The organism is Kocuria himachalensis, assembly GCF_054784195.1.
This window is the reverse complement of sequence record NZ_BAAGPL010000017.1, coordinates 443-103065: the sequence shown is the minus strand read 5'-3', so window position 1 is coordinate 103065 and position 102623 is coordinate 443. Positions and strand designations below refer to the sequence as shown.

Genomic DNA, 102623 nt, shown 5'->3' with positions numbered 1-102623 from the left:
TTGGACTCCAGCCGGGTGCGCTCGAGCATGTTCATGAAGTCCATGTTCCCGCCCACGTTGAGCTGGTAGGTGCGGTCCAGCACGTACCCGCGGTCCTCGAACAGCTTCGCCAGGACGCGGTGGGTGATGGTCGCCCCGATCTGGGACTTGATGTCGTCGCCGACGATCGGCACCCCGGCCTCGGTGAACTTCTGCGCCCACCCCGGGTCGGAGGCGATGAACACGGGCAGCGCGTTGACGAAGGCCACCCCCGCCTCGATCGCGGCCTGGGCGTAGAAGCGGTCGGCCTCCTCGGAGCCCACGGGCAGGTAGGACACCAGGACGTCGGCGCGTGCGTCCTTGAGCGCCTGCACCACGTCCACGGGCTCGGCGGCCGACTCCTCGACCATCGCCCGGTAGTACTCGCCCAGCCCGTCCAGGGTGGGTCCGCGCTGGACGGTGACCCCAGAGTGCGGGACGTCGGCGAAGACGAGGGTGTTGTTCTCCCCGGCCGAGATCGCCTCGGAGAGATCCAGGCCGACCTTGGCGGCGTCGACGTCGAAGGCGGCCACGAACTGCACGTCGCCCACGTGGTAGTCGCCGAACTGCACGTGCATCAGCCCGGGGACGGTCTCGGCCGGGTCGGCGTCGGCGTAGAAGTGCACGCCCTGGATCAGGGAGGAGGCGCAGTTGCCGACACCGGCGACGGCCACGCGAATGGGATGGTGGGACACGGGACTCCTTTGTCTGGTCGTCTGGGTCCCGTCCCCGGCGCACGCCGGGCGGACCCCCGCACGGGCGCCCGGCGCCCGGCCGGGCAGGACCCAGCGCTCCAGTGTAGTGCCCGCCGGGGGCGGGCCCGGCCCGGCGGGCGGCCGGCCGGCGGGCTCAGAGCGCGCTGAGCAGCAGGCCCAGGGCGAGCACGAGGAACAGCACGCCGGCGGCGAGCTCCACGGCGGCCCCGTGCCGCCGGAAGCCCGCGGCCAGCCGCTCGACCGAGCCGACCCACGCGACCGCGGCGAACCAGGCGAGGCCCACGGCCACGAGCAGCACGAAGACCAGGGCCGTCTCCCACCACAGCGCGCCCGCCGGGACCACGTTGGCGAACAGCGCCACGAAGAAGATGATGGCCTTCGCGTTGGAGAGGTTCGTCACGAGCCCGAGCGCGAAGGCCCGTCCGGGGGTGACGGTGCGCCCCGGCGGGGCCGGCGGCTCCCCCGGGACGCTCCCGGGCCCGCGGCCCGCCGCGCTCGGCACCCGGTCCGGCACGGCCCGGGCGGCGAGACCCGCCCGGATCCCGCTCACCCCCAGCCAGCCGAGGAACAGCGCCCCGGCCACCTGGACGACCCGCTGGAGCGGTTCGGCCTGGCCGATCAGGACGGTCACCCCCGTGAGGGAGAGCGTGATCCACACCAGGTTGCCGGTCATCACGCCCACCGCGGTGAGCACGCCGGCCGTCCGGGAGCCCAGCGACGCGTTGCGCAGGATCACCAGGACGTCCGGGCCGGGGGCGACGATCCCGGCGATCCACAGCCCGAGCAGGGCGAGGTACTGCGAGGCCTCCACGGCTACCGGGCCCCGCCGCTCACGCGGTCTTGGAGTCGCGGGCGCCCGCCCAGATGTTGATGTCGGAGTCCGTGGCCAGCCGGTCGATCGCGTCCAGCTCCTCCGTGGTGAAGGAGAGCCGGTGCACGGCGCCCACGCTGTCCTCGAGCTGCTGCGGCGAGGAGGCCCCCACGAGCGCGGTACTGACCTGACCGTCCGGCTGCTCGCGCAGCACCCAGGCGATCGCCATCTGGGCCAGGCTCTGCCCGCGCGCGGCGGCGATGTCGTGCAGCCCGCGGACCTTCTCCAGGGTCGTGTCGGTCAGCCACTCGGGGTTGAGCGACTTCTCCGCCGCGGCCCGGGAGTCCTCCGGGACCCCCTCCAGGTACCGGTCCGTGAGCATGCCCTGCGCCAGGGGGGAGAACACGATCGAGCCCATCCCCGCCTCCGTCAGGGCGCCCAGCAGGGAGGTCCCCGAGGGGCCGGGGGACTCGATCCACCGGTTGAGCAGCGAGTAGGACGGCTGGTGGATCAGCAGCGGCGTGCCCAGTTCCCGCATGATCTGCTGGGCGCGCAGGGTCAGCTCGGCGTTGTAGGAGGAGATCCCCACGTACAGGGCCCGCCCGGAGCGCACGATGTGGTCGAGGGCCCGCATGGTCTCCTCCAGCGGGGTGTCCGGGTCCGGGCGGTGGTGGTAGAAGATGTCCACGTGGTCCAGGCCCATCCGCTGCAGGGACTGGTCCAGGGAGGACACCAGGTACTTCCGCGAGCCGCCGAAGTGGTACGGGCCCGGCCCCATGGTCCATCCGGCCTTCGAGGAGATCACGAGCTCGTCCCGGTACGGCGCGAGATCCTGCGCCAGGATCCGCCCGAAGTTCAGCTCCGCGGCGCCGGCCGGGGGACCGTAGTTGTTGGCGAGGTCGAAGTGGGTCACGCCGAGGTCGAAGGCCCGGCGCAGCGTGGCGCGCTGGGTGTCCAGCGGCTTGTCGTCGCCGAAGTTGTGCCACAGCCCGAGCGAGATCACGGGCAGCTTGAGCCCGGACTCGCCCACGCGGCGGTACGGCATGGTGTCGTACCGGTCGTCGGCCGGGAGGTAGGGGACGTCGGGTCCGTAGGTGCGCACGGCGGCCTTTCGGGGGTCGGGGAGGTCGTTCGAGGGACGGTCGTGGGGGCTCAGTAGCGCACCACGACGGCGCCGTGGGCGGGCAGCTCGGCGACGCCGCCGCCGGTCCCCGCGGTCAGCGACACGTCGCCGGAGCGGAAGAGCACCTCGGCGTCCTGGCGGCCGGGGAACGGGACCCGCGCGGGCTCGGCGCCGAAGTTCAGCAGCACCGCGACCCCGTGGGCGGAGCCCGGGGCCGTGGACCGGCGCAGCACGAACCAGCGGGCGCCCTCGTCGAGGTCGGTGCCGATCGTGTCGAAGCGCGGGTCGGTGAGCTCGGGCACGGCGCGCCGCAGCGCGATGAGCTCGCGGTAGGCGGTCAGCACCCGGGCGTGGTCGTCCTGGGCGAGCTCATCCCAGTCGAGCTTCGAGTCCGTGAACGTGCTGGGGTCCTGCGGGTCCGGGACCGTGTCCTCGTCCCAGCCCATGGACGCGAACTCCGCCTTGCGGCCCTTCGCCACGGCCTCCCCGAGCTCGGGCTCGGGGTGGGCGGTGAAGAACTGCCACGGGGTGGACGCGCCCCACTCCTCCCCCATGAACAGCATGGGGGTGAACGGCTGGGTGAGCAGCACGGCGGCGCCCAGCACGAGCTGGTCGGGCGTGAGGCTCGCGCTGATCCGGTCCCCCGCGGCGCGGTTGCCGATCTGGTCGTGGTTCTGGATGCACGTGACGAACTGCCACGGGCGCACGCGCTGCTTGTCGACCGGCCGGCCGTGGTGGCGGCCGCGGAAGACCGACATGGTGCCGTCGTGGTAGAACGCGTCCCGCATCACCTTGTCGAGGGTCCCGAGGGCGGCGAAGTCGGCGTAGTAGCCCTGGGTCTCCCCGGTGAGCGCCACGTGGGCGGCGTGGTGGAAGTCGTCGAGCCACTGCCCGGTCATGCCGAGGCCCTGGGCCGTGGTCGGCGTGATCATCCGGTGGTCGTTGAGGTCGGACTCCGCGACGGTGAACAGGGGCTTGCCGGTCTCCACGCCCACGCGCTCCACGAGCTCGGCGATCTCCTCGAGGATGTGCACGGCCCGGTGGTCCTGCAGGGCGTGCACGGCGTCGAGGCGGAACCCGTCCACGTGGTAGTCGCGCAGCCACATCTCCACGTTGTCCAGGATGTAGTCCCGGACCCCGTCCGAGCCCCAGCCGTCGAGGTTGATGAGGTCGCCCCAGGTGCTGGAGCCCGGCTTGAAGTAGTCGGCGAACAGGGGCAGGTAGTTCCCGGACGGGCCGAGGTGGTTGTAGACCACGTCCTGGATCACGCCGATCCCGCGCTGGTGGCACGCGTCCACGAAGCGCTGGTAGGCGGCGGGCCCGCCGTAGGACTCGTCCACGGTGTACCAGAGGACACCGTCGTAGCCCCAGTTGTGCTCGCCGTTGAACCCGTTGACGGGCAGCAGCTCCACGAAGTCCACGCCGAGCTCGACGAGGTGGTCGAGGCGCTCGACCGCCGAGTCGAGGGTGCCCTCGGCGGTGAACGTGCCGGGGTGCAGCTCGTAGATCACCGACCCGGCGAGGGTGCGCCCGGTCCACGCGGCGTCCCCCCACCGGTGCGCGGAGGGCTCGAACGTGCAGGAGAGGTCGTGCACGCCCTGGGGCTGGCGGCGGGAGCGCGGGTCCGGCAGGACCTCGGAGATCTGTGAGCGCTCCTGCCCCGTGCCCTCGTCGAAGGTCTTGCCCAGGAGGTAGCCGTAGCGCACGGTGCCCTCGGGCACCTCGGCGCCGTCGGGCAGGGTCCACCAGCCGTCGCGCCGCGCCGCGGTGCCCGCCGGGGAGCCCTCGGGCAGGTCCGCGGCGGGGATCATATCGTGGTCGTCGCCCTCGATCCGCACGGTCACCGTCCTGGCGTGCGGGGCCCAGACGTCGAAGCGGTTCAGGTGCTCACGGGTGTTCATGGAGGTCAGGAGTCCTTCCGGCGCAGCAGCGCCACGGGGTAGTCGGCCAGCAGCCGGGACAGCGCCACGGTGCCCGTGTGCAGACGGCGGGTCAGCACGTCCTCGTAGTCGCCCGCGGGCAGCTCGAGGGTCTCGCCGTCGAAGCCGCCCGCGGCCGCGAGGCCGAGGGGCAGGCGGGTGGACACGGTCACGGCGCCGCCGCGGTCGAACGCGAACACGTGCCCGGCCAGGGGGCCGGACGCGGTCAGCGGGGTGTAGCCGGTGAACAGCTCGGGACGGTCCCGGCGCAGCCGCAGGGCGCGGCTGGTGACGAGCAGCTTGGCGGCGCCGTCCGGTCCCACGGCGGGGATCCCGTCCGCGGTGCCGCCCACGGGGGTGTCCAGGCGCGCCAGCCGGGCGGCCCGGTCCTGGAAGTCGACGGGACGGCGGTTGTCGGGGTCCACGAGGGACTCGGCCCACAGCTCGGAGCCCTGGTAGACGTCCGGGACGCCGGGCATCGTGAGCTGGACGAGCTTGGCGGCGAGCCCGTTCGCCCAGCCGGCCGGGGTCACGTGCGCGGCGAAGCCCTCGACGACGGCCCGCATCTGCGGGTCGTGGTGGACGAGCTCGACGAACCGGGTGAGCCGCTGCTCGAACCCGGCGTCCCCGTCGACCCACGCGGTGGAGTTGCCGGCCTCGCGGGCTGCCTTGAGGGCGTAGTCCAGCACGCGGTCCTGGGAGATGGGCCAGGCGCCCACCACGGCCTGGAGCACGAGGTTCACGAGCGGGCCGTCGCCCACCAGGGCCCCGGCCTGCTCGGCGAGCTTCTTGACGGTGCCGACCACGCCGGCCCACTGCTCCCCGGCCTCGGCGAGCACGGTGATCCGTGCCCGCACCGCCTCGGAGCGCTTGGTGTCGTGCGTGGACAGCGTCGTCATCGCCAGGGGCTCCTCGGCGGCCCGCCGGGCGAGCTCGGCGTGCGCCTCCTCGGGCGTCACGGCGAAGTGCGACGGGTCGCCGCCGACCTCGGTCAGCGACGTCAGGCGCGGGAAGCGGTAGAACGCGGTGTCCTCCACGCCCTTGGCCATGACCATCCCGGAGGTCTGCTGGAAGCGGCGGGCGAGCTCCCCCATCTCGGCCTCGTCCGTCGCGTCGACCCCGAGCAGCCCGCCGAGCGTCCCGAGCGCGCCGGAGAGGTCCGGGCGCTGCTCCCGGGCCGCCTCGAGGGCCGCCCGCAGATGCTCGGCGCCCTCGGGCAGGTAGCTGCGGTAGACGGGGAAGTTCGCGAGGATCTCCGCCAGCCCGTCCTCCGCGACGGCCCGCTCCAGGCCGGCGTCCTCGGGCACGAGGCGGGCGAGGCGCCGGACCTCGGCCAGCAGCGCGCCGTCGGCCATGGCGCGCTTGGTGCCGTGGATCATCTCGTCCCAGTGCACGGGCTCGCCGTCCCGCAGCCGGGCGTCCAGGCTCGTGAGCGCGTACTCCCCGGCCGGGTCGGTGAGCAGCCGGTCGATCACGCCGAGGGCGTCGTAGCCGGTGGTGCCAGCGGTGGCCCAGTCGCGCGGCAGCCGCTCGCCGGGCTCGAGGATCTTCTCGACGACGACGTAGGCGCCGCCCGTGAGCTCCTTCAGCTGCTCGAGGTACTGCCGCGGGTCGCGCAGCCCGTCGGGGTGGTCGATGCGCAGACCGTCGACGAGGCCCTCGTCGATCCAGCGCCTGATCTCCGCGTGGGACTCGTCGAAGACCTCCGGGTCCTCGACGCGCACGCCCGCGAGCGTGGCGACGGTGAAGAACCGGCGGTAGTTGAGCTCGGCGTCGCCGCGGCGCCAGTTCACGAGCTCGTAGTGCTGCCGGTCGTGGACGTCCTGCGGGTCGTCGCCCTCCGCCCACGTGCCCTCGGCCAGCGGGTAGACGTTGTCGTAGTAGCGCAGCGTGCCGTCCTGGACCCGGAGCTGCGCGAGCTCGTCGTCGCCGTCGCCCAGCACGGGGATCAGCACCCTGCCGCCGCCGGCCGCCCACTCGACGTCGAAGGCCTTCGCGTACGGCGACTCCTGGCCCTGCGCCAGCAGCGACCACCACCAGGGGTTCTGCTCCGGGGCGGCGACGCCCTGGTGGTTGGGGACGATGTCCACCAGCACGCCCATGCCGCGGGCGTGGGCGGCGTCGGCGAGGGCCTTGAGCCCGGCGGCACCGCCGCGGACGGGGTCCACCTCGGCGGGGGACGCGACGTCGTAGCCGTGGTCGGAGCCGTCGACGGCCCGGAGGATCGGCGACAGGTAGACCCAGTCGGCGCCGAGGTCGTGGAGGTAGTCCACGAGCCCTGCGGCGCGGTCGAGCGTCAGGTCGGAGGTGATCTGGAGTCGGTAGGTCGAGATAGGTGTGCGCACCGCACCAGTCTGTCGGCCCGGCCCCGGAAACGCCAGCAGGCTGTCGACCCGTGTCCGGGTCGACAGCCTGCCGGGGCCGTCAGGTCACTGGTCCTGCGGCGCCTTCGCGTACGCGGCCACGGAGGCGGCGACCGACGCGTCGGGCTCCTCCTCGGGGGCCTCGTAGGCGCGCAGCACGACCATCGACTTGCCCTCGAGGACGATCGCGGTGCGGGCCTTGCGGATCTGTCCGTCGGCGTACTTGCCCGCGGTGTCGATGACCTCCTCCCACTGCCGGCCGTATCGCACCGGGGGGAGCTTGCACTTCACGGGCTCCGGGTTGGAGTTGAAGTACACGATGAAGTTTACGTCCGTGATGGGCCGCCCGCGCATGTCCACACCGGCGATGCCGTTGCCGTTGAGCCACATCCCGAAGGAGCGGGACAGCGGCTCGCCCCAGTCGGCGGGCTTGAGCGGGGCCCCGTCCGTGTTCAGCCACGCGATGTCGGGCATCGGGCGGCCGGTGTCGTCCGCGTCCATCTCGACGGGACGGCCGTCGAAGAAGTCCGAGCGCCGGAACGTCGGGTGGTCGTGGCGCAGGTGGGTCACGGCGGCGACGAACTCGGTGAGCGGGCCGTCCATGGTGTCCCAGTTGATCCACGACAGCTCGTTGTCCTGGCAGTAGGTGTTGTTGTTGCCGTCCTGCGTGCGGCCGAGCTCGTCGCCGTGCAGCACCATGGGCGTGCCCTGGGACAGCAGCAGCGTCGCGAGGTAGTTGCGCTGCTGGCGGGAGCGCAGGGCGAGCACCTCGGGGTCGTCGGTGGGGCCCTCCACGCCGCAGTTCCAGGAGCGGTTGTGGGACTCGCCGTCGTTGTTGCCCTCGCCGTTGGCCTCGTTGTGCTTCTCGTTGTAGGAGACCAGGTCCCGCAGCGTGAAGCCGTCGTGGGCGGTGACGAAGTTGATCGACGCGAACGGACGGCGGCCGCTGTGCTCGTAGAGGTCCGCCGAGCCCGTGATGCGGGAGGCGAACTCGCCGAGGGTCGAGGGCTCCCCGCGCCAGAAGTCGCGCACGGTGTCCCGGTACTTCCCGTTCCACTCCGTCCACTGGGGCGGGAAGTTGCCCACCTGGTAGCCGCCGGGGCCGACGTCCCACGGCTCCGCGATGAGCTTCACCTGGGAGACGACCGGGTCCTGCTGGACGAGCTCGAAGAACGTGGCCAGCTTGTCCACGTCGTAGAACTCGCGGGCCAGCGCGGAGGCGAGGTCGAAGCGGAAGCCGTCCACGTGCATCTCGGTCACCCAGTAGCGCAGGGAGTCCATGATGAGCTGCAGGGAGTGCGGGTGGCGGACGTTGAGGGTGTTGCCGGTGCCCGTGTAGTCCATGTAGAACTTCTGGTCGCCCTCCACCGTCCGGTAGTAGGCCTGGTTGTCGATGCCCTTCATGGACAGGGTGGGGCCCATGTGGTTGCCCTCGGCCGTGTGGTTGTACACCACGTCGAGGATGACCTCGATGTCGGCCTGGTGCAGGGCGCGCACCATGGCCTTGAACTCCTGGACCTGGCCGCCGAGGTCGTTGGTGGAGTGGTACTCGTTGTGCGGGGCGAAGAACCCGATGGTGTTGTAGCCCCAGTAGTTGCGCAGCCCCTGGTCGAGCAGGGTGCTGTCCTGCACGAACTGGTGCACGGGCATGAGCTCGATGGCCGTGATGCCGAGCTTCTTCAGGTGCGCGATCACCGCGGGGTGGGCCACGCCGGCGTAGGTGCCGCGCTGCTCCTCGGGCACCTCCGGGTGCTGCTGGGTGAGACCCTTGACGTGGGCCTCGTAGATCACCGACTTGTGGTACGGCGTGCGGGGGGTGCGGTCGCCCTCCCAGTTGAAGAACGGGTTGATCACCACGCCCATCATCATGTGGGAGGCCGAGTCCTCGTCGTTGAACGAGTCCTCGTCGCCGAAGTCGTAGGAGAACAGCGCCTGGTCCCAGTCGATCTGGCCGGAGACGGCCTTGGCGTAGGGGTCGAGCAGCAGCTTGGCGGAGTTGAAGCGCTGGCCCTCGGCAGGGTTCCACGGTCCGTGCACGCGGTAGCCGTAGCGCTGCCCGGGCTGGATCGTCGGGAGGTAGCAGTGCCAGACATAGCTGTCCTGTGCGGCGACGTCGATGCGGGTCTCGGTGCCGTCCTCGTCGAACAAGCACAGCTCGACCTTCTCGGCGGCCTCGCTGAAGAGGGCGAAGTTCGTGCCGGTTCCGTCGAAGGTGGCTCCGAGGGGATAGGGCTGACCGGGCCAGACTTCCATGGGGGATCTCCTGTCGTACCGCCGGGCAGGGGTCACCGTCAGCGGGCTGGGTATTGGGGCAAGTGGGATCGATCTTAGCCCGGACCGGAGCCGGCCGTGTCCCGGGGGGCGGTCCGCCGGGGCCGGACCACGGTCTCAGCGGTCGTGACGCAGGACCGCGCGCACGTTCGCGGACAGCGCCGTGGGCGGCACGGGGCCGAGGCCCTCGAGCCGGGACGCGTAGCCGTGCACGGCCACGGCGAGAGCGGCGGCCACCGCGCGGCGGGCGTCCCCGCGGGCCCACTCCCCCGCGGCGGCGAACGCGTCTGGGTCCTCGGTGCACCCGGCGAGCGCCGTGCCCATGATCCCCGCGAGGGTGTCGCCGCTGCCGGCGGTCGCCAGCCACGGGCTGCCGTCGGCCTGGGAGAGCAGCGTCCCGTCGGGGGACGCGACCAGTGTGGTGGCCCCCTTGAGGACGACGACGGCGCCGGTCGCCTCCGCGGCCGCGCGCGCCCACCGGGCGGGCTCGGCCTCGATCGCCGCCCGGTCCGGGGCCTCTCCGCCGCCGCCGAGGGCGGCGAGCCAGGCGAGCACCTGCTCGAGCTCCCCGGCGTGCGGGGTGAGGACCTTCCCCGGGCCGAGGGCGCCGTCGGCGGCCGCCCGGGCCGCCGCGCCGAGCGCGCCGGCGTCGACGACCGCAGGGGTGCCGCCCGCGAGCACGGCGCCGATCCGGGACTCCTGGGCGGCGTCGCCCACGGCTCCGGGGCCCACGACCCAGGCCTGGACGTGGACGTCGTCGGGGTGGTCCTCGGAGGCGACCACCTCCGGGCTGGTCAGGCACACGAGGGAGCGGGTGGCGGCGTCGCCGAGGTGGCGGACCATGCCGGCGCCGGCGTCCACGGCGGCGCGGGTGCACATCAGCGCGGCCCCGGGGTAGGTCGGGGAGCCGGCCACGACGCCCACCACACCCCGGGAGTACTTGTGGGAGGCCGCCCCCGGCCGCGGCCACAGCGCCGCGACGTCGCCGGGCTCCAGCCGCCGCAGCGCGGGCTCGGGCAGGGCGTGCTCGATCCCCAGGGCCACGGTCCGCACCTCGCCGCACCGGCGGTCCCCCGGCGGCAGGAGGAGCCCGGCCTTGGCCGCGGCGAACGTCACGGTGACGTCCGCGGGCAGGACCGGTCCGGCCACCGCGCCCGTGTCCGCGGAGACGCCCGAGGGGACGTCGCACGCCACGACCGCGGGCCCTCCGCTGCCGGGCCACCGGTCCAGGACCGAGCGGACGAGCTCGGCCGCCGGCCCGCGCAGCCCGCCCCGGGCGCCGGTGCCCAGCACGGCGTCGAGCACGAGGTCGGCGCGGAGCACGTGCTCGGCCGCCGCCCCGACGGCGGGGCCGCCGTCCCCGGCGTGCAGCACCCGTCCCCCCGCGGCCCCGAGCGCCGCGGCACCGTCGGGGTGCAGCCGGTCGCCGACGGCCACCGCGAGCACGGAGGCCCCGCGGCGCGCCAGCTCCGCCCCCGCCCACAGCCCGTCCCCGCCGTTGTTGCCGGTCCCGGCGAGCACCACCACGCGCGCCCCGGAGACCCGGTCCCGGCGCTCGCGCAGGCGCTCCGCGCAGACCAAGGCCAGGCCGTGGGCGGCGCGCCGCATCAGCGCGGGGCCCTCCCCCCGGTCGAGGAAGGGCGTCTCGGCGGCGCGCACCTGCGCGCCGGTCCAGGCGGTGATCACGCCGGCCCTCCGTCCCCGGTGCGCTCGGCGATGACCATGGCCATGGCGATCCCCCCGTCGTGCGTCATGGTGAGGTGCCACCGGTCGATGCCCTGCCGGCGTGCCTCCTCCGCCACCGTCCCCTCGGTGCACAGCTGCGGCGCGCCGGAGGGGTCCTTCTCGATCCAGCAGTGCTGCCAGATCATCCCGGGCGGGGCCTTGAGCGCCTTCGCCGCCGCCTCCTTGGCGGCGAAGCGCGCCGCGAGCGAGCGCACGTGCAGGTCCCGCTCGAGCGGTGTGAACAGCCGGGCCACGAGGCCGGGGGTGCGGGCGATCTGCTCCTCGAAGCGGGCGATGTCCACCACGTCGATGCCGGTGCCGATGATCATGGTCCCCAGCCTAACGACCGCCGGCCCGCCGCCCGGGGAGGATCCGGGGCGGCGGGCCGGTGGCGGAGCGGACGCGGACTACTCGACGGTGACGGACTTCGCGAGGTTGCGGGGCTGGTCGACGTCGTAGCCCTTCGCCGTGGCCAGCTCGCACGCGAAGATCTGCAGCGGGACGGTGGTCAGCAGCGGCTGGAGCAGCACCGGGGACTGCGGGACGCGGAAGATGTGGTTGGCGTAGTCGGCGACGGCCTCGTCCCCCTCCTCCGCGATGACGATGGTCACGGCCCCGCGGGCGCGGATCTCCTGGATGTTGGAGACCACCTTCGCGTGCAGCGAGTCCCGCCCGCGCGGGGAGGGGACGATGACGAACACCGGCTGGCCCTCCTCGATGAGGGCGATCGGCCCGTGCTTGAGCTCGCCGGCGGCGAAGCCCTCGGCGTGGATGTAGGCGATCTCCTTGAGCTTGAGCGCTCCCTCGAGGGCCACCGGGAAGCCGACGTGGCGGCCCAGGAAGAGCACGGACGCGGCGTCCTTCATCGACTGCGCGAGCTCCTTGACCCCGGCCTGCGCGTCGATGACCTGCTGGATCTTCGCGGGCATGGCCTCGAGCTCGGCGAGGATCTGCCCGATCTCGTCCTTGTACTTGTTGCCGCGCAGCTGGGCCAGGTAGAGCCCCAGGAGGTAGGCGGCGGTTATCTGGGCCAGGAACGCCTTGGTCGAGGCGACGGCGATCTCCGGGCCGGCGTGCGTGTACAGCGCGGCGTCGGCCTCGCGCGGGATCGTGGAGCCGTTGGTATTGCAGATCGCCACGACCTTGGCCCCCTGCTCCTGGGCGTGCCGGACCGCCATCAGGGTGTCCATGGTCTCTCCGGACTGGGACAGGGCGACGACCAGGGTCCGCTCGTTGACGATCGGGTCCCGGTAGCGGAACTCGTGGGCCAGCTCCACCTCGGTGGGGATCCGGCACCAGTGCTCGATCGCGTAGCGGGCGACCTGCCCCGCGTAGGCGGCCGTTCCGCAGGCGACGACGACGATCTTGTCCACGGCGCGGAGCACCGCCTCGTCGATCTTCAGCTCGTCGAGGACCAGGTTCCCCTCCGGGTCGGTGCGGCCCATGAGGGTCTGCTCCACGGCGGCGGGCTGCTCGTTGATCTCCTTCTCCATGAAGGACGGGAAGCCGCCCTTCTCGGCGGCGGCGGCGTCCCACAGCACCCGGAAGGGCTTGCCGTCGGCGCGGTTGCCGTGGAAGTCGGTGATCTCGTAGTCGTCGGCCGTGATGGACACGACCTGGTCCTGGCCCAGCTCCACGGCGTCGCGGGTGTAGTCGATGAAGCCGGAGACGTCGGAGCCGAGGAAGTTCTCGCCCTCGCCCAGGCCGAGCACCAGCGGGGAGTTGCGCCGGGCCGCGACCACGCGCCCGGGGTGGTCGACGTGCACGGCGAGGAGCGTGAACGCGCCCTCCAGCCGGCGGCACGCGACCTGCATGGCCGCGGTGAGGTCCTGGTCGCCGAGGTCGTTGTAGGTGTCGGCCAGGAGCACGGCGGCGACCTCGGTGTCGGTCTCCGAGCGGAACTCGTGGCCCTTCTCGACGAGCTCGCGCTTGATCTCGGCGAAGTTCTCGATGATGCCGTTGTGGATCACGGCGAGCCGCCCGCCGTCGACGACGTGCGGGTGGGCGTTGACGTCCGAGGGTCCGCCGTGGGTGGCCCAGCGGGTGTGCCCGATGCCGGTGGTGGAGCGGGGCAGTGGGCTGTCGCGCAGCTCCTGCTCGAGGTTCAGCAGCTTGCCGGCCTTCTTGCGGAAGCCGACGGTGCCGTCCGAGACCACGGCCACTCCCGCGGAGTCGTAGCCCCGGTACTCGAGGCGCCGCAGGCCCTCGACGAGGACGTCCAGGGCGTCGTGCCCGGAGCCGGTGCCGCGCTCGTCCGTCCGCTGGGAGGAGGGGCCCACATATCCAACAATTCCACACATGCGCTTCACAGTACCGCATGGATCTCGCCCGGCCGGGCGTCCCGGACCCGGCGGGGCGGGCCGTGTTCCTGCCTCTTCTGGGGACACGAGCCCGGCCCGCCTGTGGGCCCTTCCGTGGGTCCTCCGGTCAGCCCCGGCGGTCCCGGACGGCGTCCGCCACCAGCACCTCGAGCGGTGGGAAGAGGGGGTGCTCGGCGCTCAGTCCGGTGATCTCCCGCACGGCGTCGGCCGGGGACCGGGTGTCGAGGAGCTCGCCCAGCCGGACGGCCTCCGGGTCGTCGGCCGGGTCGAAGCGCAGGGCGGCCGCCATGGCGGCCTGCAGCCCGTCGGTGCCGAGGCCCCGCTCCGCCAGCTCGGCGGCCGGGCCCACGAACCGCTCGTGCCGGCCGAGCTTGCGCAACGGGGCACGGCCGACGCGCTCGACGGTGTCCGGGAGGTGCTCGTTGGCGAAGCGGTCGAGGATCTTCGCGACGTATCGGCCGTGCTCCTGCTCGTCGAAGCCGTGCTTGGCGACGAGCAGCGCCTGCGTCTCCGCGAGCGCCGCGGCGACCCGTTCCCGGATCCCGGGGTCGGCGATCGCCTCCGCGATGCGGTGCCGGCCGGCGCGGTAGCCGAAGTACGCGCACGCGGCGTGGCCGGTGTTGACCGTGAACAGCTTCCGCTCGATGTAGGGCACGAGGTCGTCGACGTAGGTTGCCCCCTCGATGGCGGGCTCGCTCCCCGCGAACGGGGTGCGGTCGATGACCCACTCGTGGAACTGCTCCACCACCACGTCGAGCCCGCCGCCGTCCTGCTGGGGCACGATCCGGTCGACGGCGGTGTTGGCGAACACGGCCCGCCGGTCGAGGTCCTCTCCCGGGTACTCGGCGCGGACCGCCTCGGCGAGCAGGTCCGTGGCCGACAGGGCGTTCTCGCACGCCATGACCGCCACGGGCGGTGCGCCGTCCGTGCGCGCGGCGATGCCCCGGGCCACGAGCGGCGCCACGAACTTGAGGATGTGCGCGCCCACGGCCGTGGTGACCACCTCCGCCGAGGCGATCTCCGCGACGACGGCCTCCGGGTCGGACGCCGAGTTGACCGCCCGGTACCCCTCGACGACCGTGTCGCGGGACCCGGCGCCGACCTCGTGCACGGTGTAGCTGGGGGTCGAGGCCAGCGCGTCGATCAGCGGGGCCGCCACGTCGGCGAACACGACCTCGTAGCCCGAGCGGTGCATGAGCAGGCCGACGAAGCCCCGGCCGATGTTGCCCGCCCCGAAGTGCACGCACTTCATCAGTCGTTCACCTTCCCCAGCAGGTCGAGCACTTCGTCCGCGGTCCTCGCCTCGTCCAGCTGCTGCACCTTCGCCTTGTTGCCGAAGATCTTCGCGACCCGGGAGAGGATCGCGAGGTGCTCGTTGTCCTTGCCGGCGATCCCGATCACCCAGGTGACGGGCTTGCCGTTCCAGTCCAGGCCCTCCGGGTACTTCACGACCGACAGGGCCGAGGAGCGGATGCTGTCCTTGGCCTGGTTGGTGCCGTGCGGGATGGCGAGGCCGTTGCCCATGAAGGTGGACACCGACTCCTCGCGCTCGTGCATGGAGGCCACGTACTCGTCGGTCACGGCACCGGCCGCGACCAGCAGGCCGCCGGCCTCGTCGATGGCCTGCGCGGCGTTCTGCGCGCCGCCGTCCATCACGATCCGGTCCCTGGTGAGGATGGTGGCCCCGGAGGACCCCGCGCCCTCGTCCGCCGCGGTCACGGTGCCGCCGCCGGAGGGCTCGCCCACGGTGCCGGCCGCGGATCCCGCCGCCCCACCGCTCGCCGCGCCCGCCGGGACGGCGGCCCCGTTGCGCTGCTGCACGGCCTCGACGATCTCGTCGTAGCGGGGGCTGCCCATGAAGTTGTCCACGGTCACCACCGAGGCGCTGGGCACCTTGGGCCGGGCCCGGGTGGCGAGGTCCTGGTGGGTGACCACGATGTCGAAGTCGTCGGTGAGGTTGGCGATCGCCGCGTTGGTGACCTTCACGTCGCCGAAGCCAGCGGCCTTGACCTTGTTCCGCAGCACCGAGGCGCCCATCGCGGAGGAGCCCATGCCCGCGTCGCAGGCGAACACGATGCGCTGCACCGGCCCGCCCTCGGCCAGCTCGCGGGTGCTGTGCCCGCCGGTGTCGGCACCGCCGCTGGTGCCGACCATCGCGGAGGCCACGGAGGACTTCTTGCCCTTCATGGTCTCCATCCGGGTGGTGGCCTCCGTGAGGTCCCCCTCGCCCTTGTCCTTGGAGGCCTTGAGGATGATCGAGGCCACGAAGAAGGACACCAGGGTCGCGGCCGTCACCGCGATCGCGACGCCCACGTAGCTGTCGGTGGTGGCCTGGGCGAACACGGCGATGATCGAGCCCGGGGCGGCCGGGGCGCGCAGACCGGCGTCGAACAGGGTCAGGGTGAAGATCCCTGTCATGCCGCCGGCGATCGCGGCCAGGATCAGCGCCGGCTTCATCAGCACGTACGGGAAGTAGATCTCGTGTATCCCGCCCACGAAGTGGATGAGCGCCGCGCCGGGGGCCGAGGCCCGGGCCGCGCCGCGGCCGAACACCGTGTAGGCCAGCAGGATGCCCAGGCCGGGGCCGGGGTTGGCCTCGAGCAGGAACAGGATGGACTTGCCCTGCTCCAGGGCCTGGGCGGTGCCCAGCGGGGTGAGGATGCCGTGGTTGATCGCGTTGTTGAGGAACAGCACCTTCGCCGGCTCGATCAGGATCGAGGTCAGCGGCAGCAGCCCCCGGGTGACCAGGAAGTCCACCGCCGAGGCGGCCGCGTTGGAGAAGGCCAGCACCGCCGGGCCGACCAGGAAGAACCCGAAGATCGCCATCGCCGCGGCCAGGATGCCGGCCGAGAAGTTGTTCACGAGCATCTCGAAGCCCGGTTTGATCTTCCCGTCCCAGAGGCCGTCGACCTTCTTCATCACCCACGCGGTCAGCGGGCCCATCAGCATCGCCCCGATGAACATCGGGATGTCGGTGCCCACGATCACACCCATCGTGGCGATCGCCCCGACCACCCCGCCGCGCACGTCGTAGACCATCCGCCCGCCCGTGTAGGCGATCAGCAGCGGCAGCAGATAGGTGATCATCGGGCCCACGAGGCCCGTGTACGGCTCGCCCTCGGCGTTCTCACCGAACCCGCCCAGCGGGCCGAACGGGGTGAAACCCGCCTCGATGAAGAACGCGGTGATCAGCCCCCAGGCGATGAACGCCCCGATGTTGGGCATGATCATCCCGGACAGGAACGTGCCGAAGCGCTGGACGTGCGCGCGGGCGGCGTTCGACCGGCCGCCCGCCGGTGCTGTGGTCTCTGAGGTCGTGGCCGTCGCCATGGTGCTGTCCTGACTCTCGAACGCGTTGGGGCTCCTCCGGCAGGGCGCCCGCGCGGGGTGACCGCGTGGGACAGTTCACAGCCGAAGCCGGATCGAGACTCAATCTACACCCGGGTACGGCACCTGTCTCCGGTACGCCGTGGGCGTCGGGGCGCGGTCTAGACTGTGGTCGATGACCGCATCTACGCTGAGCGAACGCGCCTCGCCCTTCGTGGAGCTCGACCGGCAGACCTGGTCGAGGCTCTCCCACGAGATCGATGTTCCCCTCACCTCTCGGGAAATCGAGAACCTGCGCGGCCTCGGCGACCGGCTCGACGTCGCGGAGGTCCGCGAGGTGTACCTCCCCATCTCGCGGCTGCTGACCCTCTACGACGAGTCCTCGAACCGGCTCAACGCCTCGACCAACGCGTTCCTCGGCGAGGAGCACGCCCGGACCCCCTTCGTGATCGGCATCGCCGGGTCCGTGGCCGCCGGCAAGTCCACCACGGCCCGGCTCCTGCGCGAGCTGCTGTCCCGGTGGCCGTCCACCCCCCACGTGCAGCTCATCACCACGGACGGGTTCCTGTACCCCAACGCGGAGCTGCAGCGCCGCGGGCTCATGGACCGCAAGGGCTTCCCGGAGTCCTACGACCGCCGTGCCCTGCTGCGCTTCGTCGCGAAGATCAAGTCGGGGGCCCCCGAGGTGCGGGCGCCCAAGTACTCGCACCACAGCTACGACATCGTGCCCGGCGAGGAGGTCGTGGTGACCCGCCCGGACGTGGTCATCATCGAGGGGCTCAACGTGCTGGCCCCCGCCAAGGTGGGGCCCGGGGACCGGGCCGCCCTCGCGCTGAGCGACTTCTTCGACTTCTCGATCTACGTGGACGCCCGGCCCGCGGACATCGAGCGGTGGTACGTGGAGCGCTTCCAGGCCCTGCGCTCCTCCGCCTTCGCCGACCCCGGGTCCTACTTCCACCGCTACGCCGACCTCTCCGACGAGGGGGCGGTGGCCACCGCCACCGGCATCTGGCGGCGGATCAACGAGCCGAACCTGATCGAGAACGTGCAGCCGACGCGCGGCCGCGCCCGGCTGATCCTCTCCAAGGACTCCGACCACTCGATCCGGCGCGTGCTGCTGCGCAAGAACTGATGGGCGCCCTGCGCGCTGGCGCCCTCGTGCTCGCCGCCGCCGTGCTCGTGGCCGGGTGCGCGCCGGGTCCCGGGTCCGCTCCCCCGGTGCCGGCGGAGCCCTCCGTCACCGCGCCCGCCGCCGCGCCGGGCCCCGCGCCGCCGTCACCGGGTCCCGTCCGGGACCGGGGCCCGGACCTGGACGATCCCGCCTCGCTCGCCGTGGTGGTCAACAAGCAGCGGCCCCTGGACCCGGAGGACTGGGCTCCTGCGGCCCTCGAGGACGTCGAGGGCCACCTGCTGCGGCCCGAGGCGGCCGCCGCGGCGCGCGCGCTGCTGGCCGCGGCCCGGGCGGACGGCGTGCCGATCCGGATCGTGTCGGGCTACCGCTCCTTCGCCGAGCAGTCCGGCACGTACGCCGGGTGGGTCGCGCAGAAGGGCCGTGAGGGCGCCGACACGGTGTCCGCCCGGCCGGGCCACTCGGAGCACCAGACGGGCCTGGCGGTGGACGTCGGGGACGGCTCCGGGTGCGACCTGCGCGTGTGCTTCGGCGGGACGGCCACCGCCGCCTGGGTGGCCGAGCACGGGCCGGAGCACGGCTTCGTGGTGCGCTACCCCTGGGACGAGCACGCCACCACCGGCTACTGGTACGAGCCGTGGCACCTGCGCTACCTCGGCCCGGAGCGGGCCCGGGGGTACGTCCGCTCGGGCGCCGCGACGCTCGAGGAGTTCTCCGGCCTGCCGCCGGCCCCGGACTACGGACCGCCCGCGCCCGGCTGACCCCGGCCCGGGACCGGCGCCGGGCCGCAGGCTGGTTCCCGGTCGTTCACCTCTCGGTGTCCCGGATCCCCTGGTCGCCAGCTAGCCTGTGGCCATGCTCAGCGGTTTCAAGGAATTCATCATGAAGGGCAACGTCCTCGATCTGGCCGTGGCCGTGATCATCGGCGCCGCCTTCGCCCAGGTCGTCAACGCCATGGTCGAGGCGGTGCTCATGCCGCTTATCTCCGCGCTGGTCGGCTCGCCCGACTTCGACTCGTTCGCGGTGCTCACCGTCAACGGCAACGACATCAGGTTCGGCGTGCTGCTGACGGCGCTCGTGAACTTCCTGCTCGTGGCCGCCGCCGTCTACGTCGCCATCGTCCTGCCCATGAACAAGCTGATCGAGGCCCGCAACCGCCGCCTCGGCATCGACCCGGCCGAGGAGGAGACCGACGCCCAGGTGCAGCTGCTCACCGAGATCCGTGACTCCCTGCGCCGGCGCACCTGAATCCCCGTCCCGCCGAACGCCGGAGGCCCGCACCGTGTGCACGGTGCGGGCCTCCGGCGCTGCCGGTCCGGCTCAGACGGTCAGGGACAGCTCGCGCTCCACCACGGAGGCGAGGAACTCCGTCTCGGCCCGGGCGATCTCCTCGGAGGCCGCCTCGACCATCACGCGGACCACGGGCTCGGTCCCCGAGGGGCGCAGCAGCACGCGGCCCGTCTCGCCCAGGCGCTGCTCGACCTCCGCGACGGCCGCCTGCACGCCGGGGTTGGAGCCCACCGCGGCGCGGTCCACGCCGCGCACGTTGAGCAGCACCTGCGGCAGCCGGGTCATGACCCGGGCCAGCTCCGCGAGCGGCGCGCGGGTCTGGGCCACGCGGGAGGCCAGCATCAGCCCGGTCAGCAGCCCGTCGCCGGTCGTGGCGTAGTCGGACATGATCACGTGGCCCGACTGCTCGCCGCCCAGGTTGTACCCGTGCTCGGTCATGGTCTCGAGGACGTAGCGGTCCCCCACGGCGGTCTCGCGCACGTCGATCCCCGCGTCGCGCAGGGCGAGCTTGAGGCCGAGGTTGCTCATCACGGTGGCCACGAGCGTGTCGTCGACGAGCCGGCCCGCGTCCTTGAGCGCCAGGGCGAGGATCGCCATGATCTGGTCCCCGTCCACCTCCCGGCCGGTGGCGTCCACGGCGAGGCAGCGGTCGGCGTCGCCGTCGTGGGCGATCCCGAGGTCGGCCCCGAGCTCGACGACGGCCCGCTGGAGGGGCTCCAGGTGGGTCGAGCCGCAGCCGTCGTTGATGTTCAGGCCGTCGGGTTCCGCGCCGATGACGTGCACGTCGGCGCCCGCGCCACGGAACGCGTCCGGCGAGACCCCGCTGGCGGCGCCGTTGGCGCAGTCCAGGACCACGCGCATCCCCTCGAGCCGGTGTGGGATGGCCCCCACCAGGTGCAGCACGTAGCGGTCCTCCGCGTCCGTGAGCAGGTGGATGCGCCCGACCCCGGCGCCGGTGGGGCGCCGGAAGTCGCCGGCCTCGAAGACCTGCTGGATCTCGTCCTCCACCCGGTCCGGCAGCTTCCGGCCGCCGTGGGCGAGGAACTTGATCCCGTTGTCGGGGGCCGGGTTGTGCGAGGCGGAGATCATCACGCCGAAGTCGGCGTCGAGGTCCGCCACCAGGTAGGCCAGCGCGGGGGTCGGCAGGACCCCGGCGTCGTGGACGTCCACGCCCGACCCGGCGAGGCCCGCGCTCACGGCGGCGCTGAGGAACTCCCCGCTGGCGCGCCCGTCGCGGGCGACGACCGCCGTGGGACGCCGCCCCTCGCGTGCGCGGTCGTGGCCGAGCACGATCGCGGCGGCCTGGGCCAGGTCCAGGGTCATGTTGGCTGTGAGGAGGTCGTTCGCGAGCCCGCGCACGCCGTCCGTTCCGAATAATCTAGACATCGCCCCCATCCTACGTTCCCCGCGGCCCGGACGGCGGCAGGCGGGCCGCAACGGACGGACCCCGCCCGACACCGGTGTGCACCGGGTCGGACGGGGTCCGTGACGCTGGGGGCGGGCCAGGAGGCCCTCCGATCAGCGCTTCGAGTACTGCGGGGCCTTGCGGGCCTTCTTGAGACCGGCCTTCTTGCGCTCGATGACGCGCGGGTCACGGGTCAGGAAGCCGGCCTTCTTGAGGGTCGCGCGGTTGTTCTCGAGGTCGATCTCGTTCAGGGCGCGCGCCACGCCGTGGCGCAGGGCACCGGCCTGGCCGGAGGGGCCACCGCCGTGGATGCGGGCGATGACGTCGTAGGCGCCCTCGAGCTCCAGCACCTTGAAGGGGTCGTTGACCTCCTGCTGGTGCAGCTTGTTCGGGAAGTAGTTCTCCAGGGTGCGGCCGTTGACGGTCCACTGGCCGGAGCCGGGGACGACGCGCACTCGGGCCACGGCCTCCTTGCGGCGGCCGACGGCCTGGCCGGAGACGGTGAGGGCCGGGCGCTCGGCGGCGACCTCGGTCTCCTCGGCGGGGGAGGACTCGGAGGTGTAGCTGCTCAGCTGCTCCTCGCCGTCCACGATGTTCTGCTCTTCAGTATTCTGAGCCACGATTTTCCTCGCTAGTTTCTGTCGTAGGCCCGGTTACTGGGCGACCTGGGTGAACTCGAAGGTCTGCGGCTGCTGGGCACCGTGGGGGTGCTCCGGGCCGGCGTAGACCTTGAGCTTGGACATCTGCTGGGCGGCCAGCTTGTTCTTCGGGAGCATGCCACGGATGGCCTTCTCCACGGCGCGGACCGGGTGCTTCTCGAGCAGCTCGGCGTAGGAGCTGGACTTGAGCCCGCCCGGGTAGCCGGAGTGGCGGTAGGCCCGCTTCTTCTCGAGCTTGGAGCCGGTCAGGGCCACCTTCTCGGCGTTGATGATGATGACGAAATCACCGGCGTCCACGTGGGGAGCAAAGGTCGGCTTGTGCTTTCCGCGCAGCAGCGTTGCGGTCTGGCTGGCAAGGCGACCCAGGACGACGTCGGTGGCATCGATGACGTGCCACTGGCGCTGGATGTCACCGGGCTTCGGGGTGTACGTACGCACGTTAGTTTGCCTTCGTTCGGGTTATCTCGGTGGCGCTAGTTGGGATCACGCCGTTTCTCGGTGTGCCGTCCGGGGCTCGGGTGAGGGCCGAGCTGCATCCGGTGCCCGAGACCCCGGTGCACCGGACCGCCAGGCGTCCTGCAACGGGACAGCGGATCCGGGTACACGTGAACCGAGGCGGGACACGCACAACAGCAACCAACGGTACCGGATGGAGCGGCCAAAGACCACTCGGGCCATACACCCGGAGGGTGCGGCGGTCAATCTCCCCGCGGCCGGCCGGGGCCGTCGACGTCTCGGGGCGCGTCGTGCCGGGGCTCCTGCAGAGCGTCGCGGGGATCGCCGCGGAGCGCCTCGCGGCGGGGGTCGCCGAGCGGGGCGCGCCGCGCCCGGGTGCGCTCGGCCCGCTCCCCCAGGGCGGCGTCCCCGGGGTAGCGGACCTCCTCGAGCACGAGGGCGTGCGGCGGGGCCAGCAGCGCCTTGGCGTCCCGGACCCGCTCCGCGAGCCGGCGGCCGAGCCAGTCGGGGTCCTCGCGGCCCGCGCCCACGCGGGCGGCCGCGCCCACGACCGAGCGGACCATGTGGTGGCAGAAGGCGTCCGCCTCGATGCCCAGCAGCACGAGCCCGTCCCGGTCCCGTTCGACCGACACGTCCAGGACCTCCCGCACCGTGGTGGCGCCCTCCCGCGGGCGGCAGAAGGACAGGAAGTCGTGCAGGCCCACGAGCTCCTGCGCCGCCCGGGCCATCGCGGGGACGTCGAGCACGTCCTTCGACCACCACGTCAGGTGCCGGGTCAGCGGGTCCCGGCCCGCCGCGCCGTCGTCGATCCGGTAGCTGTAGCGGCGGGAGACGGCGGAGAAGCGGGCGTCGAAGCCGGCGGGGGCCGCGCCCGCGCGGCGGACGACCACCGCGCCCGGGCACTCCGGCAGGCCCTGCTCGCGGCGGCCGCGGCCCAGGACGTGCGCCAGCGCCCCCGTGAGGCGGCGTTCGAGCGCGCGCGCCGGGTCCTCCGCCCGGCCGCGGGCGAGACCGGTCCACTCCTCCGGCGCCAGGTCCAGGTGCACCACCTGGCCGCGGGCGTGCACGCCGGTGTCCGTCCGGCCGGCCACCGCGACCCGCACGTCCCGGCGGACCAGCACGGCGAGGGCGTCCTCCAGGGCCCCCTGCACGGTGGGCAGGCCCGGCTGGCGGGCCCACCCGGCGAACGGCGCGCCGTCGTAGGCCAGGTCGATCCGCACGCGCACGGGGGACTCGGACGGGCTCATGGTCAGCTCCTGGGAGGGGTGGTCGGGAGGTCGGCGGGCACGACGACGCCGCCGGGGACCAGGTCCCCGGCGGCGTCGCGGTGTCTGTCCGTGAGGTGTCCGGTCAGCGCAGCTTCTGCGCGGCGGCGCCACCGGCCGGCTGGAAGCCGGCGGCCTCGGCGTTGGCCGGCGAGTCGAACCAGATCTCGGCGGTGGTCCCCGCGTACCAGCGCGAGCCGGGCACGTGGTACTTCATCGAGTTCTTGTTGCCCTTGACCTCGAAGCCCTCGGGGGCCTCGCCGGACTCGAGCGGGGCGCGCGAGCCGGGGAACTCCGCGTCGGAGTGCTCGGCGGCGACCTCGGCGGCCTGCTCGGAGCCGACCTCGGGGGCCTGCTCCTCGGCGGGGATCTCCTCGGTGGCGACCTCGCCGGCGGTGGAGTCCGCCGGGGTGTCGACCGGGGCCGCGGGGGCCGGGGCGGCCTTCTCGGTGGCGCGCTCGGCCTCGGCCACGGTGGCCTTGGTCGCGACGGGCTCCATCACGAGCTCGATGACGGCCATGGGGGCGTTGTCGCCCTTGCGGTTGCCGATCTTCGTGATGCGGGTGTAGCCGCCGTTGCGGTCCTCCATCGCCGAGGCGATGGTCGTGAACAGCTCGTGCACCACGGACTTGTCGGTCAGCTGCGCCAGCACGCGACGGCGGGCGGCCAGGTCACCGCGCTTGGCGAAGGTGATCAGGCGCTCGGCGTAGGGACGCATCCGCTTCGCCTTCGTCACGGTGGTGGTGATGCGCTTGTGCTCGAACAGCTGCTGCGACAGGTTCGCCAGCATCAGGCGCTCGTGCGCGGGTCCGCCTCCGAGGCGGGGTCCCTTGGTGGGAGTAGGCATGGTTGTTGATCTCCTGGAAGTGTGTCCCGGCCCGGGCGGGCACCCGTCGGGACGTCAGCGGGAAGGACTAGTGGTCGTCGTCGTCGAACGGGTTCTCGTCGTCGATCGCGGCGGCGCGAGCGGCGAGGTCGAAGCCGGGGGGCGAGTCCTTGAGGGACAGCCCGAGGTCGACGAGCTTGGCCTTGACCTCGTCGATCGACTTGGCGCCGAAGTTGCGGATGTCCATCAGGTCCGCCTCGGAACGGCCCACGAGCTCACCCACGGTGTGGATGCCCTCGCGCTTGAGGCAGTTGTAGGACCGCACGGTGAGCTCGAGGTCCTCGATGGGCAGCGCCATGTCGGCGGCCATCGCGGCGTCCGTCGGGGAGGGCCCGATCTCGATGCCCTCGGCGGCCGTGTTGAGCTCACGGGCGAGACCGAACAGCTCGACCAGGGTGGTGCCGGCGGAGGCCACGGCGTCACGCGGGGTGATGGCTTCCTTGGTCTCCACGTCCAGGACGAGCTTGTCGAAGTCGGTGCGCTGCTCCACGCGGGTGGCCTCCACGCGGAAGGTCACCTTCAGGACGGGCGAGTAGATCGAGTCGACCGGGATGCGGCCGATCTCCGCGTCCCCGGCCTTGTTCTGGGCGGCGGAGACGTACCCGCGCCCGCGCTCGATGGTCAGCTCGAGCTCGAGCTGGCCCTTCGCGTTGAGGGTCGCGATGTGCAGGTCCGGGTTGTGGATCTCCACACCGGCCGGGGCCGTGATGTCCGCGGCGGTGACGACGCCGGGGCCCTGCTTGCGCAGGTAGGCGACGACGGGCTCGTCCTGCTCCGAGGAGACGGCGAGCTTCTTGATGTTGAGAATGACCTCGGAGACGTCCTCCTTCACGCCCTCCACGGTGGAGAACTCGTGGAGCACCCCGTCGAGCCGGATGCTGGTCACGGCGGCACCGGGGATCGAGGACAGGAGGGTGCGGCGGAGGGAGTTGCCGAGGGTGTAGCCGAAGCCGGGCTCGAGCGGTTCGATCACGAAGCGGGACCGGTTGTCGGCCACGACCTCTTCAGAGAGGGTGGGGCGCTGTGCGATGAGCACTGATGTTTCCTTTCAGCGGGCATCCGCTATATGACGCGCGCAAATGGTGGAAAACAGTTGAGGGGTGCGGACCGGTGCCCGGCCCGCTGTCGGCACGCGCACCGGGACCCCGCAGGGTCCCGGTGCGCGTGCTCGCATCAGACGCGGCGGCGCTTCGGCGGGCGGCAGCCGTTGTGCGCGCTCGGGGTGACGTCCGAGATGGAGCCGACCTCGAGGCCGGTGGCCTGCAGGGAGCGGATGGCGGTCTCGCGCCCGGAGCCGGGGCCCTTGACGAACACGTCGACCTTGCGCATGCCGTGCTCCTGCGCGCGCTTGGCGGCGGCCTCGGCGGCCATCTGGGCCGCGAAGGGGGTGGACTTGCGAGAGCCCTTGAAACCCATCTCGCCGGCGGACGACCAGGAGAGGACGGCGCCGGAGGGGTCGGTGATAGTGACGATGGTGTTGTTGAACGTCGACTTGATGTGGGCCTGGCCCTGGGTGACGTTCTTCTTGTCCTTGCGGCGGGGCTTGCGGGCAGCCGCTGCGCGAGTCTTCGGGGGCATGGAGATCTCCTACAAAGTTCGGGAAGAGTGGTGGTGGGCCGCTCGGGGGACCGCGGGGTCCTGGCGCGCGAGCGGCAGCGGGCTACTTCTTCTTGCCGGCGACCGTGCGCTTCGGACCCTTGCGGGTGCGGGCGTTGGTCTTGGTGCGCTGACCGTGCACGGGCAGGCCGCGGCGGTGCCGGATGCCCTGGTAGCTGCCGATCTCGACCTTGCGGCGGATGTCGGCGGCCACCTCGCGGCGGAGGTCACCCTCAACCTTGTAGTTGCCTTCGATGTAGTCGCGCAGCTCCACGAGCTGGGCATCGGTGAGTTCGCGCACGCGCAGGTCGCCCGAGATGCCGGTGGCGTCCAGGGTGGCCAGCGCGCGGGTGCGACCCACGCCGTAGATGTAGGTGAGCGCAATTTCCAGCCGCTTTTCGCGGGGGAGGTCGACGCCTGCGAGACGAGCCATATCGGCGGTTCTCCTTGTGTTCCAGAGGTCTGGAGCATCGCTGCCCGGTCGGTGACGTCATGTCGTTCCGCCGGTCCCCGGCCTCTGTGCCGGGGGCACCCGCCTGGATCTCTCCGGTCGGGAGCGGTGCCTTTGTGGATCCACTTGCGTGGGGTGGTCGGGGCTGGTCAGCCCTGACGCTGTTTGTGGCGCGGGTTCTCGCAGATCACCATGACCCGCCCGTTGCGGCGGATCACCTTGCACTTGTCGCAGATCGGCTTCACGCTCGGTTGGACCTTCATCGCATTCCTTCGCGTCGTTCTCTCGAGTGGTGTGCGGCCCGGACGGCCGCCGGTCCTACTTGTAGCGGTAGACGATACGACCGCGGGTGAGGTCGTACGGGCTCAGCTCCACCACCACGCGGTCCTCGGGGAGGATCCGGATGTAGTGCTGGCGCATCTTCCCGGAGATGTGGGCGAGGACCAGGTGACCGTTGTTCAGCTCAACGCGGAACATCGCGTTGGGCAGAGCCTCGACCACAGTGCCTTCGATCTCGATGACTCCGTCTTTCTTGGCCATATCCTCCGCTAACTTCAGGTGCCCCCCGCCGGGGCGGCGAGCAGGGTTTCGGGTGTACATCGTCGTTAAACGCCGCAGCGGACCTGTACGCGTGCACCATCACCGTTCGTGGTGCACGGTGAGGGTCGGCGTGGTCCGATGTGTGCGGAATCGCTGGAGCACAGACAACCAACAGGACACTCTACGGGATCGGGGGCGTCTCCCGCAACGCGGGAGGCGCCCCCGGGGGCGCGGGGACAGGTCCGTCGGACCGGGGACGACGGCGCTCAGACGGTCGCGGCGAGCTGCCCGCAGGCCCCGTCGATGTCGGAGCCGCGGGTGTCCCGCACGGTGGTGGGGATGCCATGGGCCCGCAGCCGCTCCACGAAGTTCTGCTCCACGCCGGGCCGCGACGCGGTCCACTTGGAGCCCGGGGTCGGGTTGAGCGGGATGGGGTTCACGTGCACCCATCCCCCGCCGCGGGCGTTGAGCTTCTCCCCGAGGAGATCGGCCCGCCACCCGTGGTCGTTGATGTCGCGGATCAGGGCGTACTCGATCGAGACCCGCCGGCCGGTGGCCTGGTAGTAGTCGTAGGCGGCGTCGAGGGCCTCGTCGACCTTCCAGCGGGTGTTGATCGGGATGAGCTCGTCCCGCAGCTCGTCGTCCGGGGCGTGCAGGGACAGCGCCAGCGTGACCGGGAGTCCCTCCTGCGTGAACTTCCGGATGCCGGGCACGAGGCCCACCGTGGACATGGTGATCCCGCGCGCCGAGATGCCGAGGCCCTCCGGCGAGGGGTCGATGAGGCGGTGGATCGCGCCGATCGACGCCTTGTAGTTGGCGAGGGCCTCCCCCATGCCCATGAACACGATGTTGGAGATGCGCAGCGGCTCCTGCTCGGCCCTGCCGACCCGGCCGCCGCGGAGCATCCGCGCGCCCTGCACGACCTGCTCGACCATCTCCGCGGTGGAGAGGTTGCGGGTCAGGCCCGCCTGGCCGGTCGCGCAGAAGGGGCAGTTCATCCCGCAGCCGGCCTGGGAGGAGATGCACATGGTCACCCGGTGGGTGTAGCGCATGAGCACGGACTCCACAGTGGCACCGTCGAAGCACCGGTGGACGTTCTTGACGGTGTCCCCCTGGTCGGCCTCGAGGCTGCGCACGGTCGTCAGCAGCGGCGGCAGGGCCTGGGACACGAGCTCCTCCCGGCCGGCCGCGGGCAGGTCGGTCATGTCCTCCGGCGCGGTGGCGAACCGGTCGAAGTAGTGCCGGGAGAGCTGCCCGGCCCGGAACGGCTGGTGTCCCAGCTCGGCGAGGAACTCCCGGCGGCCGGCCATGTCGAAGTCGGCGAGGTGGCGCGGGGGCTTGCCGCGCCGCGGGGCGGCAAAGGTCAGCTGACCGGGCCGCGGCTTCACGGTGAGCTCGACGGGCGTCCTGGTGGTGGTGCTCTGCTGCGGCTGCTGGGCCACGGTGTTCTCCTCGCGGTCGCGCGGGTCCGGGGTGGTGGAGGGCCGCCCGGTCACGGCAGGTCCTCCGGGATGGGGACGGGGCGCACGCCGAGCGGCTCGAGCTCGGAGGCCCCGCCGTCCTCGGCCGTGAGCACCCAGACGCCGTCGGCGTGCAGGGCCACGGAGTGCTCCCACTGGCTGGAGCGGGCCCCGTCGGTGGTGACCACGGTCCACTCGTCGTCGAGCACGCGGGTGCCGATCCCGCCGCGCACGAGCATCGGTTCGATGGCCAGCGCCATCCCGGGACGCAGGCGGGGCCCGCGGTCGGTGCTGCGGAAGTTCAGGACGTCGGGGGCCATGTGCATCTTGGAGCCGATGCCGTGGCCCACGTACTCCTCGAGGATGCCGAAGCGGTGCCCGGAGACCTTCCGCACGTAGTCCTCCACGGCCGCGCCGATGTCGCCGACGTGCGTGCCGGTGGCCGCCGCCGCGATGCCGTGCCACATGGCGTTGCGCGTGACGTCGGAGAGCTCGGCGTCCGAGGGGTCGGGGCGGCCCAGCAGCACGGTGCGCGCCGAGTCCCCGTGCCAGCCCTCGACGATCGCCCCGCCGTCCACGGAGAGGATGTCACCCTCCTGCAGCACCTGCTCCCCCGGGATGCCGTGGACCACCACGTCGTTGACGGACACGCACACCGCGGCGGGATAGCCGAAGTAGCCGAGGAAGTTGGAGCTCGCCCCGTGCTCGTTGAGGACGGAGCGGAAGACGTCGTCGAGGGACGCGGTGGTCGCGCCGGGGACGGCGGCCGCCACGGCGGCGTCGAGGGCGCGCGAGGTCACCACCCCGGCGCGCTGCATGGAGCGCAGCTGGGCGTTGGTCTTGTACTCGATCCGGCGGCGGCCGAACATGCGGTCTTCCTTCCGAGCCGCTCCCCCGGTCGGGGAGCTCGCGGCTGTCGTGGGTTAAACGTGAGACCCCCGGGGATGTCCGGGGGTGTCACGGCGTTCGTGGAGCGGGGCGGTGCGTCAGGACAGCGCCGTCATGATCCGCTGGGAGACCTCGTCGACGGTCCCGAGGCCGTCGACCGCGCGGACGATGCCGCGCCGGTCGTAGACGTCGACGACCACGGCGGTCTCCGCGTCGTACACGTCGAGGCGGTGCCGGATGACCGCCTCCGTGTCGTCGGTGCGCCCCTCCTTCTGGGCGCGCCCGAGGAGCCGCTGGACGAGCTCGTCGCGGTCGGCGGTCAGCTTCAGCACGACGTCGAGCTCCTGCCCCAGCTCGGTGAGGATGGTGTCCAGCTCGTCCACCTGCGCGGCGTTGCGCGGGTAGCCGTCGAGCAGGAAGCCGTCGGCGGTGTCCGTCTCGGCGAGGCGGTCGCGGACCATCCGGTTGGTCACCGAGTCCGGGACGAGGTCGCCGGCGTCGATGTAGCTCTTGGCCTCCTGCCCCAGGGGGGTCTGGCCCTTGATGTTGGCCCGGAAGATGTCCCCGGTGGAGATCGCGGGGACGCCGAGCCGCTCCGAGATGCGCACGGCCTGCGTGCCCTTGCCTGCGCCGGGGGGGCCGATGATGAGCATGCGGGTCATGAAGTCTCCTTGCGGTCGGTGGTGGCTGCGGTCCCAGTCTACCGGGACGCCCCCGGCGCCCCCGCGAGGGGGCGCCGGGGACGGGGGTCAGCGCAGCAGGCCCTCGTAGTTGCGCTGCTGCAGCTGGGCCTCGATCTGCTTCACCGTGTCCAGGCCCACGCCCACCATGATCAGCAGCGACGGCCCGCCGAAGGGGAAGTTCTGGTTCGCGTCGATGAGCACGAGCGCCACGAGCGGGATCATCGACACGATGCCCAGGTAGAGGGCGCCCGGGAACGTGATCCGGCTGAGCACGTACGCGAGGTACTTCTCGGTGGGCCGGCCCGCGCGGATCCCCGGGATGAAGCCGCCGTAGCGCTTCATGTTGTTGGAGACCTCCTCCGGGTTGAAGGTGATCGACACGTAGAAGTACGTGAAGAACACGATCATCAGGAAGTACATCGCCATGTACACGGGGTGGTCGCCGGTGATGAGGTAGGTGTTGATCCAGTTGACCCAGCCGGGGATGTCCGTCCCGTCGTCCGGCATGCCGAACTGGGCGAGCATCCCGGGGAGCATCAGCATCGAGGACGCGAAGATGATGGGGATGACCCCGGCCATGTTGACCTTGAGCGGGATGTAGGTGGTGGTCCCGCCGATCGTGCGCCGGCCCACCATCCGCTTGGCGTACTGCACGGGCACGCGGCGCTGGGACTGCTCCACGAAGACCACGCAGGTGATCACCACGAGGCCCACGGCGAGCACCGAGAGGAACACGCCCCAGCCCCGGGTGCGGAGGATCTCGCCCAGCGCGGAGGGGAAGGTCGCGGCGATGGAGGTGAAGATGAGCAGCGACATGCCGTTGCCCACGCCCTTCTCCGTGATCCGCTCCCCCAGCCACATGATGATCGCCGTGCCGGCGGTCATCGTGATGATGATGATGAGCACCGTCAGCCAGGTGTCGTCCGGGATGATCGGCAGGGGGCAGTCCCCCAGCAGTGCGCCGGACCGGGCGAGCGAGACCACCGTGGTGGCGTTGAGCAGCGCGAGGCCGATGGTGAGGTAGCGGGTGTACTGGGTCAGCTGCGTCTGCCCCTGCGCACCCTCCTCGTGCAGCTCCTGGAAGCGCGGGATGACCACGCGCAGCAGCTGCACGATGATGCTCGCGGTGATGTAGGGCATGACGCCCAGGGCGAAGACCGACAGCTGCAGCAGGGCGCCGCCGCTGAAGAGGTTCACCATGTCGTACACGCCGCCCGTGGTGGTCCCCAGGGCCAGGCACTGCTGCACGTTGCCGTAGTCGACGCCCGGCGCCGGGATGAACGTGCCCAGGCGGTAGAGCACGATGAGGGCGAGGGTGAACCCCAGCTTGCGTCGCAGGTCGGGGGTTCGCAACGCCCGTCCGAAAGCGCTGAGCACATGTCCTCCTAGAGACTGGGTCCGACCGGCATCCGGTGGCGGGGAGTGTGGTGGTGCGGGAGCTCGGTCCGGGGTCCGCGCACCCGGGGGGCGCGGACGACTCCGGCAAGTCTAACGAACGCGTCGGCCCCGGGACTCACCCGGGGCGCGCGCCGAGGGGGCGGGTTCGTGCCCGCCGACGGGTCAGGCCCCGCCCACGCTGGCGTGGACGGGGCCTGATCCAGGGGTGCCGCGGGGCCGGGCGTGCGCCCGGCCCCGCGGCCCGCGCTCACAGCGCGGTGGTGCTGCCGCCGGCGGCGGCGATCTTCTCCGCGGCGGAGCCCGAGAAGGCGTGCGCCTTCACGTCGACCGCGACCGCGATCTCGCCGGAGCCCAGCACCTTGACGGGCTGGTTCTTGCGCACCGCGCCGCGGGCCACGAGCGACTCCACGGTCACCTCGCCGCCCTCCGGGAAGAGCTCGGTGAGCTTGTCCAGGTTGACGACCTGGTACTCCACGCGGAACGGGTTCTTGAACCCGCGCAGCTTGGGCAGGCGCATGTGCAGCGGAAGCTGCCCGCCCGCGAAGCCCGCCTTGACCTGGTACCGGGCACTGGTGCCCTTGGTGCCGCGGCCGGCGGTCTTGCCCTTGGAGCCCTGGCCGCGACCCACGCGGGTCCTGGCGGTCTTCGCGCCCTTGGCCGGACGCAGGTGGTGCACCTTGAGGGCGTGCACCTTCTCGGTGCTCTGAACGGGGTTCTCAGCAGTGTTCTCTGCCATGGTTACTTGGCCTCCTCGACCTTGACCAGGTGGGCGACGGTGTTGACCATGCCCGCGGTCACGCCGTCGGCCTTGCGGACCACGACGTTGCCCGGCCGCTTGAGGCCGAGGGACCGCAGGGTGTTCCGCATGTTCTGCTTCTGGCCGACCACCGACCGGACCTGCGTGATGCGCAGCTCCGTGCCGTCGGGCTGGATACGCTTGCCGGACATCAGGCACCTGCCTTCTGGATCGAGCGCAGCAACGGACCGGGGACGACCTCGTCGATCGGAAGCCCACGGCGGGCCGCGACGGCCGCCGGCTCCTCGAGCTGGCGGAGCGCCTCGATGGTTGCGTGCACGATGTTGATCTGGTTCGACGAGCCGAGGGACTTCGACAGCACGTCGTGGATGCCGGCGCACTCGAGCACGGCGCGGACCGGACCACCGGCGATCACACCGGTACCGGGGGTCGCCGGGCGCAGCATGACGACGCCTGCGGCGGCCTCGCCCTGCACGCGGTGCGGGATCGTGCGGTCCTCGATGCGCGGGACGCGGAAGAAGTTCTTCTTCGCCTCCTCGACGCCCTTGGAGATCGCGGCCGGCACCTCCTTCGCCTTGCCGTAGCCCACGCCGACCATGCCGTTGCCGTCGCCGACGACGACGAGGGCGGTGAAGCTGAAGCGACGACCGCCCTTGACGACCTTGGAGACACGGTTGATGGTCACGACGCGCTCGAGGAACTTGTCCTTCTCCTCGTCGCGGCCGCCGCGGCCACCGCGGCCGCCGCGCTCACCGCGGCCGCCGCGCTCGCCACGGCCCCCGCGCTCGCCACGGCCCCCGCGGTCGCCGCGGGAGTCCTGGGAGCGGTTGGCATCGGTGGTCTGCTGGGCCCCGGTCGCCTCCGTGGAGGCAGTGCTGGCTTCGGTCACCTGGGTTTCCTTCTCGTTGTTCTGCTCGCTCACAGTGCCAGACCTCCTTCGCGGGCGCCGTCGGCGACAGCCGCCACGCGACCGTGGTACTTGTTGCCGCCGCGGTCGAACACGACGGACTCGACACCGGCGGCCTTGGCGCGCTCGGCCACGAGCTCACCCACACGCTTGGCCTTCGCGGTCTTGTCCGCGTCGGCGCCGCGCAGGTCGGCCTCCATGGTGGACGCCGAGGCGACGGTGACACCCTGGGTGTCGTCGACGACCTGGACGAACACGTGGCGGGCCGAGCGGTTGACGACCAGGCGCGGGCGCGCTGCCGTGCCGGCCAGGTGCTTGCGCACCCGGACGTGGCGGCGGCTGCGGGCGGCGGCCTTGGACTTGCCCTTGATCTTCAGAGCCATGGTTACTTACCAGCCTTTCCGGCCTTGCGGCGGATCTGCTCGCCGGCGTACCGCACGCCCTTGCCCTTGTAGGGCTCGGGGGCGCGGAGCTTGCGGATCTTGGCGGCGACCTCGCCGACCTGCTGCTTGTCGATGCCGTTGACCGAGAGCTTGTTGACGCCCTCGACGGCGAACGAGATGCCCTCCGGGGCCTTGAAGGTGATCGGGTGGCTGTAGCCGAGGGCGAACTCGAGGTCCTGGCCCTTGGCCTGCACGCGGTACCCGGTGCCCACGATCTCGATGCCCTTGGAGTAGCCCTGGGTGACGCCCTGGATCATGTTGGCGATCAGGGTGCGGGTGAGGCCGTGCAGCGAGCGGGACTCGCGCTCGTCGTCGGGTCGGGTGACGGTGAGGGTGCTGTCCTCGAGCGCGACCGAGATCGGGCTGGCAACGGTGTGCTGCAGCTCGCCCTTGGCGCCCTTGACGGAGACGACGTTGCCGTCGACGTTGATCTCCACACCGGCCGGCACAGAGATGGGGAGACGTCCGATACGTGACATGTTCTCTTCCTTTCTGTTCCGGGGTTACCAGACGTAGGCGAGGACTTCGCCGCCCACGCCCTTCTTCGCGGCCTGCTTGTCGGTCAGCAGCCCGGAAGAGGTGGACAGGATGGCGATGCCCAGGCCGCCCAGGACCTTGGGGAGGTTGGTGGACTTGGCGTAGACGCGCAGGCCCGGCTTGGAGATGCGCCGGACGCCCGCGATGGAGCGCTCCCGGTTGGGGCCGAACTTCAGGGACAGCGTGAGGGTCTTGCCGACCTCGGCCGCCTCCTCCTTGTAGTCCGCGATGTAGCCCTCGGCCTTGAGGATGTCCGCCACGCGAGCCTTGAGCTTCGAGTACGGCATGCTCACGGAGTCGTGGTAGGCGGAGTTGGCGTTGCGCAGACGCGTCAGCATGTCCGCGACAGGATCTGTCATTGTCATTTTGGGGGCACGTGCCCTTCCTCGTCCCGGTTTCCGCCGGCGCCGTGCGGCGCGCGAGCAGACCTGGAACGTAGCGAGATTAGTTGGTGTTGAAGGGGAAACCGAGCGCCTTCAGCAGCGCGCGGCCCTCGTCGTCGGTCTTCGCGGTGGTGACCACCGTGATGTCCATGCCGCGGACCCGGTCGATGCGGTCCTGGTCGATCTCGTGGAACATGGACTGCTCGGTGAGGCCGAAGGTGTAGTTGCCGTTGCCGTCGAACTGGCGGGCGGACAGCCCGCGGAAGTCACGGATGCGCGGCAGGGCCAGGGTCACCAGGCGGTCGAGGAACTCCCACATGCGGTCGCCGCGCAGCGTGGTGTGCGCGCCAATCGGCATGCCCTCGCGGAGCTTGAACTGCGCGATGGACTTCTTCGCCCGGGTCACGAGCGGCTTCTGGCCCGTGATGGCGGTGAGGTCGCGGACGGCGCCGTCGATGAGCTTCGAGTCCTTCGCGGCGTCGCCGACACCCATGTTCACGACGACCTTGACGACGCGCGGGATCTCCATGACGTTGCCGTAGCCGAACTGCTCCTGCAGCACGGGCACGACGGTCTCCTGGTACTTGTCCTTGAAGCGCGGGGACACGCTGATCTCGGTGGTTTCGGTCATCACAGGTCCTTGCCGGTGCTCTTGGAGACGCGGATGCGGACGGTCTTCTGGCGCCCGTCGCGCTCCACGGTCTCGGTGCGGTGGCCGACGCGGGTCGGCTTGTTGGTCTCCGGGTCCACGAGCGCCACGTTGGACACGTGGATCGGGGCCTCGACCTTGTCGATGCCGCCGGCTTCGCCCTGCATGGAGGCCTTGCGGTGGCGGGTGATCACGTTGATGCCCTCCACGACCACGCGGGACGTCTCGGGGATGACGCGCAGGACCTTGCCCTGCTTGCCCTTGTTGTCCTTGCTGCCGGAGATGACCTGCACCAGGTCGCCGGTCTTGATCTTGAACTTCGCCATGGTCAGAGCACCTCCGGGGCCAGCGAGATGATCTTCATGAACTTCTTGTCGCGCAGCTCACGGCCCACGGGGCCGAAGATGCGGGTGCCCCGGGGGTCACCGTCGTTCTTCAGGATCACTGCGGCGTTCTCGTCGAACTTGATGTAGGAGCCGTCCGGACGACGGCGCTCCTTCTTGGTGCGGACGATGACGGCCTTGACCACGTCGCCCTTCTTCACGTTCCCGCCGGGGATCGCGTCCTTCACGGTGGCGACGATGATGTCGCCGATGCCTGCGTAGCGACGTCCGGATCCACCGAGAACACGGATGGTGAGGATTTCCTTCGCACCCGTGTTGTCGGCGACCTTCAGTCGCGACTCCTGCTGAATCACTGATTACTCCTGTCGTCACGCCGGTTCCAACACCGATCGAGAGCACGGTGCGGGCCTTGCGGAACAGCTTGTCGGATGATGTGCCCTCCCCCGGCGTCGCACGCCGGACCGGGCCCAGCCCTCCATGCCAGGAGCATCTGAACCCGCCACCAGGTGGCACGGGGGCGCCCTGCACGCGGTCATTATGCGCTGGCACGAAGAGCTGTGGGATGCACGGGCAGACGTGTCGGCCCATACAAGCTCACCAGCCTAGCACAGGCGGGACGCCCGTCCGTGCGGGGCGGTGGACTGACGACGGCCCGCCCCTTCGTGGAAGGGACGGGCCGTCGCGGCCGTGGCCGGCTCTAGCGAGCTCGGGTCACTTGGCCTTCTCGAGGATCTCCACGATCCGCCACCGCTTGGTGGCGGACAGCGGACGGGTCTCGGAGATCAGGACGAGGTCGCCGACACCGGCGGCGTTCTGCTCGTCGTGGGCCTTGACCTTCGAGGAACGGCGCATGACCTTGCCGTACAGCGCGTGCTTGACGTTGTCCTGCAGCTGGACGACGACGGTCTTGTCCATCTTGTCGGAGACCACGTAGCCACGACGGCTCTTGCGGTCACCGCGCTCGTCGGCCTGCTCGGCCTCGTTGTTGATCTGCTCGGTCACTTGGCGTCCTCCTCGGAGGTGGTCTCGGCGGTGGTCTCGGCGGAGCCCGCCTGGGGCCGGATGCCGAGCTCGCGCTCGCGCAGCACCGTGTAGATGCGCGCGATGTCGCGCTTGACGGCCTTGAGGCGGCCGTTGTTCTCGAGCTGACCGGTTGCGGACTGGAAGCGGAGGTTGAACAGCTCCTCCTTGGCCTTGCGCAGCGCCTCACCCAGAGAGTCCTTGTCGAGGGCCGCGAGGTTCTCGATGCTCAGATCCTTGGATCCAACAGCCATTCTCATTCACCACCTTCGCGACGCACGATGCGTGCCTTCATCGGGAGCTTGTGGATCGCCAGGCGCAGGGCCTCGCGGGCGACCTCTTCGGAGACACCGGAGAGCTCGAACATCACGCGCCCGGGCTTGACGTTGGCCACCCACCACTCGGGGGAGCCCTTGCCGGAGCCCATGCGGGTCTCGGCGGGCTTCTTGGTCAGGGGGCGGTCCGGGTAGATGTTGATCCAGACCTTGCCGCCACGCTTGATGTGGCGGGTCATGGCGATACGCGCGGCCTCGATCTGACGGTTCGTCACGTAGGCCGGCGTGAGCGCCTGGATGCCCCACTCGCCGAAGGCGACGGTGGTGCCGCCCTTGGCAGCGCCCGACCGCTTGGGGTGGTGCTGCTTGCGGAACTTCACACGACGTGGGATGAGCATTTACTTACCACCCTCTGCGTTGGTCGCTCCCGCGGCCGGAGCCGGGGAGGCGGCGGAGTCGGTGCGCTCACGGCGTCCGCCACGGTCGTTACGGTCGGGACGACGACGGTCGCCGCCGCCGCCTCCGCGACGCTCGCCCGGACCGCCACGACGATCACGGTCGCCGCCGCCACGGCCGCGGGAGGGAGCGGCGGCCTGCTGGGCCGCCAGTTCCTTCGCGGTGAGGTCGCCCTTGTAGATCCAGACCTTCACGCCGATGCGGCCGAAGGTGGTCTTGGCCTCGAAGAACCCGTAGTCGATGTTCGCGCGCAGGGTGTGCAGGGGCACACGGCCTTCGCGGTAGAACTCCGAGCGGCTCATCTCGGCGCCGCCGAGGCGGCCGGCGCACTGGATGCGGATGCCCTTCGCGCCGGCGCGCTGCGCCGACTGGATGGCCTTCTTCATGGCGCGGCGGAAGGCCACGCGGGAGGCGAGCTGCTCGGCGACGCCCTGGGCGACCAGCTGGGCGTCCACCTCGGGGTTCTTGACCTCGAGGATGTTCAGCTGGATCTGCTTGCCCGTGAGCTTCTCGAGCTCGCCGCGGATGCGGTCGGCCTCGGCGCCGCGGCGGCCGATGACGATGCCGGGGCGGGCGGTGTGGATGTCCACGCGCACGCGGTCCCGGGTCCGCTCGATCTCGACCTTGGAGATGCCGGCCCGCTCCATGCCCGTGGACATGAGCTTGCGGATCTTGATGTCCTCACGGACGTAGTCCTTGTAGCGCTGGCCCTCCTTGGTGGAGTCCGCGTACCAGTGCGACACGTGGTCGGTGGTGATGCCCAGCCGGAACCCGTGCGGGTTGATCTTCTGTCCCACTTAGCGGACCTCCTCGCTGTCAGGGCTCGCCACGATCACGGTGATGTGGCTCGTGCGCTTGTTGATGCGGTAGGCGCGGCCCTGGGCGCGCGGCCGGAACCGCTTCATGGTCGGACCCTCGTCGACGAAGGCCTCGCTCACGACGAGCTCCTCCTCCTTGTACGGCAGGCCGTCACGGTCCGCCAGCTGGCGCGCGTTCGCGACCGCCGACTGGAGGACCTTGAACACCGGCTCCGAAGCAGCCTGTGGGGCGAACTTCAGAATCGCCAGAGCCTCATTCGCCTGTTGGCCACGAATCAGGTTGACGACGCGCCGGGCCTTCATAGGCGTCACGCGGATGTAGCGCGCAGATGCCTTGGCTTCCATTGCTTTCCTTCTCTCGTCTTCTCGAAGTGCTCACGCTGCGGGATCCCGGAGGATCAGCGGCGCTTGCCCTTCTTGTCGTCCTTCACATGGCCGCGGAAGGTCCGCGTGGAGGCGAACTCGCCGAGCTTGTGCCCGACCATCGACTCGGTGATGAACACGGGAATGTGCTTGCGTCCGTCGTGCACGGCGATCGTGTGCCCCAGCATGTCGGGGATGATCATCGAGCGGCGGGACCACGTCTTGATGACGTTCTTGGTGCCCTTGTCGTTCTCCTTGGCGACCTTCAGGAAAAGGTGCTGATCGACGAAAGGGCCCTTCTTCAGGCTGCGTGGCATGTGTCAGGCTCCTTAGCGCTTGTTCTTGCCGGTGCGACGACGGCGGACGATGAGCTTGTCGCTCTCCTTGTTGGGGCGGCGGGTGCGGCCCTCGGGCTTGCCGTTCGGGTTGACCGGGTGACGGCCACCGGAGGTCTTGCCCTCGCCACCACCGTGCGGGTGGTCGACGGGGTTCATGACCACACCGCGGACGGTCGGGCGGACGCCCTTCCAGCGGTTGCGGCCGGCCTTGCCCCAGTTGATGTTCGACTGCTCGGCGTTGCCGACCTCGCCGACGGTCGCGCGGCAGCGCACGTCGACGTTGCGGATCTCGCCGGAGGGCAGCCGGAGCTGGCCGTACTTGCCCTCCTTGGCGACGAGCTGCACGGACGCACCGGCGGAGCGGGCGAGCTTGGCGCCGCCGCCCGGACGGAGCTCGACGGCGTGGATCACGGTGCCGACGGGGATGTTGCGCAGCGGCAGGTTGTTGCCGGGCTTGATGTCGGCGCCGGGGCCCGACTCGACGACGTCGCCCTGCGACAGCTTGTTCGGAGCGATGATGTAGCGCTTGGAGCCGTCCACGAAGTGCAGCAGCGCGATGCGCGCCGTGCGGTTCGGGTCGTACTCGATGTGCGCGACCTTGGCGTCGACGCCGTCCTTGTCGTGGCGACGGAAGTCGATGACGCGGTACTGGCGCTTGTGCCCGCCACCCTTGTGCCGGGTGGTGATGCGACCGGTGTTGTTCCGGCCGCCCTTCTTGGGCAGCGGCCGGACCAGCGACTTCTCGGGGGTCGTGCGCGTGATTTCTGCGAAGTCGGCAACGGAGGAGCCGCGACGGCCCGGGGTTGTCGGCTTGTGCTTACGGATAGCCATGTGTCAGTTCCTCGTTAAAGTGGTCTCCGCTCAGGCGAGCGGACCGCCGAAGATGTCGATGGTGCCTTCCTTCAGGGTCACAACGGCACGCTTGGTGCCCTTGCGCTGACCCCAGCCGAAGCGCGTGCGCTTCCGCTTCCCGGCACGGTTGATGGTGTTGACGGACTCGACCTTGACGCCGAAGATCTGCTCCACGGCGTACTTGATCTGCGTCTTGTTCGAGTCGGGCGCCACGAAGAACGTGTAGCGGCCCTCGTCGATGAGCCCGTAGGACTTCTCCGAGACGACCGGCGCGATGATGACGTCCCGGGGGTCCTTGATGGTGGTCGCGCTCACTTGGCGTCCTCCTGCTTCTTCTTGCTGGCGGCCGCCACGAAGGACTCGAACGCGTCCTTGGTGAAGACCACGTCGTCGGAGACCAGCACGTCGTACGTGTTGAGCTGGTCCGCGTAGAGGGTGTGCACGTCGTCGAGGTTGCGCACCGACAGCGCGGCCACGTCGTCCGAGCGGTGCAGGACGACCAGCAGGTTCTTGCGGTCGGAGAGCCCGCGCAGCGTCGCCTGGGCGGCCTTCGTGTTGGGGACGGTGCCCTCGACGACGGCCTCCACGACGTGGATGCGGTTGTTGCGCGCCCGGTCCGAGAGGGCTCCGCGCAGGGCGGCGGCCTTCATCTTCTTGGGGGTGCGCTGGCTGTAGTCGCGCGGGGTCGGGCCGTGCACCACGCCGCCACCGGTCATGTGCGGGGCGCGGATCGAGCCCTGGCGGGCGCGGCCGGTGCCCTTCTGCTTGAAGGGCTTGCGGCCGGCGCCGGAGACCTCGGCGCGGTTCTTGGTCTTGTGCGTGCCCTGGCGGGCCGCGGCCAGCTGAGCGACGACGACCTGGTGCAGCAGGGGCACGTTGGTCTGGACGTCGAAGATCTCGGCGGGCAGTTCGACGTTGACGGTCTGAGTTGCCATGGTGTCAGGCTCCCTTCACTGCGGTGCGGACGAGGACGACCGAACCCTTGGGGCCCGGCAGGGCGCCCTTGATGAGCAGCAGGGAGTTTTCGGCGTCCACGGCGTGAACGGTGAGGTTCTGCGTCGTGTGACGGACGGCGCCCATGCGGCCCGCCATGCGCATGCCCTTGAACACGCGAGCGGGGTAGGACGCGCCGCCGATGGATCCCGGCTTGCGGTGGTTCTTGTGGGCACCGTGGGAGGCGCCGACGCCGGAGAAGCCGTGACGCTTCATCACACCGGCCGTGCCCTTGCCCTTGGTCTTGCCGATCACGTCGACCTTCTGGCCGGCCTCGAAGAGCTCGACGGAGAGCTCCTGGCCCAGCTCGTAGGTGTCGGCGTCGGCCGTGCGCAGCTCCACGACGTGGCGGCGCGGCGTCACGCCGGCCTTCTCGAAGTGGCCGGCCAGCGGCTGGGTGACCTTGCGGGGGTCGATCGCACCGAACCCGATCTGGACGGCCGAGTAGCCGTCACGGTCCTGGTTGCGCAGCTGGGTCACGACGTTGGAGTCCGCCTTGACGACGGTCACCGGCACGAACTTCCCGTTCTCGTCCCAGACCTGGGTCATGCCGAGCTTCGTGCCCAGCAGGCCCTTCACCTGGCGTTCGAAAGTGGTAGTCATTGGGATGCGATCCTCTTTACAGCTTGATTTCGATGTTCACGTCAGCCGGCAGGTCGAGGCGCATGAGCGAGTCGACGGCCTTCGGCGTGGGGTCGATGATGTCGATCAGCCGCTTGTGCGTGCGCATCTCGAAGTGCTCACGGCTGTCCTTGTACTTGTGCGGCGAACGGATGACGCAGTACACGTTCTTCTCGGTGGGCAACGGCACGGGGCCGACCACCGTGGCGCCTGCGCGCGTCACCGTCTCAACGATCTTCCGGGCCGAGACGTCGATGACCTCGTGGTCATAAGACTTCAGCCGGATGCGGATTTTCTGTCCCGCCATGGCGTCGTGACTCTCTTTCTTGAACGTACTTCCCTGTGACGGAGCCGAGGGCTCCTTGTGCATGGCGCCACCTGGTGGGCGCCCCTCCACGCAGACTGAATCCGGAAGGATCCGGGTTCCTCACCCTGCTGGAGCTCCGACCCCCGAACTCGGGCGTGTCGCCTCGTGCGGGCACGAGGGCGCACCGGGTCCGTTCCTCGGGGCGGGCTGTATGTGGTCCGTCCGTGGCAGCTTCCAGGAGCTGCTGGCCCCCGGTTCTGCTTCGGAACCCGATGGTGTCCTGGGGTCTGCCGGTTCGAACCGTTGGGAGCACACGTCGGCGCTTGAACAACGTCCTCCATCCTGCCAGAGATGCCAGACCGGTGCAAACGCACGGCCCCGTCCGCCGGGACCAGGGGCGTGGGCGACGGAGCGGAAGCCGTGGGGCTCGCCCGCCAGGTGCCCGCGCCGGCGGCCGGGCACGGGTCCCGACCGCACGCCGGCGCCCGGACGGACGGTCCCCCCGCCGTCGACCGCGAGCCCGGACGCGGAGGCTCCCGTGCGGGAGCTCGACCGCGCCCGGAACGCGCGAAACCCCCCGCCGCTGCGCGAGCGACGGGGGGTTCTGCGCAGATCGAGCAGTCCGGGGACTACTTGATGATCTTGGTGACGCGGCCGGAGCCCACGGTGCGGCCACCCTCGCGGATGGCGAAGCCGAGGCCCTCCTCCATGGCGATCGGCTGGATCAGCGCGACCGTCATCTCGGTGTTGTCGCCGGGCATGACCATCTCGGTGCCCTCAGGCAGCGTGATGACGCCGGTGACGTCGGTGGTCCGGAAGTAGAACTGCGGACGGTAGTTGGAGTAGAACGGGTTGTGACGCCCGCCCTCCTCCTTGGAGAGGATGTAGACGTTGGCCTCGAAGTCGGTGTGCGGGGTGATGGAACCCGGCTTGCACACGACCTGGCCGCGCTCGACGTCGTCACGCTTGAGACCGCGCAGCAGCAGGCCGCAGTTCTCGCCCGCCATGGCCTCGTCCATCTGCTTGTGGAACATCTCGATGCCGGTGACCGTGGTCTTCTGGACCGGGCGGATGCCGACGATCTCGACCTCGGAGTTGATCGGCAGCGTGCCACGCTCGGCACGGCCGGTCACCACGGTGCCGCGACCGGTGATGGTGAAGACGTCCTCGATCGGCATGAGGAACGGCTTGTCCATCTCACGGATGGGGTCGGGCACGTTCTCGTCGACGGCCTCCATGAGCTCCTCGACCTTGGCGACCCACTCGGGGTCGCCCTCGAGGGCCTTCAGCGCCGAGACGCGGACGACCGGCGCGTTGTCGCCGTCGAAGCCCTGGTCGGCGAGGAGCTCGCGGACCTCCATCTCGACGAGGTCCAGCAGCTCCTCGTCGTCGACCATGTCGGACTTGTTCAGGGCCACCAGCAGGTAGGGCACGCCGACCTGGCGGGCGAGCAGCACGTGCTCGCGGGTCTGGGCCATGGGGCCGTCCGTGGCGGCGACCACGAGGATGGCGCCGTCCATCTGCGCCGCACCGGTGATCATGTTCTTGACGTAGTCCGCGTGACCCGGGGCGTCGACGTGCGCGTAGTGGCGCTTCTCCGTCTGGTACTCGATGTGCGCGATGTTGATGGTGATGCCGCGCTGCTTCTCCTCCGGAGCGGAGTCGATGGCACCGAAGTCGCGCTTCTCGTTCAGGTCCGGGTACTTGTCGGCCAGGACCTTGGAGATGGCAGCCGTGAGCGTCGTCTTGCCGTGGTCGACGTGGCCGATGGTGCCGATGTTGACGTGCGGCTTGGTGCGCTCGAACTTGGCCTTCGCCATGGTTGTTCCTCCTAGAACATATGTCGTAGTTTGCTCAGCACTTCCCCACCGGGTGTTGTCGGGGGGAGCTTGAGGCGCTCAGCAGTACTGAAACCTCTGCAAGTCTACTTTGGCTGTACTTGTTTGATGAAATTCCCGGCCGGGGCCGAGGGGTGGTGCCTACTCGCCGCGGTTCTTCTGGACGATCTCCTCGGCGACGGCCTTGGGGACCTCCGAGTAGCTGTCGAACTGCATGGAGTACACGGCGCGGCCCTGGGTCTTGGACCGGAGGTCGCCGATGTAGCCGAACATCTCGGACAGCGGGACGAGGGCGCTGACCAGCTTGATGCCGCTCACGTCCTCCATCGACTGGATCTGGCCGCGGCGGGAGTTCAGGTCGCCGATGACCTCGCCCATGTACTCCTCGGGGGTGCGCACCTCGACCGCCATGAGCGGCTCGAGGAGGACGGGCTGCGCCTTGCGGGCACCCTCCTTGAACACCATCGAGCCGGCGATCTTGAACGCCATCTCGGAGGAGTCGACGTCGTGGTAGGCGCCGTCGAGCAGCGTGGCCTTGACGCCCACGACCGGGTACCCGGCGAGGATGCCGAGACGCATGGCGTCCTGGATGCCGGCGTCCACGGAGGGGATGTACTCGCGCGGGACGCGGCCGCCGGTGACCTTGTTGTCGAACTCGTAGAGCTCCTCGGCGTCCAGCGGGATCGGCTCGAAGGCCATCTGCACCTTGGCGAACTGGCCGGAGCCGCCGGTCTGCTTCTTGTGCGTGTAGTCGATCTTCTCGACGGCCTTCTTGATCGTCTCGCGGTAGGCCACCTGCGGCTTGCCGACGTTCGCCTCGACCTTGAACTCGCGCTTCATGCGGTCGACCAGGATGTCCAGGTGGAGCTCGCCCATGCCGCCGATCTCGGTCTGGCCGGTCTCCTCGTTGAGGGACACGGTGAACGTGGGGTCCTCGGCGGAGAGCTTCTGGATCGCGATGGAGAGCTTCTCCTGGTCGCCCTTGGTCTTCGGCTCGATGGCGACCGAGATGACCGGGGCGGGGAAGGACATGGACTCGAGCACGATCGGGTTCTGCAGATCGCACAGGGTGTCCCCCGTGGTGGTGTCCTTGAGCCCGATGGCGGCGTAGATGTGCCCGGCCTGGACGGTGTCGACCGGGTTCTCCTTGTTGGAGTGCATCTGGAACAGCTTGCCGATGCGCTCCTTCTTGCCCTTGGTGGAGTTGAGCACCTGGTCGCCGTTGCCGGCCTTGCCGGAGTACACGCGGATGTAGGTCAGCTGCCCGTAGAACGGGTGGTTGGCCACCTTGAAGGCGAGCGCGGAGAACGGCGCGGTCGAGTCGACCGGGCGGGAGAGGATCTCCTCCTCGTTGTTCAGCGCGTGGCCCTCGACGTTCGGCACGTCCAGCGGGGACGGCAGGAAGTCGATGACGGCGTCGAGCATCGGCTGCACGCCGCGGTTCTTGAACGCGGAGCCGCACAGCACGGGGTACGCCTGCGAGGTGATCGTGAGCTTCCGGATGCCGGCCTTGATCTCCTCGAGGGTGAGCTCCTCGCCGCCCAGGTACTTCTCCATGAGCACGTCGTCGGCCTCGGCGACGGACTCCACCAGCTGGTTGCGGTACTCCTCGGCCCGCTCCTGCAGGTCGGCGGGGATCTCCTCGATCTCGTACTTCGCCCCGAGGGAGACGTCGCCCTTGGAGTCGCCCGGCCAGACGAAGGCCTTCATGGTGAGCAGGTCGACCACGCCGGTGAACTCGGCCTCCGAGCCGATCGGGAGCTGCATGACCAGCGGCTTCGCGCCGAGGCGGTTGATGATGGTGTCGACGGTGAAGTAGAAGTCGGCGCCCAGCTTGTCCATCTTGTTGACGAAGCAGATGCGGGGGACGTCGTACTTGTCGGCCTGGCGCCAGACCGTCTCCGACTGGGGCTCGACGCCCTCCTTGCCGTCGAAGACCGCCACGGCGCCGTCGAGCACGCGCAGGGAGCGCTCGACCTCCACCGTAAAGTCCACGTGGCCCGGGGTGTCGATGATGTTGATCTGGTTGTCGTGCCAGTAGCAGGTCGTCGCGGCGGACGTGATCGTGATGCCGCGCTCCTGCTCCTGCGCCATCCAGTCCATGGTGGAGGCACCATCGTGGGTCTCGCCGATCTTGTGGGAGATACCGGTGTAGAACAGGATGCGTTCGGTGGTGGTGGTCTTCCCGGCATCGATGTGCGCCATGATGCCGATGTTGCGGACCTTCTTGAGGTCGGTAAGCACGTCAAGTGCCACGGTGATTCCCTTTCGGAGATGGTGCCGGCGGCCTGTCGGCCCGGGTGGGGCCGACAGGCCTGGAAGATTCTACCAGCGGTAGTGGGCGAAGGCCTTGTTGGACTCCGCCATCTTGTGGGTGTCCTCGCGGCGCTTCACGGCGGCACCGAGACCGTTGGACGCGTCCAGGATCTCGTTCTGCAGACGCTCGGTCATGGTGTTCTCACGACGGATCTTCGAGTAGCCGACGAGCCAGCGCAGGGACAGCGCCTGGGCGCGGCCCGGCTTGACCTCGACGGGCACCTGGTAGGTGGCGCCGCCGACGCGGCGGGACTTCACCTCGAGGGCCGGCTTGACGTTCTCGAGGGCTTTCTTGAGGGTGACGACGGGGTCGGCACCGGACTTGGCGCGGACGCCCTCGAGGGCACCGTAGACGATGCGCTCGGCGGTGGACTTCTTGCCGTCCTGGAGGACCTTGTTGATCAGCTGCGTGACGACCGGGGAGCTGTAGACCGGGTCGACGACGAGCGGGCGCTTGGGAGCGGGACCCTTACGAGGCATTACTTCTTCTCCTTCTTGGCGCCGTAACGGGAACGGGCCTGCTGGCGGCCCTTGACACCCTGGGTGTCGAGCGCGCCGCGGACGATCTTGTAGCGGACACCGGGGAGGTCCTTCACGCGACCGCCGCGGACGAGCACGATGGAGTGCTCCTGCAGGTTGTGGCCCTCACCGGGGATGTAGGCCGTGACCTCCACGCCGCCGTTGAGCTTCACGCGGGCGACCTTGCGCAGCGCCGAGTTCGGCTTCTTGGGGGTGGTGGTGTAGACGCGGGTGCACACGCCGCGCTTCATGGGGCTGCCCTTGAGTGCGGGCGCCTTGGTCTTGACGACCTTCGGGGTCCGGCCCTTGCGGACCAGCTGCTGGATTGTAGGCACAGTGTCTCCTGATCGGACGGGACGCGTCAGCGGCCCGCTGGGTGTTCGGCTCACCCGCGCCCGGCCGGGGCCGGGCGCGGGTGCGGCGCCTGACGTGGTCCCGCCGGGCGGGCACCACGGTCGCCGCGCCGAAGGTAGCTGGGCAGACGAAAAGGATGGCATTTCGGTACACACCGCGTACCGGAGGACCGAGTCCGTTCTGCCATGATTTCTTCGGCCTCCAGGGGCGCGGGCGCCGAGGGATGACCGTTCAATTCCTCGACAGCCTATCAGACCCCGGACGGGGCGGGGAAACGGGGCCGGACCTCGCCGCGTCAGCGTCCGGTCGCGGCGAGGTCCGCGGAGATCCGCCGCGCGCACTCGAGCAGGGGCGGCACGACGTCGTCCACGGGGTCCCCGGCGGTCGCGCCGGGCATCCCCACGCGCATGGAGACGTTCACGGCCGCGACCACGCGCCCGGTGCCGTCGGTCACGGGGGCGGCAACGGAGCGCAGCCCGATCTCGAGCTCCTGGTCCACGAGGGCCCAGCCCTGGGCGCGGACCCGCCGCAGGTCGGCCTCGAGGGCGGCGCGGTCGGTGAGGGTGTGCTCGGTCAGACGCTCGATCCGCGCCGTGCGGAAGTACTCGGCGAGCTGCTCCGGGCCCAGCCCGGCGAGCAGCACCCGGCCCATGGACGTGGCGTGGGCGGGGAACCGGGTGCCCACGGCGATCGCCACGGTCATGATCCGGTGCGTGGAGACGCGGGCGACGTAGACGATGTCGGAGCCGTCCAGCACGGAGGCGGACGTGGACTCCTCGACCCGCGCCGAGAGCGTCTCGAGGTGGGGGGCGGCCAGGGCCGGCAACGGTTGCGAGGAGAGGTAGGAGTAGCCGAGCTGGAGGACCGTGGGGGTGAGCTCGAAGAGCCGCCCGTCGGTCCGGACGTAGCCCAGCTCCTCGAGCGTGAGCAGGAACCGGCGCGCGGTGGCGCGGGTCAGCCCGGTGCGCCGGGCCACGTCGCTGAGGGTCATCCGGGGGTGCCGGGCGTCGAAGGCCGTGATCACGCCGAGCCCGCGTGCCAGCGACTGCACGAACTGTCCGGGGGCGCCTCGCTCCCCCGCTGGGGCGGTCGGGTCCTGCTCGGTCATCGGTGGCCTCCTGCGGGCCTCGTCCGGGGTGCGGCGGCCGGTGCCGGCCCGCCGCACCCGCGGGATCGGTGCTGGGCTCAGCGGGCGGGGCGCAGCGGGACGTCGACGATCTGCTGGAGCTCCTCGAAGCTCGTGCCGAAGGTCTCGCGCACCGACACGCCGTCCTCCTCGATGAGGAAGACGGCCTGGTCGGTGTAGATCCGGGAGACGCAGCCGACGCCGGTGAGCGGCATGGTGCACCGCTCCACGAGCTTGGACTGCCCCTTCTTGGTCTGCAGTGACATCATCACGAATGTCATCTTCGCACCCGTGGCCAGGTCCATGGCCCCGCCCACCGCGGGGATCGCGTCCGGCCGACCCGTGTGCCAGTTGGCGAGGTTGCCCTGGGCGTCCACCTGGAAGGCGCCGAGCACGCAGTAGTCCAGGTGCCCGCCGCGCATCATGGCGAAGGAGTCGGCGTGGTGGAAGTACGAGCAGCCCGGGGTCTCGACCACGGGGATCTTGCCGGCGTTGATGAGATCGGCGTCCACCTCCTCGCCGTGGGCCTCGGGGCCCATGCCGAGCATGCCGTTCTCGGTGTGCAGGGTGACGTCGTCCTCGGCGCTCAGGTAGTTGGCGACCAGGGTGGGCTGGCCGATGCCGAGGTTGGCGTAGGAGCCGGCCGGGATGTCGCGGGCGACGAGGCGGGCCAGGTCGTCCGTGCTCAGCGGGGCGTCGGCGGTCATCGGGACGGTGCCCGCCTCGTTCAGGGTGTTCTCGCTCATCTCAGATGTCCTCTCGGGGGTCGAGCTGGACCGGGGACTCGATCCGCACGACGGTGTCCACGTAGATGCCCGGGGTCACGACGACCTCCGGGTCCAGCGCGCCGCGCTCCACGATCTCCGCGACCTCCACGATGGAGGTGGTGGCGGCCGCGGCCATGATCGGGCCGAAGTTGCGCGCCGTCTTGCGGTAGACGAGGTTGCCGGCCCGGTCCGCGACATGCGCCTTGGTCAGGGAGAAGTCGGCCCTGATGGGGTGCTCGAGCACGTAGTGGCGGCCGTCGATCTCGCGGACCTCCTTGCCCTCCGCGAGCGGGGTGCCGTAGCCGGTGGGGGTGAAGAACCCCCCGATGCCGGCGCCGGCGGCGCGGATGCGCTCGGCGAGGTTGCCCTGGGGGACGACCTCGAGCTCGATCTGCCCGGCCCGGTACTTCTCGTCGAAGTGCCACGAGTCGGACTGGCGCGGGAAGGAGCAGATGATCCTGGCCACGCGGCCCAGCTGGATCAGCCGGGCCAGGCCGACGTCGCCGTTGCCGGCGTTGTTGTTCACGACCGTCAGGCCGGTGGCGCCGTGGTCGATGAGCGCGTCGATGAGCTCGACGGGCTGGCCGGCCACGCCGAAGCCGCCGATCATGACGGTGGCGCCGTCGTGGATCGGGGCCACGGCCTGCGCGCAGCTCTCTGCGATGTTCAGCATGCGATGTGCCTTCCTTCGGTGGTCTGTTCCGCCCGGTGCCCCGGGGGCTCAGGCGTTCTGGTTTTCGAGCACGACGGCGAGGCCCTGGCCCACGCCGATGCAGATGGCCGCCACCCCCCAGCGCTGCCCCGAGGCCCGGAGGGACTTCGCGAGCGTGCCGAGGATGCGGGTGCCGGAGGCGCCGAGGGGGTGGCCGATGGCGATCGCGCCGCCGTGCCGGTTGACGATGCCCGGGTCGATCCCCCACGCATCGACACAGGCCAGGGACTGGGCGGCGAAGGCCTCGTTGAGCTCCACGGCGGCGACGTCGTCCCAGGTGATGCCGGCGCGCCGCAGGGCGAGGTTCGCGGCCTCGACCGGGGCGAAGCCGAAGAACTGCGGCTCGTTGGCGGCGGCGCCGCGGCCGGCGACGCGGGCGAGGGGCTGCAGTCCGGTCAGCTCGGCGGCCTTCTCGGAGCCCAGCAGCGCCGCCGACGCCCCGTCGTTGAGGGGTGAGGCGTTGCCGGCGGTGACGGTGCCGCCCTGGTCCGCCGGCCGGAAGACGGTCCTGAGCCCACCCAGCTTCTCGACCGTGGAGGACGCGCGGACGGACTCGTCCCGAGTGAGCTCGGTGCCGGGGACCGGGACGGTGAGGTCCTCGTAGAAGCCCTCGTCCCACGCCTGCTGGGTGAGCTGGTGGGAGCGGAACGCGAACTCGTCCATCCGGTCGCGGGTGATGCCGTGCCGCTCGGCGAGCTGCTCGGTGGCCTCGCCCAGGGACACGGTCCACTCGGGCTTCATCCGCTGGTTGACGAGCCGCCAGCCGAGCGTGGTGGAGGCCAGGGTCAGGTCGCCGGCCGGATAGGGCTTCTCCGTCTTCGGGAGGACCCAGGGGGCCCGGCTCATGGACTCGACGCCGCCGACGAGCATCAGGTCGGCCTCTCCCGCGTTGATCTGTCGGGACGCGATGATCGCGGCGTCGAGGGAGGACCCGCACAGGCGGTTGACGGTGGTGCCGGGGAGCTCGACGGGCAGGCCGGCCAGCAGCGTGCCCATGCGGGCGACGTTGCGGTTCTCCTCGCCGGCGCCGTTGGCGTTGCCGAGCACGACCTCGTCGATCGCGGCGGGGTCGAGCGCGGCCGCGCGCCGGACCTGCTCGCCGATCACCAGGGCGGCCAGGTCGTCGGGGCGCACGCCCGCCAGGGCGCCGCCGAAGCGGCCGAAGGGGGTCCGCACGGCGTCGTAGATGTAGGCCTCGGTCATGGTGTTCCTCACTTGCGTCGTTGCACGTCGGTCACGGGGTGTCGGGAGGGAAGGTCAGGAGGTCAGGCGGCCGGGGGCACGGGGTTGCCGTGGCCCTCGGCGTCGAGGGCGTCGAGCACCTGCTTGGCGTGCTTGAAGGCGTTGTTGGCGGAGGGCACGGAGAGGTAGATCGCCGACTGCAGCAGGATCTCCTTGATCTCGTCCCGCTCGAGGCCGTTGCGCAGGGCGGCGCGCACGTGCATCTCGAACTCCTCCCAGTGCCCGGCCGCGATCAGCGCGGTCAGGGTCACGGCGCTGCGCATCCGCCGGTCCAGTCCCGGCCGGGTCCAGATCTCGCCCCACGCGTAGCGGGAGATGAAGTCCTGGAACTCGGCGGTGAACGCGTCCTTGCCGGCCTCGGCGCGGTCGACGTGGGCGTCGGAGAGGACCTCGCGGCGCACGACCATGCCGTCGGCGTGCGCCTGCTGCTCGGTGCGCTGGGGGTCGGTGCTCATGCTCGTGCTCCTTCGGCGTCGGCGGGGTGGGCGGTGAAGTGCCCGGCCAGCAGGCGGGCCACGTCCTGCGGGGCCTCGGCCGGGAGCAGGTGGGCGGCCTCGTCCAGGACGACGGCCCGCCCGCCGACGGCCTCGGCGAGGGCGACCACGGCCCCCGGCGGGGTCGCGGCGTCGTGGGCTCCGGCGACCGTGAGCACGGGGGCGCGCACGCCGCCGAGCCGTTCGCGCAGGTCGAAGTCGCCGAGCGCCTCGCAGGCCCGGGCGTAGGAGAAGCGGTCGGCGTCCTGGAGGTCGTGCAGCAGGCCGGTGGTGGTGACCGCGTCCCGCTCGATGAACCCGGGGGCGAACCAGCGCTGCGCGGATCCCACCACCTGGGTGGGTGTGCCGGCGGCGGCGACGAGCCGTGCGCGCTCGGCCCATCCGGCGGGCTCCCCCACCCGGGCGGCGGTGCCGAGCAGGACGGCGGCGCCCACCCGGTCGGGGGCGTCGAGGAGCAGCTGCTGGCCCACGCAGCCGCCGATCGAGTTGCCGGCGTAGTAGAACGGACGTTCGCTCACCGCATCGGGGCGGTCGCGGTCGAGCGCGGCCAGCACCCCCTGTGCCAGCTCCGACATGGTGAACGGCTCGCCGGTGGGGGCGGAGGCCCCGTGGCCGGGCAGGTCCCAGCCCAGGACATCGAAGTCCCCCTCGAGCCGGCGCACGACACCCGACCAGAGGGAGGTGACGGACGTGCCCAGAGAGGGGCCGAGCACGACGAGGCGGGCCTGCGGGGACGGGGTCGGGCGGCCGGGGAACCGGACGAGGGCGAGCTCGGGAACGGTCATGCGGTGCTCCTGGAACGGGTCGGGGCTGAGGTCGGGGTCGAGGTCTCGTCGGACGCCCGGGCGGTGGTCTCCGCGGCCGAACGGTCGTTCGCGGAGCGGCGTGCCCGCTCGAGCGCCCGGTCGATCAGCAGGCCGTTGGCGCCGAGGTAGCCGGCGGGGTCCAGCAGCCCGGCGACGAAGGCCTCGTCCACCGGGGTGCCGTCGGGCCGGACGGCGCCCGCGGCCAGCGCGAGGAGGGCGCTGACCATGCCGTCGCGGTCGGTGGCGTGCTCGCGCACGGCGTCCTGCACCTGCTGCTTGCCCGTGGCGCCGCCGGCCCGGGGCACGAGCGGCGCCAGGGCGGCGCTGATCCGCTCGGCGAGCACGGCGGGGCCGGAGGCGTCGAGGTTCGCGCGCATCCGTGCTGGGTCCACGACGAGGCCCTGCGCGAGCTCGGCGGCGTGCGACGACGCCGCGACCGCGAGCCGGGCGAGCTCCCGCAGCGCGGCCCACTCGGCGTGCCAGGCCCCGTCGGGGCGCTCGTCCACGTACTGGCCCGCGGCCAGGTGGACCTGCGCGAGCAGCTGGGGGGCGCTCAGCGCGGTCCGCTTGAGCAGCACCGACAGGACCGGGTTCTGCTTCTGCGGCATCGCCGAGGACACTCCCCGGCCCTCGGCGGCCGGTTCCCGCAACTCCCCGAGCTCGGGGCGGGCGAGCAGGAGGACGTCGTTGGCGATCCGCCCGAGGGCCGCGCACACGGCCGCGAGGGTGCCGGCCGTGCGCAGGACGGGGCGCCGGGTCGTGTGCCAGACGTGCGGGGGCAGGGCGAGGCCGAGCTCGTCGGCCCAGTGCCCGGCCAGGCCGATGGCGCGCTCGGCGGCGTCGGGGGCGTCCGGGAAGAGGGCGAGGCTCGCGGCGAGGGAGCCGGCGGCGCCGCCGTAGGACACGGGCAGACGGCGCAGCTCGGCCAGGTCCCCGTCCAGGTCCTGGAGGCCGGCGAGCCAGCTGGAGGCCTTGAGCCCGAAGGTGGTGGGCAGGGCGTGCTGGGTCAGCGTGCGGGCGGTCTGCACGGTGGCGCGGTGGGCGTCGGCCAGGGCGGCCAGTGCGCCCTGGGCGGCCGCCAGGTCGCGGGCCAGGGGCTCGGCGGACCGGTGCAGGACGAGCATCATGGCGGTGTCCATGACGTCCTGACTGGTGAGGCCGCGGTGCACCCAGCGCACCGCGGCGGGGTCGAGCTCCCCGAGCCGCCGGCGGTAGTCGGCGAGCAGCGGGATGACGGGGTTGCCGCCGTCCTCGGCCCGGCGGGCGAGGTCTGCGGCGTCGTAGTCCCCGGCGCGGGCGGCGCGGCGGGCGGCGTCCGCGGCCTCCGCCGGCGCGAGGCCGGCGGCCGACTGGGCGCCGACCCACGCGGCCTCCACGTCGAGCAGCGCCTGGAGCACCGCCGTGTCGTCCGTGCGCGCGGCGCCGCGGTGGGCGCCGGGGCTGAGCAGGCCGACGTCGGTCATGCGGGTCCTCCTGGGGTCGTTCGGTCACGGGGACGCTCGCCGTGGCGCAGAGCGGGCCGGGCGCGGCGCAGGGGCTCCGGCCGCACCGGCCGGAGCCCCTGCGCGCGGGTCACTTCTCGAGGTTCGGGTAGGTGAGGAAGACGGTCTCCCCCTCGCCCTGCAGCCGGAGGTCGAAGCGCAGGGAGCCGTCGGCCTCGCGCTCGGCGACCAGGGTGCGGCGCCGGTCCTCGGGCAGGGAGCGCAGCAGCGGGTCGGCCGCGAGGGCCTCGGTGTCCTCCGGCAGATAGATGCGGGTGAACAGCCGGTTCGTCACGCCCCGGGCGAAGACGGTCAGCGTGATGAACGGCGCCTTGCCGGGCTCCGTCGGCCCCGGGTCCACCGTCGTGAAGGTGTAGTGGCCCTCGTTGTCGACGGACGCGCGGCCGAAGCCGGTGAAGGTGTAGCCGTCGCGCACGAGCGAGCCGGTCGCGGTGGGGACCGCACCGTTGCCGTCCGCCTGCCAGATCTCGAGCATGGCGTCCGGCACGTGGTCGCCGTGGCCGTCGGTGACGGTGCCGTGCAGGCGCACCGCCTGCGGGTGCCCGAGCGGGACCAGCAGCTCGCCCCTGTCGTAGGGCAGCGCGTAGCCGAAGAACGGCCCGATCGTCTGGCCGGGGGTGGCCGGGAGCTTGGGGTGAGCGGGGGTCTCAGACATCGGAGTCGCCTTCCGTCCAGGTGCGGTTCGAGCCGCTGAGCACGATGTCCCAGGTGTAGCCGAGCAGCCACTCGTGCTCGGACGCGTCGTGGTCGTACTCGGCCACGAGCCGCCGGCGGGCCTCGGGGTCCACGATGGACTGGAAGATCGGGTCCAGCGCGAACAGCGGGTCCGAGGGGAAGTACATCTGGGTGATCATCCGCTGGGTGAAGTCCGTGCCGAACAGGGAGAAGTGCACGTGCGCGGGCCGCCAGGCGTTGTGGTGGTTCTTCCAGGGGTACGGGCCGGGCTTGATGGTGACGAACTCGTAGGAGCCGTCGTCGCCGGTGAGGCACCGTCCCACGCCCGTGAAGTTGGGGTCGATGGGGGCGGGGTGCTGGTCCCGCTTGTGGATGTAGCGCCCGGCGGCGTTGGCCTGCCAGATCTCCACGAGCTGGCGGCGCACGGGCCGGCCGTCGCCGTCGAGGACCCGGCCGCGGATCTTGATCCGCTCGCCGATCGGCTCCCCGCCCGACTGGATGGTCAGGTCCGACTCGAGCCGGTGCACGTCCCGCTCGCCGAAGGCGGGGGCGTGCAGCTCGATGGTCTCCGGGTCCGCGTGGTGCAGGTCCTTGGTGGGGTGCCGCAGGATCGAGCTGCGGTAGGGCGCGTAGTCCAGCCGCGGCTGCGTCTCGGTGCGTCCCGAGGCGGCGTGGTCCTCGCTGATCCGCGCCATCTCGCGGTCGAGGTCGGCCTGCGTGTCCGCCGCGTCGTCGGGGCCCTTCGGCGTGAGGTGCACGAAGGACTCTCCCGCCCCCTGGTCCTGGTCGGTCATGGTTCAGCTCCTTTGTTGCGAGGTGGCTGCCGCACCGGCGGGCGTGGTGCCTGCGGTGGCCGGCGCGTCCGCGACGAACTCTCCGAGGCTAGCGCATCCGGTGCAGCATTCGCACATGTGTTCGTTGTGCGAACTTCTTGGGGGGTCACAGTGCGGGCCCGGAGACCAAGCGTCAGCGGTCGTCGGGCCAGCCCGTGTAGGACTCCGCGAAGTAGGCGGCGCCGCGCTCGGAGCCGGTGATCGCCCTGAACTCGCCGCGCCGGCGCTTCTGGTTGAAGGGGTTCTCCCCCGGCTGGGTGTGCATCAGGTGGGTGGCCCAGTAGGAGAAGTTCTGCGCCTTCCACACGCGCTCCAGCGCCGTGGCCGAGTACCCGGCCAGCCCGGTTCCGTCGCCCGAGCGGAAGAACTCCACGAGCGCCGGGGCGAGCACGCGGACGTCGCAGAACGCGAGGTTCAGGCCCTTGGCGCCGGTCGGGGGGACGGTGTGGCCGGCGTCGCCGACGAGGAACAGGTTGCCGTGGCGCAGGGGCTCGCAGACGTAGGAGCGGAACTTCAGCACGGTCTTGTCGAAGATGCGGCCCTCCTGGAGCCGGAGCCCGTCGGGGCCCTCGACGCGGCGCTGGAGCTCGGCCCAGATCCGCTCGTCGTCCCAGTCGTCGACGTTCTCCTCCGGGTCGCACTGGAAGTACATCCGCTGGACGGTCTCACTGCGCTGGGAGACCAGGGCGAAGCCGTGCTCGGAGTTCGAGTAGATGAGCTCCGGGGCGCTCGGCGGGGCCTCGGCGAGGATGCCGAACCACGCGAAGGGGTACTCGATGAAGTTGTCGGTGCGCTCCTGCTCCGGGATCGCGCGGCGGCAGACGCTCTGCGAGCCGTCGGCGCCCACGAGCATCTCGCAGCGGATCTCGAGGTCCTCGCCCGCGGCGTCGGTGAAGCGGATCCCCGGGCGGTCGGTGGTCAGGTCGACCACCTCGGTGTCCGTGACGGACCAGCGGACGTCGCCGCCGTCGCGCTCCCGGGCGTTGGCCAGGTCCAGGAACACCTCGTTCTGCGGGTAGAGCCACACGGACTCGCCGACGAGCTTCTTGAAGTCGATCCGGTGGCTCTCCCCCGCGAAGCGCAGCACGGTGCCCTCGTGCTCGTGGCCCTCCGTCAGCACCCGCCCGTCGACCCCCTCGTCGACGAGCATGCGCACGGTGGGCGCCTCGAGGATGCCGGCCCGGTGGGTGGCGTGGATGGTGTCCTTGTCGCGCCTCTCGACGACGATGCTGTCGATGCCGGCACGGCCGAGCAGGTGGGCGAGCATCAGCCCGGCCGGTCCGCCGCCGACGATGCCGACCTGCGTGCTGAGAACGGTGCGCTGTGCGCTCATGAGTGCTCCTGGTGATACGACGGGAATCGTGTCCAGTGTCTCAGCGGCCTGTGGGCGGCACCACAACCGTCCCGTTGAACGGGACGAGCGGAGCGGTGCGCGCGGGGTGCGGCCGGTGCGGGAGCGGGCTCGTCGGCCGGTTCAGCGGGGCGCGTCCCGCAGCGTCCGGCGGATGCCGTGCGCCGCGGTGTGCAGCGCCTGCACGATGGCCCCCGCCCGCGCGGCCGGGTCGCCCGCGGGGGTGATGACTCCCAGGCCCGCCACCACCTGGTCGCCGCGCCCCCGCACCGGGACGGCGATGCCCGCCGTGCCGGCCTCCAGGTAGCCGGTCTGCAGGGCGTGGCCCGCGCCGCGGATCCGCTCGAGCTCCGCGGCGAGCACCCCGGGGTCCGTCGGCGAGAGCTCGGTGAACGCGGCGAGGGGACCCCGCAGGTACTCCTCCTGGTAGTCCTGGGGGGCGTGCGCCAGCAGGACGAGGCCCGTGGCCGAGAGGTGCAGGGGCAGCCGGCCCGCCACCTCCGACCGGACGGGCACCGCCCGGGGGTGGGAGAGCCGTTCCACGAGCAGCACCTCGCGGCCCTCCACGATGCCGAGCTGCACGTGCTGGCGCAGCACCGCGTGGATGTCCCCCATGAACGGGCGGGCGGCGCGCGCCAGCCCGAGCTCGCGGGAGGAGCGGCTGGCCAGCTCCCACAGCCGGGTGCCGACCACGTAGTGCCCGCCCTCCACCCGCTCGAGCCAGCCCTGGCGGGCCATGTCGCGGGCGAGCCGGTGCGCGGTGGCGGTGGGCAGCCCGGCGAGGGCCGCGATCCGGCCCCCCGTCAGCCGGGACTCCTCGGCGGTGAACGCCGCGAGGATCCGGTCCGCCCGCTCGAGCACGGACTCCCCGGTGGGTGAGTTCGCCATGGTCCTCCTCGCGCTCCTTAACGGGTGGGCCGCCGGGCGTCGCGGCCCACCGTGGGACGGGGGCAGCCCCGCCCCGGAAGACGCTGCTTCCGGAACGGGGCTGCCGTGGTGACCACGGGAGTGGTCAGGTCCTGCAGGGGCGCCGACCTCAGTTGGAACCGAAGTCGTAGTCCTCCAGCGGGATCGCCTGGAACTCGGCGGGCGTGGAGTTCTCCTCCGCGTAGCTGAAGTCCGAGAACGAGCCCGGCTCCGTGAACAGCGAGGCCTTCGCCTCGTCCGTCGGCTCCACGTCGATGTTGTTGTACCGCGCGAGCCCGGTGCCGGCCGGGATCAGCTTGCCGATGATCACGTTCTCCTTGAGGCCCACCAGCGGGTCGGACTTGCCCTCCATGGCCGCCTGCGTGAGCACGCGGGTGGTCTCCTGGAAGGACGCGGCCGACAGCCACGAGTCGGTGGCCAGCGAGGCCTTGGTGATGCCCATCAGCTCCGGACGGCCGGCGGCCGGACGGTTGCTCTCGGCCACGGCCCTGCGGTTGGCCTCCAGGAAGCGCACGTTCTCGACGAGCTCGCCCGGCAGCAGGTCCGTCTCGCCGGACTCGATGATCGTCACGCGGCGCAGCATCTGCCGCACGATGACCTCGACGTGCTTGTCGTGGATGCCCACGCCCTGGGAGCGGTACACGCGCTGCACCTCGTCCACGAGGTGCTTCTGCGCCTGCCGCGGACCGCGGATGCGCAGCACCTCCTTGGGGTCGACGGCGCCCGAGACCAGCTGCTGGCCGACCTCGACGTGGTCGCCCTCGGTCACGAGCAGCTTGGCGCGGCGCAGCACCGGGTACCCGATCGCCTCGTCCCCGTTGTCCGGGGTCACGACGAGCTTCAGGGCCTTCTCGGTGTCCTCGATGCTGACCCGCCCGGCGACCTCCGAGATCGGCGCGACGCCCTTGGGCGTACGGGCCTCGAAGAGCTCCTGGATGCGGGGCAGACCCTGGGTGATGTCGCCGTCCGAGGACGCCACGCCACCGGTGTGGAACGTGCGCATGGTGAGCTGCGTGCCCGGCTCGCCGATGGACTGCGCGGCGATGATGCCCACGGCCTCGCCGATGTCCACCAGCTGGTTGGACGCCAGCGAGCGGCCGTAGCACGCCGCGCACACGCCCACCGCGGACTCGCAGGTCAGCACGGAGCGCACGCGCACCGTGTCCGCCCCGCCCGCGAAGAGAGCGCTGATGAGCCCGTCGGAGAGGTCCGTGCCGGCCTCGGCCAGGATCTCGCCGTTGGCGTCCACCACGTCCACCGCGAGCACACGGCCGTGCACGGTGTTCTCGATGTCCTCGTGCACCACGCGGGAGCCGCTCTCCTGCAGGTCGGCGAGCGGCAGGTTCAGGCCGCGCTCCGTCATGCAGTCCGCCTCCCGCACGATGACGTCCTGGGAGACGTCGACGAGACGACGGGTCAGGTACCCCGAGTTCGCCGTGCGCAGCGCGGTGTCGGCCAGGCCCTTGCGGGCGCCGTGGGTCGCGATGAAGTACTCCAGCACCGACAGGCCCTCGCGGTAGGAGGACTTGATCGGGCGGGGCATGATCTCGCCCTTGGGGTTGGACACGAGCCCGCGGATGCCGGCGATCTGGCGGACCTGCATCCAGTTGCCTCGGGCGCCGGAGGACACCATGCGGTTGATGGTGTTCAGCGGGGACAGGTTCGCCTGCATGGCGCGGGCGACCTCGTCCGTGGCCTTGGTCCAGATGTCGATGAGCTCCGAGCGTCGCTCGTCGTCGTCGATCAGACCGCGGTCGTACTGGCCCTGGATCTTCGCGGCCTGCGCCTCGTAGCCCTCCATGATGGCGGGCTTCTCCGGCGGGGTCGCGATGTCCGAGATCGCCACGGTCACGCCCGAGCGGGCCGCCCAGTGGAACCCGGCGTCCTTGAGCTCGTCCAGCGTGTGCGCCACGGTGACCATCGGGTACCGCTCCGCGAGATCGTTGACCAGCGCGGACAGGTGCTTCTTGTCCGCGACGGCCTCGTCCCAGGGGTAGTCCTCGGGCAGCGTCTCGTTGAACAGCACCCGGCCCAGCGTGGTCTGCACCAGCACCGGCTGACCCGGCTCCCAGCCCTCGGGGGCCTCCCAGCCCTCGAACGGCACGAAGTCGTCCAGCTCGATCCGGCACAGGGCGTTGAGGTGCAGCTTCCCGGCGTCGTGGGCCATGATCGCCTCGGCCACCGAGGAGAACGAGCGGCCCTCTCCCTCCTCGCCCTCGCGGACGGTGGTGAGGTGGTACAGCCCGATGATCATGTCCTGCGAGGGCAGGGCGATCGGCTTGCCGTCCGAGGGCTTCAGGATGTTGTTCGAGGACAGCATCAGGATGCGCGCCTCGGCCTGGGCCTCCGGGGACAGGGGCAGGTGCACGGCCATCTGGTCGCCGTCGAAGTCGGCGTTGAACGCGCCGCACACGAGCGGGTGGAGCTGGATGGCCTTGCCCTCGACGAGCTGCGGCTCGAACGCCTGGATGCCCAGACGGTGCAGGGTGGGGGCACGGTTGAGCAGCACGGGGTGCTCGGTGATGACCTCCTCGAGCACGTCCCACACCTGGGGGCGGTAGCGCTCGACCATGCGCTTGGCCGACTTGATGTTCTGCGCGTGGTTGAGGTCCACGAGCCGCTTCATCACGAACGGCTTGAACAGCTCGAGCGCCATCTGCTTGGGCAGACCGCACTGGTGCAGCTTCAGCTGCGGGCCGACCACGATGACCGAGCGGCCGGAGTAGTCGACGCGCTTGCCGAGCAGGTTCTGCCGGAACCGGCCCTGCTTGCCCTTGAGCATGTCGGACAGCGACTTCAGCGCCCGGTTGCCCGGTCCGGTGACCGGGCGGCCGCGGCGGCCGTTGTCGAACAGCGAGTCCACGGCCTCCTGCAGCATCCGCTTCTCGTTGTTGACGATGATCTCCGGGGCACCCAGGTCCAGCAGGCGCTTGAGCCGGTTGTTGCGGTTGATCACGCGCCGGTAGAGGTCGTTGAGGTCCGACGTGGCGAAGCGGCCGCCGTCGAGCTGGACCATCGGGCGCAGTTCCGGCGGGATCACCGGGACGGCGTCCAGGACCATGCCCAGGGGGGAGTTGTCCGTAGTCAGGAACGCGTTGACGACCTTGAGCCGCTTCAGGGCACGGGTCTTGCGCTGGCCCTTGCCGGTGGCGATGGTCTCCCGCAGGAACTCGGCCTCCGCCTCGAGGTCGAAGGTCTCGAGGCGCTTCTTGATCGCCTCGGCGCCCATCGAACCCTCGAAGTACATGCCGTAGCGGTCCACCATGACGCGGTAGAGCGCCTCGTCGCCCTCGAGGTCGTTGACCTTGAGGTTCTTGAAGCGGTCCCAGACCTGCTCGAGGCGGTCGATCTCCAGGTTGGCGCGCTTGCGCACGTTGGCCATCTGGCGGTCGGCGGAGTCGCGGAGCTTGCGCTTCTCCGCGGCCTTGCCGCCCTCCTCCTCGACCCGGCCGAGCTCGGTCTCGAGGTCGCGGGCGATCGCGGCGATGTCGGAGTCGCGGGTGGACTCCATCTGCGCCTTCTCGCGGTCCACGGCGGCCTGCAGGTTCGGCAGGTCGTCGTGGCGGGCGTCCTCGTCCACCGACGTGATCATGTACGCCGCGAAGTAGATGACCTTCTCGAGGTCCTTCGGGGCGAGGTCCAGCAGGTAGCCCAGCCGCGAGGGCACGCCCTTGAAGTACCAGATGTGGGTCACGGGGGCGGCGAGCTCGATGTGGCCCATCCGCTCACGGCGCACCTTGGCCCGGGTGACCTCCACGCCGCAGCGCTCGCAGATGATGCCCTTGTAGCGCACGCGCTTGTACTTGCCGCAGTAGCACTCCCAGTCCCGGGTGGGGCCGAAGATCTTCTCGCAGAACAGGCCGTCCTTCTCGGGCTTGAGCGTGCGGTAGTTGATGGTCTCCGGCTTCTTGACCTCGCCGTAGGACCAGGTCCGGATGTCCTCGGCGGTCGCAAGACCGATCCGCATGAGGCCTAGTGAAGATTCGTTGGACATGAGGGTCCTTTATCTCTTTCTCTAAGAAAAGTTGACGTCTCGTCGGGGTGGAACGAGAGGGATCAGACCTCTTCGACCGAGCTGGGCTCGGAGTGCGAGAGATCGATGCCCAGTTCCTCGGCCGCCCGGAAGACCTCGTCATCCGAATCGCGCATCTCGATGGTGTTGCCGTCCGCCGAGAGCACCTCGACGTTCAGGCACAGTGACTGCATCTCCTTGATGAGGACCTTGAAGGACTCGGGGACACCCGGCTCGGGGATGTTCTCGCCCTTCACGATGGCCTCGTAGACCTTCACGCGCCCGTGCACGTCGTCGGACTTGACCGTCAGCAGCTCCTGCAGCGTGTAGGCGGCGCCGTACGCCTCGAGCGCCCAGACCTCCATCTCGCCGAAGCGCTGGCCGCCGAACTGCGCCTTACCGCCCAGCGGCTGCTGGGTGATCATGGAGTACGGGCCGGTCGAGCGCGCGTGGATCTTGTCGTCCACGAGGTGGTGGAGCTTCAGGATGTACTGGTAGCCCACCGACACCGGGTCCGGGAACGGCTCGCCGGAGCGGCCGTCGAACAGCCGGGCCTTGCCGGACCGGTCGATCAGCCGCACGCCGTCGCGCGTCGGGTTGGTGTGGTCGAGGAGGTCGAAGATCTCCTCCTCGCGCGCGCCGTCGAACACCGGGGTGGCCACGTTCGTGGGGCCGGACTGCTTCGGGAAGTTCGGCAGCCGGTCGAGCCACTCGGGGTCGCCCTCGATGTTCCAGCCCTGCTTCGCGAGCCAGCCGGTGTGCACCTCGAGGACCTGCCCCAGGTTCATGCGGCCGGGCACGCCCAGCGGGTTGAGGATGATGTCCACGGGGGTCCCGTCCTCGAGGAACGGCATGTCCTCGAGCGGCAGGATCTTCGAGATGACGCCCTTGTTGCCGTGGCGGCCGGCGAGCTTGTCGCCGTCCGTGATCTTGCGCTTCTGCGCCACGTACACCCGGACCACCTGGTTGACGCCCGCGGGCAGGTCGTCGTCCTCGTCGTCGCGGTCGAAGACGCGCACGCCGATGACGGTGCCGGACTCGCCGTGGGGCACCTTCAGGGACGTGTCGCGCACCTCGCGGGACTTCTCGCCGAAGATCGCCCGCAGCAGGCGCTCCTCCGGGGTCAGCTCGGTCTCGCCCTTCGGAGTGACCTTGCCCACGAGGATGTCGCCCGCCTGGACCTCCGCGCCGATGTGGATGATGCCGCGCTCGTCGAGGGCGGACAGCACCTCCTCGGACACGTTCGGGATGTCCCGGGTGATCTCCTCGGCGCCCAGCTTCGTGTCGCGGGCGTCGATCTCGTGCTCCTCGATGTGGATCGAGGTGAGCACGTCCTCGGAGACCATGCGCTGGGAGAGGATGATCGCGTCCTCGTAGTTGAGGCCCTCCCAGGACATGTAGGCGACCAGCAGGTTCTTGCCCAGGGCCAGCTCGCCCTGGTCCGTCGAGGGGCCGTCGGCGATGACCGAGCGCTCCTCGACGCGCTCGCCCTCGGAGACGATGACGCGCTGGTTGTACGTGTTGCCCGGGTTGGAGCGCGTGAACTTGTTGATCGGGTAGACCGTGGTCGTCCCGTCGTCGTTGAGCACGCGCACGAGGTTCGCCGAGACCTCCTCGACCACGCCGGCCTTGCGCGCCAGCACGGAGTCCCCGGCGTCGAGGGCCGCGTAGCGCTCCATGCCGGTGCCCACGAGCGGGGCCTCGGACTCGAGCAGCGGCACGGCCTGGCGCTGCATGTTGGCGCCCATCAGCGCGCGGTTGGCGTCGTCGTGCTCGAGGTACGGGATGAGCGCGGTCGCCACGGACACCATCTGGCGCGGGGAGACGTCCATGAACTGCACGGCGGTCGGGTCGACCAGCACGGCCTCGCCCGAGCCGTCGGCGGCGCGCGCGAGCACGGCGTCCTCGGCGAACCGGTTGTCCGGGCCCAGCGGGGCGTTGGCCTGGGCGATCGTGACGCCGCGCTCGTCGTCGGCGGTGAGGTACTCGACGTCGTCGGTGACCAGGCCGTCGACGACCTTGCGGTACGGGGTCTCGATGAAGCCGAACGGGTTGATCCGCCCGTAGGTCGCCAGCGAGCCGATGAGGCCGATGTTGGAGCCCTCGGGGGTCTCGATCGGGCACATCCGGCCGTAGTGCGACGGGTGGACGTCACGGACCTCCATGCCGGCGCGGTCGCGGGAGAGACCGCCCGGGCCGAGCGCGGACAGGCGGCGCTTGTGGGTCAGGCCCGCGAGCGGGTTGTTCTGGTCCATGAACTGCGACAGCTGCGAGGTGCCGAAGAACTCCTTGATCGCCGCCACGACGGGACGGATGTTGATCAGGGTCTGCGGGGTGATCGCCTCGACGTCCTGGGTGGTCATGCGCTCGCGCACCACGCGCTCCATCCGGGACAGGCCCGTGCGGATCTGGTTCTCGATCAGCTCGCCCACGGCGCGGATGCGGCGGTTGCCGAAGTGGTCGATGTCGTCGACGTCCACGACGACCTCGCGGGGCTCGCCGTCGCGCACGCCCTTCATGGTGCCGCCGCCGGCGTGCAGGGTCACGAGGTAGCGGATCATCGCGACGATGTCGTCGACCGAGAGCACGGAGGCGTCCTCGTCCTCGAACGCCTTGTCGAGGCCCAGCTTCCGGTTGATCTTGTAGCGGCCGACCTTCGCGAGGTCGTAGCGCTTGGAGTTGAAGTACATGTTGTCGAGCAGCGCCTGCGCGGCGTCGACCGTGGGCGGCTCCCCCGGGCGCAGCTTGCGGTAGATGTCCAGCAGCGCGTCCTCGCGGGACTCGACGGTGTCCTTCTCGAGGGTCGCCCGGATGGAGTCGAACTCCCCGAACTCCTCGAGGATGCGGGACTCGCTCCAGCCGAGGGCCTTGAGCAGCACGGTCACCGACTGCTTGCGCTTGCGGTCGAGGCGCACGCCCACCTGGTCGCGCTTGTCGATCTCGAGCTCGAACCACGCGCCGCGGGACGGGATGATCTTCGCAGAGTAGATGTCCTTGTCCGAGGTGCGGTCCTGGCCGCGCTCGAAGTAGGCGCCCGGCGAGCGGACGAGCTGGGAGACGACGACACGCTCGGTGCCGTTGATGACGAAGGTGCCCTTCTCGGTCATCAGCGGGAAGTCGCCCATGAACACGGTCTGCTGCTTGATCTCGCCCGTGTTGTTGTTCATGAACTCGGCCTTGACGTACAGGGGCGCCGAGTACGTGGCGTCCCGGTCCTTGCACTCGTCCATCGTGTACTTCGGGTCGTAGAACTCCGGCTCCGAGAAGGACAGGGACATGGTGCCCTGGAAGTCCTCGATCGGGGAGATCTCCTCGAAGATGTCGGACAGGCCGGAGGTGCGGGCGATGCCCTGCTCCCCGGTCTCGATGGCCTGCTGGACGCGGGCCTGCCACCGCTCGTTGCCCACGAGACGGTCGAAGCTGTCCGTCTGGAGGGCCAGCAGGTTCGGCACGTCCAGCGGTTCATGGATCTTGGCGAAGGAGATGCGGCGCGGGATGTTCCCGTCGGCCGGTCGGTTAGCGGTTACGTTCGAATCGGTGCTCGAGGCGACCAAGATGGATTCCTTCCACAGACCTGCAGTTGAATCGCGCAGTTCCCGAATCGGGGAAACGGGTGGGCGAGGGCCGGCTGACTGACGATGCTGGTTCGCTCCCCGGGGCGCCCACCGCTATATGAAGGCACGCAGAATGAGGGACAACGCAAAGATCCAGCATAGACCCGAAGCGCGGCTCTGTCCACACGAGTGGTGGACGCGGGCGTCCACCACTCGTAGGATGGGAGATTTTCGTGCTCCGGGTCTCAGCGCCCCCGCGCGAGGAGCGCACGGCCGCGCCGCCGGGTCGGCGCCGCGCCCACCTCGACCCGGCCGCTCACCGGGCGGTCTCCACGATCCCGCCCTCGACGGTTTCTGCGGCCGTCGCCGGAGCCACGGAGGAGGCTTCGACCATCTCGTCGGCGGGCGGGGCCTCGACGGCGAACGCCTCGATCGGCGGGCAGCTGCAGACGAGGTGGCGGTCGCCGGCGGCGTTCTCCACCCGGCCCACGGGCGGCCAGAACTTGGCCAGGCGCAGCTCGGGCAGCGGGTAGGCGGCCCGGGAGCGCGGGTAGGCCCGGTCCCACTCGTCGGCCGTGAGCACCTCCGCGGTGTGCGGGGCGTGGCGCAGGACCGAGTCCTCGAGCGCCACCTCGCCCTCCGCGACGGCGGTCATCTCCGCGTGGATCGCGCGCATCGCGGCCACGAACCGGTCCAGCTCCGCGAGGTTCTCGGACTCCGTGGGCTCCACCATGAGCGTGCCCGCCACGGGGAACGCGAGGGTGGGCGCGTGGAAGCCGTAGTCGACGAGCCGCTTGCACACGTCCTCCGCGGTCACCCCGGAGGCCTTGGTGAGCGCGCGGAGGTCCAGGATGCACTCGTGGGCCACGAACCCGCCGGGGCCGGTGTAGAGGGTCGGGAAGACGTCGGCGAGCCGGGTGGAGACGTAGTTCGCGCTGAGGATCGCGGTGCGCGAGGACGCGGTGAGCCCCTCCGCGCCGGTCATGGCGATGTACATCCAGGTGATCGGCAGCACCCCGGCCGATCCCCAGCGGGCCTGGGACACGGGGAACGCGTCCTCCTCGCCGTCCACGGCCCCGGGGTCCCCGGGCAGGAACGGCACGAGGTGCTCCGCCACGGCCACGGGTCCCACGCCGGGCCCTCCGCCGCCGTGCGGGATGCAGAAGGTCTTGTGCAGGTTCAGGTGGGAGACGTCCCCGCCGAAGCGGCCCGGCCGGGCGAGGCCCATGAGGGCGTTGAGGTTGGCGCCGTCCACGTAGACCTGACCCCCCGCGTCGTGCACGGCGTCGCACACGGCGGTGATCTGCTCCTCGAACACGCCGTGCGTCGAGGGGTAGGTGACCATGATGCCCGCGAGCTCCTCGCCCACGGCGCCGATCTTCGCGGCGAGGTCGTCCATGTCCACGGAGCCGTCCCCGGCGGTGGCCACGACCACGACCTTGAGGTCCGCGAGCACCGCGGAGGCGGCGTTGGTGCCGTGGGCCGAGGACGGGATCAGGATGGTCGTGCGCTGCCGGTCGCCCCGGGAGAGGTGGTAGCGCCGGATCGCGAGCAGCCCGGCGAGCTCGCCCTGGGACCCGGCGTTGGGCTGGACGGAGACCGCGGCGTAGCCGGTGATCTCCGTGAGCCAGGACTCGAGCTGGGCGATGAGCTCGCGCCAGCCCAGGGTCTGGTCCTCCGGGGCGAGCGGGTGGACCGAGGCGAACTCGGGCCAGCTGATGGGCTCCATCTCCGCGGCCGCGTTGAGCTTCATGGTGCAGGAGCCGAGCGGGATCATGGTCCGGTCCAGGGCCAGGTCCTTGTCCGCGAGGGAGCGCAGCCAGCGCATCATCGAGGTCTCGGAGCGGTGCAGGGTGAACACCGGGTGCGTCAGGTAGGAGTCGGTGCGCAGCAGCGCGGCCGGGAGCTCCCAGTCGGTCCCCGCGCCGCCGTCGTCCGTGGCCGCGGCGCCGAAGGCCGCGAGCACGGCGTCGACGTCGCGCTCGTCGTGGGGCTCCCCGACCGACACGGACACGTGGTCCGCGTCGGCCCGGCGCACGTTGATCCCGCGCTCCGCGGCGGCCGCGACGACGGCGTCGGCGCGGCCGGGGACCTCGGCCAGCACGGTGTCGAAGAACCGGTCGTGGACCACGCGGACGCCGGCGGCGGCGAGCCCGGCGGCCATGCGGGCGGCCAGCGCGTGCACCCGGTCGGCGATGGCGCGCAGACCGTCCGGGCCGTGGTAGGCGGCGTAGGCGCCGGCCACGATGGCCAGCAGCGCCTGCGCGGTGCAGATGTTGGAGGTGGCCTTCTCACGGCGGATGTGCTGCTCGCGGGTCTGCAGGGCCAGCCGGTAGGCGGGCCGGCCGGAGGAGTCGGTCGAGACGCCCACCAGGCGGCCCGGCAGGTTCCGCTCGAGGCCCGTGCGGCAGGCGAGGAACGCGGCGTGGGGCCCGCCGAAGAACAGGGGCACCCCGAAGCGCTGGGCGGAGCCCACGGCGATGTCCGCCCCCTGCTCCCCGGGTGAGCGCAGCAGGGTCAGGGCCAGCAGGTCGGTGGCCACGGCCACGAGCGCCCCCCGGGCGTGCGCCTCCTCGGCGCGCTCGGCGAGGGGGACGACCTCCCCGTCGACGCCCACCTGGGTCAGGACCACGCCGAAGAGGTCGCCCTCGGGCAGCCCCTCCGCGAGGTCGGCGACGACCAGCTCGATGCCCACGGCCCGGCAGCGCCCGCCCAGCACGGCGAGGGTCTGCGGGAGCGTCCGCGCGTCGACGACGACGCGCCGGCTCGTGGCCTTCCGGTTGGCGCGGCGCATCATCAGCACGGCCTCGGCCACCGCGGTGGCCTCGTCCAGGAGGGACGCGTTGGCCAGGTCCAGGCCGGTGAGGTCCATGACGGCGTTCTGGAACGTGAGCAGCGCCTCGAGGCGGCCCTGCGAGATCTCGGGCTGGTACGGGGTGTAGGAGGTGTACCAGGCGGGGTTCTCGAGGATGTTGCGGCGCAGGGCGGGCGGGGTGACGGTGTCCGCGTAGCCCTGACCGATCATCTGGGTCATCACCCGGTTCTTCGCGGCGACCCGGCGCAGGGCGGAGAGCGCCTCGTGCTCCGGCATCGGGGCGGGCAGCCGCAGGGGCTGGTGCGAGGCGATGCCGGCGGGGACCGCGCGGGCGACAAGCTCGTCGAGGTCGGCGGCGCCGACCGCCCGGAGCATCGTCCTGGTCTCGGCGGCGTCCGGTCCGAGGTGGCGTGGCAGGAAGGACAAGGTGAGCTCCTCGTGGTTCGAGGCCCGGTGGGGCCCGTCCGACCTCCCCGCTCTGTCGTCCGGCCGGGGAGTTCTCACCGGCCGCCGCGGGCCGGTCTGCACCGCCGGTGGCCTCCCGCCCGGGCCGGCGGCGGGGCGGGGACCTCTTCAGAGTGGCCTGCTCGCAGCGGTCCTGGGGCCTGAGAGATTCCCGGGGAGGAGTTGCTCCTTCGGCGCCGCCCGCCGCCCGGGACGCGGACGACGTCGGACTCTCCCGCTGCGCGTGGACGGCCGATGTGGTTGTGCCCCCAGTCTCCCACAGACCGGTCGCGCACGGCACGAGGCCCCGGACGCCGTGCGTCCGGGGCCTCGCAGGAGCGTTCGGGAAGGAACGCGTCCGGGTGCTGCTGGGGTCCTACTTGAGGGTGACGGTGGCGCCGGCGCCCTCGAGGGCCTCCTTGGCCTTCTCGGCGGCCTCCTTGGTGGCGCCCTCGACGACGGCCTTGGGGGCCGAGTCCACGAGGTCCTTGGCCTCCTTGAGGCCGAGGGAGGTCAGCGAGCGGACCTCCTTGATGACCTGGATCTTCTTCTCGCCGGCGGCCTCGAGGACGACGTCGAACTCGGTCTGCTCCTCGGCCTCCTCGGCGGCGGCGGCCGGAGCGGCGGCACCGGCGACGGCCACGGGGGCGGCGGCGGTGACGTCGAAGGTCTCCTCGAAGGCCTTCACGAACTCGGAGAGCTCGATGAGGGAGAGCTCCTTGAACGCGTCGATCAGTTCAGCGGTGGTGAGCTTGGCCATGGTTGTGGCTCCTTTTCGATGGTGTGCCCCGGCCGGGTTCGTCGGCGCGGGACGGTCTGGTTCCGTGGTGAGAATGTGCCTCGCGGCGGGGGTGCTGGTCAGGCGTCCTGCTCCTCGACCTTGGCGCGCAGCGCCTCGGCCGTGCGGACGGTCTTCGACAGCGGGGCCTGGAACAGCGCCGCGGCCTGGGACAGGGACGCCTGGGCGGCACCGGCCACCTTGGCCAGCAGCACCTCGCGGGACTCGAGGTCCGCGAGCTGCTTGATCTCCGCGTCGCTGAGGGCCTTGCCCTCGAGGTAACCGCCCTTGACGACGAGCTGCGGGTTCGCCTTGGCGAAGTCACGCAGGCTCTTGGCGGCCTCGACGGGATCCCCCGAGATGAAGGCGATCGCGCTCGGGCCGGCGAGCTGGCCGTCGAACGCGTCGATGCCCAGCTCCTTGGCCGCGATCGCGGTCAGCGTGTTCTTCACCACGGCGTATTCGGCGTTCTCACCGAGCGAGCGGCGCAGCTCCTTGAGCTGGGCCACGGTGAGGCCGCGGTACTCAGTCAGGACAGCGGCGTCCGAGTTGGAGAACATCTCCTTCAACTCGGCGACCGCGGCTGCCTTTTCCGGGTTCGCCATGGTACTCCTTCCGGTCTTCGATGCCGGTCGCTGCCGAAAGGGGCCCGGGCACAGAAAAAGCCCCGCGCAGATGCCCGGGGCTCGGCGTCACGGCCCGTGCAGGACGGGACGTGCTCGCTGTGCTGGTTCACCTGCGCTGGCGGTTCCTGGCGGAACTCTTACGGCAGTCCTCCCGTACCGCGCACTCCGAAACGAGGCGCACGAGGCAGAAGGACAACGACCGGCGGTCTTTGGTACGCCCCAGGCTACCGGAGGGCTCCGCCACGGCCAAATCGGCGCCGGAGCGGCCCGGGAACCGCCCGATGATCTCCACGTCCGGCCCGGGATCCGGCTCAGGCCGAGGGGAAGTCGCGGGCCCAGACGCCGCTGCGCCCGGCCACGCGGAAGCCCAGCCGGGCGTTGACCCGGCTCATCCGGTCGTCGCCGCTGTGGCTCCAGGAGTAGACGGTGCGCACGCTCGGGGCCAGCCGCTCGAGCTGCTGCAGGTTGGCCAGCTTCAGCCGGGTGGCGAGCCACCGGCGGCGGTGCTCGCGCAGGACCACGGTCTCGTCCTGCATCCCGATCGGCGGCTCATCCCCCGCCAGGACGATCTCGGTCATCCCGACGAGCCGTCCGGTGCGCTCGTGCTCGGCCACGGCCACGAGGGAGAGGTTGCCCGCCTCGGCGCGCAGCTGGTCGGTCCGCCGCACCCGCTCGGCGTCCCACGGCTCGTGCTCGACGGCGGCCACCGGGGCCAGGAAGGAGTCGGACGCCATGCGCGAGTGCAGGGCCGCGAGCTCGTCGAGCCGCTCCTCGGGGGCCGGGCCGCTCCAGATGTGGATCCGGTACGGCTCCTGCGCCGGCGAGGCCTCGACCTCGCGCAGCAGGGCCTCGACACGCTCGGGTGGCAGCGGCACGTCCAGCAGACCGAAGTCGCTGACCGACTCGAGCCGGTAGCCGGCGCTCAGGGCGAAGCGGGTCTGCCGGTTGGACACGGGCAGCCGGCCCGACCCGTCGGCGGCGTCCACCCACTCGACCATCCCGGGGGTGATCACCGGGAAGACCCCGGTGACGCTGCCGTCGCCCTGGATCTCCTCGGGGCCGGGGTGCTCGGTCTGGATCCGCAGGTGCCGGCGGGACTCCCCGACGGCGAGCTGCTCGGCGGCCGCCAGCAGCTCGCTGCCGGTGCCCTGCGAGGTGACGTCGGGGTCCACGTCGACGGTGATGTGGGCGGAGTCGGTGAGCGTGACCAGGGGCATCCGCACCTCGGCCCGCCCCGCGAGCCGGTCCTGCGCCCAGGCGAGCAGGACGACCACGCGCTCGAAGGGGTCCAGCAGGTCCCGGTAGAGCTCCTGGGCGTCACCGGTGAGGTCCGAGATCCCCCACACGTGCTGCCGGGACCGGCGCACGAGCTCCGCGACGCGCCCCAGGAGCTCCTGCGCGGCGTCGTCGAACTCGTCGGGGATGCGCATCTGCTCGATGCGCACTGGGGGGTGCTCGCTCACGTGGGGGATCTCCGTTCCGTGGGCGCCGGCGGACGCCCGTCGGCTGCTGGGTCGTGGGAGGGGTGGTCCGGTCGGACGGGAAGGGGCCCGGCCGCATCGGCCGGGCCCCCACCCGTCGGAGCCCCGCGGGCTCCGGTGCACGGCGTCAGGCGCCGACGACGACCTCGGTGGCGTTCGGGTCGACCGGGATGCCCGGACCGAACGTGGTCGAGACGGTCGCCTTCGTGATGTAGCGGCCCTTCGACGCGGAGGGCTTCAGGCGCAGGATCTCCTCGAGGGCGGCGCCGTAGTTCTCCGCGAGCTTCTCGAGGTCGAAGGACGTCTTGCCCACGATGAAGTGCAGGTTCGAGTGCTTGTCGACGCGGAAGTCGATCTTGCCGCCCTTGATGTCGTTGACGGCCTTGGTCACGTCCATGGTGACGGTGCCGGTCTTGGGGTTCGGCATCAGGTTGCGGGGGCCGAGGACCTTGCCCAGCCGGCCGACCTTGCCCATCATGTCCGGGGTCGCCACGGCGGCGTCGAAGTCGGTCCAGCCGCCCTGGATGCGGGCGATCAGGTCGTCGGAGCCGACGTAGTCCGCCCCGGCCTCCTCCGCGGCGGCGGCCTTGTCGCCGGTCGCGAAGACGACGACGCGGGCGGTCTTGCCGGTGCCGTTGGGCAGGTTCACGGTGCCGCGGACCATCTGGTCGGCCTTGCGGGGATCCACACCGAGGCGGAGGACGACCTCCACGGTGGAGTCGGTCTTCGCGGTGTCGAGCTCCTTGGCCAGGGCCACGGCCTCGGCGGGGGCGTACAGCGTGTTCTCGTCGATCTTGGCGGCGGCCGCCTGGTATGCCTTGCTGCGCTTTGCCATCTGCTTCTTCTCCTTGTGCAGTTGTGGTCTGCGGGCCGCGCTCGGCCCTGCCACGTCAATAACGGTGGGTGGTGTCAGCCGAGGCTGATCACTCGACCTCGATGCCCATGGAGCGGGCGGTGCCGGCGATGATCTTCGCGGCGGCGTCGAGGTCGTTGGCGTTGAGGTCTTCCTTCTTGGTCTCGGCGATCTCGCGGACCTGGTCCATGCTGAGCTTGCCGACCTTCTGGGTGTGCGGGACACCCGAGCCCTTAGCGACGCCGGCGGCCTTCTTGATCAGCTGTGCGGCGGGCGGGGTCTTCGTGACGAAGGTGAACGAGCGGTCCTCGTAGACCGTGATCTCCACGGGCACGATGTTGCCGCGCTGGGACTCCGTGGCCGCGTTGTAGGCCTTGCAGAATTCCATGATGTTGACGCCGTGCTGACCGAGGGCGGGGCCCACGGGGGGCGCCGGGTTGGCGGCGCCTGCATTGATCTGCAGCTTGATCAGGCCGGAGACCTTCTTCTTCTTGGGAGCCATGTGCTGGTCCTTCTTCTGCTGGACGTACCGGCGCACAGGAGCGTACGGCGGCGGGTGGCCGCCGTGGCGCGGCGGCCGGGCGGCCCGGCGGCGAAGCATGCACCGCGGGGCCGGGAACTGGGGCGGGCCGGAGCGGCCCGCGGGGCTCAGATCTTGGAGACCTGGTTGAAGCCGAGGGTGACGGGGGTCTCGCGCTCGAAGATCGACACGAGGACGACCAGCTGCTGGGACTCCACCTTGATCTCGGAGATCGTGGCGGGGAGGGTCTCGAACGGGCCCTCCTTGACGATGACGGACTCGCCGACCTCGAAGTCGACGTCGATCCGGGGCTGTGCGCTGGGCTGGGCGGCGGAGTCGGCGCCCGCGCCCTGCGGCGCCTCGAAGACCGGGTTGAGCATCTCGAAGACCTCGTCGAGGCGCAGCGGCACGGGGTTGTAGGCGTCCTGGCCGACGAAGCCGGTGACGCCCGGGGTGTGGCGGACCGCGCCCCAGGAGGCGTCAGTGAGGTTCATGCGCACCAGCACGTAGCCCGGGATCCGCACCCGGCGCACGATCTTGCGCTGGGCGTTCTTGATCTCGACGACCTCCTCCATCGGCACCTCGATCTGGAAGATGTCGTCCTCCATGTTGAGGGACTGGATGCGGGTCTCGAGGTTCGTCTTCACGCGGTTCTCGTAGCCGGCGTAGGTGTGGATGACGTACCAGTCACCCTCCTGGCGGCGCAGCTTCGACTTGAACTCCTCGACGGGATCCACGGCGGGAGCCGCGTCCTCGGCGGCGGGGGTCTCCTCGTCGACCGGGGCCTGTCCGTCGGAGGGGGCCTCGTCGGCGGCCGGCTCGGCGGGGACCTCGTCGGCGACCGGGGCCACCGGAGCGTCGTCCGGCTCGTGGGCGGCCGCGAAGTCGTCCTCCTGCACGGAGGTCTCGGCCTCCGGCAGCTCCGGAGCCTGCTGGTCGACCTCGGCCGGTGCCTCGGTGCCGTTTTCGAGCTCGTGCTCGGTCACTGGTTCTCCCTCAAGTTCTTTCGTGGATGTCGTGCTCTGCTGGGTCACGGTGGCCGGCCGCGCCGGTCCGTGCGCCGCCCGGATCAGCCGGCGGCGTCCCCCTGCCCGAAGATCCACAGGGCCGCCTGGCCGAACGCCAGGTCCAGGACCGAGATGAGCACCATCATGAACGCGACGAACACGAGGACGACCAGGACGTAGTTGACCAGTTCGCGCCGAGTGGGGGTGACCACCTTGCGGAGCTCCCCGACGACCTGGCGCAGGAACAGGAACAGGCGCCCGAAGACGCCGCGGGGGCTCTCCGCACCCTGCTCCGGGGGCTGGCCCGACGCGCGGCCGGCGGTGGTCTGCGACATCGGCTCTCCCTGTGTGGACTCGTGCGTGCCGCGCAGTGCTGCCGGCCCGCCGTCGCCGCGGCGGCTCCCGGCGCCCCGGTGGGGAGCGCCGGGGACCACCCCGGACTGGAGCAGGGCAGACAGGACTCGAACCTGCAACCTGCGGTTTTGGAGACCGCTGCGCTACCAATTGCGCCACTGCCCTACGTGCCTCGCGGCCTCGGCCGGCGTCGGGACGCCGGCCTCGATCGCTCGGACCCGGTCACCGACTCTACCATCCGGCCCCGCCGCGACGGCGCGGCCGAGCAGGCGTCGATGACACCAGTGGACTATCCTAGGCGACCCGGGCGGCGGGGTGCAATCCGGGCGGGCGCGGCGGCCGCGGGGACGGGCCCGCGGTCCGGACCCCCGAGTAGCATGGGGGCGTCCGCACCGCCGTCCCCGCACCCGGCGGAGACCGTCCGTTCCCCTCCAGGAGGCCCCCGGTCATGACCACGTCCCGCATCTCCCGGCGCGTCGGCGCCATCGCAGAGTCCGCGACGCTCGCGGTGGACGCCAAGGCGAAGGCGCTCAAGGCCGCCGGCCGGCCCGTGATCGGCTTCGGCGCCGGGGAGCCCGACTTCCCGACCCCCCAGTACATCGTGGAGGCCGCCGCGGCCGCCCTGCAGGACCCGGCGAACTTCCGGTACACGCCGGCGGCGGGCCTGCCCGCGCTGCGGAAGGCGGTGGCCGAGCAGACCGCCCGGGACGACGGGTACGCGGTGGAGCCCTCCCAGGTGCTCATCACCAACGGTGGCAAGCAGGCCGTGTTCCAGGCCTTCGCGACGGTCGTGGACGAGGGCGACGACGTGCTGCTGCCGGCCCCGTACTGGACCACCTACCCCGAGGCCATCAAGCTCGCCGGCGGCAACCCGGTCGAGGTCTTCGCCGGCCCGGAGCTCGGCTACAAGGTCACCCCCGAGCTGCTCGAGGCGGCGTGGACCGAGCGCACCAAGGCGCTGCTGTTCTGCTCGCCGTCGAACCCCACGGGCGCCGTGTACTCCCCCGAGGAGACCGCTGCCGTGGGCCGCTGGGCGGCGGAGAAGGGCATCTTCGTGCTGACCGACGAGATCTACCAGCACCTCACTTACGACGGCGTGCCGTTCACCTCGATCGCCGCCGCCGTGCCGGAGCTGGGCGAGAACGTGGTCATCCTCAACGGCGTGGCCAAGACGTACGCGATGACCGGCTGGCGGGTGGGCTGGATGATCGGGGCCCCCGACGTCATCAAGGCGGCCACGAACCTGCAGTCCCACCTGACGTCCAACGTCAACAACGTGGCCCAGCGGGCCGCGCTCGCGGCCGTGTCCGGGCCCCTCGACGAGGCCCACCGGATGCGGGAGGCCTTCGACCGCCGCCGCCGGGTCATGGTCGAGGCTCTCAACGCCATCGACGGCGTGGAGTGCCCCACTCCGACCGGCGCGTTCTACGCCTACGCTGACGTGCGCGGTCTGCTCGGCCGGCGGTTCGGCGACGCGACGCCACAGACCTCCGCCGAGCTCGCCGAGCTGATCCTGGAGCAGGCGGAGGTGGCCGTGGTGCCCGGCGAGGCGTTCGGCCCCTCCGGCTTCCTGCGCCTGTCCTACGCCCTCGGCGACGACGACCTCGCCGAGGGCCTGCGCCGGCTCCAGGAGTACCTGGGCGGCGCCGCGTGAGCGCCGCGACGGACGTCCTGGGCACCGCCGTGGCCGCGGCGGAGCAGGTGCCCGCGGCAGCGCTCGTGACCGCCGGGCTGATCGGCGGGTACGCCACCGCCCGGGCGACCGGCGTCCGCCCCCTGGGCGGGGTGGTGCTGGCCGCCGCAGGTGCGGCGGCCGCCCACACGTGGTGGCGCCGCGGCGGGCCGGCGACCACCGCGGCGCTCGGCGGGCTCTACGTCCTGGGCTTCGGGCTCTCCCACCCGCTGGCCAAGCGGATCGGGGCCTGGCCCTCGGTCCTGGCCGTGACCGCCGTCAACGCCGCCGCCAACGCCGTCCTGGTGGACCGCCCCGGTCGCTGACCCCCGACCGTCCTGCGCCGCCGCCCGCCCCCGGATGGGGACGGGCGGCGTCGTCCCGTGCGCCCGGACCCCGGCTCAGTCGCCGACGGCCTCCAGGCCGCGGCGGACGATCAGCGGATCGATGGGATAGACCACGTCCGGGTCCTTGTCCTCGTAGTCGAACTGGTCCAGGAAGAAGCGCATCGCGTTGATCCTCGCCCGCTTCTTGTCGTTGGACTTCACCGTGATCCACGGGGCGTGGTCGGTGTCCGTGCGCAGGAACATCTCCTCCTTCGCCTCGGTGTAGTCCTCCCACCGGTCCAGGGAGGCCAGGTCCATGGGAGAGAGCTTCCACCGGCGCACGGGGTCGATCTGACGGATCGCGAACCGGGTGCGCTGCTCGTGCTGGGTGACGGAGAACCAGAACTTGGTGAGGTGGATGCCGGAGTCCACGAGCATCTTCTCGAAGACGGGCGCCTGGGCCATGAACTGCTCGTACTGCGGGTCCGTGCAGAAGCCCATGACGCGCTCGACGTTGGCGCGGTTGTACCAGGAGCGGTCGAACATGACGATCTCCCCTCCGGTGGGCAGGTGCTGGATGTAGCGCTGGAAGTACCACTGTCCCCGCTCCCGGTCCGAGGGCTTCGTGAGGGCGACGACGCGGGCCGCGCGCGGGTTCAGGTGCTCGGTGAACCGCTTGATGGTCCCGCCCTTGCCGGCGGCGTCCCGGCCCTCGAACACGATGACGTGCTGGAGGTCGTGGTCCTGGCCCCAGTACTGGAACTTCAGCAGCTCGATCTGGAGCTGGTACTTCTCGAGCTCGTACTCCTCGCGCGACATCCGCTCCTCGTACGGGTAGTCCTCCCGCCAGGTCTCCACCGCCGATCCCCCGGGATCGATGAGGTCGGGGTCCGGGGACTGCCCGTCCCGCACCGTGTACCCCTGGTCGACCAGCTTGTCGATGAACTCCCGCAGGTTCTCCCGGGCCGGTTCTTTGTCCGCGTTCAACGCCACCCCTCCTTCCGGGCCCGGTGGGCCCTTTCCGGCAGTCTAGGCCCGGGGCGGCGGGCGCCGGTGCCGGAGCCAACACGTCCGGGGCCGTCCCCGCCGCCGCGGCCCGGACTCACTAGACTGGGCCTGCCGGAGCACGTCCGGCCGCCACGCACGCCCCGCCCACCCGGAGGAGACTGTACGGATGAAGATCGGACTGCTGACCAGCGGCGGGGACTGCCCCGGGCTCAACGCGGTGATCCGCGGCGCCGTGCTGCACGGGATCAAGACCTACGGCCACGAGTTCGTGGGCTTCCGCGACGGCTGGCGCGGGGTGCTCGAGGGCGACATCATGGACCTGCCCCGGACCCGGGTCCGCGGTCTGGCCCGGGAGGGCGGGACCATACTGGGCACCTCCCGCACCAACCCCTACTCCGGGCCCGGCGGAGGGCCCGAGAACATCGGGGTGATGCTCGAGCGCCACGCCGTCGACGCGATCGTCGCCATCGGCGGGGAGGGCACGCTGGCCGGGGCCAAGCGCCTGGCCGACGCCGGGCTGCCCGTGGTCGGGGTGCCCAAGACCATCGACAACGACCTGCAGGCCACCGACTACACGTTCGGCTTCGACACCGCCGTGTCCATCGCCACCGACGCGATGGACCGGCTGCGCACCACCGGGGAGTCCCACCACCGGTGCATGGTGGCCGAGGTCATGGGCCGCCACGTCGGGTGGATCGCGCTGCACTCGGGGATGTCCGCCGGCGCCCACGCGGTGCTGATCCCGGAGCAGAAGGTCTCCATGGACCAGGTCTGCGCCTGGGTGCAGGAGGTCTACGACCGGGGCCGGTCCCCGCTGGTGGTCGTCGCGGAGGGGTTCATCCCCGAGGATCGGGAGGACGTGCTGGCAGGGAAGGGCACCGAGGCCGACGGACGTCCGCGCCTGGGCGGGATCGGGGAGTACGTCACGCACGAGATCGAGCGCCTCACCGGGATCGAGACCCGCAACACCACGCTCGGCCACATCCAGCGCGGGGGCGCCCCCACGGGCTTCGACCGGGTGCTGGCCACCCGCTTCGGGATGTCCGTGGTCGACCTGGTGCACGAGAAGCAGTGGGGCAGGATGGTGGCCATCCGTGGCACCGACATGGTCCGCGTGGACTTCGCCGAGGCCCTCGAAGGCCTCAAGACCGTCCCCCAGGACCGCTGGGACGAGGCCCGCGTCCTCTTCGGCCGCTGAGCCGGGCGGCGCCCCCGGGCGCGAGGGCCACGGACTCACGCACCCGGGGCTCGGGCTCGGGCTCGGGCTCGGGCTCGGGGCGGAGTCTACGGGCGCGCGTCCCGTGCGCCGCGGAGGAAGCCCGTCTGCCGGCCGACCACCTGGCCGGCGTCCGGGGGCACGACGACCTGCTGCGCCGCGGCCCACCGCTGCTCACCGTCGGAGACGACGAGCTGGGCGGCGGGGTCGACGGTGCGCTTGAGCACGGCCAGCGCGATGGGCCCCTGCTCGTGGTGCAGCTGCACGGAGGTGACGCGCCCCACCGTGCGCTCCCCCGCGACCACGTCGGCTCCCGCGACGGGCAGCGTGTGCTCCGAGCCGTCGAGGTCGAGCAGCACCAGCCGGCGGGGCGGGTGCCCGAGGTTGTGCACCCGCGCGACGGTCTCCTGACCCTTGTAGCAGCCCTTGGACAGGTGCACGGCGGTGCGCAGGAGGTCGAGCTCGTGCGGGATCGTCCGCTCGTCCGTCTCGGCGCCCCAGCGCGGGCGCCACGCGGCGATCCGCAGCGCCTCGGCGGCCCAGGAACCGGCGAGCGGGAGGTCGAGGGTCAGGGCGTCGAGCTCGTCGCGGGGCACGAGGTGCTCCCACCAGGTGCGCTCCTCGCCGGGGTGGGGACCGTCGAGGACGGCGTAGCTCCATCCGCCCGGGGCGACGTGGGGCCAGGGGTCCCGCCACACGACCGTGGCGGGCAGGCCGGGCACGGGGCCCGTGGCGCCGAGCACGGCCCACTGCCCGGTGCGGTCCTCGATCTCGACGCGCAGCGCGAAGCGCATGGACTCCAGCCACGCCACGAGGGTCGCGGTCTCGTCGGCCTCGGTGAGCAGCCAGGTGGTGGCGCCGTCGTCCACCACGTGGGGGGCGTGCTCGATCCGCCCCTGGACGGACAGGAAGAGGGTCTCGGTGCTGCGACCGGGCTCGAGCCCGGTGAGCACCTGCGAGGAGAGCGTGCTGAGCCAGCTGAGCCGATCGGGCCCGGTGACGGTGACGACGCCCTTGTGGGAGAGGTCCACCACGGTGCCGGGGGTCCGCACGAGGGAGCGCTGCTCCCGCAGCGGGTCGCCGTAGTGGGCGGCCACCCCGCGGTCCAGGCCTTCGGCCTCGACGGCGCCCGGTCGGTGGAGCAGGGGGGAAGGGTGCTCGGTCACGGAGGTCAGCCGATCTTCCGCAGCTGCGCGGAGGCGTGGGTGGTCAGGGGCTCGCCGAGGGCGGCCATGTCCCAGGCCCAGAACAGGTCGCCGTGGACCAGGCCGTACATGCGGGTCGAGGAGCTGTACTCCTTGGCCCCGCGGGCGCGGATCACGGCGTCGGTGGCGAGGTCGATCCGGGGGCCCTTGATCTGCCCGGCGTAGAGCTCCGCGACGCCACCGGGGTGCGTCAGGGTCACGAGGACGTCGAAGCCGCCGTCCTCGTTGCGCATCCGCTCCACGTCCTCGGCGCCCTGGAGCACGGGCACGAGGTCCGGCGGGAGCATCCCGGGGCCCACGTCACCGTCCTCGAGCGTGCGGTCGAGCTGCCAGAAGCCCTGTTCCACTGTGGCCGGGCGCATCGGCTGCCCCTCCTCGTCGAGGAGCGTGGTCTGCGCCTGGTACTCGAGGAACGGCAGTCCGTTCTGCTCGAAGGTCACGCGCTGCCGGAACGGCCGCTGCTCGACCTCTCCGTAGCCCATGAAGCCGTCGCCCTCCCAGGTGCCCAGCAACCAGGCGAACGGGACGAGCTCCGGCAGCAGATCCGAGGGGATCTCGATCGGCACGGGACTAGTGCTGTCCCTTGAACAGACCGAGGACCACCTTGAGGGAGATCCCGGCGATGAACAGGCCGGAGATGCCGAGCAGGGCGAGGTAGAAGATTTCGAGTGCAAGCATGGCCCTAAACTACCACGGTGCTCACCAGCCGGGCAGTGAACACGGCCCCCACCCCGAGGAACGCCACGGGGGTCACGCCGAGGACCACGACGCCCCGCTTGGGCGAGCTCTTCGGGGCCGCCGCGATGACGCGGCCGCCCACGAGGGCCACCAGCGCGGCCAGGACCGCCCCGACCACCACGAGCAGGGCCGGGTCCGGGCCGCTGGCCCGGTAGTCGCCGGCCAGGGCGATCCAGCCGGAGGAGCTGACCGCCGCGAGCACTCCGGCCGTCGAGGCGATCGAGGACTCGAGCCGGTGCTCGGCCCCCTCGCCGCGCACCAGCTCCGCCGCGAACACGGTCATCAGGGCCACCCCGACGACGGCGGGCAGCCACACGAGCTGCTGGCCCGGCAGGAACTGCACCAGCAGGGCCGCGACGACACCGGCGGCGGTCATGATCACGTTGTGGCGGTGCCTCGCCGCGATGCCGGTGGCCGCCGGCCAGCCGAACCCGATGACCACGGACATCCCGAGCGCCAGCAGCAGCGGCGCGGGCCCGGCGACCGCGACCGCGAGCAGTGCCGCCACGAGGCCGACCACGCTGCACACGGCGATCATGGCGTATCTCATGGCGATCGGGTTCCTGCACTGTCGAGGGTCGGGACCTGCGCCCGGGCGGACACGAGCAACGATAGCGGCTCGCCGCAGGGCGCGGGCGGAGTGCCGGGGCGGGGTGGAGCGCCGGGAACGGGGCGGACCGCCGGGCGGGCCCGGGCCGGGGACGCTCCGGGCCGGGGGGCTCGCGGGGCTGGTCGCCCACCCGCACCTATACTGACAGCTCAGTCCGTACGCCAGAGTGGAGAAGCACGAGTGTTCCAGATCCTGATGCTGACCGACGCGGACGGACCTTCGGCATCGGTGCTCCCGGCCCTCGACCTGCTCAACCACAAGGTCTCGGTCGCACCGACGCGAACCGTGTCCGGGAGTCTGGACGGCCGGTCCCCGGACGTGGTCCTGCTGGACGGGCGCACCGATCTCATCACCGCCCGCAACCTCGCGCAGCTGCTCACGGCCAAGGGGCTGGCGGCGCCGCTGCTGATGGTGCTCACCGAGGGCGGGATGGCGGCCGTGGCCGCGAACTGGATGGTCGACGACGTCGTGCTCGACACCGCCGGCCCCGCGGAGGTCGAGGCGCGGCTGCGCCTCGCCTCCTCGCGCACGGCCGAGGTCCCCGAGGACGACACCCGCATCCGTGCGGGCTCCGTGGTCATCGACGACGCCGCCTACTCCGCGCACGTCAACGGCCAGCCCCTGAACCTGACCTACAAGGAGTTCGAGCTGCTGAAGTACCTGGCCCAGCACTCGGGCCGGGTCTTCACCCGCGCCCAGCTGCTCAGCGAGGTCTGGGGCTACGACTACTACGGCGGCACCCGCACCGTGGACGTGCACGTGCGGCGCCTGCGCGCCAAGCTGGGCGCCGACCACGAGCACCTGATCACCACGGTGCGTAACGTGGGCTACAGCTTCGCCACGACGCGGGCCCGGGAGAACTGAGCACGTCCACCCCCGTCCGCGCGCCCCGCACCGTCCCGCAGGAGGTCCCCATGTCCCAGCCCGTGCCGTACGACCTCGACCGCCCGGACGTCCCGCCGGCCGAGGAGATCGTGGAGCTCGCGTCCCGCGCCGCCGCCGCGGACGGCGACCCGCCGTTCTCCGACCAGACCCTGGTGGACCTCCGCTCGGCGCAGGACGGCCGGGTCCGCACCGTCCTGGCGCGCTCGCGCGGCGGGGAGCTCCTCGGCGCGGCCGTGCGCGTGCCCGAGCCCGACGGCGCCCACCTCGTGGAGCTCGTGGTCGGCCCCGGCCACCGCGGCGCCGGGATCGGCGCGGCGCTGGCCGACGCCGTGTCCGCCGGGACCACCGGCACGGTCCGCGCCTGGGCGCACGGCGGGCACCCCGCGGCCGCCGCGCTCGCCGCCCGGCACGGACTGGCCCCCGTGCGGGACCTGCACCGGCTGCTGCGCCCCCTGCGCGGCGCGGCGGACCTCCCCCTTCCCGAGGCGATGCCCGCGGGCTTCCGCCTCCGGGCGTTCGAGCCCGGCCGGGACGAGCAGGAGTGGCTGCGGGTCAACGCGGCCGCGTTCGCCGCGCACCCCGAGCAGGGCCGGATGACCCTCGACGACCTCCGGCAGCGGGAGGCGGAGCCGTGGTTCGACCCCGCCGGCTTCCTGCTCGCCGTCCGGGAGGACGACCCGGGGACCGTGGCCGGCTTCCACTGGACCAAGGTCCACGCCGGCGACGCCGAGCGCGGCCCCCTCGGCGAGGTGTACGCCGTGGGCGTGGCGCCCGGGCACCAGGGCACGGGACTGGGCCGGGCGCTGACGGCCGCCGGCGTCAACCACCTGGCCCGGCAGGGACTGGCCGAGGTCATGCTCTACGTGGACGGGGACAACGCCGCCGCCCTGCGGCTGTACGAGGCGCTGGGCTTCCGGCCGTGGCACCTCGACGTGATGTACGCCGGGACCCTCCCCGGCTGACCCGCCCGCCCTCCCCGCGCCCGGACCGCCCGGACCGGACACGACAAGACAGGACCGTGATGACCACGCACCAGCAGGACACCCACCAGTCCGCGCCGGCCCCGGGCGCCGGGCCGAAGACCGCACCCCTCACGGGTCCCGACGAGCCCCCCGTCCCCGACGCCGCCCGGGGCCACGGGGACCGGGACCGGATCGACGACCCCGTGCCCGCGGCCCGGCAGGTGCTGGAGGGCCGGCACGGACCCGAGCGCTTCCTGGACCGCGAGGCCAGCTGGGTGGCGTTCAACTCCCGGGTCCTGGAACTCGCGGAGGACCCGGACCTCTTCCTCCTGGAGCGGGTGCACTTCCTGTCCATCGTGGCCTCCAACCTGGACGAGTTCTTCATGGTCCGGGTGGCGGGGCTCAAGCGGCGCATCGCGACGGGCATCGCCCGGCCGGCCGCCTCCGGGCACTCCCCCGCGGAGCAGATGGCCACCATCGCCGCGCGCGCCCACGAGCTCCAGGAGCGGCACGCGCGGGCCTTCCACGACCTGGTGCGGCCCGAGCTGACCCAGCAGAACATCCATCTGGTCGGGTGGGAGGAGCTCGACGCCGTCACCCGGGAGCGGCTCACCGGGGACTTCCACCGGCAGGTGTTCCCCATCCTCACGCCGCTGGCCGTGGACCCGGCCCACCCGTTCCCCTACATCTCCGGGCTGAGCCTCAACCTGGCCGTGATGGTCCGCAACCCGCAGTCGGGCAAGCGGCTGTTCGCCCGCGTGAAGGTCCCGGACCAGCTGCCCCGGCTGTTGTCGGTGGACGGGTCCCGGGCGTCCCGCCTGCCGAACGGCCAGGCCCGGTTCATCCCGCTCGAGGACGTCATCGCCCAGCACCTGGACGACCTGTTCCCCGGGATGGAGGTCGAGGAGCACCAGGTGTTCCGCGTGACCCGCAACGAGGACCTGGAGGTCGAGGAGGACGACGCCGAGAACCTCCTGCAGGCCCTCGAGAAGGAGCTGTTGCGCCGTCGCTTCGGTCCCGCGGTACGCCTGGAGGTCACGGACAGCATCAGCACGGAGGTGCTCGAGCTGCTCGTCTCCGAGCTGGGCATCGACGAGTCCGAGATCTACCGGCTGCCCGCGCCGCTGGACCTGCGCGGGCTGGGGGTCATCGCCGGCATCGACCGCCCGGAGCTGCACTACTCCCGTCACGTGGCCCACACCTCCCGCTACCTCAACGCCGCGGAGACCGCCAAGGCCGCGGACGTCTTCGCCGCGACCCGGGCCCGGGACGTGCTGCTGCACCACCCCTACGACTCGTTCGCCACGAGCGTCCAGGCCTTCCTGGAACAGGCCGCCGCGGACCCGAAGGTCCAGGCCATCAAGCAGACCCTGTACCGGACCTCGGGCGACTCCCCCATCGTGGACGCGCTCATCGACGCCGCCGAGGCCGGCAAGCAGGTGCTGGCGCTCGTGGAGATCAAGGCCCGGTTCGACGAGCAGGCCAACATCTCCTGGGCCCGGAAGCTCGAGCAGGCCGGGGTGCACGTGGTCTACGGCATCGTGGGGCTGAAGACCCACTGCAAGCTCTCCCTCGTGGTCCGCCAGGAGGAGCACGGGTTGCGCCGGTACGTGCACATCGGCACCGGCAACTACCACCCCTCCACCGCGCGCTTCTACGAGGACCTGGGGCTGCTCACCTGCGACCCGGAGGTCGGGGAGGACGTCTCCCGGCTGTTCAACCAGCTCTCCGGATACGCGCCCAAGACCACCTTCCAGCGCCTGCTCGTGGCGCCGCGCTCGGTGCGCTCCGGGCTCATCGACCTGGTCGAGGCCGAGATCCGCCACCACCGGGACGGCCGGCCGGCCCGGATCCAGGTCAAGTGCAACTCAATCGTGGACGAGGCCGTGATCGACGCCCTCTACCGGGCGTCGCAGGCCGGGGTGCCCGTCGACGTGGTGGTCCGCGGGATCTGCGCCCTGCGCCCCGGGGTGCCGGGGCTGAGCGAGAACATCCGGGTCCGCTCGGTGCTGGGCCGGTTCCTGGAGCACTCTCGGGTCTTCGCCTTCTGCAACGCCGGCGAGCCCCTGGTGTACATCGGGTCGGCGGACATGATGCACCGCAACCTGGACCGCCGGGTGGAGACCCTGGTGCGGATCACGGACCCCCACCAGGCGGAAGCGCTCGTGCGGCTGCTGGCCCGCTACGTCTCGGACGCCACGGCCAGCTGGCACCTGGACGCCGAGGGCGTGTGGACCCGCCACCACCGGGACGCCGAGGGGAACCCGCTCGTGGACCTCCAGGACCACCTCCTGCGCAGCCGGGCCCTCGGCCGGCCCACGATCTAGTTGTACCTGGTCATGAGGTTGGTCGCAGACGGCTGACGGGTGGGTGGCCTCCGAGTGCGCTGTGACGTCTGTCAGTGTTGTAGTGCTCGATCCACGGGGCAAGAGCGGCGGCGCGTTCGTCGTTGCTGGTGAAGACCCGGCGGTAGGCCCACTCGGTGGCCAGGGTGCGGTTGAACCGCTCGACCTTGCCGTTCTGCCAGGGGCAGTGCGGGCGGATGAACACCTGCTTGGCACCCAGCCCCGCCACGACCGCGCGCAACGACTTCCGGTAGGCCCAGGCGTTGTCGGTCATCACCCGCTCGATCCGGGGAATCCCATGGTCTGCGAAATAGGCCGCGGACCGGGCCAGGAACCCCGCACAGGTAGTGCCTTTCTCGTCTGTGAGGATCTCCGAATACGCCAACCTCGAGTGGTCATCGATCATCGAGTGCACGTAGTCGAAGCCGACCCGGGTGCTGCGGTCACGGGTGATGCTGCAGGCGCCACGCCCGTGGGCCCGCCACCCGCCGCCATCGGGAATCCGCCCGAGCTTCTTGACGTCCATGTGCACCAGCTCTCCCGGGCGGTCCCGTTCGTAGCGCACCGCGGTGGCCTTCGAGGCCCGGATGAGTGCCCCAGTGAGCCGGTCCAGCTCGCGCAGATACGGCACCTGGTGGCGGCGCAGGATCCGCCCCACCGTCCTGGGCGCCAGCTCGAGTTCAGGACCGATCCAGTCTTGGCCCCGCCGCTGAGTACGGCGTAGCTCGAGCACCTGCTGCTCGAGCTCGGGACTGGTGCGGGTTGGGACGGCGTGTGGGCGCGAGGAGCGGTCGTGGAGGCCGGCCTCGCCCTCTGTCTCGTAGCGAGAGATCCAGTGGGACACGCACTTGCGGGACACGCCCATGGCCGCGGCGATGTGGGCCTTGGGCATCCCGGATTGATGCCGTCTCACGATCAGGAGTCTGCCGTGAACGGTGGTGCGGGCATTACCGTGAGACATGAGAGCCTCCGTGGTGGATGTGGGCCTTCGACAAGCCACACCCCACCCGGAGGCTCTCCTCACGTCAACACCCTTCTGCTACCAACCTCATGACCGGGTACATCTAGTCGGCGGTAGCATCGTGGAGGTGCCACCCGATGGTCCGGACCGCGGGTCCCGGCACGCCCGTGCACCACGGACAGGGGACGAAAGAGGGGCCATGCCCAGGACCGCAGAGAAGACCGCCGAGCAGAGCACGGACGAGAGCACGGACCGGACGGGCGCGAGGGCCGGCACGAAGACCGCCGCCGGGAGCAGGCGGCCCGCCGACGTGCTCGCGGCCGGGTGCCTGTGCTGGCGCCGGACGGGCGGCGGCCTGGAGGTCCTGCTCATCCACCGGCCGCGCTACGACGACTGGTCCTTCCCCAAGGGCAAGCAGGACGACGGCGAGACGCTGCCCGAGACCGCCCACCGGGAGGTCAGCGAGGAGATCGGCCTGCTCCCGCGCCTGGGGGTGCCCCTGCCCACGATCCGCTACGACGTCAAGGACGGCAGCAAGGACGTGCACTACTGGGCCGCGGAGTTCGGTCCCGGCGCCCGGCCCGAGCCCGACGGCCGCGAGGTCGACGCGGTCCGCTGGGTCGGGCCCGACGAGGCGCACCGGATGCTGACCAACCCCTCCGACCGGGAGCCGCTGGCGGCCCTCGTGGACCTGCACGAGCGCGGGGATCTCGCCACCCGCCCGGCGATCGTCGTGCGCCACGCCAAGGCGAAGCCGCGCTCGGCCTGGTCCCGGGCCGAGGGCGACCGGCCGCTGGCCGCGACCGGCAGGCGGCAGGCCCTCGCCGTGACCCGGCTGCTCCGGGCGTGGTCCCCCGAGCGGGTGCTCACCTCCCCCTGGCTGCGCTGCCTGTCCACCGTGGTGCCGTACGCGCGGAAGGCCGGCGTCCCCGTGCGGGAACGCCCGCAGCTCACGGAGGCCGCCCACAAGCGCCACCCCAAGAAGGCGGCCGCCGTGGCCCAGACCATGTTCGACAAGGACACGCCCGTGGCGCTGTGCACGCACCGCCCGGTGCTGCCCACCGTCCTCAAGGTCATCGCCCGGCACGCGAGCCCCGAGCTCGCCGCGCTGCTCCCGGCCAAGGACCCGTACCTGTCCCCCGGCGAGATGATCGTGCTCCAGGTCTCCCGCCGGCACCGCCGGCGGGTGGTCTCCGTGGAGCTCGTGAAACCCTTCGACGACTGACGTCCGGAGGAGCATCCTCCGCCCCGGCGACCCGCGACCCATGACCTGCGGCGCACCGTCCCGGCACCGACGACCCGCCACGGACGACCCGCCACGAACCTCCCAGCCACGATCCTTCCCGAGGAGCCCCGCATGACCTCACCCGACCCCGTGCCCGCCCCGGTGCCGACGCCCTACGAGGACCTCCTGCGCGAGGTCCTCGAACAGGGCGCGCACAAGTCCGACCGCACGGGCACCGGGACGCGCAGCGTCTTCGGGCGCCAGATCCGCTTCGACCTGGCGGAGTCCTTCCCGCTGCTGACCACGAAGCGCGTGCACTTCAGGTCGCTGGCCCTCGAGCTGCTGTGGTTCCTGCGCGGGGACTCGAACGTGCGGTGGCTGCAGGAGCGCGGCGTGTCCATCTGGGACGAGTGGGCGGACCAGGACGGGGAGCTCGGACCGGTCTACGGCGTGCAGTGGAGGTCCTGGCCCACCGCCGACGGCGGGTCGGTCGACCAGATCGCCAAGGTCGTGGAGCAGATCCGCACGAACCCCGACTCACGGCGCCACGTGGTGACCGCGTGGAACCCCGCCGAGGTGGACGAGATGGCCCTGCCGCCGTGCCACGCCCTGTTCCAGTTCTACGTCGAGCCCCGGGAGGACGGGCCGGGCCGGCTGTCCTGCCAGCTCTACCAGCGCTCCGCGGACATGTTCCTGGGCGTGCCCTTCAACATCGCCTCCTACGCCCTGCTCACCGTGATGATCGCCCAGCAGACGGACCTCGAGCCCGGGGAGTTCGTCTGGACCGGCGGGGACTGCCACGTCTACGACAACCACGTGGCGCAGGTCCGCGAGCAGCTCTCCCGGAAGCCCTACCCCTATCCGCGGCTGCGGCTCGCCCGGCGTCCGGCCAGCGTCTTCGACTACGAGTTCGAGGACTTCGAGGTCCTCGACTACCGCCACCACCCGGCGATCAAGGCCCCGGTGGCCGTATGACCGGCGCGCCGGACCGGGCCCGCCCGTCCGCCCCCACCGGGACGGTGGGGGCGATCTGGGCGCAGACGGCCGACGGCGTCATCGGCCGCGCCGGGGCGATGCCGTGGTCGCTGCCGGAGGACATGGCCTTCTTCCGGAGCACGACGACCGGCCACCCCGTGATCATGGGCCGTCGCACCTGGGAATCCTTCCCGGAGCGCTTCCGGCCCCTGCCCGGGCGGACCAACATCGTCATCACCTCCTCCCCCGAGCGGGTGGACCGGGACGCGGCTCCCGGCGCGGTGCTGACGGCGTCCTCGTACGCCGAGGCCGTGCGCCTCGCCCGGACGAGCCCGGGCGCGGAGCGCATCTGGGTGATCGGCGGCGGCGAGGTCTACCGGCAGGCCCTCGAGGACGCCGAGCACCCCGTGACGGAGGCGCTCGTGACCGTCATCGATCTCGGCACCGACGGTGACACGCACGCCCCGGAGCTCGACGACGCGTGGGCCACCGAGCCGGTCGTGGGCCCGTCGGTGTCCCGCACCGGCCTGCGCTACCGGATCGACCGGCGCACGCGCGACCGGGGCGGGCCCGGCGGAGCGGCGGCGGTACCGGTGACCCGGCGGCTCCGGTAGCGTGAGCTGCACCACGACCAGGAGGAACACCGTGACCGATCGGCACCCCGACCCCACGATCCGGGACGACGAGCAGCTGCGCGTCGTGAAGAACACGGACCTCGACCGCTACGAGCTGTGGCGGGGGGAGCAGTTCATCGGCTTCGAGGGCTTCCAGGACCACGAGGACGGCACGGTCGAGCTCCAGCACACCATCATCGGTGAGCAGTTCGGCCGGCAGGGCTACGCACGCACCCTCGTCACGCTCCTGCTCGACGGCTTCCGGGAGCAGGGCGTCACGGTGCGCCCCACGTGCACCTACGTCCAGGACTACCTCCACCGCTTCCCGCAGTACGGGGACCTGGTGATGCCCGGCCTCGAGCTGCCGCCGGCGCAGAAGGTGAAGGAGAAGCGGCGGCGCTGGGCCCTCCACCGCGCCCAGTAGACTGGGGGCCATGACTTTTCGCTCGGGTGATTCGGTAGGGTTCGTCGGCTGGCGGGGCATGGTGGGCTCCGTGCTCATGCAGCGCATGCAGGAGGAGGGGGACTTCGGGGGGATCACCCCGGTGTTCTTCTCCACCTCCAGCGCCGGCCGCCCCGCCCCGTCGTTCGCCGGGGACGCCGGCACGCTCCAGGACGCCTACGACTTCGAGACCCTGGCGAAGCTGCCGATCATCGTCACCGCCCAGGGCGGGGACTACACCAAGGACGTGCACGGGAAGCTGCGCGCCGCCGGCTGGGACGGGCTGTGGATCGACGCCGCCTCGACCCTGCGGATGAACGACGACGCGATCATCGTCCTCGACCCCGTCAACCGGGACGTCATCGACCGCGGTCTCGCGAGCGGCGTGAAGGACTTCGTGGGCGGCAACTGCACGGTCTCCTGCCTGCTCGTGGGGCTCGGCGGGCTGTTCCGCAACGACCTCGTGGAGTGGGCCACGTCGATGACCTACCAGGCCGCCTCGGGCGGCGGGGCCCGGCACATGCGCGAGGTGCTGGCGCAGTTCGGCGACCTCCACGGGGTCGTCGCGGACGAGCTGGCCGACCCCGCCTCCGCGATCCTGGACATCGACCGCAACGTGCTCGCCGCCCAGCGCGGCGACGCCCTCGACACCTCGATGTTCGGCGCGCCCCTGTCCGGCTCCCTCATCCCCTGGATCGACGCCGACCTCGGCAACGGGCAGTCCCGCGAGGAGTGGAAGTCCGCGGCCGAGACCAACAAGATCCTGGGCCGCACGGACCGTTACGCCCAGGACTGGGTGCCCATGGACGGGCTGTGCGTGCGGATCGCCACGATGCGCTCGCACTCCCAGGCCCTCACCATCAAGCTGCGGGAGGACCTGCCCGTGGACGAGATCGAGCGGATCATCGACGCCGACAACGAGTGGGCCACCGTGGTGCCCAACACCAAGGAGGACTCGATGAGGGACCTCACCCCCGTTGCGACCTCCGGCACCCTTGACATCCCCGTGGGCCGGATCCGGAAGCTCACCATGGGCCCGGGCTACATCAGCGCCTTCACCATCGGCGACCAGTTGCTGTGGGGCGCGGCCGAGCCGCTGCGCCGCATGCTGCGCATCGCCACCGGCACCCTGTAGCCGGTGGAGGACACCTCGATCCCGCCGGGGCTGTCGCTCGACGCGGGGGACGCGCGCCCGCCCTCCGAGCAGCTCAGGCACCGGGTGCAGCAGGGCCGCGCGGACGGCACCCTGCCCGCGGGCACCCGGCTCCCACCGGTGCGGCGGCTCGCCGAGGCGCTCGGCCTCGCGGCCGGCACCGTGGCCAAGGCCTACCGTGAGCTGGAGGCCGCCGGGGTCATCGAGACGCGGGGCCGTCAGGGCAGTTTCGTGCGCGCCGCGGACCGGACCGAGGAGCTGGCGGTGCGGGCCGCCCGTCGCTACGTGCACGAGATCGCGGACCTCGGGCTCTCGGCCGAGCAGGCCCTGGAGCTGGTGGCCGCGCAGCTGGGCCGCGCCCGCTGACCGGGAGGACCGGCCCGGACAGCTGATCGGGGCCCGGGCCCCGGTTCCACGCCCTCGGGACCCCCGGTGCGGCGGCCCCCCAGTGCGGCAGATCCCCAGTGCGGCAGATCCCCAGTGCGGCAGATCCCCAGTGCGGCAGATCCCCAGTGCGGCAGATCCCCGGTGCGCCAGATCCCCGGTGCGCCAAATCCCCGGCAGGAAGTTCCCCGGGTCCCGGCTCAGGTCCCTGGGGTCCGCAGGTGCCGGGGACCCGGCACGAGGTTGCCCGGCCCCGCGAGGGCCCGGCGGTGACGCCCCTCGGCCGTGCGGGCGAGCCACCACCGCCATCCACGCATCACCTGGCCCTTCGCCCACTGGTTGAGCCGGTGCGCCCAGTGGAACTCGGTGCCCCAGATGCCGAGCCCCAGGAAGATGGCCAGCCACCCCGGGCCCGGCGTCACGAGCATGATGAGCCCCGCCAGCACGAAGATGCCCCCGAGGACCGTCACGAGCGTCCGGTAGGCCACGAACAGCAGGGGGTGGCCGCGCGACCAGCGGCGCAGCCGGCCCAGGGCCTGCCGTACCCGGCTGTCGGAGCTCTCCCCCTGGGCGATCTCCTCCTCGAGGCTGCTCACGGCCGCCGCCTCAGACCGCCGTGCCCACGATGACGGGCTCGGCGACGAGGTCCACCCCGTAGACGGTCGCGACGCCGTCGCGCACCGTCCGGGCCAGCGCCATGAGGTCCTGGGCGGTGGCGCCGCCGCGGTTGGTCAGGGCGAGCGTGTGCTTGGTCGACAGCGAGGCGCGGCCCCCGGCGACCGCGGCGCCGTCGAGGTCCAGGAGCTCGTTGCGGGTCCCGGGCAGGCCGAAGCCCTTGCCGAAGCCCGCGTGGTCGATGAGCCACGCGGCCGAGAGCTTGACCCGGTCCTCGACCGGGCGCCCCGCGGCGTCCACCACGGGGAAGCGTGGGGCGTCGGCGGGCAGCCGCTCCCCCAGCGCGTCCGCCCGGAGGATGGGGTTCGTGAAGAACGATCCGGTGCTGTAGGTGTCGCGGTCGTCCGGGTCGAGGACCATGCCCTTGCCCGCGCGCAGGGCCAGGACGGTCTCCCGCACCCGCGCCAGCGGGGCGCGCTCCCCCACCTGGACACCGAGCCGGCGGGCGAGCTCGCCGTAGCGCACCGGGGCGCTCTCGGTGCCGTGCTCGAGCCGGAACCGCACCGCGAGCACCACGTGGCGCGGCGAGCCGGCCACCGTGCTGCGCTTGAGGGCCGAGTCCCGGTAGGAGAACGCCAGGTCGGCGGGGGCGAACTCCCGCACGCGCCGCTCCTGGCGGTCCCAGACCCGCACCAGTTCGACGGTCTGGGCCACCTCCTGGCCGTAGGCCCCCACGTTCTGCACCGGGGTGGCGCCCGTGGTGCCGGGGATCCCGGACAGGGCCTCGATGCCCACCAGCTCTTCGGCCACGGCCTGCGCGACCAGCTCGTCCCACGAGTGGCCGGCCTGGACCTCCAGGAGGGCGGTGCCGGGATCGTCGGCGAGGACCTCGACGCCTCGCGAGAGCACGTGCACCACGGTGCCCGCGAACCCGGCGTCGGCCGCGATGAGGTTGGAGCCGCCCCCGACCACGAGCACGTCCCGCCCCGCGGCGTCGGCCGCCGCGACGGCGTCGACGACCGCCTGCTCGGACTCCGCCCGCACGTAGTCGTGGGCGGGCCCGCCCACGGCGGCGGTCGTGAGGTCTGCGATGCGAGGGGAGGTCATGGCGAGCAGTTTATCGGGCGGCCCGCGGCGCCCCGGCCGGGACTCACGCCAGCCGCACCACGGCCTGGGCCTTGACCAGCACCTTCAGCGGAGCGGCGGTCGCCGGGTCGGCTCCCTCGGTGGCGAGGTCGGGGGCGGTCACCGTGAGGTCGACGCGCACGGTGCGGGCGTCGTCGTCGAGGGCGCCGATCTTCCCGGAGACCGTGAGGGCCGTGGAGGCCTCGACCGCGGTCCCGAACCGGTTGGGGACGACCACCGGCTTGGTGAAGCGCGTCTGGTAGTCGACCACCGCGCCCGGGTCGCCGACCCAGTCGGTCACGAGCTGCACGGCGGCGCCCATCGTGAGCATCCCGTGGGCGATGACGTCGGGCAGGTCCACGGAGCGGGCGAACTCCTCGTTCCAGTGGATCGGGTTGAGGTCCCCGGAGGCCCCCGCGTACCGGACCAGGTCCGCGCGGGAGAGCTCGATGCGGCGCTGCCCGATCTCCTGGCCCTTCTCGAGGCTGTCGAAGGCGATGCTCACGGTCACTGGTCCTCTCCTCGCACAAGCAGGGACGACACCGCGGTGGCGACGTGCTCGCCGTCCGCGGCGCGGATCTCGGCGCGGGACGTCACCATCGCGCCGGAGCCCATGGCCCGGACCTGGTCCACGTGCAGCTCGGCCACGAGCTCGTCCCCGGCGACGATCGGGCGGCGGTGGGTGAAGCGCTGGTCGGCGTGGACCACGCGCGAGAAGTCGATGCCGGCCTCGGGGTCGGCGATCAGCGCGGCGTCGGCGCGCTGGGCCACCACGATCGCGAAGGTGGGGGGCGCCACGAGGTCGGCGTGGCCGAGGGACCGGGCCGCCTCGACGTCGTGGTGTGCGGGGTGGCCGGCCTGGACGGCGCGGGCGAAGTCGCGGATCGCCTCCCGTCCGACGCTGTAGGGCTCGGCCGGCGGGTAGGTCCGCCCGACGAGATCGGGATTCACGGGCATGGCAGCTCCTCGCTGGACGGGCCGCGCACAGGCGGCGGGACCCGGCCAGTCTACGGCGGCGGGCGCCGCGGTCGCCCTGCGTGGCTCCGGGGGGACGACAAAAGCCCGTGACCGGAAGGTCACGGGCTTTTCGCCGTAGCGGTGGACGGGCTCGATCCGTCGACCTCACGATTATGAGTCGTGCGCTCTAACCAGCTGAGCTACACCGCCAGAGGGATGGGACACCGCGGCTGACGGCCTTGACGGCCGGGCCACGGGATCTCATCACGAGAGCCCCGACCGGGAATCGATCCCGGGACCTCCATCTTACCAAGATGGCGCTCTACCACTGAGCTATCGGGGCAACGACGAAGACTCTACCAGCAGGTTTCGGCAGAACCAAAATCGCCGGACACCCCCGTCCGGGACTCCCGGGGCCGTCCCGTCGCCCCTGGTCGGGAGCGGATTCCGGGCCCGGCGGCGCCGTTCCCGCCCGCCGGTGCCCCGGCCCGGGGGCAGGCGCGGCGGACCCCGGCGCTCAGTCGTCCAGGTCGTCGTCCCGGTCGTCGTCCAGGTCGTCGCCCCGGTCGTCGTCCCGGTCGTCGTCGAGGGGGGCGGGCTGCACGGGCAGCGGGACCTGCGCCGGCGGAGCGGGGACGGGTGCGGCCGGCGGGACGGGGTCGGGTGCCACCGGCGGAGCGGGCGGGGCCGGCGGCTGCTCGACGGGCGGGACCGGCGCGCCGGAGTCCCGTCCGTCCCCGGCGCCCGTCCCCGGGGCGTCCTCCCCCGCGCCCGCGGGGCCGGTGGAGGACGGTGACGACGACGGGTCCTCGGCGCGCCGGACGGTGCCGGGCGACGGGTCCGGCACCGGGGTGCCGCTCACGGAGACGCCGTCGCGCACGACCTCCACGCGGTCCGTGCCGCTCGCCGCGTTCCACAGCAGCAGCGCCAGTCCCGCGACGACCAGGAGGGAGACTGCCGACCAGAGGATCCTCATGCCCCCCAGTGTCCCGGAACCGGTTGAGGGGGGCATGAGAACATGAGAGCCCTCTCAGGAACGCAGCCCGTCGAGCAGGTCCTGGGCCACGCCCCGCCCCTGCGGGCGGAACGCGTAGACGCAGGCGAGCCGCAGCCGGGTCGCCTCGGCGTGGAGGGCGAGGCGTGCGGGGTCGGCGCCCAGTGCCCGGGACACCACGGTGACGGCCTCCTGTCCCGCCGCCCGCAGCGCGGGGTCGAGCAGGCCCTGCGCCGCCCGCAGCTCCAGGTGCACGGAGAGGTTCGCGAGGTCCAGTTCGGGCTCGCCGAGCGCCGCGGTGTCGAAGTCCAGCAGCCCGAGCCGCGCGCCGTCGAAGAGCAGCTGCTTGTCGTGCAGGTCCCGGTGCAGGACGACCCTGGTCCGCCGGGCGGCGGGCAGGGCGGAGAGCTCCTCCCCGATCCGCCGAGCCAGTTCCGCGGCCGCCCCCGGCGGGGCCTCGAGCAGACCGGGGAACGCCTCGAGGTGACCGGCCCAGCGGGCCAGCGTGCGGGCCTCGTCCTCGGCGGCGTGCTCCGGCAGCTCCACGCCCGGCACGGCGGTGGCCAGGGCCGGCCAGCACCGCGCCCACTGCTCCCAGGCTGCACGGTACGCGTCCGCCTGCCCGGCCGCGCCCAGCTCGTGCAGACTCCGGCCGGGCAGCACGGAGAACTCCACCCGGTCCTCGGCCCGGGCCAGGACCGCGGGCACGGCGAAGCCCGCCGCCGCGCCGAGTCCGTGCAGCCGGTCGGACCGCTCGGCGACCCGCGGCGCCCGGCCGCGGGCGAGGAACTTGACGAAGCGGTCCGGGGTCCCGACCACGGCCCGGCGGCGGTGCCGGTGCACGACCACCCGGCCGCCCGCCTCGACCGCGGCGCCGAGTCCCGGCAGGCGGGGATCCTCGCCGTGGGGCAGGACGCGGACGGTCCACGACCGTCCCGGACCGGGGGTCGCCTCGCCCGCCCGGACGCGTCCGTGCTCGTCCTCGAGCTCGAGCACGATCCGAAGGCAGTCCGCGGGCCAGGCGCGGCGCACCCGCAGCGGACGTCCGTCGGCGTCCGGCACGCTCTCCGGGATCCGCGCCGGGCCGGCCTCCCGGACGTGCGCCGGGTGGGCGTCCGGGGCGCGCGCCGGGTCGGCTCCTGCGCCCACCTGGCCGGCGTCCGGGACGTGCACCCGGTCCGCGCCGGCGCGCATCCGACCGGTGCGGGCGGCGCCCAGCACCACGGACGGCGCGGCCACCGGCGCCCGCCCCGCCTGCGCCATCAGCCGCTCGGCGAGCGTGAGCCGCTGGTCCGTGCGCTCCCGCCAGTCGGCGGCGGTCGAGCGGAACGGCTCCATGCTGCGGGCCAGGACGTGGAACGCGGCCCAGGCCAGGATCTCGGACCACGGCGGGAGCGCCGCCCCGGACCCGTACCCGCGCAGCAGGGCGCCGGTCAGGGGGAGCTCGTCCGGTCCGGCGAGGGCCTGCCCGGCGCCCGTCCCGAGGGGCTCGGCGGCGAGGAGCTCGACGGCGAGGAACCCGCCGAGGTCGTCGGCCGCCGCGCCGGTGCGCACCCGGTCGAGGTCGGCGAGGCGCAGCTCCGGCGCCCCCGGGCGCCGGGTGCGGCGCACGAGCACCTGGTCCGCGGAGAAGTCCCCGTGGAGCAGGCGGGCCGCTGCTCCGGCACGGCCCGCGAGGGCCTCGGCGACCGCCCGGCCGGCGTCGGCGCAGCGCGCGGCCGACCGCGGGTCGAGGGCCGCCAGGTCGGCGGCCAGGGATTGCAGCTTCCGGTCCACGTCGAGAGGGGCGCCGACCCGTGCGGAGCCGAGGAGCGACGGGCCGCGCACGTGCAGCTCCGCCAGGGCGGCGCCCGCGGCGGCGGCGGCGGCGAGCACGGGCCCGCCGTGGCCGGGTCCGTCCGGGGCGGCGGCGTGGGCCGCGAGGTCCCCGTCACCGAACCACGGGTACTGCAGCACGTGCGGTGACACCGGGAGGCCCGGGACGGGCACCGGGGCGAGCACCCGGAGCCCGGCGGCGGCGAGCCGGGTCAGCAGCAGCGGGTCCGCCGGGGCGGGACCGGCGGTGAGCTTCGTGACCGGACCGGGCCCGTCGTCGTCGGGGCCCGTGAGGACCGCACGGCGGCGGGGGTTGTAGCGCAGCAGCCGGGCGGGGTCCCCCGGCCGCCCGAGCCCGGCGGCCTGTTCCGGCCCGAGCACGGCGAGCGCGCCCCGCAGTGCGGGGTCCGTGCCGACCGTCCCCACCGCCAGGCGGTGACCGGTCCGTCCCGGCAGGTCCGCGACGAGAACGGGCGCGGCGCGGCCGTGCTCCTCGCGCGCGGCGCGGTCCAGGACCTTCTCGAGCTTGTCCCGCCCGTTCCCGGCGGGGGCGTAGGCCGCGACCCAGTGCACCGAACCCGTGGTTCCGACGTCCACGCGGGCCACGACCGAGACGCCGGGCTTGTAGCGCAGGTGGCTGGTGCGGAGCGGGCCGCCCAGCTCGTGGCCGAAGAGCTCGGTGAGCCGGCCGGGGTCGAGGACCGTGGCGAGCGCGGGCAGGCTCTCCCAGGAGTCCGGCAGGGGCGACGTCACGACCGGACCTCCCGGCGGTCCTGCGCCCGCTGCTGCTCGACCCACGCGGCGAACACGCCGTCCGGCCGGGCGAGCAGCTCCTCGGGGGCTCCGTCGAGCAGCACGCGCCCGTCCTGGACCCACAGCACGCGGTCGGCGGCGAGCGCCAGGGCGGCGTCGTGGGTCACCGCGAGGGACGTGCGGCCGTGGACGAGACGGCCGACGGCGTCCAGCACGTCCCCGGCGGACCGGGGGTCCAGCCCGGTGGTGGCCTCGTCGAGCAGCACGACCGGCGCGTCCCGCAGCAGGGCGCGCGCGATGGCGAGCCGCTGGCGCTGCCCGCCCGAGACCGTCGCGCCGCGCTCACCCACCGGGGTGTCGTAGCCCTGTGGGAAGGACAGCACGAACTCGTGGGCCTGGGCCGCGGCCGCGGCGGCCTCGACCTCGGCGTCGGTGGCGCCCGGGCGGCCGAGCCGGATGTTCTCCCGCACGGTGCCGTGGAACAGGACGGAGTCCTGCAGCAGCAGGGCCGTGCTGCCGCGCACCGTGCCGAGGCTGAGGCCCCGCAGGTCGTGGCCGTCGAGGGTCACCGAGCCGGCGACCGGGTCCATCATCCGCACCAGCAGGGAGACGAGGGTCGACTTCCCGGACCCGGAGGGGCCGACGACGGCGACGTGCTGGCCGGCCGGGACGACGAGGTCGACGTCGTGCAGCACGGTGCGCCCGCCGCTGCCCGGGTCTCCGTAGGCGGCGTCGACGTGGTGGAAGGCGATCTCCCCGCGCACCCGCGGCAGGACCAGGGCGTCCGGGGCCTCGCGCACGTCCACGGGCTCCTCCACGAGGTCGGCCACCCGTTCTCCGGAGGCGGCGGCGCGGGCGATGCGCCCGGTGTACTTGGCAATGTCCCGCAGGGGCTTCATGCACGTCTTGAGGTAGGTGGTGAACAGGACGAGGTCGCCCAGGCTCATGGCCCCCTCGAGCACCCGCAGACCGCCGCCGAAGATCACGGCCGCGGTGGCCACGCCCACGATCACGTCCGTGGCCCGCTCGAGCGCGGCGGCCAGACGACGGGACTGCACGCCCTGGGTGAGGGCCTGCCGGTTGGAGCGGCCGAAGGACTCGGCCAGGTGCTCCTCCAGCCCGTAGGCCTGGACCGTGCGGATCGCGCCGAGGGACTCGTGGGCGGTGTTCGCCAGGGCGCCCTCCCCCTGCCGGGTCCGGCGCGAGGCCTCGGTGATCCGCCCGGAGGTCCCGCGTCCCACGAGGAGGAAGGCCAGGATCGCCACGACCACCACGGAGGCGAGCAGCCAGTCGAGGAGGAGCATCACCGTGCACATCACCACGAGGGTGATGACGTTGGCCAGCAGCGGCAGGCCCGCGGTCACGGCCACCTCCTGGAGCCTGCCGATGTCCGAGACGAGCCGCTGGACCGTGTCCCCGGCCCGGGAGACCGAGTGGTAGCGGTCGGAGAGGGCCTGGACGTGCGCGAACACCCGTTCCCGCAGGGCGGTGGAGACCCGGGAGCCGACGAGGGCGAACGCGACCGTGGCGAGGTAGTTGGCGAGCGCGCGGAAGCCGACCACCGCGATCGTGGCCAGGCCGGCGGCCAGGAGCAGCTGCCACGAGGCCTCCGGGATCCACGGGTCGACGTTGTCGGCGCCGAGGGTGAGGGAGATCGCGTCGACGACGATCTTCAGCGGCCAGGGCTCCAGCACGCGGAAGGCCACCTCGGCCAGCAGCACCACGATGCCCCCCGCGGCGAGCAGACGGTGCTCGCGCAGGTGCGGGGCGAGCAGCCCGAGGGTGCGGCGCAGGGCCCGGCGGTCGAGCCGCTGCCCGCCGCTCACCGCGGCGCTCCCGCGGGAGCCGGGCGCGGCGCGGCGCTCCCGCCCGGCCGCGTGCCGGTGAGGTCCGTGCCGGCGACGTCCGTGCCGGCGAGATCCGTGCCGGCGAGGATGCCGTCGAGCACCGCGGTCCAGGAGCGCCGGGCGACCGCGTCGTGACGGCCGGCGCGCCCCATGGCACGCCGCCGCTCGGGATCGGCCACCAGCGCGTCGACGGCCCCGGCCAGCGCGGCGGGGTCCGAGGGCTCCACGAGCAGCCCGGTGACCCCGTCCTCGACGGCGGCCGGGACCTGGCCCACGCGGGAGGCCACGACCGGCAGGGCCGCGGCGGCGTACTCGTAGATCTTCAGCGGCGAGAAGTACTGGTCCGCGGCGTGCCGCGTGGCGGGATAGGGCGCGACCGCCACGGCGCAGTCGGCCAGCAGCTCCGGCACCTCGGCGGGGGCCACCGCGCCCGTGAACTCGACCTCGACGCCCAGCGCGCCGGCCAGCTCCTCGAGGGACGCCCGCTGGGGGCCGTCCCCCACCACGCGCAGGCGCCACTCGGCGCCGGCCGCCGCGCGGGCGCGGAGCAGGTGCTCCACACCGTGCCAGGGCTTGAGCGTGCCGACGAACACGACCACCGGCGGCACGGGGTCCGGTCCCCGGCCGGCCGAGTCACGGCACGGAGGAATGCGCTCCACGTTCACGCCGTTGGGGGCGACCAGGACCCGGCCGGCGGGTCCGCCGGTGGCGGCCACGGTCCGCTCCACCCAGCGGGCGACCGGCTCGGAGACGCAGGCCGTGCGCTCGGCGGCGGCGACCTGAGCGGCGAGCGCGGCGCGGGCGGCGGCCTCGTCCACGAGGTCGCGGTGGGTCCGCTGCTCGTCGATGAGGGGGGCGTTGACCTCGAGGACGCCCGGGACGCCCAGCGCCCCGGTGATCCCGGCGAGGGCGGCCGAGAACAGGGAGTACCGCTCGTGGACCGCGTCGGCGCCGTCGGCGACGACCCGCTCCGCGATCCGGCGGGCGGCGTCCGCCTGGGCCCGCTCCCGGGCGGCGACGCGGGCAACGCGCCCGGGGGCGGGCCCGGAGGGGGCCGCCGGCACCGGGACGTGGACGACCGGGACGTCGGCGAGGTCGGCGGGGACGTCGTCGCCGACGCGGGTGGCGTAGAGGCGGACCTCGGCGCCGCGGGCCCGCCAGGCGCGCAGGATCTCCTGGACGTGGACGGAGGCGCCCTTCGTGCCGAACATGGGGACGCCGGGGTCGGCGCAGACGTAGGCGAGGCGCATCAGCGGTCGGCTCCTTCGGTGACCGGGACGAGGCCCGGGGCGGGGACCGGGACGGGGGCGGGGACGGGGGCGGGGACGGAGACCGGGACGAGGCCGGGGACGGGGTCCGGGGCCTGGGCCGGGTGCCGGCCGGGGTCCGACAGGGCCGGAACCGGCGGGGGCAGCAGCGCCCGCAGCGCGGCGGCCTGGCCGGCGGAGTCGTGGTCCCGGGCGACGAGCGCGCGGGCGGCACGGGCGGCACCCACCCGGTCGAAGCCGGGGTCGGCGACCGCGGCGAGCGCGCCGAGGAGGGCGTCGTCGTCGTCGGCGGGCACGAGGATCCCGGTGCGCGGCGCCGCGGTGCGGACCACTTCGGGGATGCCGGTGACGTCGCTCGCGATCACGGGCACGCCCATGGCCATCGCCTCGAGCAGCACGGTGGGCAGGCCGTCGGCGTTGCCGTCGGCGCCCACCGTGCACGGGGCCACGAACACGTCCGCGGCGCGCAGCAGCCGCCCGAGCTCGGCCTGGGTGCGGGGCCCCACCAGCTCGACGACGTCCTCGGCGCCGAGCTCCGCCATCAGGGCGCGCAACGGCCGGTCCAGCTCACCGGCGCCGGCGATGGTGACGGACAGCCGTCCGCCGCGGTCCCGGTACCGGGCGGCCGCCCGCACGAGGCGGTCGAAGCCCTTCTTCTCCACGAGCCGCCCCACCGCCACGACCCGCAGGACCTCCCCCACGGGCGCGGGGTCCCGGTAGGGGAAGCGGGCGAGCTCGAGGCCGTTGCGCACGAGCCGCAGCCGGTGCGCCTGCGCGGGGAACGCCGCCGCCAGGTGCCGCCGGTTGTACGCGGAGATCGCCACCACGTGGTCCGCCCGCTCAAGGGTGCGGCGCAGCCGGGCGGGGTCCACGGACTCGTGGAAGATGTCCTTCGCGTGGGTCGTCACGGAGAACGGCACCCCGGTGAGCCGGGAGGCGATCTCGGCGACGTGCGCGGCGAGGGTCGCGAAGTGCGCGTGCAGGTGGGTGATGCCCTGCTCCACGACCCGGGTGGCCAGCGACACCCCCTGGTGGACCTCCGAGGCCTCCGTGCCGGCCAGCTCCGGCAGCAGGGCGGCGAAGCGGGGCCCGAAACCGGGGACCACCTCCGCCGCGCGGGCCAGGACCGCCCAGCCGGTGGAGGCCCGCTCGGGACGCTCCACGTGCTGGACCGGTGCCTGGACGCGGGCGAGCTCGGGGTGGAAGCGCGGGTCGGTGCTGTGCCGCAGGGCGAAGATCGTGAGGTCCTCGCCCTGGGCCTCCCGGGCCAGGACCTCGGTGACGACGAACGTCTCCGAGAAGCGGGGGTAGACCTTCAGCACGTAGCCGACGCGGTGCCCGCTCACCGGAGGCCTCTGGCCCGGACCGGCACGGCAGCCGCCGGCACCGGTGGTGGACCGGCGGGCAGGAGCCGCGCCACGAGGACGGGCACGGTGTGCAGACCGTCGAGCGCCAGGTGCCGGCGCAGCCGCACGGTGCCGACCACGCGGTGCAGCCAGCCGCTGAGCGCGGTGCTGGTGAGGGCGTCGGCGGTCAGCACGTCCACCGCGCCGTGCGCCTGGAGGGCGCGGGCGCGGATCAGCTGCTCCTGCCGGGGCCGGTCGCGGGGCACCAGGAGGGCGGGGGTGTTCGTGGTGAGGATCTCGGCGACCGAGTTGTAGCCGCCCATGGACACCACCGCGCTCGCGTCGACCACCTCCGCGAGCGCGTCGGGGACGGAGGGCAGGACGAGGGTGCCCGGCACGGCGGCGGCGCGCACCTGCTCGGCGTGCTCCTCCGGCATCTGCGGACCCGTGATCACCACGTGCCGGTGGCCGTGGGGCACCCGGGCGCGCGCGGCGGCGAGGGTCAGGCGGTGGCCGTCGGAGCCCCCGCCGGCCATGGTCAGGACGTAGGGGCGGTCCACGCCGCTCGTGCGCCGCCCGGCGGCCCTGCCGGTCGCCAGGTAGCCGGTGTGGCGGACCAGGTCGGCGAGCTCGGCCGGGATCTCGCCGGAGACCACCGGGTCGTGCACCGCACGGTCGCCGTACACCCAGATCTGGTCGTAGACGTCCCGCACGGAGTGCAGGTCCCCGAGCGCCGCCCACTCGCGGGCCGCGGCCGCGGGCTCGTCGAGGACCTCGCGCAGGCCGAGGACCACGACCGGGCCGGGGCTCCGGTCCCGCAGCCTCCGCAGCGGCTCCAGCAGCTCCCGGTCCACCCCCCAGGCGTGGCGGTCGACGACGACGAGGTGCGGGCGGAAGCCCGTGAGGGCGGCGTCCACCATCCCGGAGCGCAGGGCGGTCAGCCGGGCCATGTCCACGGAGAGGTTGCGGGGCGCGTAGCCGCCCGCCCCCTTGCGGATCCCGGGCAGCACCACCCAGTCGAAGCCCTCGGGCCGCCCGTAGGAGGTGGCGGCGTCGATGCCGGTCAGCAGCATGCCCGTCACCGGGCGCCCGGTCAGCGCCGGAAGGTGCTGGGCGAGGGTCCGGGCGAGGGCCAGGTTCCGGCGGGTGTGGCCCAGGCCCTGGGAGTCGTGCGAGTACAGCACCACCCGCAGCTCGTCGTCGCTCATCGTGTCCTCCTCGGGGGAAGGCGCCGGTGGGTCCGGCGCCGGTGCAGCTGCCGCCCACTGTGGCCGAGGGACATGATGAGAACATGAGCCGTCGATGAAAAAGCTCTCATCTGCGGGGTGGTCCCTGCCTCGCGCAGGGGCCGCCGGTCGGCATCGAGGACGCCTCGTGCAACGGCCGGTGCGCTCAGTGGCGCGGAGGACCCGAACGCCGGTCACCGGCCCCGCGCGGAGCGCGTGGTGGTGAGCCGGCCCGGCCGGGTGTCCTCCAGGGTGTGGCCATGGCCGAGTCCACCCGCCCCGGTGTCCTGGCAGACGCCCGTGCGATCGCCGCTGCCGACCCCGCCGGGCAGGCACCGCGGCCACCCTGCTCAGCTTTCCGGGCCTGCACGCCGTGGCCGCCCATCGACTCGCCCACCGCCTGTGGTCCACCCGATGGGGTCGACCCGCGGCCCAGGCCATCGCCACCGCTTCGGAAGGCCGCTGGCATCACCATCCACCCGGGTGCCGTGATCGGGCATCGGCTGTTCATCGACCACGGCAGCGAGGTCGTCATCGGGGAGACCAGCGTGATCGGCGACGACGTGACCATCGACCAGGGTGCCGGCTTCGTCGGCGACGGCACCCCGGGCCGGCGCCACGCCGTGGTCGGGGACGGGGTGCTCATCGGTTCCGGGGCCAAGGTCGTCGGCTCGGTCACGCTCGGGCCCCGGGCGAGAATCGGCGCGGGCGCCGTGGTCACTCATGATGTACCCGCCGACACCACGGTCGTGGGCATCGACGAGTGGTGAGCCCGGACCGAACCCGCTCCGTCCTGCCGGTACCGCGAGTCGTCCCCGCAGGAGAGGTCAGTCCTGGAGATCAGGTCGTGGAACGACTCTCCGGCATCACGAGCACCGAGCGGAGCCGCTCCGCTCACTTCAGTTCGATGAACAGCACCCGGGTATCCGTGGTTCCCACGTTGTGACCCACGTGGTTCTGGGCCGGCACCCACTGCACGTGGTGGGCAGCCATCTCGACCGCACGAGCAGTGCCGTTGACGGTGATCTCCCGCTGGAACGCGCTGAGGGTGACCATCACGCTGTCCCCGTGGTGATGCTCATGGGTCCTGTCGCCGGGGTGGTCCCGGTACTCCAGCACCCTTACCCGCTCGTTCTCGAGGACCACCCTGTAGAGCTGCGGGTCGGTCGTCGCCGGGTCCTGTTCCATGGTCCGCTCCCGAAAGATGCGGCTCCGGTCGCTGTGCAGCGGAGGATCGGAGCCTGAGAGCCCGAACGATACGCCTCGCCCTCGGGCAGGACAACGCCA

102 protein-coding genes, 3 tRNA genes and 1 riboswitch are annotated in these 102623 nt (G+C 72.0%); of the genes, 16 read left to right on the top strand and 89 right to left on the bottom strand.

The window, feature by feature from the left end:
• From ACYVM4_RS12120 to ACYVM4_RS12070, 11 genes are all read right to left on the bottom strand, one after another.
• Nucleotides 1-713 (bottom strand): inositol-3-phosphate synthase (locus ACYVM4_RS12120; protein ID WP_460668703.1); only part of this gene is annotated, 713 nt, incomplete at its 3' end.
• A 154-nt stretch (nt 714-867) separates the two neighbouring features.
• The gene (locus ACYVM4_RS12115) at nt 868-1545 is read right to left on the bottom strand and encodes a LysE family translocator (RefSeq protein WP_368820378.1); all 678 of its coding nucleotides are present in this window, start codon (nt 1543-1545) and stop codon (nt 868-870) included.
• A gap of 19 nt (nt 1546-1564) precedes the next feature.
• A complete protein-coding gene (locus ACYVM4_RS12110; protein ID WP_368820567.1) occupies nt 1565-2590 on the bottom strand; it encodes an aldo/keto reductase in 1026 nt (341 codons plus the stop codon).
• 107 nt (nt 2591-2697) lie between these two features.
• On the bottom strand, nt 2698-4569 hold the full coding sequence (gene treZ, locus ACYVM4_RS12105) for a malto-oligosyltrehalose trehalohydrolase (RefSeq protein WP_368820379.1): 1872 nt from the start codon (nt 4567-4569) through the stop codon (nt 2698-2700).
• 5 nt (nt 4570-4574) lie between these two features.
• Nucleotides 4575-6932, bottom strand: coding sequence for a malto-oligosyltrehalose synthase (treY, locus tag ACYVM4_RS12100; protein WP_368820380.1), 2358 nt, complete (start codon nt 6930-6932; stop codon nt 4575-4577).
• An 84-nt stretch (nt 6933-7016) separates the two neighbouring features.
• Nucleotides 7017-9203 carry a glycogen debranching protein GlgX gene (gene glgX / locus ACYVM4_RS12095; protein WP_460668702.1) on the bottom strand — a complete coding sequence of 729 codons (2187 nt, stop codon included), beginning with the start codon at nt 9201-9203 and terminating at the stop codon, nt 7017-7019.
• 135 nt (nt 9204-9338) lie between these two features.
• Nucleotides 9339-10907, bottom strand: coding sequence for an NAD(P)H-hydrate epimerase (locus ACYVM4_RS12090; protein WP_368820382.1), 1569 nt, complete (start codon nt 10905-10907; stop codon nt 9339-9341).
• A complete protein-coding gene (locus ACYVM4_RS12085; RefSeq protein ID WP_368820383.1) occupies nt 10904-11275 on the bottom strand; it encodes a holo-ACP synthase in 372 nt (123 codons plus the stop codon). The genes ACYVM4_RS12090 and ACYVM4_RS12085 overlap by 4 nt, the downstream gene beginning before the upstream one ends.
• 78 nt (nt 11276-11353) lie before the next feature.
• Nucleotides 11354-13246: a glutamine--fructose-6-phosphate transaminase (isomerizing) gene (gene glmS, locus ACYVM4_RS12080; protein ID WP_368820384.1), complete on the bottom strand. Its 1893-nt coding sequence runs from the start codon at nt 13244-13246 to the stop codon at nt 11354-11356.
• A gap of 127 nt (nt 13247-13373) precedes the next feature.
• The gene (locus ACYVM4_RS12075; RefSeq protein WP_460668701.1) at nt 13374-14519 is read right to left on the bottom strand and encodes a mannitol-1-phosphate 5-dehydrogenase; all 1146 of its coding nucleotides are present in this window, start codon (nt 14517-14519) and stop codon (nt 13374-13376) included.
• Nucleotides 14519-16597 (bottom strand): PTS mannitol transporter subunit IICBA, encoded by a 2079-nt coding sequence (locus tag ACYVM4_RS12070; protein WP_460668700.1) that lies wholly within the window; start codon nt 16595-16597, stop codon nt 14519-14521. Before ACYVM4_RS12070 ends, ACYVM4_RS12075 begins: the two co-directional genes overlap by 1 nt.
• A 172-nt stretch (nt 16598-16769) precedes the next feature.
• On the opposite strand from ACYVM4_RS12070, the gene coaA reads away from it, so the two are divergent.
• From coaA to mscL, 3 genes are all read left to right on the top strand, one after another.
• Complete coding sequence (gene coaA, locus ACYVM4_RS12065; RefSeq protein WP_368820386.1) at nt 16770-17726, top strand: type I pantothenate kinase; 957 nt, start codon at nt 16770-16772, stop codon at nt 17724-17726.
• Nucleotides 17726-18484, top strand: coding sequence for a M15 family metallopeptidase (locus ACYVM4_RS12060; RefSeq protein ID WP_460668699.1), 759 nt, complete (start codon nt 17726-17728; stop codon nt 18482-18484). Before coaA ends, ACYVM4_RS12060 begins: the two co-directional genes overlap by 1 nt.
• 94 nt (nt 18485-18578) lie before the next feature.
• Complete coding sequence (gene mscL / locus ACYVM4_RS12055) at nt 18579-18971, top strand: large conductance mechanosensitive channel protein MscL (RefSeq protein ID WP_368820388.1); 393 nt, start codon at nt 18579-18581, stop codon at nt 18969-18971.
• A gap of 72 nt (nt 18972-19043) precedes the next feature.
• Here the strand turns inward: mscL and glmM are convergent, their stop codons facing one another.
• The 60 genes from glmM to ACYVM4_RS11755 form a co-directional block, all read right to left on the bottom strand.
• On the bottom strand, nt 19044-20399 hold the full coding sequence (gene glmM, locus ACYVM4_RS12050) for a phosphoglucosamine mutase (protein ID WP_460668698.1): 1356 nt from the start codon (nt 20397-20399) through the stop codon (nt 19044-19046).
• A 132-nt stretch (nt 20400-20531) separates the two neighbouring features.
• The gene (rpsI, locus tag ACYVM4_RS12045) at nt 20532-21038 is read right to left on the bottom strand and encodes a 30S ribosomal protein S9 (protein WP_368820390.1); all 507 of its coding nucleotides are present in this window, start codon (nt 21036-21038) and stop codon (nt 20532-20534) included.
• Between the two features lie 33 nt (nt 21039-21071).
• On the bottom strand, nt 21072-21515 hold the full coding sequence (rplM, locus tag ACYVM4_RS12040) for a 50S ribosomal protein L13 (protein ID WP_017833326.1): 444 nt from the start codon (nt 21513-21515) through the stop codon (nt 21072-21074).
• A gap of 260 nt (nt 21516-21775) precedes the next feature.
• Nucleotides 21776-22780: a tRNA pseudouridine(38-40) synthase TruA gene (gene truA, locus ACYVM4_RS12035; RefSeq protein WP_460668697.1), complete on the bottom strand. Its 1005-nt coding sequence runs from the start codon at nt 22778-22780 to the stop codon at nt 21776-21778.
• 103 nt (nt 22781-22883) lie between these two features.
• Nucleotides 22884-23645 carry a 50S ribosomal protein L17, sunset domain variant gene (gene rplQ / locus ACYVM4_RS12030; protein ID WP_368820392.1) on the bottom strand — a complete coding sequence of 254 codons (762 nt, stop codon included), beginning with the start codon at nt 23643-23645 and terminating at the stop codon, nt 22884-22886.
• A 67-nt stretch (nt 23646-23712) separates the two neighbouring features.
• Entirely contained in the window at nt 23713-24720 is a 1008-nt protein-coding gene (locus tag ACYVM4_RS12025; protein WP_017833323.1) for a DNA-directed RNA polymerase subunit alpha, read from the bottom strand.
• A gap of 137 nt (nt 24721-24857) precedes the next feature.
• Nucleotides 24858-25262: a 30S ribosomal protein S11 gene (gene rpsK / locus ACYVM4_RS12020; RefSeq protein ID WP_017833322.1), complete on the bottom strand. Its 405-nt coding sequence runs from the start codon at nt 25260-25262 to the stop codon at nt 24858-24860.
• Nucleotides 25263-25344: 82 nt separating this feature from the next.
• Nucleotides 25345-25713, bottom strand: coding sequence for a 30S ribosomal protein S13 (gene rpsM, locus ACYVM4_RS12015; RefSeq protein WP_368820394.1), 369 nt, complete (start codon nt 25711-25713; stop codon nt 25345-25347).
• Nucleotides 25714-25880: 167 nt separating this feature from the next.
• Entirely contained in the window at nt 25881-25994 is a 114-nt protein-coding gene (gene rpmJ, locus ACYVM4_RS12010) for a 50S ribosomal protein L36 (RefSeq protein WP_017833320.1), read from the bottom strand.
• 55 nt (nt 25995-26049) lie between these two features.
• A complete protein-coding gene (gene infA, locus ACYVM4_RS12005; RefSeq protein WP_017833319.1) occupies nt 26050-26271 on the bottom strand; it encodes a translation initiation factor IF-1 in 222 nt (73 codons plus the stop codon).
• Between the two features lie 266 nt (nt 26272-26537).
• Nucleotides 26538-27713 (bottom strand): 23S rRNA (adenine(2503)-C(2))-methyltransferase RlmN, encoded by a 1176-nt coding sequence (rlmN, locus tag ACYVM4_RS12000; RefSeq protein ID WP_368820569.1) that lies wholly within the window; start codon nt 27711-27713, stop codon nt 26538-26540.
• A gap of 50 nt (nt 27714-27763) precedes the next feature.
• Nucleotides 27764-28600: a type I methionyl aminopeptidase gene (gene map / locus ACYVM4_RS11995; RefSeq protein WP_368820395.1), complete on the bottom strand. Its 837-nt coding sequence runs from the start codon at nt 28598-28600 to the stop codon at nt 27764-27766.
• 117 nt (nt 28601-28717) lie between these two features.
• Nucleotides 28718-29281: an adenylate kinase gene (locus ACYVM4_RS11990; protein ID WP_368820396.1), complete on the bottom strand. Its 564-nt coding sequence runs from the start codon at nt 29279-29281 to the stop codon at nt 28718-28720.
• Between the two features lie 87 nt (nt 29282-29368).
• Entirely contained in the window at nt 29369-30679 is a 1311-nt protein-coding gene (gene secY, locus ACYVM4_RS11985; protein WP_368820397.1) for a preprotein translocase subunit SecY, read from the bottom strand.
• A gap of 268 nt (nt 30680-30947) precedes the next feature.
• A complete protein-coding gene (rplO, locus tag ACYVM4_RS11980) occupies nt 30948-31436 on the bottom strand; it encodes a 50S ribosomal protein L15 (RefSeq protein WP_368820398.1) in 489 nt (162 codons plus the stop codon).
• 2 nt (nt 31437-31438) lie between these two features.
• Nucleotides 31439-31648 (bottom strand): 50S ribosomal protein L30, encoded by a 210-nt coding sequence (rpmD, locus tag ACYVM4_RS11975; RefSeq protein WP_017833313.1) that lies wholly within the window; start codon nt 31646-31648, stop codon nt 31439-31441.
• Nucleotides 31648-32379, bottom strand: coding sequence for a 30S ribosomal protein S5 (gene rpsE / locus ACYVM4_RS11970; RefSeq protein WP_368820399.1), 732 nt, complete (start codon nt 32377-32379; stop codon nt 31648-31650). Before rpsE ends, rpmD begins: the two co-directional genes overlap by 1 nt.
• Complete coding sequence (gene rplR / locus ACYVM4_RS11965; RefSeq protein ID WP_368820400.1) at nt 32376-32747, bottom strand: 50S ribosomal protein L18; 372 nt, start codon at nt 32745-32747, stop codon at nt 32376-32378. The genes rpsE and rplR overlap by 4 nt, the downstream gene beginning before the upstream one ends.
• Before the next feature lie 2 nt (nt 32748-32749).
• Nucleotides 32750-33286, bottom strand: a complete 537-nt coding sequence (gene rplF, locus ACYVM4_RS11960) for a 50S ribosomal protein L6 (RefSeq protein ID WP_368820401.1) — start codon at nt 33284-33286, stop codon at nt 32750-32752.
• A gap of 24 nt (nt 33287-33310) precedes the next feature.
• Nucleotides 33311-33709, bottom strand: a complete 399-nt coding sequence (gene rpsH, locus ACYVM4_RS11955) for a 30S ribosomal protein S8 (protein ID WP_017833309.1) — start codon at nt 33707-33709, stop codon at nt 33311-33313.
• Between the two features lie 79 nt (nt 33710-33788).
• Nucleotides 33789-34358: a 50S ribosomal protein L5 gene (gene rplE, locus ACYVM4_RS11950; protein ID WP_460668696.1), complete on the bottom strand. Its 570-nt coding sequence runs from the start codon at nt 34356-34358 to the stop codon at nt 33789-33791.
• On the bottom strand, nt 34358-34702 hold the full coding sequence (rplX, locus tag ACYVM4_RS11945; protein ID WP_368820403.1) for a 50S ribosomal protein L24: 345 nt from the start codon (nt 34700-34702) through the stop codon (nt 34358-34360). The genes rplE and rplX overlap by 1 nt, the downstream gene beginning before the upstream one ends.
• A gap of 2 nt (nt 34703-34704) precedes the next feature.
• Nucleotides 34705-35073, bottom strand: coding sequence for a 50S ribosomal protein L14 (gene rplN / locus ACYVM4_RS11940; RefSeq protein ID WP_017833306.1), 369 nt, complete (start codon nt 35071-35073; stop codon nt 34705-34707).
• 358 nt (nt 35074-35431) lie between these two features.
• Nucleotides 35432-35722: a 30S ribosomal protein S17 gene (gene rpsQ, locus ACYVM4_RS11935; RefSeq protein WP_368820404.1), complete on the bottom strand. Its 291-nt coding sequence runs from the start codon at nt 35720-35722 to the stop codon at nt 35432-35434.
• Complete coding sequence (gene rpmC, locus ACYVM4_RS11930; protein WP_017833304.1) at nt 35719-35994, bottom strand: 50S ribosomal protein L29; 276 nt, start codon at nt 35992-35994, stop codon at nt 35719-35721. The genes rpsQ and rpmC overlap by 4 nt, the downstream gene beginning before the upstream one ends.
• A 2-nt stretch (nt 35995-35996) precedes the next feature.
• Complete coding sequence (gene rplP / locus ACYVM4_RS11925; protein WP_017833303.1) at nt 35997-36413, bottom strand: 50S ribosomal protein L16; 417 nt, start codon at nt 36411-36413, stop codon at nt 35997-35999.
• Entirely contained in the window at nt 36414-37268 is an 855-nt protein-coding gene (rpsC, locus tag ACYVM4_RS11920; RefSeq protein ID WP_368820405.1) for a 30S ribosomal protein S3, read from the bottom strand.
• Nucleotides 37269-37634, bottom strand: coding sequence for a 50S ribosomal protein L22 (rplV, locus tag ACYVM4_RS11915; RefSeq protein WP_368820406.1), 366 nt, complete (start codon nt 37632-37634; stop codon nt 37269-37271).
• A 53-nt stretch (nt 37635-37687) separates the two neighbouring features.
• Entirely contained in the window at nt 37688-37969 is a 282-nt protein-coding gene (gene rpsS, locus ACYVM4_RS11910; protein WP_368820407.1) for a 30S ribosomal protein S19, read from the bottom strand.
• 12 nt (nt 37970-37981) lie between these two features.
• Entirely contained in the window at nt 37982-38821 is an 840-nt protein-coding gene (rplB, locus tag ACYVM4_RS11905) for a 50S ribosomal protein L2 (RefSeq protein ID WP_017833299.1), read from the bottom strand.
• 30 nt (nt 38822-38851) lie between these two features.
• Entirely contained in the window at nt 38852-39157 is a 306-nt protein-coding gene (gene rplW / locus ACYVM4_RS11900; RefSeq protein ID WP_017833298.1) for a 50S ribosomal protein L23, read from the bottom strand.
• The gene (rplD, locus tag ACYVM4_RS11895; protein ID WP_368820408.1) at nt 39154-39777 is read right to left on the bottom strand and encodes a 50S ribosomal protein L4; all 624 of its coding nucleotides are present in this window, start codon (nt 39775-39777) and stop codon (nt 39154-39156) included. The genes rplW and rplD overlap by 4 nt, the downstream gene beginning before the upstream one ends.
• 4 nt (nt 39778-39781) lie before the next feature.
• Entirely contained in the window at nt 39782-40438 is a 657-nt protein-coding gene (gene rplC / locus ACYVM4_RS11890; protein WP_017833296.1) for a 50S ribosomal protein L3, read from the bottom strand.
• Between the two features lie 16 nt (nt 40439-40454).
• The gene (gene rpsJ / locus ACYVM4_RS11885) at nt 40455-40763 is read right to left on the bottom strand and encodes a 30S ribosomal protein S10 (protein WP_003803825.1); all 309 of its coding nucleotides are present in this window, start codon (nt 40761-40763) and stop codon (nt 40455-40457) included.
• A 629-nt stretch (nt 40764-41392) separates the two neighbouring features.
• Complete coding sequence (tuf, locus tag ACYVM4_RS11880) at nt 41393-42583, bottom strand: elongation factor Tu (RefSeq protein WP_368812725.1); 1191 nt, start codon at nt 42581-42583, stop codon at nt 41393-41395.
• 159 nt (nt 42584-42742) lie between these two features.
• Nucleotides 42743-44857 (bottom strand): elongation factor G, encoded by a 2115-nt coding sequence (fusA, locus tag ACYVM4_RS11875; RefSeq protein WP_460668695.1) that lies wholly within the window; start codon nt 44855-44857, stop codon nt 42743-42745.
• A gap of 69 nt (nt 44858-44926) precedes the next feature.
• A complete protein-coding gene (gene rpsG, locus ACYVM4_RS11870; RefSeq protein ID WP_368799104.1) occupies nt 44927-45397 on the bottom strand; it encodes a 30S ribosomal protein S7 in 471 nt (156 codons plus the stop codon).
• A complete protein-coding gene (gene rpsL / locus ACYVM4_RS11865; RefSeq protein ID WP_017833291.1) occupies nt 45397-45771 on the bottom strand; it encodes a 30S ribosomal protein S12 in 375 nt (124 codons plus the stop codon). The genes rpsG and rpsL overlap by 1 nt, the downstream gene beginning before the upstream one ends.
• Before the next feature lie 314 nt (nt 45772-46085).
• Nucleotides 46086-46898: an IclR family transcriptional regulator domain-containing protein gene (locus ACYVM4_RS11860; RefSeq protein ID WP_368820410.1), complete on the bottom strand. Its 813-nt coding sequence runs from the start codon at nt 46896-46898 to the stop codon at nt 46086-46088.
• A 77-nt stretch (nt 46899-46975) separates the two neighbouring features.
• Nucleotides 46976-47662: a 3-oxoacid CoA-transferase subunit B gene (locus tag ACYVM4_RS11855; RefSeq protein ID WP_438612796.1), complete on the bottom strand. Its 687-nt coding sequence runs from the start codon at nt 47660-47662 to the stop codon at nt 46976-46978.
• Between the two features lies 1 nt (nt 47663).
• On the bottom strand, nt 47664-48356 hold the full coding sequence (locus tag ACYVM4_RS11850) for a 3-oxoacid CoA-transferase subunit A (protein ID WP_368820411.1): 693 nt from the start codon (nt 48354-48356) through the stop codon (nt 47664-47666).
• 48 nt (nt 48357-48404) lie between these two features.
• On the bottom strand, nt 48405-49598 hold the full coding sequence (locus ACYVM4_RS11845) for a thiolase family protein (protein ID WP_368820412.1): 1194 nt from the start codon (nt 49596-49598) through the stop codon (nt 48405-48407).
• 62 nt (nt 49599-49660) lie between these two features.
• Complete coding sequence (gene pcaC / locus ACYVM4_RS11840; protein WP_368820413.1) at nt 49661-50092, bottom strand: 4-carboxymuconolactone decarboxylase; 432 nt, start codon at nt 50090-50092, stop codon at nt 49661-49663.
• Nucleotides 50089-50916, bottom strand: a complete 828-nt coding sequence (locus ACYVM4_RS11835) for an alpha/beta fold hydrolase (RefSeq protein ID WP_460668694.1) — start codon at nt 50914-50916, stop codon at nt 50089-50091. The genes pcaC and ACYVM4_RS11835 overlap by 4 nt, the downstream gene beginning before the upstream one ends.
• Nucleotides 50913-52400: a lyase family protein gene (locus tag ACYVM4_RS11830; RefSeq protein ID WP_460668693.1), complete on the bottom strand. Its 1488-nt coding sequence runs from the start codon at nt 52398-52400 to the stop codon at nt 50913-50915. The genes ACYVM4_RS11835 and ACYVM4_RS11830 overlap by 4 nt, the downstream gene beginning before the upstream one ends.
• 109 nt (nt 52401-52509) lie before the next feature.
• Nucleotides 52510-53094, bottom strand: coding sequence for a protocatechuate 3,4-dioxygenase subunit alpha (gene pcaG / locus ACYVM4_RS11825; RefSeq protein ID WP_368820416.1), 585 nt, complete (start codon nt 53092-53094; stop codon nt 52510-52512).
• Nucleotides 53087-53908: a protocatechuate 3,4-dioxygenase subunit beta gene (gene pcaH, locus ACYVM4_RS11820; protein ID WP_368820417.1), complete on the bottom strand. Its 822-nt coding sequence runs from the start codon at nt 53906-53908 to the stop codon at nt 53087-53089. The genes pcaG and pcaH overlap by 8 nt, the downstream gene beginning before the upstream one ends.
• A 172-nt stretch (nt 53909-54080) precedes the next feature.
• On the bottom strand, nt 54081-55280 hold the full coding sequence (locus ACYVM4_RS11815) for a 4-hydroxybenzoate 3-monooxygenase (RefSeq protein WP_368820419.1): 1200 nt from the start codon (nt 55278-55280) through the stop codon (nt 54081-54083).
• Nucleotides 55281-55421: 141 nt separating this feature from the next.
• Nucleotides 55422-56186: an IclR family transcriptional regulator gene (locus ACYVM4_RS11810; protein ID WP_368820420.1), complete on the bottom strand. Its 765-nt coding sequence runs from the start codon at nt 56184-56186 to the stop codon at nt 55422-55424.
• Nucleotides 56187-56334: 148 nt separating this feature from the next.
• Nucleotides 56335-60219 carry a DNA-directed RNA polymerase subunit beta' gene (locus ACYVM4_RS11805; RefSeq protein WP_368820421.1) on the bottom strand — a complete coding sequence of 1295 codons (3885 nt, stop codon included), beginning with the start codon at nt 60217-60219 and terminating at the stop codon, nt 56335-56337.
• Nucleotides 60220-60281: 62 nt separating this feature from the next.
• On the bottom strand, nt 60282-63791 hold the full coding sequence (gene rpoB, locus ACYVM4_RS11800; protein ID WP_368820422.1) for a DNA-directed RNA polymerase subunit beta: 3510 nt from the start codon (nt 63789-63791) through the stop codon (nt 60282-60284).
• A gap of 316 nt (nt 63792-64107) precedes the next feature.
• Complete coding sequence (gene gcvP / locus ACYVM4_RS11795) at nt 64108-67032, bottom strand: aminomethyl-transferring glycine dehydrogenase (protein ID WP_460668692.1); 2925 nt, start codon at nt 67030-67032, stop codon at nt 64108-64110.
• A gap of 157 nt (nt 67033-67189) precedes the next feature.
• A riboswitch (glycine riboswitch) is annotated at nt 67190-67298 on the bottom strand.
• Between the two features lie 128 nt (nt 67299-67426).
• Nucleotides 67427-67810 (bottom strand): 50S ribosomal protein L7/L12, encoded by a 384-nt coding sequence (gene rplL / locus ACYVM4_RS11790; protein ID WP_368820424.1) that lies wholly within the window; start codon nt 67808-67810, stop codon nt 67427-67429.
• Nucleotides 67811-67908: 98 nt separating this feature from the next.
• Complete coding sequence (gene rplJ / locus ACYVM4_RS11785; protein ID WP_058872511.1) at nt 67909-68433, bottom strand: 50S ribosomal protein L10; 525 nt, start codon at nt 68431-68433, stop codon at nt 67909-67911.
• A gap of 332 nt (nt 68434-68765) precedes the next feature.
• Nucleotides 68766-69917 (bottom strand): GNAT family N-acetyltransferase, encoded by a 1152-nt coding sequence (locus tag ACYVM4_RS11780; protein WP_368820425.1) that lies wholly within the window; start codon nt 69915-69917, stop codon nt 68766-68768.
• Between the two features lie 145 nt (nt 69918-70062).
• On the bottom strand, nt 70063-70770 hold the full coding sequence (gene rplA, locus ACYVM4_RS11775) for a 50S ribosomal protein L1 (RefSeq protein WP_368820426.1): 708 nt from the start codon (nt 70768-70770) through the stop codon (nt 70063-70065).
• A gap of 88 nt (nt 70771-70858) precedes the next feature.
• The gene (gene rplK / locus ACYVM4_RS11770) at nt 70859-71290 is read right to left on the bottom strand and encodes a 50S ribosomal protein L11 (protein ID WP_368820427.1); all 432 of its coding nucleotides are present in this window, start codon (nt 71288-71290) and stop codon (nt 70859-70861) included.
• A gap of 146 nt (nt 71291-71436) precedes the next feature.
• Nucleotides 71437-72294, bottom strand: a complete 858-nt coding sequence (gene nusG, locus ACYVM4_RS11765; protein WP_368820428.1) for a transcription termination/antitermination protein NusG — start codon at nt 72292-72294, stop codon at nt 71437-71439.
• A gap of 83 nt (nt 72295-72377) precedes the next feature.
• Nucleotides 72378-72650 (bottom strand): preprotein translocase subunit SecE, encoded by a 273-nt coding sequence (gene secE / locus ACYVM4_RS11760; protein ID WP_017833270.1) that lies wholly within the window; start codon nt 72648-72650, stop codon nt 72378-72380.
• 111 nt (nt 72651-72761) lie between these two features.
• A tRNA-Trp gene (locus ACYVM4_RS11755) sits at nt 72762-72834 on the bottom strand.
• A 283-nt stretch (nt 72835-73117) separates the two neighbouring features.
• Here ACYVM4_RS11755 and ACYVM4_RS11750 point away from each other — a divergent pair.
• Together ACYVM4_RS11750 and ACYVM4_RS11745 are read left to right on the top strand one after the other, a co-directional pair.
• Nucleotides 73118-74323 carry a pyridoxal phosphate-dependent aminotransferase gene (locus ACYVM4_RS11750; RefSeq protein WP_368820429.1) on the top strand — a complete coding sequence of 402 codons (1206 nt, stop codon included), beginning with the start codon at nt 73118-73120 and terminating at the stop codon, nt 74321-74323.
• Nucleotides 74320-74667 (top strand): hypothetical protein, encoded by a 348-nt coding sequence (locus tag ACYVM4_RS11745; RefSeq protein ID WP_368820430.1) that lies wholly within the window; start codon nt 74320-74322, stop codon nt 74665-74667. The genes ACYVM4_RS11750 and ACYVM4_RS11745 overlap by 4 nt, the downstream gene beginning before the upstream one ends.
• Before the next feature lie 75 nt (nt 74668-74742).
• Here the strand turns inward: ACYVM4_RS11745 and ppk2 are convergent, their stop codons facing one another.
• Nucleotides 74743-75660 carry a polyphosphate kinase 2 gene (gene ppk2, locus ACYVM4_RS11740; protein WP_460668691.1) on the bottom strand — a complete coding sequence of 306 codons (918 nt, stop codon included), beginning with the start codon at nt 75658-75660 and terminating at the stop codon, nt 74743-74745.
• 181 nt (nt 75661-75841) lie between these two features.
• Between ppk2 and ACYVM4_RS11735 the strand changes: the two genes are divergently transcribed.
• Complete coding sequence (locus ACYVM4_RS11735) at nt 75842-76873, top strand: 6-phosphofructokinase (protein ID WP_368820432.1); 1032 nt, start codon at nt 75842-75844, stop codon at nt 76871-76873.
• A gap of 86 nt (nt 76874-76959) precedes the next feature.
• Here ACYVM4_RS11735 and ygfZ read toward each other — a convergent pair whose 3' ends face one another.
• The 3 genes from ygfZ to ACYVM4_RS11720 all read right to left on the bottom strand — a co-directional run bounded on the left by ygfZ (nt 76960) and on the right by ACYVM4_RS11720 (nt 79384).
• Entirely contained in the window at nt 76960-78057 is a 1098-nt protein-coding gene (gene ygfZ, locus ACYVM4_RS11730; protein ID WP_460668690.1) for a CAF17-like 4Fe-4S cluster assembly/insertion protein YgfZ, read from the bottom strand.
• A gap of 5 nt (nt 78058-78062) precedes the next feature.
• A complete protein-coding gene (locus ACYVM4_RS11725) occupies nt 78063-78662 on the bottom strand; it encodes a heme-binding beta-barrel domain-containing protein (RefSeq protein WP_368820434.1) in 600 nt (199 codons plus the stop codon).
• A gap of 116 nt (nt 78663-78778) precedes the next feature.
• Nucleotides 78779-79384 (bottom strand): hypothetical protein, encoded by a 606-nt coding sequence (locus ACYVM4_RS11720; RefSeq protein ID WP_368820435.1) that lies wholly within the window; start codon nt 79382-79384, stop codon nt 78779-78781.
• A gap of 240 nt (nt 79385-79624) precedes the next feature.
• Between ACYVM4_RS11720 and ACYVM4_RS11715 the strand changes: the two genes are divergently transcribed.
• Genes ACYVM4_RS11715 through ACYVM4_RS11705 form a run of 3 tightly spaced genes read left to right on the top strand, consistent with a single transcriptional unit; the run spans nt 79625 to nt 83618 of the window.
• Nucleotides 79625-80308 (top strand): response regulator transcription factor, encoded by a 684-nt coding sequence (locus tag ACYVM4_RS11715; RefSeq protein ID WP_460668689.1) that lies wholly within the window; start codon nt 79625-79627, stop codon nt 80306-80308.
• Nucleotides 80309-80358: 50 nt separating this feature from the next.
• The gene (mshD, locus tag ACYVM4_RS11710) at nt 80359-81291 is read left to right on the top strand and encodes a mycothiol synthase (RefSeq protein ID WP_460668688.1); all 933 of its coding nucleotides are present in this window, start codon (nt 80359-80361) and stop codon (nt 81289-81291) included.
• A gap of 59 nt (nt 81292-81350) precedes the next feature.
• Entirely contained in the window at nt 81351-83618 is a 2268-nt protein-coding gene (locus ACYVM4_RS11705) for an RNA degradosome polyphosphate kinase (protein WP_368820437.1), read from the top strand.
• A gap of 10 nt (nt 83619-83628) precedes the next feature.
• On the opposite strand, the gene ACYVM4_RS11700 is transcribed toward ACYVM4_RS11705, so the two are convergent.
• On the bottom strand, nt 83629-84597 hold the full coding sequence (locus tag ACYVM4_RS11700) for an IS481 family transposase (RefSeq protein WP_460668687.1): 969 nt from the start codon (nt 84595-84597) through the stop codon (nt 83629-83631).
• A 199-nt stretch (nt 84598-84796) separates the two neighbouring features.
• Between ACYVM4_RS11700 and ACYVM4_RS11695 the strand changes: the two genes are divergently transcribed.
• From ACYVM4_RS11695 to ACYVM4_RS11670, 6 genes are all read left to right on the top strand, one after another.
• Complete coding sequence (locus tag ACYVM4_RS11695; RefSeq protein WP_368820438.1) at nt 84797-85822, top strand: NUDIX hydrolase; 1026 nt, start codon at nt 84797-84799, stop codon at nt 85820-85822.
• A 132-nt stretch (nt 85823-85954) separates the two neighbouring features.
• Nucleotides 85955-86797 (top strand): thymidylate synthase, encoded by an 843-nt coding sequence (locus ACYVM4_RS11690; RefSeq protein WP_368820440.1) that lies wholly within the window; start codon nt 85955-85957, stop codon nt 86795-86797.
• A complete protein-coding gene (locus ACYVM4_RS11685; RefSeq protein WP_368820442.1) occupies nt 86794-87411 on the top strand; it encodes a dihydrofolate reductase in 618 nt (205 codons plus the stop codon). The genes ACYVM4_RS11690 and ACYVM4_RS11685 overlap by 4 nt, the downstream gene beginning before the upstream one ends.
• Nucleotides 87412-87442: 31 nt before the next feature.
• Complete coding sequence (locus ACYVM4_RS11680) at nt 87443-87835, top strand: GNAT family N-acetyltransferase (protein WP_368820443.1); 393 nt, start codon at nt 87443-87445, stop codon at nt 87833-87835.
• A gap of 10 nt (nt 87836-87845) precedes the next feature.
• Nucleotides 87846-88988, top strand: a complete 1143-nt coding sequence (gene asd, locus ACYVM4_RS11675; RefSeq protein ID WP_368820444.1) for an aspartate-semialdehyde dehydrogenase — start codon at nt 87846-87848, stop codon at nt 88986-88988.
• Between the two features lie 3 nt (nt 88989-88991).
• Nucleotides 88992-89372: a GntR family transcriptional regulator gene (locus tag ACYVM4_RS11670; RefSeq protein ID WP_368820445.1), complete on the top strand. Its 381-nt coding sequence runs from the start codon at nt 88992-88994 to the stop codon at nt 89370-89372.
• Nucleotides 89373-89590: 218 nt separating this feature from the next.
• On the opposite strand, the gene ACYVM4_RS11665 is transcribed toward ACYVM4_RS11670, so the two are convergent.
• The 12 genes from ACYVM4_RS11665 to ACYVM4_RS11610 all read right to left on the bottom strand — a co-directional run bounded on the left by ACYVM4_RS11665 (nt 89591) and on the right by ACYVM4_RS11610 (nt 101318).
• On the bottom strand, nt 89591-89986 hold the full coding sequence (locus ACYVM4_RS11665; protein WP_460668686.1) for a PGPGW domain-containing protein: 396 nt from the start codon (nt 89984-89986) through the stop codon (nt 89591-89593).
• Between the two features lie 10 nt (nt 89987-89996).
• Entirely contained in the window at nt 89997-91112 is a 1116-nt protein-coding gene (locus tag ACYVM4_RS11660; RefSeq protein ID WP_460668685.1) for a UDP-N-acetylmuramate dehydrogenase, read from the bottom strand.
• 43 nt (nt 91113-91155) lie between these two features.
• Nucleotides 91156-91635: a MaoC family dehydratase gene (locus tag ACYVM4_RS11655; protein ID WP_368820449.1), complete on the bottom strand. Its 480-nt coding sequence runs from the start codon at nt 91633-91635 to the stop codon at nt 91156-91158.
• Between the two features lie 2 nt (nt 91636-91637).
• Nucleotides 91638-92087, bottom strand: coding sequence for an FAS1-like dehydratase domain-containing protein (locus ACYVM4_RS11650; RefSeq protein WP_460668684.1), 450 nt, complete (start codon nt 92085-92087; stop codon nt 91638-91640).
• 136 nt (nt 92088-92223) lie between these two features.
• Nucleotides 92224-92297: transfer RNA gene (locus tag ACYVM4_RS11645), tRNA-Met, on the bottom strand.
• A gap of 61 nt (nt 92298-92358) precedes the next feature.
• Nucleotides 92359-92430, bottom strand: a tRNA-Thr gene (locus ACYVM4_RS11640).
• A 174-nt stretch (nt 92431-92604) separates the two neighbouring features.
• Nucleotides 92605-93063 (bottom strand): hypothetical protein, encoded by a 459-nt coding sequence (locus ACYVM4_RS11635; RefSeq protein WP_460668683.1) that lies wholly within the window; start codon nt 93061-93063, stop codon nt 92605-92607.
• 54 nt (nt 93064-93117) lie between these two features.
• A complete protein-coding gene (locus ACYVM4_RS11630) occupies nt 93118-95649 on the bottom strand; it encodes a phosphotransferase (protein WP_460668682.1) in 2532 nt (843 codons plus the stop codon).
• On the bottom strand, nt 95646-97475 hold the full coding sequence (locus ACYVM4_RS11625; RefSeq protein ID WP_460668681.1) for an ABC transporter ATP-binding protein: 1830 nt from the start codon (nt 97473-97475) through the stop codon (nt 95646-95648). The genes ACYVM4_RS11630 and ACYVM4_RS11625 overlap by 4 nt, the downstream gene beginning before the upstream one ends.
• Nucleotides 97472-98746: a glycosyltransferase family 4 protein gene (locus ACYVM4_RS11620; protein ID WP_460668680.1), complete on the bottom strand. Its 1275-nt coding sequence runs from the start codon at nt 98744-98746 to the stop codon at nt 97472-97474. Before ACYVM4_RS11620 ends, ACYVM4_RS11625 begins: the two co-directional genes overlap by 4 nt.
• Nucleotides 98746-100110: a glycosyltransferase gene (locus ACYVM4_RS11615; RefSeq protein ID WP_460668679.1), complete on the bottom strand. Its 1365-nt coding sequence runs from the start codon at nt 100108-100110 to the stop codon at nt 98746-98748. The genes ACYVM4_RS11620 and ACYVM4_RS11615 overlap by 1 nt, the downstream gene beginning before the upstream one ends.
• Entirely contained in the window at nt 100107-101318 is a 1212-nt protein-coding gene (locus ACYVM4_RS11610; RefSeq protein ID WP_460668678.1) for a glycosyltransferase family protein, read from the bottom strand. The genes ACYVM4_RS11615 and ACYVM4_RS11610 overlap by 4 nt, the downstream gene beginning before the upstream one ends.
• Nucleotides 101319-101824: 506 nt before the next feature.
• Between ACYVM4_RS11610 and ACYVM4_RS11605 the strand changes: the two genes are divergently transcribed.
• Nucleotides 101825-102106, top strand: a complete 282-nt coding sequence (locus tag ACYVM4_RS11605; RefSeq protein WP_460668677.1) for a serine O-acetyltransferase — start codon at nt 101825-101827, stop codon at nt 102104-102106.
• Between the two features lie 124 nt (nt 102107-102230).
• Here ACYVM4_RS11605 and ACYVM4_RS11600 read toward each other — a convergent pair whose 3' ends face one another.
• Nucleotides 102231-102524 carry a cytoplasmic protein gene (locus tag ACYVM4_RS11600; protein ID WP_460668676.1) on the bottom strand — a complete coding sequence of 98 codons (294 nt, stop codon included), beginning with the start codon at nt 102522-102524 and terminating at the stop codon, nt 102231-102233.
• Nucleotides 102525-102623 lie beyond the last annotated feature (99 nt).

Coding starts and splice junctions, on each gene's coding strand:
- rpmD (WP_017833313.1), bottom strand. CDS start 31,648: ATGTCCGGCAAGCGTATCCAGCCCGACGGCACGGAGCTGCGCATCACG.
- rplV (WP_368820406.1), bottom strand. CDS start 37,634: ATGGAAGCCAAGGCATCTGCGCGCTACATCCGCGTGACGCCTATGAAG.
- ACYVM4_RS11720 (WP_368820435.1), bottom strand. CDS start 79,384: ATGAGATACGCCATGATCGCCGTGTGCAGCGTGGTCGGCCTCGTGGCG.
- ACYVM4_RS11620 (WP_460668680.1), bottom strand. CDS start 98,746: ATGCGCCTCGCCTACGTCTGCGCCGACCCCGGCGTCCCCATGTTCGGC.
- mshD (WP_460668688.1), top strand. CDS start 80,359: ATGTCCCAGCCCGTGCCGTACGACCTCGACCGCCCGGACGTCCCGCCG.
- ACYVM4_RS11735 (WP_368820432.1), top strand. CDS start 75,842: ATGAAGATCGGACTGCTGACCAGCGGCGGGGACTGCCCCGGGCTCAAC.
- ACYVM4_RS12070 (WP_460668700.1), bottom strand. CDS start 16,597: ATGGCGACGGCCACGACCTCAGAGACCACAGCACCGGCGGGCGGCCGG.
- ACYVM4_RS11815 (WP_368820419.1), bottom strand. CDS start 55,280: ATGAGCGCACAGCGCACCGTTCTCAGCACGCAGGTCGGCATCGTCGGC.
- map (WP_368820395.1), bottom strand. CDS start 28,600: ATGTTCGGCCGCCGCCGGATCGAGTACAAGACCAACGCCCAGCTGCGC.
- ACYVM4_RS11810 (WP_368820420.1), bottom strand. CDS start 56,186: ATGGCGAACTCACCCACCGGGGAGTCCGTGCTCGAGCGGGCGGACCGG.
- truA (WP_460668697.1), bottom strand. CDS start 22,780: ATGAGCCCGTCCGAGTCCCCCGTGCGCGTGCGGATCGACCTGGCCTAC.
- ACYVM4_RS11860 (WP_368820410.1), bottom strand. CDS start 46,898: ATGACCGAGCAGGACCCGACCGCCCCAGCGGGGGAGCGAGGCGCCCCC.
- rplR (WP_368820400.1), bottom strand. CDS start 32,747: ATGGCTCTGAAGATCAAGGGCAAGTCCAAGGCCGCCGCCCGCAGCCGC.
- rplF (WP_368820401.1), bottom strand. CDS start 33,286: ATGTCACGTATCGGACGTCTCCCCATCTCTGTGCCGGCCGGTGTGGAG.
- ACYVM4_RS11855 (WP_438612796.1), bottom strand. CDS start 47,662: ATGAGCGAGAACACCCTGAACGAGGCGGGCACCGTCCCGATGACCGCC.
- treZ (WP_368820379.1), bottom strand. CDS start 4,569: ATGAACACCCGTGAGCACCTGAACCGCTTCGACGTCTGGGCCCCGCAC.
- ACYVM4_RS12075 (WP_460668701.1), bottom strand. CDS start 14,519: ATGAAGTGCGTGCACTTCGGGGCGGGCAACATCGGCCGGGGCTTCGTC.
- rplJ (WP_058872511.1), bottom strand. CDS start 68,433: ATGGCGAACCCGGAAAAGGCAGCCGCGGTCGCCGAGTTGAAGGAGATG.
- ACYVM4_RS11635 (WP_460668683.1), bottom strand. CDS start 93,063: ATGAGGATCCTCTGGTCGGCAGTCTCCCTCCTGGTCGTCGCGGGACTG.
- infA (WP_017833319.1), bottom strand. CDS start 26,271: ATGGCCAAGAAAGACGGAGTCATCGAGATCGAAGGCACTGTGGTCGAG.
- rpsM (WP_368820394.1), bottom strand. CDS start 25,713: ATGGCTCGTCTCGCAGGCGTCGACCTCCCCCGCGAAAAGCGGCTGGAA.
- ACYVM4_RS11850 (WP_368820411.1), bottom strand. CDS start 48,356: ATGCTGAACATCGCAGAGAGCTGCGCGCAGGCCGTGGCCCCGATCCAC.
- rpmC (WP_017833304.1), bottom strand. CDS start 35,994: ATGGCTGTTGGATCCAAGGATCTGAGCATCGAGAACCTCGCGGCCCTC.
- rplA (WP_368820426.1), bottom strand. CDS start 70,770: ATGGCAAAGCGCAGCAAGGCATACCAGGCGGCCGCCGCCAAGATCGAC.
- glgX (WP_460668702.1), bottom strand. CDS start 9,203: ATGGAAGTCTGGCCCGGTCAGCCCTATCCCCTCGGAGCCACCTTCGAC.
- tuf (WP_368812725.1), bottom strand. CDS start 42,583: ATGGCGAAGGCCAAGTTCGAGCGCACCAAGCCGCACGTCAACATCGGC.
- rpsH (WP_017833309.1), bottom strand. CDS start 33,709: ATGACAATGACAGATCCTGTCGCGGACATGCTGACGCGTCTGCGCAAC.
- ACYVM4_RS11690 (WP_368820440.1), top strand. CDS start 85,955: ATGACCTCACCCGACCCCGTGCCCGCCCCGGTGCCGACGCCCTACGAG.
- ACYVM4_RS11685 (WP_368820442.1), top strand. CDS start 86,794: ATGACCGGCGCGCCGGACCGGGCCCGCCCGTCCGCCCCCACCGGGACG.
- rplP (WP_017833303.1), bottom strand. CDS start 36,413: ATGCTCATCCCACGTCGTGTGAAGTTCCGCAAGCAGCACCACCCCAAG.
- glmM (WP_460668698.1), bottom strand. CDS start 20,399: ATGTCTAGATTATTCGGAACGGACGGCGTGCGCGGGCTCGCGAACGAC.
- rpsG (WP_368799104.1), bottom strand. CDS start 45,397: ATGCCTCGTAAGGGTCCCGCTCCCAAGCGCCCGCTCGTCGTCGACCCG.
- ACYVM4_RS11990 (WP_368820396.1), bottom strand. CDS start 29,281: ATGACCCGCATGCTCATCATCGGCCCCCCCGGCGCAGGCAAGGGCACG.
- mscL (WP_368820388.1), top strand. CDS start 18,579: ATGCTCAGCGGTTTCAAGGAATTCATCATGAAGGGCAACGTCCTCGAT.
- rplQ (WP_368820392.1), bottom strand. CDS start 23,645: ATGCCTACTCCCACCAAGGGACCCCGCCTCGGAGGCGGACCCGCGCAC.
- coaA (WP_368820386.1), top strand. CDS start 16,770: ATGACCGCATCTACGCTGAGCGAACGCGCCTCGCCCTTCGTGGAGCTC.
- ACYVM4_RS11650 (WP_460668684.1), bottom strand. CDS start 92,087: ATGCCCGTGAATCCCGATCTCGTCGGGCGGACCTACCCGCCGGCCGAG.
- ACYVM4_RS11700 (WP_460668687.1), bottom strand. CDS start 84,597: ATGTCTCACGGTAATGCCCGCACCACCGTTCACGGCAGACTCCTGATC.
- rpmJ (WP_017833320.1), bottom strand. CDS start 25,994: ATGAAGGTCCAACCGAGCGTGAAGCCGATCTGCGACAAGTGCAAGGTG.
- ACYVM4_RS11610 (WP_460668678.1), bottom strand. CDS start 101,318: ATGAGCGACGACGAGCTGCGGGTGGTGCTGTACTCGCACGACTCCCAG.
- pcaH (WP_368820417.1), bottom strand. CDS start 53,908: ATGACCGACCAGGACCAGGGGGCGGGAGAGTCCTTCGTGCACCTCACG.
- rplB (WP_017833299.1), bottom strand. CDS start 38,821: ATGGCTATCCGTAAGCACAAGCCGACAACCCCGGGCCGTCGCGGCTCC.
- ACYVM4_RS12085 (WP_368820383.1), bottom strand. CDS start 11,275: ATGATCATCGGCACCGGCATCGACGTGGTGGACATCGCCCGCTTCGAG.
- rplO (WP_368820398.1), bottom strand. CDS start 31,436: ATGGCAGAGAACACTGCTGAGAACCCCGTTCAGAGCACCGAGAAGGTG.
- ACYVM4_RS12110 (WP_368820567.1), bottom strand. CDS start 2,590: ATGCCGTACCGCCGCGTGGGCGAGTCCGGGCTCAAGCTGCCCGTGATC.
- ACYVM4_RS11835 (WP_460668694.1), bottom strand. CDS start 50,916: ATGACCGTTCCCGAGCTCGCCCTCGTCCGGTTCCCCGGCCGCCCGACC.
- ACYVM4_RS11830 (WP_460668693.1), bottom strand. CDS start 52,400: ATGACCGACGTCGGCCTGCTCAGCCCCGGCGCCCACCGCGGCGCCGCG.
- rplL (WP_368820424.1), bottom strand. CDS start 67,810: ATGGCCAAGCTCACCACCGCTGAACTGATCGACGCGTTCAAGGAGCTC.
- rplE (WP_460668696.1), bottom strand. CDS start 34,358: ATGACCGAAACCACCGAGATCAGCGTGTCCCCGCGCTTCAAGGACAAG.
- rplD (WP_368820408.1), bottom strand. CDS start 39,777: ATGGCAACTCAGACCGTCAACGTCGAACTGCCCGCCGAGATCTTCGAC.
- rpsJ (WP_003803825.1), bottom strand. CDS start 40,763: ATGGCGGGACAGAAAATCCGCATCCGGCTGAAGTCTTATGACCACGAG.
- ACYVM4_RS11660 (WP_460668685.1), bottom strand. CDS start 91,112: ATGACCTCCCCTCGCATCGCAGACCTCACGACCGCCGCCGTGGGCGGG.
- rpsK (WP_017833322.1), bottom strand. CDS start 25,262: ATGCCCCCGAAGACTCGCGCAGCGGCTGCCCGCAAGCCCCGCCGCAAG.
- glmS (WP_368820384.1), bottom strand. CDS start 13,246: ATGTGTGGAATTGTTGGATATGTGGGCCCCTCCTCCCAGCGGACGGAC.
- ACYVM4_RS11705 (WP_368820437.1), top strand. CDS start 81,351: ATGACCACGCACCAGCAGGACACCCACCAGTCCGCGCCGGCCCCGGGC.
- pcaC (WP_368820413.1), bottom strand. CDS start 50,092: ATGAGCACCGACCCCCAGCGCACCGAGCAGCAGGCGCACGCCGACGGC.
- ACYVM4_RS11805 (WP_368820421.1), bottom strand. CDS start 60,219: ATGTCCAACGAATCTTCACTAGGCCTCATGCGGATCGGTCTTGCGACC.
- rpsS (WP_368820407.1), bottom strand. CDS start 37,969: ATGCCACGCAGCCTGAAGAAGGGCCCTTTCGTCGATCAGCACCTTTTC.
- rplK (WP_368820427.1), bottom strand. CDS start 71,290: ATGGCTCCCAAGAAGAAGAAGGTCTCCGGCCTGATCAAGCTGCAGATC.
- ACYVM4_RS11845 (WP_368820412.1), bottom strand. CDS start 49,598: ATGACCGAGGCCTACATCTACGACGCCGTGCGGACCCCCTTCGGCCGC.
- rplX (WP_368820403.1), bottom strand. CDS start 34,702: ATGGCGAAGTTCAAGATCAAGACCGGCGACCTGGTGCAGGTCATCTCC.
- rplC (WP_017833296.1), bottom strand. CDS start 40,438: ATGACTACCACTTTCGAACGCCAGGTGAAGGGCCTGCTGGGCACGAAG.
- asd (WP_368820444.1), top strand. CDS start 87,846: ATGACTTTTCGCTCGGGTGATTCGGTAGGGTTCGTCGGCTGGCGGGGC.
- ACYVM4_RS11600 (WP_460668676.1), bottom strand. CDS start 102,524: ATGGAACAGGACCCGGCGACGACCGACCCGCAGCTCTACAGGGTGGTC.
- ACYVM4_RS11695 (WP_368820438.1), top strand. CDS start 84,797: ATGCCCAGGACCGCAGAGAAGACCGCCGAGCAGAGCACGGACGAGAGC.
- secE (WP_017833270.1), bottom strand. CDS start 72,650: ATGTCGCAGACCACCGCCGGCCGCGCGTCGGGCCAGCCCCCGGAGCAG.
- pcaG (WP_368820416.1), bottom strand. CDS start 53,094: ATGTCTGAGACCCCCGCTCACCCCAAGCTCCCGGCCACCCCCGGCCAG.
- ACYVM4_RS12060 (WP_460668699.1), top strand. CDS start 17,726: ATGGGCGCCCTGCGCGCTGGCGCCCTCGTGCTCGCCGCCGCCGTGCTC.
- ACYVM4_RS11750 (WP_368820429.1), top strand. CDS start 73,118: ATGACCACGTCCCGCATCTCCCGGCGCGTCGGCGCCATCGCAGAGTCC.